89 protein-coding genes, 1 tRNA gene and 3 rRNA genes (2 of these 93 only partly in view) are annotated in these 115,343 nt (G+C 46.6%); 19 read left to right on the top strand and 74 right to left on the bottom strand.

The window, feature by feature from the left end:
• The 8 genes from MKY01_RS28430 to MKY01_RS28465 form a co-directional block, all read right to left on the bottom strand.
• On the bottom strand, nucleotides 1-725 hold the 5' portion of the coding sequence (locus MKY01_RS28430) for a protein arginine kinase (protein ID WP_036607140.1). Its footprint begins 346 nt before the window's first position; 725 of the gene's 1,071 nt are visible here — the first part of the coding sequence; its start codon is at nucleotides 723-725; the stop codon falls past the left edge of the window.
• Between the two features lie 28 nt (nucleotides 726-753).
• Entirely contained in the window at nucleotides 754-1,278 is a 525-nt protein-coding gene (locus MKY01_RS28435) for a UvrB/UvrC motif-containing protein (RefSeq protein ID WP_036607138.1), read from the bottom strand.
• Nucleotides 1,279-1,309: 31 nt separating this feature from the next.
• Nucleotides 1,310-1,771 carry a CtsR family transcriptional regulator gene (locus MKY01_RS28440; protein WP_036671579.1) on the bottom strand — a complete coding sequence of 154 codons (462 nt, stop codon included), beginning with the start codon at nucleotides 1,769-1,771 and terminating at the stop codon, nucleotides 1,310-1,312.
• Between the two features lie 461 nt (nucleotides 1,772-2,232).
• Nucleotides 2,233-3,408 (bottom strand): GNAT family N-acetyltransferase, encoded by a 1,176-nt coding sequence (locus MKY01_RS28445; protein WP_036607133.1) that lies wholly within the window; start codon nucleotides 3,406-3,408, stop codon nucleotides 2,233-2,235.
• 178 nt (nucleotides 3,409-3,586) lie between these two features.
• Nucleotides 3,587-3,703, bottom strand: a 5S ribosomal RNA gene (gene rrf, locus MKY01_RS28450).
• Between the two features lie 143 nt (nucleotides 3,704-3,846).
• Nucleotides 3,847-6,772 (bottom strand): 23S ribosomal RNA (locus MKY01_RS28455).
• 210 nt (nucleotides 6,773-6,982) lie between these two features.
• Nucleotides 6,983-7,058 (bottom strand) — tRNA-Ala (locus MKY01_RS28460).
• A 108-nt stretch (nucleotides 7,059-7,166) separates the two neighbouring features.
• Nucleotides 7,167-8,719: ribosomal RNA gene (locus tag MKY01_RS28465) — 16S ribosomal RNA — on the bottom strand.
• The 16S, 23S and 5S rRNA genes sit together here with 1 tRNA gene alongside, the layout of an rRNA operon.
• A gap of 711 nt (nucleotides 8,720-9,430) precedes the next feature.
• Between MKY01_RS28465 and MKY01_RS28470 the strand changes: the two genes are divergently transcribed.
• A complete protein-coding gene (locus tag MKY01_RS28470; protein ID WP_127551776.1) occupies nucleotides 9,431-10,804 on the top strand; it encodes a molybdopterin-dependent oxidoreductase in 1,374 nt (457 codons plus the stop codon).
• A 139-nt stretch (nucleotides 10,805-10,943) separates the two neighbouring features.
• Here MKY01_RS28470 and ligA read toward each other — a convergent pair whose 3' ends face one another.
• The 15 genes from ligA to uvrB all read right to left on the bottom strand — a co-directional run bounded on the left by ligA (nucleotide 10,944) and on the right by uvrB (nucleotide 37,814).
• Nucleotides 10,944-12,959 carry an NAD-dependent DNA ligase LigA gene (gene ligA / locus MKY01_RS28475; protein ID WP_127551778.1) on the bottom strand — a complete coding sequence of 672 codons (2,016 nt, stop codon included), beginning with the start codon at nucleotides 12,957-12,959 and terminating at the stop codon, nucleotides 10,944-10,946.
• Between the two features lie 212 nt (nucleotides 12,960-13,171).
• On the bottom strand, nucleotides 13,172-15,526 hold the full coding sequence (gene pcrA, locus MKY01_RS28480; protein WP_036612363.1) for a DNA helicase PcrA: 2,355 nt from the start codon (nucleotides 15,524-15,526) through the stop codon (nucleotides 13,172-13,174).
• 356 nt (nucleotides 15,527-15,882) lie between these two features.
• The gene (locus MKY01_RS28485; RefSeq protein ID WP_036612366.1) at nucleotides 15,883-16,578 is read right to left on the bottom strand and encodes a heptaprenylglyceryl phosphate synthase; all 696 of its coding nucleotides are present in this window, start codon (nucleotides 16,576-16,578) and stop codon (nucleotides 15,883-15,885) included.
• 115 nt (nucleotides 16,579-16,693) lie between these two features.
• Nucleotides 16,694-17,569 carry a phosphatidylinositol-specific phospholipase C/glycerophosphodiester phosphodiesterase family protein gene (locus MKY01_RS28490; protein ID WP_076328773.1) on the bottom strand — a complete coding sequence of 292 codons (876 nt, stop codon included), beginning with the start codon at nucleotides 17,567-17,569 and terminating at the stop codon, nucleotides 16,694-16,696.
• Between the two features lie 134 nt (nucleotides 17,570-17,703).
• Complete coding sequence (gene rfbD, locus MKY01_RS28495) at nucleotides 17,704-18,585, bottom strand: dTDP-4-dehydrorhamnose reductase (protein ID WP_282320137.1); 882 nt, start codon at nucleotides 18,583-18,585, stop codon at nucleotides 17,704-17,706.
• Nucleotides 18,582-19,607, bottom strand: a complete 1,026-nt coding sequence (gene rfbB, locus MKY01_RS28500) for a dTDP-glucose 4,6-dehydratase (RefSeq protein WP_036667707.1) — start codon at nucleotides 19,605-19,607, stop codon at nucleotides 18,582-18,584. Before rfbB ends, rfbD begins: the two co-directional genes overlap by 4 nt.
• Before the next feature lie 54 nt (nucleotides 19,608-19,661).
• Nucleotides 19,662-20,210 (bottom strand): dTDP-4-dehydrorhamnose 3,5-epimerase, encoded by a 549-nt coding sequence (gene rfbC, locus MKY01_RS28505; protein WP_127551787.1) that lies wholly within the window; start codon nucleotides 20,208-20,210, stop codon nucleotides 19,662-19,664.
• Nucleotides 20,211-20,391: 181 nt separating this feature from the next.
• Nucleotides 20,392-21,270, bottom strand: coding sequence for a UTP--glucose-1-phosphate uridylyltransferase GalU (gene galU, locus MKY01_RS28510; RefSeq protein ID WP_076209856.1), 879 nt, complete (start codon nucleotides 21,268-21,270; stop codon nucleotides 20,392-20,394).
• A gap of 295 nt (nucleotides 21,271-21,565) precedes the next feature.
• A complete protein-coding gene (locus MKY01_RS28515) occupies nucleotides 21,566-25,216 on the bottom strand; it encodes a DEAD/DEAH box helicase (RefSeq protein ID WP_127551803.1) in 3,651 nt (1,216 codons plus the stop codon).
• Between the two features lie 104 nt (nucleotides 25,217-25,320).
• A complete protein-coding gene (locus tag MKY01_RS28520) occupies nucleotides 25,321-27,834 on the bottom strand; it encodes a U32 family peptidase (protein WP_017692029.1) in 2,514 nt (837 codons plus the stop codon).
• A 327-nt stretch (nucleotides 27,835-28,161) separates the two neighbouring features.
• A complete protein-coding gene (locus MKY01_RS28525) occupies nucleotides 28,162-30,057 on the bottom strand; it encodes a stalk domain-containing protein (protein WP_282320135.1) in 1,896 nt (631 codons plus the stop codon).
• Nucleotides 30,058-30,100: 43 nt separating this feature from the next.
• The gene (locus MKY01_RS28530; RefSeq protein WP_047840633.1) at nucleotides 30,101-31,270 is read right to left on the bottom strand and encodes a trypsin-like peptidase domain-containing protein; all 1,170 of its coding nucleotides are present in this window, start codon (nucleotides 31,268-31,270) and stop codon (nucleotides 30,101-30,103) included.
• Nucleotides 31,271-31,548: 278 nt separating this feature from the next.
• Nucleotides 31,549-31,761 (bottom strand): hypothetical protein, encoded by a 213-nt coding sequence (locus tag MKY01_RS28535; RefSeq protein WP_017692026.1) that lies wholly within the window; start codon nucleotides 31,759-31,761, stop codon nucleotides 31,549-31,551.
• 337 nt (nucleotides 31,762-32,098) lie between these two features.
• Nucleotides 32,099-34,957 carry an excinuclease ABC subunit UvrA gene (gene uvrA, locus MKY01_RS28540; RefSeq protein ID WP_091013108.1) on the bottom strand — a complete coding sequence of 953 codons (2,859 nt, stop codon included), beginning with the start codon at nucleotides 34,955-34,957 and terminating at the stop codon, nucleotides 32,099-32,101.
• Between the two features lie 865 nt (nucleotides 34,958-35,822).
• Nucleotides 35,823-37,814 carry an excinuclease ABC subunit UvrB gene (uvrB, locus tag MKY01_RS28545; protein ID WP_127551478.1) on the bottom strand — a complete coding sequence of 664 codons (1,992 nt, stop codon included), beginning with the start codon at nucleotides 37,812-37,814 and terminating at the stop codon, nucleotides 35,823-35,825.
• A 169-nt stretch (nucleotides 37,815-37,983) separates the two neighbouring features.
• Here uvrB and MKY01_RS28550 point away from each other — a divergent pair, with 169 nt between their 5' ends.
• Nucleotides 37,984-38,781: a flagellar motor protein gene (locus MKY01_RS28550; protein ID WP_062837042.1), complete on the top strand. Its 798-nt coding sequence runs from the start codon at nucleotides 37,984-37,986 to the stop codon at nucleotides 38,779-38,781.
• Entirely contained in the window at nucleotides 38,765-39,607 is an 843-nt protein-coding gene (locus MKY01_RS28555) for a flagellar motor protein MotB (protein WP_338707142.1), read from the top strand. Before MKY01_RS28550 ends, MKY01_RS28555 begins: the two co-directional genes overlap by 17 nt.
• 100 nt (nucleotides 39,608-39,707) lie before the next feature.
• Here the strand turns inward: MKY01_RS28555 and MKY01_RS28560 are convergent, their stop codons facing one another.
• The 3 genes from MKY01_RS28560 to MKY01_RS28570 are packed head-to-tail and all read right to left on the bottom strand — an operon-like array spanning nucleotide 39,708 to nucleotide 43,023.
• Nucleotides 39,708-40,886 (bottom strand): ABC transporter permease, encoded by a 1,179-nt coding sequence (locus MKY01_RS28560; RefSeq protein WP_339284396.1) that lies wholly within the window; start codon nucleotides 40,884-40,886, stop codon nucleotides 39,708-39,710.
• The gene (locus MKY01_RS28565) at nucleotides 40,879-42,075 is read right to left on the bottom strand and encodes an ABC transporter permease (protein ID WP_339284397.1); all 1,197 of its coding nucleotides are present in this window, start codon (nucleotides 42,073-42,075) and stop codon (nucleotides 40,879-40,881) included. The genes MKY01_RS28560 and MKY01_RS28565 overlap by 8 nt, the downstream gene beginning before the upstream one ends.
• A 12-nt stretch (nucleotides 42,076-42,087) precedes the next feature.
• The gene (locus MKY01_RS28570) at nucleotides 42,088-43,023 is read right to left on the bottom strand and encodes an ABC transporter ATP-binding protein (RefSeq protein ID WP_339284399.1); all 936 of its coding nucleotides are present in this window, start codon (nucleotides 43,021-43,023) and stop codon (nucleotides 42,088-42,090) included.
• Nucleotides 43,024-43,234: 211 nt separating this feature from the next.
• On the opposite strand from MKY01_RS28570, the gene MKY01_RS28575 reads away from it, so the two are divergent.
• Nucleotides 43,235-44,446, top strand: coding sequence for a sensor histidine kinase (locus MKY01_RS28575; RefSeq protein ID WP_339284401.1), 1,212 nt, complete (start codon nucleotides 43,235-43,237; stop codon nucleotides 44,444-44,446).
• A gap of 20 nt (nucleotides 44,447-44,466) precedes the next feature.
• Nucleotides 44,467-45,156, top strand: coding sequence for a response regulator transcription factor (locus MKY01_RS28580; RefSeq protein ID WP_339284403.1), 690 nt, complete (start codon nucleotides 44,467-44,469; stop codon nucleotides 45,154-45,156).
• Nucleotides 45,157-45,250: 94 nt separating this feature from the next.
• Here the strand turns inward: MKY01_RS28580 and MKY01_RS28585 are convergent, their stop codons facing one another.
• The 5 genes from MKY01_RS28585 to ftsE all read right to left on the bottom strand — a co-directional run bounded on the left by MKY01_RS28585 (nucleotide 45,251) and on the right by ftsE (nucleotide 51,313).
• Nucleotides 45,251-46,579, bottom strand: coding sequence for a PDZ domain-containing protein (locus MKY01_RS28585; RefSeq protein WP_315371181.1), 1,329 nt, complete (start codon nucleotides 46,577-46,579; stop codon nucleotides 45,251-45,253).
• Between the two features lie 64 nt (nucleotides 46,580-46,643).
• Nucleotides 46,644-48,116, bottom strand: a complete 1,473-nt coding sequence (locus MKY01_RS28590; protein WP_036612405.1) for a S41 family peptidase — start codon at nucleotides 48,114-48,116, stop codon at nucleotides 46,644-46,646.
• Nucleotides 48,117-48,251: 135 nt separating this feature from the next.
• Nucleotides 48,252-49,532 (bottom strand): M23 family metallopeptidase, encoded by a 1,281-nt coding sequence (locus MKY01_RS28595; protein ID WP_076254090.1) that lies wholly within the window; start codon nucleotides 49,530-49,532, stop codon nucleotides 48,252-48,254.
• A 187-nt stretch (nucleotides 49,533-49,719) separates the two neighbouring features.
• On the bottom strand, nucleotides 49,720-50,637 hold the full coding sequence (gene ftsX / locus MKY01_RS28600) for a permease-like cell division protein FtsX (RefSeq protein ID WP_253503602.1): 918 nt from the start codon (nucleotides 50,635-50,637) through the stop codon (nucleotides 49,720-49,722).
• A complete protein-coding gene (gene ftsE, locus MKY01_RS28605) occupies nucleotides 50,627-51,313 on the bottom strand; it encodes a cell division ATP-binding protein FtsE (RefSeq protein ID WP_024631580.1) in 687 nt (228 codons plus the stop codon). The genes ftsX and ftsE overlap by 11 nt, the downstream gene beginning before the upstream one ends.
• Nucleotides 51,314-51,567: 254 nt before the next feature.
• On the opposite strand from ftsE, the gene MKY01_RS28610 reads away from it, so the two are divergent.
• Nucleotides 51,568-53,001: a VanW family protein gene (locus tag MKY01_RS28610; RefSeq protein WP_339284405.1), complete on the top strand. Its 1,434-nt coding sequence runs from the start codon at nucleotides 51,568-51,570 to the stop codon at nucleotides 52,999-53,001.
• 214 nt (nucleotides 53,002-53,215) lie between these two features.
• Here the strand turns inward: MKY01_RS28610 and MKY01_RS28615 are convergent, their stop codons facing one another.
• From MKY01_RS28615 to MKY01_RS28630, 4 genes are all read right to left on the bottom strand, one after another.
• On the bottom strand, nucleotides 53,216-54,769 hold the full coding sequence (locus MKY01_RS28615; RefSeq protein ID WP_076319186.1) for an MDR family MFS transporter: 1,554 nt from the start codon (nucleotides 54,767-54,769) through the stop codon (nucleotides 53,216-53,218).
• A 72-nt stretch (nucleotides 54,770-54,841) separates the two neighbouring features.
• Complete coding sequence (locus tag MKY01_RS28620; RefSeq protein ID WP_339284407.1) at nucleotides 54,842-55,525, bottom strand: hypothetical protein; 684 nt, start codon at nucleotides 55,523-55,525, stop codon at nucleotides 54,842-54,844.
• A gap of 34 nt (nucleotides 55,526-55,559) precedes the next feature.
• Complete coding sequence (locus MKY01_RS28625; RefSeq protein WP_339284409.1) at nucleotides 55,560-56,288, bottom strand: polymer-forming cytoskeletal protein; 729 nt, start codon at nucleotides 56,286-56,288, stop codon at nucleotides 55,560-55,562.
• 14 nt (nucleotides 56,289-56,302) lie between these two features.
• Complete coding sequence (locus MKY01_RS28630; protein ID WP_036612427.1) at nucleotides 56,303-56,926, bottom strand: YhbD family protein; 624 nt, start codon at nucleotides 56,924-56,926, stop codon at nucleotides 56,303-56,305.
• A 274-nt stretch (nucleotides 56,927-57,200) separates the two neighbouring features.
• Here MKY01_RS28630 and MKY01_RS28635 point away from each other — a divergent pair, with 274 nt between their 5' ends.
• On the top strand, nucleotides 57,201-57,989 hold the full coding sequence (locus MKY01_RS28635) for an alpha/beta hydrolase family protein (protein ID WP_076319190.1): 789 nt from the start codon (nucleotides 57,201-57,203) through the stop codon (nucleotides 57,987-57,989).
• A 206-nt stretch (nucleotides 57,990-58,195) separates the two neighbouring features.
• Here the strand turns inward: MKY01_RS28635 and argH are convergent, their stop codons facing one another.
• From argH to argC, 8 genes are all read right to left on the bottom strand, one after another.
• Entirely contained in the window at nucleotides 58,196-59,599 is a 1,404-nt protein-coding gene (gene argH / locus MKY01_RS28640) for an argininosuccinate lyase (protein WP_339287281.1), read from the bottom strand.
• Between the two features lie 107 nt (nucleotides 59,600-59,706).
• Nucleotides 59,707-60,942, bottom strand: coding sequence for an argininosuccinate synthase (locus tag MKY01_RS28645; protein WP_017692004.1), 1,236 nt, complete (start codon nucleotides 60,940-60,942; stop codon nucleotides 59,707-59,709).
• Nucleotides 60,943-61,266: 324 nt separating this feature from the next.
• Complete coding sequence (gene argF, locus MKY01_RS28650; protein WP_047840650.1) at nucleotides 61,267-62,232, bottom strand: ornithine carbamoyltransferase; 966 nt, start codon at nucleotides 62,230-62,232, stop codon at nucleotides 61,267-61,269.
• Nucleotides 62,233-62,431: 199 nt separating this feature from the next.
• The gene (locus tag MKY01_RS28655; protein WP_339284411.1) at nucleotides 62,432-63,685 is read right to left on the bottom strand and encodes an aspartate aminotransferase family protein; all 1,254 of its coding nucleotides are present in this window, start codon (nucleotides 63,683-63,685) and stop codon (nucleotides 62,432-62,434) included.
• Nucleotides 63,686-64,054: 369 nt separating this feature from the next.
• A complete protein-coding gene (gene argB / locus MKY01_RS28660) occupies nucleotides 64,055-64,894 on the bottom strand; it encodes an acetylglutamate kinase (protein WP_127551507.1) in 840 nt (279 codons plus the stop codon).
• Nucleotides 64,895-64,938: 44 nt separating this feature from the next.
• Entirely contained in the window at nucleotides 64,939-65,121 is a 183-nt protein-coding gene (locus MKY01_RS28665) for a hypothetical protein (RefSeq protein WP_264935011.1), read from the bottom strand.
• Between the two features lie 93 nt (nucleotides 65,122-65,214).
• Nucleotides 65,215-66,453: a bifunctional glutamate N-acetyltransferase/amino-acid acetyltransferase ArgJ gene (gene argJ, locus MKY01_RS28670; protein WP_339284414.1), complete on the bottom strand. Its 1,239-nt coding sequence runs from the start codon at nucleotides 66,451-66,453 to the stop codon at nucleotides 65,215-65,217.
• A gap of 130 nt (nucleotides 66,454-66,583) precedes the next feature.
• Nucleotides 66,584-67,633, bottom strand: a complete 1,050-nt coding sequence (gene argC, locus MKY01_RS28675; RefSeq protein WP_339284416.1) for an N-acetyl-gamma-glutamyl-phosphate reductase — start codon at nucleotides 67,631-67,633, stop codon at nucleotides 66,584-66,586.
• Nucleotides 67,634-67,963: 330 nt separating this feature from the next.
• Between argC and cls the strand changes: the two genes are divergently transcribed.
• On the top strand, nucleotides 67,964-69,412 hold the full coding sequence (cls, locus tag MKY01_RS28680; protein ID WP_339284418.1) for a cardiolipin synthase: 1,449 nt from the start codon (nucleotides 67,964-67,966) through the stop codon (nucleotides 69,410-69,412).
• Nucleotides 69,413-69,545: 133 nt separating this feature from the next.
• Here cls and MKY01_RS28685 read toward each other — a convergent pair whose 3' ends face one another.
• The 5 genes from MKY01_RS28685 to MKY01_RS28705 form a co-directional block, all read right to left on the bottom strand.
• Nucleotides 69,546-70,454, bottom strand: coding sequence for a YitT family protein (locus MKY01_RS28685; protein ID WP_036612451.1), 909 nt, complete (start codon nucleotides 70,452-70,454; stop codon nucleotides 69,546-69,548).
• A gap of 132 nt (nucleotides 70,455-70,586) precedes the next feature.
• Nucleotides 70,587-71,700 (bottom strand): peptide chain release factor 2 gene (gene prfB / locus MKY01_RS28690; RefSeq protein WP_101313559.1). Its coding sequence is split into 2 segments (ribosomal slippage): nucleotides 70,587-71,627 and nucleotides 71,629-71,700, totalling 1,113 coding nucleotides; the frame shifts between segments, so codons are not numbered across the junction.
• Between the two features lie 242 nt (nucleotides 71,701-71,942).
• On the bottom strand, nucleotides 71,943-74,447 hold the full coding sequence (secA, locus tag MKY01_RS28695; RefSeq protein ID WP_036667733.1) for a preprotein translocase subunit SecA: 2,505 nt from the start codon (nucleotides 74,445-74,447) through the stop codon (nucleotides 71,943-71,945).
• A 788-nt stretch (nucleotides 74,448-75,235) separates the two neighbouring features.
• Nucleotides 75,236-75,799 (bottom strand): ribosome-associated translation inhibitor RaiA, encoded by a 564-nt coding sequence (gene raiA, locus MKY01_RS28700; RefSeq protein WP_036667734.1) that lies wholly within the window; start codon nucleotides 75,797-75,799, stop codon nucleotides 75,236-75,238.
• A 419-nt stretch (nucleotides 75,800-76,218) separates the two neighbouring features.
• Nucleotides 76,219-76,416, bottom strand: coding sequence for a cold shock domain-containing protein (locus tag MKY01_RS28705; protein ID WP_024631599.1), 198 nt, complete (start codon nucleotides 76,414-76,416; stop codon nucleotides 76,219-76,221).
• Nucleotides 76,417-76,762: 346 nt separating this feature from the next.
• On the opposite strand from MKY01_RS28705, the gene MKY01_RS28710 reads away from it, so the two are divergent.
• Nucleotides 76,763-77,116: a hypothetical protein gene (locus MKY01_RS28710; protein ID WP_127549093.1), complete on the top strand. Its 354-nt coding sequence runs from the start codon at nucleotides 76,763-76,765 to the stop codon at nucleotides 77,114-77,116.
• A gap of 171 nt (nucleotides 77,117-77,287) precedes the next feature.
• On the opposite strand, the gene MKY01_RS28715 is transcribed toward MKY01_RS28710, so the two are convergent.
• The 14 genes from MKY01_RS28715 to MKY01_RS28780 all read right to left on the bottom strand — a co-directional run bounded on the left by MKY01_RS28715 (nucleotide 77,288) and on the right by MKY01_RS28780 (nucleotide 88,995).
• Nucleotides 77,288-77,635 carry a flagellar protein FliT gene (locus MKY01_RS28715; RefSeq protein WP_127549091.1) on the bottom strand — a complete coding sequence of 116 codons (348 nt, stop codon included), beginning with the start codon at nucleotides 77,633-77,635 and terminating at the stop codon, nucleotides 77,288-77,290.
• Nucleotides 77,622-78,023, bottom strand: a complete 402-nt coding sequence (gene fliS / locus MKY01_RS28720; RefSeq protein ID WP_127549089.1) for a flagellar export chaperone FliS — start codon at nucleotides 78,021-78,023, stop codon at nucleotides 77,622-77,624. The genes MKY01_RS28715 and fliS overlap by 14 nt, the downstream gene beginning before the upstream one ends.
• A 27-nt stretch (nucleotides 78,024-78,050) precedes the next feature.
• Nucleotides 78,051-79,934, bottom strand: coding sequence for a flagellar filament capping protein FliD (fliD, locus tag MKY01_RS28725; RefSeq protein WP_339284423.1), 1,884 nt, complete (start codon nucleotides 79,932-79,934; stop codon nucleotides 78,051-78,053).
• A gap of 20 nt (nucleotides 79,935-79,954) precedes the next feature.
• Nucleotides 79,955-80,341 (bottom strand): flagellar protein FlaG, encoded by a 387-nt coding sequence (locus MKY01_RS28730; protein WP_339284424.1) that lies wholly within the window; start codon nucleotides 80,339-80,341, stop codon nucleotides 79,955-79,957.
• Nucleotides 80,342-80,465: 124 nt separating this feature from the next.
• The gene (gene fliB, locus MKY01_RS28735; RefSeq protein WP_339284425.1) at nucleotides 80,466-81,704 is read right to left on the bottom strand and encodes a flagellin lysine-N-methylase; all 1,239 of its coding nucleotides are present in this window, start codon (nucleotides 81,702-81,704) and stop codon (nucleotides 80,466-80,468) included.
• 131 nt (nucleotides 81,705-81,835) lie between these two features.
• Nucleotides 81,836-83,563 carry a flagellin gene (locus MKY01_RS28740; RefSeq protein ID WP_339284428.1) on the bottom strand — a complete coding sequence of 576 codons (1,728 nt, stop codon included), beginning with the start codon at nucleotides 83,561-83,563 and terminating at the stop codon, nucleotides 81,836-81,838.
• Between the two features lie 144 nt (nucleotides 83,564-83,707).
• The gene (csrA, locus tag MKY01_RS28745) at nucleotides 83,708-83,953 is read right to left on the bottom strand and encodes a carbon storage regulator CsrA (protein ID WP_339284430.1); all 246 of its coding nucleotides are present in this window, start codon (nucleotides 83,951-83,953) and stop codon (nucleotides 83,708-83,710) included.
• 1 nt (nucleotide 83,954) lies between these two features.
• Nucleotides 83,955-84,401 (bottom strand): flagellar assembly protein FliW, encoded by a 447-nt coding sequence (locus MKY01_RS28750; RefSeq protein ID WP_339284432.1) that lies wholly within the window; start codon nucleotides 84,399-84,401, stop codon nucleotides 83,955-83,957.
• A gap of 88 nt (nucleotides 84,402-84,489) precedes the next feature.
• Nucleotides 84,490-85,059, bottom strand: a complete 570-nt coding sequence (locus MKY01_RS28755) for a DUF6470 family protein (RefSeq protein WP_339284434.1) — start codon at nucleotides 85,057-85,059, stop codon at nucleotides 84,490-84,492.
• Nucleotides 85,060-85,072: 13 nt separating this feature from the next.
• On the bottom strand, nucleotides 85,073-85,993 hold the full coding sequence (gene flgL / locus MKY01_RS28760) for a flagellar hook-associated protein FlgL (RefSeq protein ID WP_127549073.1): 921 nt from the start codon (nucleotides 85,991-85,993) through the stop codon (nucleotides 85,073-85,075).
• 24 nt (nucleotides 85,994-86,017) lie between these two features.
• Nucleotides 86,018-87,595, bottom strand: a complete 1,578-nt coding sequence (gene flgK / locus MKY01_RS28765) for a flagellar hook-associated protein FlgK (RefSeq protein ID WP_127549071.1) — start codon at nucleotides 87,593-87,595, stop codon at nucleotides 86,018-86,020.
• 19 nt (nucleotides 87,596-87,614) lie between these two features.
• Nucleotides 87,615-88,118, bottom strand: coding sequence for a flagellar protein FlgN (locus MKY01_RS28770; protein ID WP_076319201.1), 504 nt, complete (start codon nucleotides 88,116-88,118; stop codon nucleotides 87,615-87,617).
• An 11-nt stretch (nucleotides 88,119-88,129) separates the two neighbouring features.
• Nucleotides 88,130-88,414, bottom strand: a complete 285-nt coding sequence (flgM, locus tag MKY01_RS28775; RefSeq protein ID WP_047840678.1) for a flagellar biosynthesis anti-sigma factor FlgM — start codon at nucleotides 88,412-88,414, stop codon at nucleotides 88,130-88,132.
• Between the two features lie 173 nt (nucleotides 88,415-88,587).
• Nucleotides 88,588-88,995 carry a TIGR03826 family flagellar region protein gene (locus tag MKY01_RS28780; protein ID WP_076328744.1) on the bottom strand — a complete coding sequence of 136 codons (408 nt, stop codon included), beginning with the start codon at nucleotides 88,993-88,995 and terminating at the stop codon, nucleotides 88,588-88,590.
• A 354-nt stretch (nucleotides 88,996-89,349) separates the two neighbouring features.
• Between MKY01_RS28780 and MKY01_RS28785 the strand changes: the two genes are divergently transcribed.
• The 9 genes from MKY01_RS28785 to MKY01_RS28825 are packed head-to-tail and all read left to right on the top strand — an operon-like array spanning nucleotide 89,350 to nucleotide 96,468.
• Complete coding sequence (locus MKY01_RS28785) at nucleotides 89,350-89,694, top strand: hypothetical protein (RefSeq protein ID WP_282320099.1); 345 nt, start codon at nucleotides 89,350-89,352, stop codon at nucleotides 89,692-89,694.
• 24 nt (nucleotides 89,695-89,718) lie between these two features.
• Nucleotides 89,719-90,219, top strand: a complete 501-nt coding sequence (locus MKY01_RS28790) for a hypothetical protein (protein WP_339284437.1) — start codon at nucleotides 89,719-89,721, stop codon at nucleotides 90,217-90,219.
• A 37-nt stretch (nucleotides 90,220-90,256) separates the two neighbouring features.
• Nucleotides 90,257-91,255, top strand: a complete 999-nt coding sequence (locus tag MKY01_RS28795; RefSeq protein WP_282320097.1) for an ATP-binding protein — start codon at nucleotides 90,257-90,259, stop codon at nucleotides 91,253-91,255.
• Nucleotides 91,252-91,605 carry a hypothetical protein gene (locus MKY01_RS28800; RefSeq protein ID WP_339284438.1) on the top strand — a complete coding sequence of 118 codons (354 nt, stop codon included), beginning with the start codon at nucleotides 91,252-91,254 and terminating at the stop codon, nucleotides 91,603-91,605. The genes MKY01_RS28795 and MKY01_RS28800 overlap by 4 nt, the downstream gene beginning before the upstream one ends.
• A 36-nt stretch (nucleotides 91,606-91,641) precedes the next feature.
• The gene (locus MKY01_RS28805) at nucleotides 91,642-92,067 is read left to right on the top strand and encodes a hypothetical protein (protein WP_339284440.1); all 426 of its coding nucleotides are present in this window, start codon (nucleotides 91,642-91,644) and stop codon (nucleotides 92,065-92,067) included.
• Nucleotides 92,057-92,458: a hypothetical protein gene (locus MKY01_RS28810; protein ID WP_339284442.1), complete on the top strand. Its 402-nt coding sequence runs from the start codon at nucleotides 92,057-92,059 to the stop codon at nucleotides 92,456-92,458. Before MKY01_RS28805 ends, MKY01_RS28810 begins: the two co-directional genes overlap by 11 nt.
• Nucleotides 92,459-92,477: 19 nt before the next feature.
• On the top strand, nucleotides 92,478-93,221 hold the full coding sequence (locus MKY01_RS28815) for a hypothetical protein (protein WP_339284444.1): 744 nt from the start codon (nucleotides 92,478-92,480) through the stop codon (nucleotides 93,219-93,221).
• A 15-nt stretch (nucleotides 93,222-93,236) separates the two neighbouring features.
• Entirely contained in the window at nucleotides 93,237-93,680 is a 444-nt protein-coding gene (locus MKY01_RS28820; RefSeq protein ID WP_339284446.1) for a hypothetical protein, read from the top strand.
• Entirely contained in the window at nucleotides 93,661-96,468 is a 2,808-nt protein-coding gene (locus MKY01_RS28825) for an ATP-binding protein (protein WP_339284448.1), read from the top strand. Before MKY01_RS28820 ends, MKY01_RS28825 begins: the two co-directional genes overlap by 20 nt.
• Nucleotides 96,469-96,608: 140 nt before the next feature.
• On the opposite strand, the gene MKY01_RS28830 is transcribed toward MKY01_RS28825, so the two are convergent.
• The gene (locus tag MKY01_RS28830) at nucleotides 96,609-97,196 is read right to left on the bottom strand and encodes a ComF family protein (protein WP_339284450.1); all 588 of its coding nucleotides are present in this window, start codon (nucleotides 97,194-97,196) and stop codon (nucleotides 96,609-96,611) included.
• Between MKY01_RS28830 and MKY01_RS28835 the strand changes: the two genes are divergently transcribed.
• Nucleotides 97,176-97,382 (top strand): hypothetical protein, encoded by a 207-nt coding sequence (locus MKY01_RS28835; RefSeq protein WP_339284452.1) that lies wholly within the window; start codon nucleotides 97,176-97,178, stop codon nucleotides 97,380-97,382. The two genes, MKY01_RS28830 and MKY01_RS28835, sit on opposite strands and share 21 nt — an antisense overlap.
• 180 nt (nucleotides 97,383-97,562) lie before the next feature.
• Here the strand turns inward: MKY01_RS28835 and MKY01_RS28840 are convergent, their stop codons facing one another.
• The 11 genes from MKY01_RS28840 to MKY01_RS28890 form a co-directional block, all read right to left on the bottom strand.
• Complete coding sequence (locus tag MKY01_RS28840) at nucleotides 97,563-98,705, bottom strand: helicase-related protein (protein WP_339284454.1); 1,143 nt, start codon at nucleotides 98,703-98,705, stop codon at nucleotides 97,563-97,565.
• A gap of 1,204 nt (nucleotides 98,706-99,909) precedes the next feature.
• Nucleotides 99,910-100,287, bottom strand: a complete 378-nt coding sequence (locus MKY01_RS28845; RefSeq protein ID WP_036612497.1) for a hypothetical protein — start codon at nucleotides 100,285-100,287, stop codon at nucleotides 99,910-99,912.
• 357 nt (nucleotides 100,288-100,644) lie between these two features.
• Nucleotides 100,645-101,367 carry a response regulator transcription factor gene (locus MKY01_RS28850; RefSeq protein ID WP_026081439.1) on the bottom strand — a complete coding sequence of 241 codons (723 nt, stop codon included), beginning with the start codon at nucleotides 101,365-101,367 and terminating at the stop codon, nucleotides 100,645-100,647.
• Between the two features lie 7 nt (nucleotides 101,368-101,374).
• Entirely contained in the window at nucleotides 101,375-102,535 is a 1,161-nt protein-coding gene (locus tag MKY01_RS28855; RefSeq protein WP_074092506.1) for a sensor histidine kinase, read from the bottom strand.
• Nucleotides 102,536-102,582: 47 nt separating this feature from the next.
• Nucleotides 102,583-105,306 carry a stalk domain-containing protein gene (locus tag MKY01_RS28860; protein ID WP_339284456.1) on the bottom strand — a complete coding sequence of 908 codons (2,724 nt, stop codon included), beginning with the start codon at nucleotides 105,304-105,306 and terminating at the stop codon, nucleotides 102,583-102,585.
• 231 nt (nucleotides 105,307-105,537) lie between these two features.
• A complete protein-coding gene (locus MKY01_RS28865) occupies nucleotides 105,538-106,764 on the bottom strand; it encodes a stalk domain-containing protein (RefSeq protein ID WP_339284458.1) in 1,227 nt (408 codons plus the stop codon).
• 116 nt (nucleotides 106,765-106,880) lie between these two features.
• A complete protein-coding gene (locus tag MKY01_RS28870; RefSeq protein ID WP_339284460.1) occupies nucleotides 106,881-110,663 on the bottom strand; it encodes a SwmB domain-containing protein in 3,783 nt (1,260 codons plus the stop codon).
• A 209-nt stretch (nucleotides 110,664-110,872) separates the two neighbouring features.
• Nucleotides 110,873-112,075: a methionine adenosyltransferase gene (gene metK / locus MKY01_RS28875; protein WP_339284462.1), complete on the bottom strand. Its 1,203-nt coding sequence runs from the start codon at nucleotides 112,073-112,075 to the stop codon at nucleotides 110,873-110,875.
• A gap of 255 nt (nucleotides 112,076-112,330) precedes the next feature.
• Nucleotides 112,331-112,603, bottom strand: coding sequence for an alpha/beta-type small acid-soluble spore protein (locus MKY01_RS28880; RefSeq protein ID WP_017691962.1), 273 nt, complete (start codon nucleotides 112,601-112,603; stop codon nucleotides 112,331-112,333).
• Nucleotides 112,604-112,751: 148 nt separating this feature from the next.
• Nucleotides 112,752-113,345: a hypothetical protein gene (locus MKY01_RS28885; RefSeq protein WP_036667757.1), complete on the bottom strand. Its 594-nt coding sequence runs from the start codon at nucleotides 113,343-113,345 to the stop codon at nucleotides 112,752-112,754.
• 135 nt (nucleotides 113,346-113,480) lie between these two features.
• Nucleotides 113,481-115,343, bottom strand: the 3' portion of a protein-coding gene (locus tag MKY01_RS28890; RefSeq protein ID WP_339284465.1) for a hypothetical protein. The gene runs 786 nt beyond the window's last position; the window shows 1,863 of its 2,649 coding nt (coding positions 787-2,649); its start codon lies off the right edge, out of view — the gene reads right to left on this strand; its stop codon occupies nucleotides 113,481-113,483.

Here is a 115,343-nt window from a genome sequence, read left to right on the forward strand (position 1 = left end):
TGCAGGTTCTCGATGACTTCCTGTTCGGTCTGTCCCAAAGTAATCTGGTTCGAGATCTGGAACAGGTTACCCATCGCCTCGCTACCTTCACCGTATATCCCTCTTACCGTCAATCCCACTTGGGAAACTGCGGTTAGAATACGGCCAATCTGTTGTGTCATCACCAGGGCAGGCAAGTGCATCATGACCGATGCTCTGACGCCTGTACCTACATTGGTAGGGCAGCTGGTTAAGTATCCTCTGCGATCATCAAAAGCATAATCCACGTGCGCTTCAAAAGCATCATCTATTGCGGAAGCTTTCTCCCAGGCTTCTTTCACCTGAAACCCCGGATAGAGGCACTGGATACGAAGATGATCCTCTTCATTAATCATAATACTGACAGACTCATCCTCACTGAGAATAACCGCACCATTCCTGGATTCATTCGCAAGACTTGGACTGATGAGATGTTTCTCCACCAGCACCCGTTTGTCGAGTTCGTCAATATCGATCAGATCCAACGTATGAAAATCCCCAAAGGCATGAACGTCATCGTATTGAAGTACTTCGCTCAGCTTATTCAGCACCTCTTCCGATTGCTCATTGGAAGCCAGCATCGGAAACGGAACATGCTGAAGGTTGCGTGCAATCCGGACACGGCTGCTAATGACAATTTCGGAATCAGCCGCATCACTGCGCATCCAGTCGCTGAGCGCCTTCTCTGTAAAGCGCAGATTAGGCATTACGCATCCCTCCTACTAATGACAAACTTTACTCCTGAGCTATTCCTTTTTCAAGTCCTCTGATCTGGTCACGGATCTGAGCCGCCTCTTCAAATTCCTCTTGTGCGATGCTCTCTTGTAGCTCACGCTTCAGATCAGCAATTTGCCGTTTCACCTTGATGCGACCACCAGCTCGTGCAGGCACTTTGCCTACATGGGACGTATTACCATGAACCCGCTTGAACAAAGGATCCAGACGACTGTCAAAATATTTATAACATGAACTGCAGCCGAACCGGCCTATCTTACTAAATTGTGCGTACGTCATACCACACTCTTCACATTGAAGAGCTTTTGCAGGTGGTGTTCCTGCCGATCCACTTTTGCCGGCTGGATCAAAATCAAGCAATCCGGACAACAAGTTGTGAATGGAAAACCCACCTGCTGTTCCAGGGATCATTTCCCCTTTTTCACGGGCACATGACTCACAAATATGGAATTCCGTCTTCTCTCCATTTACGATCTTCGTAAAATGAAGTGTCGCCGGACGTTTATTGCATTCTTGGCACAGCATATTGATGTACCTCCTTTGACCCCGATAGTTTTCATTTACCGAGCAAAGATATTAACATCGCCTTCAACATTCTGGCACGAATTTGATCCCGGTAAGGAAGTTTGACCAATATAACCTCTCTAGATACTGCAGCTCGCATCAACCCGGCTTCCCGTTTGTTCAAGAAGCGCGCTTCTTCCAGTTGATAGATCAGACCTTCGGCAGCTGTCTGCCCGATCTCTTCACCAATACTATGGTGCAAATGATTATGCAGAGCTGATTGGGCCGGTAATTCAATGCGCTGTATGCGAACATAACCACCACCGCCGCGTTTACTCTCTACCAGGTATCCCTTCTCGAGTGTAAAACGTGTGCTGATGACATAATTGATCTGGGAAGGTACACATGAGAATTGATCTGCCAGATCATTACGCTGAATTTCAACCATTCCTTCGGGACTTTCATGCAAAATACTCTTCAGATATCGTTCGATAATATCAGAGATATTACGCATCCAATCATCCTCCACTGTCTGAAACGTTAAGTCAATAAGGACCCACACGCCCCCACAGAGTACACCTTCTCTACCCATTTAACCAATCAGGGAAACAGCGAATCTTGCTTCCACAAGTGTTAACAGGAGAGCGAAGGAAGCACGAAGGTCCTTTAATATTCCCTTGATCCTCCGATGAAATGAATCCCGTATATTGGCGATCATGCATCAGATTGTAGAAAGAAAGCTACTTAAGTATTAAACCTTTAGTTGACTTTGACTTTCTTTGACTTTATAACCATTATAGCATATTTTGTGGTTTTGCCAAGTGGGGTCACTATTCATTTTTTACGATTTTACACGAAATATTCCCCAGACACAAAAAAACCTCCCCAAAATTGCTGGAGAAGTCCATTTGTCTTTCAATCACGCCGTATTTCTATATAAGCTAATCGAGTTAAATGGAGCAGTGGGCATAGTCATCAGAAGAAATCGAGCAAATAGGTTTCCCGTTCAGGAATCGCTTGTTCCAAAGCCTTGATTGCTGTGTTCGGTCCGTGAATTCTTCCGATTCGTGCCATTTCCGTTGGTCTGCGATATCCCATCAGGACCGCGGTAAGGGATTGAATATCCACCTTAATGATCTGATCATCAGTAATTGGTTCCGAAGTTTTCCATATGGACGCTGTTCCGTTCATTGCCACGTTTAATTGCCATACCCCTTCATTCCACGGAGCGTGGGCATCTTCTACCTGTAGAACAATCTGCACCGGTGAGTCCTGGCTTGCAAAGGGATACTGGGATATAAACTGCTCTACACTAACGATACGCGCCATAAAATAAGGTACAATCTCCTGCTGAATCCGTGGGTTATCCAATTGGAAGGCAAGCGTATCACTGGCAGGCGCCTGCAACGTAACTTCCTGGATCATGGAATCATGGTTAGCAATGAAGGTCCACAGCCCTTGCCTAGCCTCTTCATTCAGATAGATGATCTCTTTAATGGTAAACTTATTTTCCTTAACCTCATATAAAAGATAACCTTGTGCTGCATCAGCTTCATCGTAATATACAGCCTTCTGGCTGGTCCCATTAACAAGAACTGAATTCTCCCACCTTGCATCATCCCGAACCAGAGTTCCGTTATAACGCTCAGCATACGCACTGTATACTTCCTTTAATATGCTGAGGCCCGGATCCCCACGCCGAATTGTTCCAGGTGTCGCTTTTTTCAGAGGCAAATGAGCTGTAGGTACTTTATAACGTTTAAATTCAACATACGTCTCCCATCCATACTTTCGATAGAAACCAAAAGAGAATGGATGCAAGAAAGATATACTCTGTTTGTTACGATTCATTTCTTCCAACGCATGCTTCAGCAGACCCGCTACCCAGCCTTTGCGTCTATACTCTGGCCAGGTGGCTACACCCGCAATACCGCCCATCTCGAACGATCTGCCATGAATATAGGTTTGAAAAGGAATGATGTGAAGTTTGGCTCCTAGCTGCCCGTCCTCATATACACCCCATATATCCTGTGACGAAAATTGACTCCGCCGTTTTTCTTTCTGTTCTTCACTCATTACTACTTGAAAAGCATATTCGGAGAGTGCCATCGCCGGTTCAAAATCATCTACCGTCAATTTCTGAATTTCCATGTTGTCCTACACCCCATTCGCTAGAGTTATATCAATCCAAATCATGGCCTGATATCTGATATATGTACCCCTTAGAGTGTGTCAGAGGATTCTTACAAAGTCAAATAAGAGATGCTTCCGCATCCCCTAAAATAAACAAATAAAAACCACCACCGAATAACATCGGCAGTGGTTCTTCGCTTGGCGGCGTCCTACTCTCCCAGGACCCTGCGGTCCAAGTACCATCGGCGCTAGAGGGCTTAACGGTCGTGTTCGGGATGGGTACGTGTGGAACCCCTCCGCCATCGCCACCAAACGCGATTTGTCGAAGCATAGCTTCTTAAAATCAGATATGGAACTGAAAATCATACACACGTTCTGTGATGTACCAATTTTCATTTCAGAGATCGTTCTCTGAAAACTAGATTCGAAACGAAACATGCGAATTACAACTTGCTATTGGATAAGCCCTCGACCGATTAGTACTGGTCAGCTCCATGCATTGCTGCACTTCCACCCCCAGCCTATCTACCTCGTCGTCTTCAAGGGGTCTTACATACTGGGAAATCTCATCTTGAGGGGGGCTTCACGCTTAGATGCTTTCAGCGTTTATCCCGTCCGTACATAGCTACCCAGCGGTGCTCCTGGCGGAACAACTGGTACACCAGCGGTACGTCCATCCCGGTCCTCTCGTACTAAGGACAGCTCCTCTCAAATTTCCTACGCCCACGACAGATAGGGACCGAACTGTCTCACGACGTTCTGAACCCAGCTCGCGTACCGCTTTAATGGGCGAACAGCCCAACCCTTGGGACCTACTTCAGCCCCAGGATGCGATGAGCCGACATCGAGGTGCCAAACCTCCCCGTCGATGTGGACTCTTGGGGGAGATAAGCCTGTTATCCCCAGGGTAGCTTTTATCCGTTGAGCGATGGCCCTTCCATGCGGTACCACCGGATCACTAAGCCCGACTTTCGTCCCTGCTCGACTTGTAGGTCTCGCAGTCAAGCTCCCTTATGCCTTTGCACTCTTCGAATGATTTCCAACCATTCTGAGGGAACCTTTGGGCGCCTCCGTTACTCTTTAGGAGGCGACCGCCCCAGTCAAACTGCCCACCTGACACTGTCCCCGCACCGGATTACGGTACCAGGTTAGAACCTAGATACGATCAGGGTGGTATCCCAACGTTGCCTCCATGCAAGCTGGCGCTCACACTTCAAAGGCTCCCACCTATCCTGTACAGATCGTACCCAAATTCAATATCAAGCTGCAGTAAAGCTCCATGGGGTCTTTCCGTCTTGTCGCGGGTAACCTGCATCTTCACAGGTATTAAAATTTCACCGGATCTCTCGTTGAGACAGCGCCCAAGTCGTTACGCCATTCGTGCGGGTCAGAATTTACCTGACAAGGAATTTCGCTACCTTAGGACCGTTATAGTTACGGCCGCCGTTTACTGGGGCTTCGGTTCACAGCTTCGGATTGCTCCTAACCACTCCCCTTAACCTTCCAGCACCGGGCAGGCGTCAGCCCGTATACTTCGCCTTACGGCTTCGCACAGACCTGTGTTTTTGCTAAACAGTCGCTTGGGCCTTTTCACTGCGGCCCCCTCGTGCTATTCACACTACCGGGGCACCCCTTCTCCCGAAGTTACGGGGTCATTTTGCCGAGTTCCTTAACGAGAGTTCTTCCGCGCGCCTTAGAATACTCTTCTCGCCTACCTGTGTCGGTTTGCGGTACGGGCACCATCACCTGGCTAGAGGCTTTTCTTGGCAGTGTGAGATCATGACCTTCGCTACTATAATTTTCGCTCCCCATCACAGCTCAGCCTTACAATGTGCGGATTTGCCTACACATCAGCCTTACTGCTTAGACGGACATCCATCAGTCCGCGTCACTACCCTACTGCGTCCCCCCATTGCTCATAACGGCTTACGGTGGTACAGGAATTTCGACCTGTTGTCCTTCGACTACGCCTTTCGGCCTCGCCTTAGGTCCCGACTTACCCTGAGCGGACGAGCCTTCCTCAGGAACCCTTAGGCTTTCGGCGGATCAGATTCTCACTGATCTTTTCGTTACTCATACCGGCATTCTCACTTGTATAATGTCCAGCGCTCCTTACGGTACACCTTCAACCCTTATACAACGCTCCCCTACCCCTGATGCAAAGCATCAAGCCATAGCTTCGGTGGTGTGTTTAGCCCCGTTACATTTTCGGCGCAGAGTCACTCGACCAGTGAGCTATTACGCACTCTTTCAATGATGGCTGCTTCTAAGCCAACATCCTGGTTGTCTGTGCAACTCCACATCCTTTCCCACTTAACACACACTTGGGGACCTTAGCTGATGGTCTGGGCTGTTTCCCTTTTGACAATGGATCTTAGCACTCACTGTCTGACTCCCGGAAGTAAGTCTATGGCATTCGGAGTTTGACTGAGCTTGGTAACCCTTGCGGGCCCCGCACCCAATCAGTGCTCTACCTCCACGACTCTGTTTTCCGAGGCTAGCCCTAAAGCTATTTCGGGGAGAACCAGCTATCTCCGAGTTCGATTGGAATTTCTCCGCTACCCCCACCTCATCCCCGCATTTTTCAACATGCGTGGGTTCGGGCCTCCAGTGCGTGTTACCGCACCTTCACCCTGGACAGGGGTAGATCACCCGGTTTCGGGTCTACGTCCACGTACTAAGTCGCCCTATTCAGACTCGCTTTCGCTGCGGCTCCGGCTCTTCACCTTAACCTTGCACGGGAACGTAACTCGCCGGTTCATTCTACAAAAGGCACGCCATCACCCCTAAAACGGGCTCTGACTTTTTGTAAGCACACGGTTTCAGGTTCTATTTCACTCCCCTTCCGGGGTGCTTTTCACCTTTCCCTCACGGTACTGCTTCACTATCGGTCGCTAGGAAGTATTTAGCCTTGGCAGATGGTCCTGCCGGATTCATACGGGGTTTCACGTGCCCCGCACTACTCGGGATCCGTCTCGGAGGGAACAGACTTTCAACTACAGGGCTTTTACCTTCTTTGGCGGGCCTTTCCAGACCTCTTCGCTTAACCGGTTCCTTTGTAACTCCATGTGAGACGTCCCACAACCCCAAAGAGCAAGCTCTTTGGTTTGGGCTTCTCCGCGTTCGCTCGCCGCTACTGACGGAATCACTATTGTTTTCTCTTCCTCAGGGTACTTAGATGTTTCAGTTCCCCTGGTATGCCTCTGCATAACCTATGTATTCAGTTATGAGTAACTGGAAATTACCCCAGCTGGGTTTCCCCATTCGGACACCCCCGGATCAAAGCTTGCTTACAGCTCCCCGAGGCAGTTTCGTTGTTCGCCACGTCCTTCATCGGCTCCTAGCGCCTAGGCATCCTCCGTGTGCTCTTAGTAGCTTAACCATTTTGTTCCGGTTTCGGTCGCTCGCTTCCCTTGTTTTGCTTGCGCAAAGCCAAAAGTCGCTCTCACCCGATACCATCACAAAAGCAATTTAACTACCTTTATACACTTGACTTGTTTGCACAAGTTCAGCTTAAAGGAATGTTCTAATTCGCGTTTGTTTCGTTTCGATATCTAGTTTTCAAAGAACAAGCCAAATAGATGAAATTGTTTGGTGGAGCCAAGCGGGATCGAACCGCTGACCTCCTGCTTGCAAGGCAGGCGCTCTCCCAGCTGAGCTATGGCCCCTCAAATTCCATCAAAACTGAACAAATGGATAAGTAACTGTGTTGCTGTTGCAGGTTCTAAGAACCTGCGTATTTGAATGTTTCCGTTGCAGGAAACGATTCTCCATAGAAAGGAGGTGATCCAGCCGCACCTTCCGATACGGCTACCTTGTTACGACTTCACCCCAATCATCTATCCCACCTTCGGCGGCTGGCTCCTTGCGGTTACCCCACCGACTTCGGGTGTTATAAACTCTCGTGGTGTGACGGGCGGTGTGTACAAGACCCGGGAACGTATTCACCGCGGCATGCTGATCCGCGATTACTAGCAATTCCGACTTCATGCAGGCGAGTTGCAGCCTGCAATCCGAACTGAGACCGGCTTTGTTGGGATTGGCTCCATCTCGCGATTTCGCAGCCCGTTGTACCGGCCATTGTAGTACGTGTGTAGCCCAGGTCATAAGGGGCATGATGATTTGACGTCATCCCCACCTTCCTCCGGTTTGTCACCGGCAGTCTATCTAGAGTGCCCACCCGAAGTGCTGGCAACTAAATATAAGGGTTGCGCTCGTTGCGGGACTTAACCCAACATCTCACGACACGAGCTGACGACAACCATGCACCACCTGTCTCCTCTGTCCCGAAGGAAAGATACATCTCTGCATCGATCAGAGGGATGTCAAGACCTGGTAAGGTTCTTCGCGTTGCTTCGAATTAAACCACATACTCCACTGCTTGTGCGGGTCCCCGTCAATTCCTTTGAGTTTCAGTCTTGCGACCGTACTCCCCAGGCGGAGTGCTTAATGTGTTAACTTCGGCACCAAGGGTATCGAAACCCCTAACACCTAGCACTCATCGTTTACGGCGTGGACTACCAGGGTATCTAATCCTGTTTGCTCCCCACGCTTTCGCGCCTCAGCGTCAGTTACAGCCCAGAGAGTCGCCTTCGCCACTGGTGTTCCTCCACATATCTACGCATTTCACCGCTACACGTGGAATTCCACTCTCCTCTTCTGCACTCAAGTCACCCAGTTTCCAGTGCGATCCGGGGTTGAGCCCCGGGATTAAACACCAGACTTAAATGACCGCCTGCGCGCGCTTTACGCCCAATAATTCCGGACAACGCTTGCCCCCTACGTATTACCGCGGCTGCTGGCACGTAGTTAGCCGGGGCTTTCTTCTCAGGTACCGTCACCTTGAGAGCAGTTACTCTCCCAAGCGTTCTTCCCTGGCAACAGAGCTTTACGATCCGAAAACCTTCATCACTCACGCGGCATTGCTCCGTCAGGCTTTCGCCCATTGCGGAAGATTCCCTACTGCTGCCTCCCGTAGGAGTCTGGGCCGTGTCTCAGTCCCAGTGTGGCCGATCACCCTCTCAGGTCGGCTACGCATCGTCGCCTTGGTGAGCCGTTACCTCACCAACTAGCTAATGCGCCGCAGGCCCATCCCCAAGTGACAGATTGCTCCGTCTTTCCAGTTCTCTTCAGGCGAAGAAAACAATTATTCGGTATTAGCTACCGTTTCCGGTAGTTGTCCCAAACTTGAGGGCAGGTTGCCTACGTGTTACTCACCCGTCCGCCGCTAACTATCCGAGAAGCAAGCTTCTCTTCAAGTCCGCTCGACTTGCATGTATTAGGCATGCCGCCAGCGTTCGTCCTGAGCCAGGATCAAACTCTCCAATAAAGTATTGAAAAGAGCGATAAGCTCATTTTGAATCTGACGATTCATTGTGAATCAAAAATTACTATCCATTTGTTCAGTTTTCAAGGAACTTGTATGTCCGTTTATGTTGATGTTTGTCAACCGGACAGGAATCTTATCATATCATGTTAACTAACTTACTGTCAACACTTTGTTTTCGTCATCTTTCAAATGATTATGACAATCATTCGTTTGAAGCGACAAGAAATAATATATCACGTAGTGATTTATTTAGCAAGCATTTTTAATCAACCTTTTGATATCATGATATCTTCATCTACGGTGTCTTGTTTCCAACCTGTATTCGACAGATTAGCACATTCTCTAAACAAGTGAAGGACTACCCTTAAAGTGCATTACATATAAAAGAAATAACTCATTTCTATAATACTGCCTTCTATAACCACAAGTAATAATGATCTAGATGAGTTTTAGTTAGAGTACCGATCGGGATAACGATCCCTGCCCTTCTGTTGGTTTGAAGAAAGTGATCCAAAAACTCTATAATAAGGTATATAGATATAGGGATAAGGTTAAGCAGTCAAGTGTACTACTTTCATAAGTAGCCTATGAACAATCGTATAACCATCTCGCATTGCACCTTTACACAGATCACGTACTCCATTCTCAGCTAGCTATTACATATCAAAGTTCTGAATAAACTCATTACTAACCTATATGGGGTGATCGCACTTGAAACAATGGTTGAAGAACAGACGCAAAGGTTACGGCAAAAAGTTGGTTTCCATCCATGCGTGGAATGCCTGGATTGTTGTGATCCTTGCTATAACAGGTCTTATGCTGGTAGGTGGCTTTTGGCGCGAGATACTCGGAATTGGACGTGTCTGGTTAAAATGGCTACATATCATCGTTGGGCTAGCTATGCTGGCACCCGTAGTATATTACTTGATTTTGGCCGGAAAGCACTGGAAACAACTTCGAAATAGACCTTGGCAAAGGGTGAACACCATCTTTGTTCTTGCGCTGCTGGTAGGCTGGCTCCTCTCGGGTATTGTATTATGGCAGTTCAAGCTAGCTGGACCTCGATGGTCGAATGCTGCACTTTTGATCCATGACCTGCTGACTTGGGTGGGCTTACCTTATATTATCTATCACTCCATCACTCGGACCAAATGGTTAAAGGATCCTGCACGTCGTGCGGTTAAAACCACTACAACTTCAACACGAACTCAAAATACAGCTGATCCATCTGATTCAATATCGGATGAAAAAGAAACTCCGGCTGCTATATCTTCTTCCCAGTTTGATCGCAGTTCCGAGAGAGATCTCCTCAAATCAGAGGAGCGACCTCAACCTTTGTATACACGACGAGCTTTCATCCGTTCTGCTGTGGGGGTTGGTCTCGCCGTGACTCTTGGTCCTACTTTTATATCCTGGGTAGGACGAAATCTCAAAATCGATAACAGTATTGATAGCATGCTGGAGAACGACCCTAACCGTATGGTTCCTCTGCCACAACCGCTGTCTGCCTCTTCACCTCCCATTGGAGGCGGAGCTGAAGGTCATTTCCGCGTATATACGGTTACGCCTATACCGTCCTTCTCCAATGATAACTGGTCTTTCCGAATTGATGGACTGGTTGAACGGGCACAGGTTTGGAATTGGGAACAATTCGTGAAGCTGACGCGCACCGTACAGGTTAGTGATTTTCACTGTGTAACGGGCTGGTCTGTATATAAGAATACCTGGGAAGGTATCTCTCTTGCACAGCTTTTGAAACAAGCCGGGGTCAAACCGGAAGCTCACAGTGTGAAATTTTATTCCGGTGATGGTGTGTATACGGATGCCATTACGATGGATCAAGCGCAAATGGAAGATATTATGGTCGCTGTCATGCATGATGGCAAACCTATCCCTGCTGATCTTGGCGGTCCGGTACGGCTCGTCATTCCTCAGATGTATGCCTATAAATCAGTAAAATGGTTGAATCGCATTGAACTCATCGACAGCGAACATATCGGTTACTGGGAAGAACGAGGATATGATAAGGATGCTTGGCTTACAGGCGCATCTCAGCGCATCCCTAACAATTTAAGTGGATCATGATGAGATAAGATAAGATTGGTGAGCGTTCATCGTTGTAGCAAATAATTCAATAAACAGCAAAAGCCCCCGATCACATATTCGTGTCTTCGGGGGCCTTTTTCTTTTTCCTCATTATGAACTCTCTGATTACACTTTAACCCTAGGGGTTCAAAAGACGTACAAGTTCGTCCTCATCCTCAATCGTTGGAATGCCGAGATCATGGGCTTTGGTTAGTTTACTACCTGCCTTCTCTCCGGCAATAACCAAATCTGTCTTTTTCGACACACTGCCAGTCACCTTCGCTCCGAGCGCTTCCAGTCTTTGCGTTGCCTCTTCCCGCGTCAATTGATGTAGCGTTCCGGTCAAGACGACCGTTTTACCACTGAAGAAGGAATCTTCCACAACAGCAACGGCTGGTGCCTCAGGTGCCTGAGCTTTCACACCCAAGTTGAGCATTTTCTCAATTGCAGCCTGTGTAAACGGATCTGCAAAAAAGTTTACGATGCTCTCTGCCACAATACCACCGACGTCGGGTAGTTCAACCAGTTCTTCCACGGTTGCATTCATAATGGCGTGCAGATCTCGATAATGATCAGCGAGCATGCGCGTTGTCGATTTACCTGTGTTCGGAATACCCAGTGAGTATAAGAAGGAAGCCAAGTCTCTATCTTTACTAAGCTCAAGCGCAGCGATAAGGTTGTTCGCTTTCTTTTCCCCAAACCGCTCCAGCTTCACCAGATCATCAAACTGTAACGTATACAGGTCGGCAGGCTCACGTACGTTCAATTCATCATACAACTGAATCGCTGTTTTCTCACTGAACGTCTCGATGTCCATAGCATCACGGGAAGCAAAATGGGAAATACGTGCCACCGTTTGTGGTTTACACGCAAGTCTATTGTTACAGAACAGATGCGCTCCGCGTTGCTCCAGTGGGAATCCACATGCAGGACACTGCTCAGGGAAGACGATCTCCTCACCATCACTCTCCTCCGTCACTTTACCCAGAATCTCAGGAATGACGTCGTTGGAGCGACGGATAAAGACCCGTGTGCCCAGAGCAAACTTCAGATTTTTGCGCTCAATATCGCCGACATTGTTCAGAGTACAGTTCTGTACCGTTACCCCGGCAAGTTCAACCGGTTCTACGCGTGCCAGCGGAGTTACTTTGCCAGTACGGCCCACATTCCATACCACAGCGTTAAGAACCGTCGTGGTCTCTTCAGCCTCGAATTTATATGCCACCGCCCAGCGAGGGAATTTATCGGTATAACCCAACACCTCGCGGGTGCGCATGTCCGTAATTTTGATAACAGCTCCATCGATCAGATAGTCTAGCTGCCCTCGGTTCTCCTGAATCGCGGCCAGTTGTTCCATCACATCATCAAACTCATGGAAATACGTGATGGATGGATTAACTTTGAAGCGGTTCTCACGCAGGAAATCCATCATCTGCTGATGATTGGCAAACTGAATGTCATCCGAATAACCTACATTATAAAAATAAGCATTCAACCGACGCTCAGCCGTCGCCTTCGGATTCAGGTTGCGGAGCGCTCCTGCTGCTGCATTACGCGCATTCTTGAGTGGCTCTGCCGCTGTCTCATTGTATCGGTCCAAGACAGACAGATTCATGATGCCTTCACCCTGTACTTCAATCGTACCGCTTGTGTAAGGAATTTTGAGCGGAACGGATCGGATCGTTCTTACCTGTGCCAAAATACCTTCACCTACGGTACCGTTCCCTCGTGTAGAGGCTTGCACCAACTCACCGTTGGTGTATGTCAGGTTCAACGTCAATCCGTCAAACTTCAACTCAATGACATAACCTGGTTCCGGTAAAGGCGTATCGGGATTTTTACTGTTATAGTCATTAATCAGTTTCAGTACACGGGTATTCCAGCTCCGAAGCTGCTCAATATTCTGTGCTTTGTCCAGACTCCATAAGGAGGATAAGTGGCGATGCGGGGTAAACCCCTTTAGCAGTTCGCCACCCACACGCTGTGTTGGAGAATCAGGCAGAACCATGCCGCTTTCCTGTTCCAGCGTAACCAGTTCATCGTACAGAAGATCATACTCCTTATCGCTGATCTGTGGCTGATCCATCGTGTAGTACTGATAATTATGCTGGTTCAGCTCGGTAACGAGTTGCTCCATCCGGTGCATCGGGTCCATACAGGGCCATCCCTCCGTTAATTTGATCTATGTAGAACGAACACTCCTATTGCACGTGAACTCCCATAACAGAATAACTTTCTGATCGCTGTTATCCCCGGATTTCTTTTAATCCATTTTAAAAGGTGGAAATCCGGGGATAAAGGCGAACGCTATGCTTCTTCAAGTTATTTCTGCTCTCTCCGTTATCGTGCAAAAAGGAGGTTTCGTTCTTATTCTACTTTCGTAATAGGGGCAAAGCCGGCAAGCAAACGTTTCACACCCACCGGAGCCGGGAAGGCAATCTGCAGTTCGGTATCATTACCTGTCCCTTTGACCGCAACAATGGTGCCTGTCCCCCATTTGCCATGCTGCACTTTATCTCCTGCCTTGAATCCTGCTTCACCATCAGAAGCTACCGGCTTGGAAGCAGAGGATGGCGTAGAATATGTTGGGCGGGAGACACTTGTGGTCACACGCGAAGTTGGCGTGGATGAGGTAGCAGATGAACCGCTTTTACTTTGGTGATCGAACAGCTTGGTGCCACCACCGAAGTTACTTCCTCCACTGGAACCTAGTCCGCGTCCACCATATGAGCCTCCTCCGCTACTGCCACGGCGGTAACGATCACGAGCCATGGAGGTGTCTTCCTTCAGCTCATCCGGAATTTCATCCAGGAAGCGGGAAGGCGGGTTCGCTGTTGTACGTCCAAACAACGTCCGCATCTGTGCACAAGACAGGAAAAGTTGCTCTTCCGCACGGGTGATCCCTACATAAGCAAGTCGGCGTTCTTCCTCCAGCTCTTCATTGTCCATAAAGGCACGGCTATGCGGGAAGACTCCTTCCTCCATACCTACGATAAAGACAACCGGGAACTCCAGACCTTTGGCGCTGTGCATGGTCATCAGGGTAACCGCGTCGCTCTGATCCTCTTCATCATCGTTCATGCTGTCGATGTCAGCAATCAATGCAAGATCGGTGAGGAACGACACGAGCGTTTTATCTTCATTATTTTTCTCAAATTCCATCGTTACCGACAGGAACTCTTCAATGTTCTCCAGCCGTGCACGAGATTCGAGTGTGTTTTCATTTTGCATCTCAAGACGGTATTGGCTCATCTCAAGAATCTTCTCGGTCAGTTCAGTTACAGACAGATACTCTACCATCTGATGCAACGCAGCGATCATGTCATAGAACTCCACCAGCGCATTCCGCGTACGACCAGCAAAACCAAGATCATCTACGACCTGAAGTACACGGAAAATAGAAATTCCACGCTCTCCTGCCGCAGCCGCGAGCTTCGCTACTGTTGTATCACCAATGCTACGTTTTGGTACATTAATGATCCGTGTAAGACTGATATCATCGTCGGGGTTGGATAACAGGCGCAGATACGCCAGAATGTCCTTGATCTCTTTACGATCATAGAACTTGATGCCGCCGACAATCTGATACGGAATATCAGACTTGATCAGAATTTCCTCTATAACCCGGGACTGAGCGTTGGTACGGTACAAAATGGCATGGTTCTGATAGGATTTGCCGTTCTTCACATTTTTACTAATCTCAGAGGTAACAAAATACCCCTCATCATGCTCGGAATCCGCACGGTACACCTTGATCTTCGAACCACCCTCTTTGTCCGTCCACAGTTTCTTCGGTTTACGCCCTGTATTCAGGCCGATCACTTCATTCGCTGCATTCAGGATATTGGAAGTTGAACGATAGTTCTGCTCCAGCAAAATCGTACTTGCTTCAGGGTAATCTTTCTCAAAGTTCAGGATATTGCTGATATCCGCCCCACGCCAGCGATAGATCGACTGGTCACTATCCCCTACAACGCAGATGTGATGGTGACTGTCAGCGAGCATGCGGCACAGCATGTACTGTGCACGGTTCGTATCCTGATACTCGTCCACGTGAATGTATTGGAATTTCTTTTGGTAAAAGTCGAGGACTTCCGGCACTTCTTTGAACAGTTGAATGGTCTGCATAATGAGATCGTCGAAATCAAGTGAGTTGTTGGCTCTTAACTTTTTCTGATACATCTTATATACCTTCGCCACAATACCCTCGAAATAGTCTCCCGACTGCTTCTCATATTGCTCCGGACTGATCAGTTCATTCTTGGCCGTGCTCATCATGGATTGAACTGCTTTGGGCTCAAATTTCTTGGTATCGATATTCTGATCTTTCATACAGCTGCGAATTACAGATAATTGGTCCGATGAGTCCAAAATACTGAAGTTGGAGGTAAAACCAATACGTTCAATATCACGGCGCAGAATTCGCACGCACATGGAGTGGAACGTGGATACCCAAATGTCGCGGCCTTGGGAGCCACCTACGAGTTGGGATACACGGTCTTGCATCTCACGGGCGGCTTTGTTCGTAAATGTAATCGCTAAAATGCCCCACGGGGGTGCCTTCCGTGTTGCAATAAGGTAGGCAATCCGGTGTGTCAGCACCCGGGTCTTGCCGGACCCCGCTCCTGCCATAATCAGCAGCGGGCCATCCGTCGCCTCGACGGCTTGCCGTTGAGGGGTGTTAAGCCGTGCAACGGCATCATGTATATTTACAGGTTGCATGCATGCATGCTCCTTTCGTTGGTTGGTCTATAAAGCAAAATTAATAGGTTACACTTGCCACTCCGATGACAGAATAATCTTCCGATCGCTGTTATTCCCGGATTTTTCATCTACTTTTTCAAAGGTAAAAATCCGGTAATAAAGGCGAACGCTCCGCTTCTCCAGCTTATTTCTGTCCTCTTCGTTCTCGTGTAAAAATTAGTTTAGCTTATATTTAAAGGTAGTAAAAATACAAGAGAGAACACTTCGTTTCTGTGTAAACCTTACTCTTGTATACGAATTGCTTAATTAGTAAGGGCAAAGTTCTATTTTAACAGATCATAAGGGGAAAATGGGGGAATGGTAAACTAAACCGATTAAATGGTTCCTTTTACAGCCAACACCGTCTCAAGTGCCTTAGTTAAATCGCTGTACACAATGTTACCTACCACGACAGTATCTGCCACCTGGGCAGCTTGCGCGGCTTTCTCCGAATCATCAATTCCGCCGCCGTAGATAAGGTGTGCCCGATCCAATTGTCTGTGTGTCTCACCAACAAGCTCCATATCTCCGAACGTTCCGCTGTACTCCATGTATACAATTGGAAGATTGAGTAGACGCTCCGCAGCCTGGGCATATGCCACCGCAGCTCCTGTCGTCAGATCCGTATCTGCGCCAGTCAACCGAGCTACCGTGGAGTTTGCATTGAGCACAATATAACCCTCGGCAATAAGTAGATCCCACGGGATGAGATAACCATAACGCTCTATCGCTTGCTGGTGGTGCCCAATCATCCATTTGCTGTCCGTTGCATTCAAGACCATCGGGATCAAATATCCGTCAAACCCGGGAACAACAGCCTCCAGATCGGATACTTCAAGCACACATGGCAACTCATAACGACGCACACGGGACATCAGGTCTACCGTGTTATCATAGGTAATCCCCGAAGATCCGCCAACGATAATTGCATCGGTCCCCGACATACAGACCAGATCGAGTTCTTCGTCCGTAATTTCCCGGTCTGGGTCAAGCTTAAATACATGTCTCCACTGCTTAATCATGTCTATCAACGAACATTCCTCCAGAGGTTCTTCTGCATCCTAGAAAGCTTGTAAACTAAGTCTAAGTCAGCAGGCAGCGAGTGTCAATGTTCGTATAAAAAGGGGAACAGAAAAACATGTATTTTTACGGTTTCCAGGCAAAACGTGTATTCATTTCATCCAACTCCTGCTCCGTCAGCACGTCAGAGTATACCCCGTACACGCCCCATTTCTCATAGTTAGCCACCTGTTCAGTGTCGTTGATGGTGTGCACGTAGGTGACAGAACCTGCACTATTCAGCTTGGCGACGAAATTCTGGTTTACTTTATATTCCGGCATAGTCACGGCATCAATATCATTCTTTTGTACAAAATCAACAACCTGAGCTTCTGTATCCTGTGTGGCATATAACGTATAGATAATGGAAGGGAATGCATAGACTTCTTTCACCGTTTCGAGCATCGGTTCGTTATAAATCTGTACAACCACCCGATCCAGCACGGAGGGATCATGTTCTTTAGCTGCATCCACCAGGGACTGTAACACCTGCTGAATATCCTCATCCTTCTGTTCCTTGGTGTCGGTTACGATATACATATCCGGATACTCGGCCAGTACATCTATAATGCCATCAGCATCCATGGGTTGATACATGCCTAAAATAGGCGTATTCATAAATTCATCATGTGTCAGTGCCCCGGCTTGTCTATCCTCCGGAAGCTGTTCGTCCTGTCCTAGCATTTTGCTCATATTAGCGGTCCATTCATGTCTGGCTACGGCTTTGCGATCCGAGGTTAACATAAAGTCGATCTCAAATACACGTGTGCCTTTCTCGTAATTGGCAATCATCGCTTCATAGGCGTTGGTATATGGTTGATCACGAATGCTGCCCATCGCATGGGCGATTAATCTATAGGCGGTAAATCCGTCCCGTTGTTCCTCACTCTCGCTTTCATAGGCGAAAAAGAGTGTGCCCACGGTAACGATCAGTAGTATTAACACGGCGGCAATGCGTTTCATATCACATTCACATCCTTAGTACCTTTTTGATAGCTAACTACCCGAATTGATAAGGTGTAAAACAAAATAGCCGCCCGAGGCGGCTGTTAAATGGTGGGTGCAGTTTGGGAATAAAGCACGGACCCTCCACATGCTCAGTCCTTTTGCTGTACACTCAACTCTTTCAAAAACGCAATCAGTGCCTCACGCCAAGGTCTCAGAGGTTCCAGACCGTTCGTTCGAATCGCCAGATGATCCATCACCGAGTATGCAGGACGGGGGGCTGGACGCGGAAACTGATCGGTTGTGCATGGCGTAAGTTCGGCTGTAGGCTCGAACCCACTCTGCTTATTAGCTTCTTCTTTTATTGCCTCTGCAAACTCGTACCATGTGCAAGTCCCTGAATTGGAGGCATGATAGATGCCATACTTTTCACTTATGGAAAGGATATGAATGAATCGGGCAAGATCCACCGTATAGGTAGGCGAACCTTGTTGGTCATGAACAACTTGCAGTTGTGGACGTTTCACCATAAGTTCCAGCATGGTTTTGACAAAATTACTGCCATACACGCCAAACACCCATGATGTTCGAATAATAAACCATTGCGTACACAAACTTTGAACCAGCCGTTCCCCAGCAAGCTTCGACTTGCCATATACACTCTGCGGATTCGTTACATCGTACTCGCGGTAAGGTGTACTCCCGCTCCCATCAAATACATAATCGGTACTGATATATACCAGTTTTGCTTTCACTTTCTCGGCGGCAACCGCGATATTTCTAGTACCTGATGCATTGATTGCGTATGCTGTATCTTCATCTACCTCGGCCTGATCGACCGCCGTATAAGCAGCGCAGTGAATAATGATATGAGGTCGGAACGTTGTAATCATATCTGCGCACTGCTGTTGATCGGTAATATCCATCTGGTTTTTGTCACAGGCCAATACCTGATGACCCTCTGCTTGAAAGGTCTTCACCACATCATAACCCAGCTGTCCTGCCGCGCCAGTCACCATAACTCTATAGTTCATTTGGACGAATCACCCATCCGCTTACCGTACTGAAGCTGAACATAGTCCTGATATGTGCCTGATTGAATTCTCGTCCACCAATCTTGATGTTTCAGATACCACTCGATCGTCTCCTTGATCCCTGTCTCAAAATTGTGTGCAGGTTGCCATCCGAGCTCTGTACGTATCTTGGTAGGATCTATACCATAACGTCGGTCATGTCCCAATCGATCCTGTACATATTGAATCAAACTCGCTGGTTTACCCAGTTGTTCCAATACGCTCTCCACAATGTAAATATTAGTACGTTCATTATTACCACCAATATTGTATACCTCTCCAGATTGTCCATTATGAATCACCAGATCAATCGCGCTGCAGTGATCCTCAACATAAAGCCAGTCACGAATATTGAGGCCGTCACCATATACTGGAATGGCTTCATCATTTAATGCACGGGATATTATCAGCGGAATCAGTTTCTCAGGGAATTGAAAAGGCCCGTAGTTATTGGAGCAACGTGTAATATTTACAGGCAGTCCAAAGGTTTCATGATAGGCTCTTACAAGCAGATCCCCGCCAGCTTTACTTGCAGAGTAAGGACTGTTTGGCATCAGAGGTGTATCTTCAGTAAATAACCCTGTTGCACCCAATGATCCATATACCTCATCCGTCGATACCTGAACAAATTTGGTGACTTGATACTTCTTTGCCGCATCCAGCAGAACCTGAGTACCCATCACATTGGTACGCACAAAGATATCCGGGGACAAAATACTTCGATCCACATGAGACTCGGCAGCGAAATTCACAACCACATCGATGCCTTGAGAAAAAACAGCTTCCATCTGCTGTACATCTGCAATATCTGCCTTGATGAAGGTATATCGGGGATTGGACTCTACCGTATGCAAGTTCTCCAAGTTCCCTGCATACGTTAATGCATCCACATTGATAATTTCATAACTCGGATGTTCACGAAGCATATATAACACAAAGTTGCTGCCGATAAATCCGGCCCCACCCGTAACCAGTAGTTTCATGCTGTCTCTCTCCCTCTGCCTCCAGATACAGAAGTATCTGAAAAGTCTGATTAATTAGTCGAAATTCAGTTCAGCATCTTTCAGTAAAGGATGCTTCTGATCCTTCTCCGATAATATAGGTTTCGTCACAGGCCAATCAATGGCCAGCGCCGGATCGTTCCACAGAATTCCACGATCATGTTCAGGCGAATAATAGGCGTCTACCTTATAAGTTACCAGGGAATTAGGCACCAAGGTACAAAATCCATGAGCAAATCCTTGAGGAACAAGCAGTTGCCGCTGGTTGTATTCACTTAGAATGACACTTTTCCATCGGCCAAAAGTAGGGGATGAGGTGCGGACATCCACAATCACATCATATATAGCCCCAGATATAACCCTCACCAATTTAGTCTGTGCTTTAGGCTGAAGCTGATAATGAAGCCCACGCAGAACACCTGCTTCAGCCGACAAGGATTGATTGTCCTGAATAAAGACGTGCTGTATCCCCTGTTCATGCAGAACCTGCTCATTATAACTCTCCATAAAATATCCACGGTGATCACCATAAACCTTGGGTTCCAATATGGCAGCGCCATCCATAAACAGCGGAAGTACCTTCATGACATCCCTCCGTTTTGCTGTTGACATCATTTCTTCATATTGACTATGTATATGTACAGTGTCGGGTATGTGTTTGTTCATTGGCCTGTATAACCCTCATATTTACTCTTCCATAAAATAAATTAAAGCCCAGCCGCGATATCATTCTTCGGCTGGACTTCAAGGGCATGCGGAAAACCATTTATTGATCCTTTACGACCTGTTCCAAATACTTCAAGAGATCTTTCCGTAGATCCGGGCGTTGCAATGCGTAGTGAATCGATGTCTCAATAAAGCCCAACTTCTCACCAACATCATGACGCAGTCCGTCAAAATGATATGCGAGAATCTGCCGCTGTTCATTCAATCGGGACAAGGCATCCGTAAGCTGAATTTCTCCCCCTACACCAGCAGATTGTTGACCTAGTATCTCAAAGATATCCGGTGTAAGAATATAACGTCCCATAATAGCAAGGTTCGAAGGGGAATCTTCGGTCTTTGGTTTCTCAATTAAGCGGCGGGCCCGAAAGACACGATCATCGGTAGGGGTCAGTAACTCTCCGTCCACTATCCCATAGCGGGATACCTCGCTCCAATCAACAGGCTGTACACCTACAATCGGAGATTGCAGTTCATCGTAGACATCGATCATCTGCTTCAGGCAGGGATGTTCCGCTTCCACAATATCATCCCCTAACAGGACGGCAAAAGGCTCGTTGCCGATAAACTTGCGGGCACACCAGATGGCGTGACCAAGTCCCTTCGGTTCCTTTTGACGGATATAATGAATATCTGCCATCTCGGAGGGTTTGCGTACTTCGTTAAGCAAGTCCCACTTCTGTTTGTCCGCCAGATTCTGCTCCAGCTCAAAAGAATAATCGAAGTGATCTTCAATGGCCCGTTTCCCTTTACCTGTCACAATAATGATATCTTCAATGCCTGAAGCTACGGCTTCTTCAATAATGTACTGAATCGTTGGCTTGTCCACGATGGGCAGCATTTCCTTAGGCATCGCCTTGGTGGCAGGCAGAAACCGGGTACCCAGCCCTGCGGCTGGAATAATCGCTTTGCGAATACGCACACGAACCCACTCCTTTTGCTAGATAAGTTGAACTAAAGATTATTTACACTGACACTACGATGACAGAACAACCTTCCGATCGCTGTTATCCCCAGATTTTTTAATTCACTTTTTTAAAGGGGAAAATCCGGGGATAGCGTATGCTTCCGATGCAGCTTTCTTTCAGAAAGCTTTTAGGCGAACGCTTCGCTTTTTCAGGTTATTTCTGTCCTCTCCGTTATCATGTAAATGATTAGTCCATCTTGTATAGATTCATATATTTAATGATTCTTATTGCTAGGATGCTTGGACTCCATTATACCATCAACAATTCGCGGATATCCTGTTCGGATAAGGTCGTCGATCCCCCGTCTCCCGGTTCGATTACTTCGGCAATCAAGTCCTTCTTGCGCTGCTGGAGTTCCAAAATCTTCTCTTCGATCGTACCCTCGGTAACCAAGCGGATGACTTGCACCACTTGTTTCTGTCCCATGCGATGGGCACGGCCAATTGCCTGTTCTTCCACGGCAGGATTCCACCACAGATCATATAATATAACGGTATCTGCCCCTGTTAAGTTTAATCCGGTACCTCCAGCTTTCAGGGAGATTAAGAACAGTTCAGCTTCGCCCTCATTAAATCTGTGACACATCTCGACCCGGCTCTGAGCAGGGGTCTGACCATCGAGGTAAAATAGGTTTCTTCCCTGTGCCGCAAGGGTCTGACGAATCAGGTTCAACATGCTCGCAAATTGGGAAAAGATGAGGATTCGTTTGCCTGCAGCCAAACAATCCTCGACCGTTTCAAGCAACTGTTCCATTTTCCCGGAATCGCCTTGATAGCCTTCCACAAAGAGGGCCGGGTGACAACACAACTGACGCAAGCGCGTGATGCCAGCCAGAATTTTGATACGATTCTTCTGGAATCCGTTATCCTCCATGTCCTTCGATGCTTCATCCTGAAGCTGGGAAAGGTATGCGGCATACAATTTCTTCTGTTCAACCGTAAGCTCTGACCGCTGTACCGTTTCAATTCGATCAGGCAATTCTTCCAACACATCCTTCTTCAAACGGCGCAGAATAAACGGACGTACCATCCGCGAGATCCGTTCCGGAGGAAGGTCGCGGAATCTTCTGTAACTTGGAAATAACCCAGGGAATACCGCTTCAAAAATGGACCACAATTCATCCAGCGAGTTCTCCACAGGTGTACCTGTGAGTGCAAAACGGCGCGGAGCTTGAATTTGTTTGACTGCCTGCGCGGTCTGGGAAGAAGCATTTTTGATTGCCTGAGCTTCATCCAAAATGAGCGTATGGAAGGTTCGGCCGAGATAGGTGTCCAAATCCCGTCGCAACAGAGGATACGACGTCACAATCACATCTGCCTCATCCATGCCTGAAAGCATATTGGCTCGTTCTTCTTTCTGACCTGCGGCAATCAGTACGTTCAGATGCGGGGCGAACCGCGCAAACTCATTAGCCCAGTTATATGTTAGCGAGGCAGGCGCCACGACAAGTACCGGGGGATGAATGACCCTCGTTCGGATTGTTAGTCCATCCTGCTGCATCGTAGACCATAAGCCATCTGTATTCACTGAAGCCATCTTGTCCAATGGGAGCCCAGTTTCGGGATCGATGTCGGTAGTCGCCAACGTTTCACCACCCCGTAATGATCCGCTCTCCCGGTATTTATCACCGCTCGTATGCTCAATGTTGTACTCAGGCTTCTCCTGAAGTACCGCTGTGATATACGCGATGCTTTGCAACGTTTTGCCAAGTCCCATATCATCCGCAAGAATGCCGCCAAAACGATAATAAGCGAGGGTACGCAGCCACTGGTATCCGCTGTTCTGATAATCCCGCAGGATGGGGGTCAGTGTCTCTGGCAATGCAAAATCCATCCGTTCGGGATCTCGCAGATCATCAAGGAAACGTTTCAGGGAGCCTCCCCACTTCACATGACCGGAAACTTCATCCCTGCCTGGCAATTGTAACGCCCGAACAGCTGGCAGCCGGATATGGCTGCTCTTGATGTCACCTGCTCCCAGCCCAAGTGAATCGGCCATGTGAGCGAAGCTATCTGCACCTTCATTTTCAAGCGAGAGAAAGACACCGCTCTTGAGACGGAAATACGGTTTCTTTTCCACAATACGACGCATGAGTTCCTGAAGCTCCTGCTCGTCCACCCCTTCCATCTCAAATGAAATCTCCAGCCAGTCCAATCCTCTTCCCAAATCTGCCCGTACTTTCGGCGGTGTTGGATAGGATTGCACCATCGCCTTCACGGCGTTTGGCATATAGATATCTACCTGTTTCTCAAGCTCAGGCAACAGATGATACATTACATCATATATTGCATCTTCCCGTTCGCTCGCCCAAACACTACCATCCCTTTCGAGAAAGGATCGATCAAGCCGTTCAATCAGATTCCGCTCTTTGTATCGATCACGCACCAAAATAACCTTTTTCTCTTCTTCATCTATTAAATACTCGGCAAGCGGATTAATAACCATGACCTCATAGTCGAATTCCAGACGCGCTGTAATACGTTCACGATAGAAGTCAATGTACAGCTTCGGTGAAAGTTCCGGTTCCGCGATCTGTTCACGCACCTGCGAATCAATGGACAGATGTCCAAGCGTACGCAGTTCTGGCACGACATGCTGTACGAATTCATCCACCTGCTGAGTCGATATATCGATGCTTTCCTTGATTCCATACGACGTGAGCGCCCCACTCAAGTCCTCCAGACTTCGCATCTGCATCGGCTCCAACATATGCAACTGTCCTTCCACCACGGCGGCATCATAAGCAGGAAGAAGAATCAGCTCACGCAGTCCCGAAATTTCAAGCTGATACCCTTCATTCGCTCCCTGGGCGATCCGGTAAAATAAAGGAAGTACCCCTTCCCCTAGTGTGAGTGGCCCATTGGCAAATCCCGTGCCCTCCATCCGACTGTCGGCCTGTAGTAGTAATTCCAGCAATGGCTTCCATACGAGCGGAGCAATCAGTATATCCCGTCCGTCCGAAGCTCCCAGATAACCGGAGATGGATTGGCGATAGGCCTCCTCACTCTGTCTCATTCGAATAAGCATCGAGAGAATGGCCTGATCCTGCGGAGTGAAAACATGCATCAATGGATCATAGTGGAACAGTTTGGTAAATGACATGGGCTCGTCCTTCTCGATACAGTTCAGGAATTGCTTCACTTTCTGCACCACATACAGACGTTTGTTACCCACTTTCAATTCAAGAGCAAGTTTCCCACCACCCTTGTGAACCTGTGTCAGCTTACATATAAACTGAACCTGCAATTCTTCCCGCAGGGAGGAACGGCTGACAGGGGCAGTGTATTTACGATCATTTCCATGCAGCGGTCTCCGATCCTTGGCAAACATGGACAGAATCTGATCCGCCGTACGGTAAGAAGGTTTATCTGCCGAGCGGCCCCACCCCGAAGCTGAGCTTGGCCGACCTGCTTGGGCAAAGTGAACGGGCGGACGCTCTGGGGCATCATTCAGTTGCTTTCGTTGTGAAGGGGACTGCGGTCGCTCCCACATGCTCTCTTCGACCAACGTCCCAACCCTGGACTTGGAACCTGAACTGGAACTGGTATTGGCTCCTTGGCCTGGAGCAGGTTGAGGAGGCTTCCCCGAAGCAATCGTGGCATTACGCTCCTGCTGCTCACCCCATTCGTGAATAGCCAACAGAACAGCAGCGACATGTTTGCAATAGTCATAATGCCTACCGTCACCCGGACAACTGCAGCCTGCCACAATCTCACCTGATCCATCTACATCCACCGTAACCTGATAACGCTCCGATCCACGTACCTGAGCTTCATAATGAAGCTGATCCTCACCGACCACCAGATTGGTCACCCTGCCAGATTGGTTATAATCTTCTCCGCGCTTGAATGCCGTGACCCCGCACAGCAATTTGATATCCATAATTGTGAATGGCGCCACGCTTCTTCGCCTCCTGTATCATGATGTAAAAAAACCCCAAGAGCTCCTTGAAGCAGAGATTGGGGTTCCTTCATGCTTGTAACTGTAGTTGTACCATACAAACATTATTTTACCAATTGACCACGTGTAACGCCCAGTTGGTTTGTTGCTTTGAGTGTTTTCCAAACTTGTGTACCACTGATCTCGCCGCGCAGTGCACGGTTATACAGATCGATAACTTCGCGTACCTGCTCCGGTGTCTCTTCCAGGAATTCCACACGGTAACGGGATACACCCAGATCCATAAAGTTGGTCAGATACTCGGCACCTGACTGCTCCACTGCGTTGTATACCGTATTACGGCAACCTTCATCCACACGTACCGGGTGAGACATGCCGATCCGGTCTTGCAGGGATGCACGCTGTTCCTCACAAGGACGGCCACAGTTCGTGAAGTCCGTTCCTTCACTCATGAACGTACAATACACACAGTGCTCGGTGTGGAACATCGGCAGATGCTGATGGATAACCACTTCGGTTTGACTTGTACGAGAGTGGCCCAGCAAATCAACCATTTGTTGAATGTTCAGGTCATAGGATGGCGTAATCCAGTCACATCCGGCTTCCAGGAACAATTCTACTGCTTTGTGATTGGCGATGTTCAATGAGAAGTCGCCGATCAATTCCGGGTGCTTCGCATCCGGGTTTTCCATCCGGTGACGCAGGTAGAAGTACAGTGCGCCTGTATTACGTACCAATACCGCATCCGGCTTCAGACGCAAGATGTTGTTGTGATATCCGTTCTCCCCAGGCATGTGAATACGCGGTGTTGCCAGCGCGATCTTGCGACCAGCGGCATGCACAGCTTCCACGGCTGCCGGGAACTGTTTGATAAACTCGAAGTCGGCATAGATCATACCGATTCCTGCTTCAATCGCTGCCTCCACTTGTGGCAGGCTACGGCAGAGTGCGGTCAGTTCTGCTTGACCACGAGCGACTGGTGATGCCGGTTTAACCGAATCACCGTACACATCTACCGCGCGTTTCACGTAGACGGGCGGTTTAGGACGCTCGCCCGCGAGTTGTTCTACCGCCTGACGACGAATGTTATTCAACTCACGCATCGGGATGATAACGTCACCGTGCAGATTGACGTCCATTCCTTCCAACTGGAACACCGTGCCTCCCAGACGACCGAACTGCTCTTCGAGCAATTCATGTGTCATTGGACGCTTCTGGGCGATGTCCAGTTCCATCTCGGAATCAATACGGACGGTCGTGCCTTTCTGCACGTCTGTCCACCATGTGCTAAGCGGCTGCCCCGGGCTGCCGATGACCTTCACCTTCACCGGGAATACACGGTACGGCTTCTCGGTCTCGAAGCTTTGACGCAGACGTTTGTCCAGCGCCGGGTCATTCGTTTTCCACACTTTGTCGCCAACTTTCACGCGTCGCAGATCCACGTCACTGCGGCCTGGCACAACGTCAACGATCCAGCCCTCTTCGGCTTCGCCTTCGAGTTTTACACCTTTGCGACGTACATCGTATACACGTCCGCCCTCTTCCTTCTGAGTCGGATCTCCGGCGTCAAATACGATCCCGTCTCCACGTTTCACGGGTGCATCCAGCTTCAGGACCACACCATCACGCAACACTTGATCCACACGACCAAGGTAGACACCACGGCTTTTCGGGAACGTTCCATCCACCAGTTCTTTGTTGTTTGTACCGCTCAGGAAACCATGCGTGAAACCACGGGAGAAGCTTTGTTGCAATTCGCGAACTTCTTCCTTGCTTGGCGGTGTGTTATCTCCATCAAAATAACGGTCAATCGCTTTACGATATTTGCTTACTACGTTTGCTACGTATTCTGGCGTTTTGAGACGTCCTTCAATTTTGAAAGAAGTTACTCCTGCTTCGATCAGTTCCGGCATCAGATCAATCGCTGCCAGATCCTTCGGAGACAACAGATAAGCTACATCACCCATCGGTTTGTGCACCCCATCCACCATCAGATCGTATGGAAGACGACAAGCTTGTGCGCACTCTCCACGGTTCGCCGAACGTCCTCCCCACATTTCGGAAGTCAGACACTGCCCCGAGTAGGATACACACAGCGCACCATGCACAAATACTTCCATTGGAAGCTTCGCTTGCTCACCGATCTTCTGGATCTGCTTCAGGTTGTTCTCCCGTCCCAGAACGACACGTTCCATATCAAACGGCTTCGTAAACTCGACCGCTTCCGGAGACGTAATCGTCATCTGTGTTGAACCGTGAATCGGGAAATCCGGCGAGATCTCGCGGATCATCTTCACCAACCCCAAATCCTGAACAATTACAGCGTCCACACCTGCATCGACACAAGCGTCAATCAGTTCTTTGGCATCCGTCAATTCATTTTCAAAAATCAATATATTAAAGGTCAAAAAACCTTTTACGCCATAACTGTGCAAAAACGCCATTATCTCCGGCAGCTCGTCCATACGGAAATTGTTCGCCCGTGCCCGTGCATTAAACTTTTCGACTCCGAAGAAAATTGCATCTGCGCCATTGGCTACCGCCGAACGCATACAATCCCAGTCACCAGCCGGTGCCAGAAGTTCAACGTCTTCTCTTCGTATTGTTGCTGTTTTCATGTAGATCCTCCCCATAACCGGCTATCCGCCGGATTTCATCCCTATATCCCTAAACGTCTGAACATACTAAGCCTAAGACTGCACCTTATCGGGTACACCTGCATTGTCACGGTATTACAATATCTATCTATTATGTCTGTATTGCCTGAACTCCAAGCTTACAGTCATTCCTATTCATCAGATCAGTAGTCATAACTCCTGAACTAGTATAGTGTACCACTTCTGCACCGACTCTTCTACGTTTTCCTGAAAAAACCGTTTACCATTTTCATTTCCAGTACAACGAAAAAAACCGAAAGGTCTTTTGACCCTCCGGCTCCACTACATTTATTTAATAAAAGTAAATGAGTTCACTGCTTTTTCCAAGGCTGCCGCCTGAACTTCTGTCTTGTTGGCATCATTCAGCCCACTTGTGATCGTATAGGTTGTTCCGTCCTTTTCAAACACGATCTGACGACCCGCATATGGCACGCCTTTGTCCAGCTCATGATACGTAAAGGAAAATGCAGGCACACCCGCAAACGTCAGCTCTTCACTGCCAAGCAACTTGAAGTTCTTACGGGTTTTGGTGGCTTCGGCATAGGCTTCTCTCAATTGGCTGACCGTCATCTCGATCGACTTGTCTTCGCTCGCCGCAATGGAGAACTCTCCGCCAGTAAAGGTGTACACCACAGGTGAATATTCGAATCGATCACTATACGGCGTCCAGTAACGCGGAATATCTACACTGTATTTATAACGTTTGGACGTACGTGTAAGTGTCTTCGTTTTGTCTGTCAAATAAGGATCTTCATCCAGCTGACCGAAATTATCGGCAACCGTATCAAAATCAATCTCCACACTCTTCATAATCCGTTCAAACCATGCCCGATCTGCACTTTGCTCCTCAGGGAACGTATACTCTGCATAATACCGATACCCATTCTTCTGCAAAAGAACATCGAACTCGGTCTGCCAGCCCCCGCCAAAGTTATAACGGAATTCATTCACCTCGGCAGTTTCTCCCGAGATATCCATCGTATATGAACCAATTGGCTCGTAACTCTCTGGTGTAAATGTCTCGCGCATCCACTTATCCAGTTGGCCGCTCCAGTCTTTTAACGTTGTACCTGCCTTCGCCGAAGTGACACGCCATTGCAGATACGCACCATCCTTGGCTTCATAGATCATCTGATTGTTATCCATCGACCAGCCGGCTGGAATCTTCAATTCAATACCATAGTCATCGTTCCACGCGGAGCGCATGCCATTATCTACGGTGGACAGATCCTTAATCGTTCGATCCGACTCTGCATAGGTTGGCTGGAATGAATTGAGTAGCGCTGCACGTTTGCCCAGATCTTTATAATTCAGGGCTTCGTAATCCGCGAGGTACACATCATATTGACGGCCTTCGCTCAGATACTGACGCATCTCCCATAACATGCCGTCTACATCCTTCACGATAATCCGTGCATAAGGTGTTTTGCCTTTCGACACCGCTTGACGATCCAGCACCGTATCTCCCGATTGTTTGGCCTCCTGGACGAGTTGCTGCAACAAATCATCCGCATCCAGAGCCACATCCTGATCGCTGACATACACTTCAAGATAATAACTGTTGTCCGCAGTGCCAAAAGTCATCATGCGCTCCTGCTCACCGGTCTGGAAAACTATAAGGTCTGCCGGGTAGTTAATGGACCAACCGTAAAAACTGTTACCAATTCTGGTTTTGCCTTCATCCGGATGAATGCCATCCTCGTCATCCACCGAATCATCAGTTTGCAACAGACGAATGACCATTTCTCCGGAGCTAGTTGGAGCTAGCGTCGCCCCGATACCGGCAACAACCGGACGAAGTGGAACCATAAGTACACCATTCACCATCTTGGGAGCGGCACCCATCTCATGTTTAACACCATCCACCCAGGAAATTGAACTGCCAATCGTTAGGGTAACCGTGTGTGGACCTTCCTTGATTTTGACAACATCATTTTTCTCCAGCCGGATTTCACTGCCAAATGCTTTCTTGAACACTCCCACAGGCACCATCGTAACACCCTTGAACTTGTAAGGTTTGGCTATGGCCTGCTTATCGCCGTTGATGTAGGCGCTCGTGCTCCCAGCTTTGACACGTAGTTCACTTGTCGTCAGATCAGATGCCCATACAGGCAATGCCGCGCCAATGGTCAGCATCCCGGTTAATACACCTGTGCTTAGCACACGTATCCATGACTTTTTCATTCCGTTCTTTCGTCCTCTCTCCATCCGGGCTGATCGCCGGGCTTTATTGTTCTTCATCTGCAAGGAACGCTTCATCTTCCTCGTCTACGATGTCTGCGCGATCAGCAAGCACCAACGTGCGGGTGACGATATCGCCATCCGATTGCATCAACAGCTTTACCTTTTGCCCAGGCAGATACTTTTTGAGCAACTCATTGATATCTACTACTGAGGAGACACGTGTACCTGCCACACTATAAAGGACATCGCCCTCTTTGATTTTGGCTTTCTTGGCTTCAGGAGACAGTACGCCCGTAATCGTTAAGGGATCATCTGTAGGCAGGCCCACAATCGCAGACCAGCTTTCTTCCAGCTGTAGCCCCAGACTTGCACGTTTTATTTTGCCATATTTAAAAAACTGATCGATGATATATTGAACGGTATCCACTGGAATCGAAAACCCCAAACTCTCTACGCCGACCGCAGAAAATTTCATGGAATTGATACCAACCACTTCACCCTTCAGGTTGACCAGTGGTCCTCCGCTATTTCCTGGGTTAATGGCCGTGTCGGTCTGGATCAACCGATAGGTCGCCTCCACACCACGATTCAAGCCGCTAATTACCCCTACGGTTGCCGAGTTGCGCAAAGAAAAGGAAATCGGCGTACCCAAGGCAATCACCGTTTCTCCAACAGTGGTTTGTGAAGCTTTGGCAAAGCTCGCCGGTTTGAGTGATTTGGCATTGATTTTGATTAGAGCCAGATCACTTAGTGCATCACTGTATGTTTTCGTAATTTTGTATGTATTGCCATCCGTCGTTACGACCACGGGGTTGGTTAATCCGTCGACCACGTGAGCATTCGTTACAATCCATCCGTTCGACCGGATAATGACACCTGTACCATGTGCAAGATTATAACGGTCGTCTGATGTTGCACCGTCCTGCACTTCGGTAGATTTCCCAATAATGCCTACGACGGAAGGAGATACCTTTTCGATCACTTTGGGAATGGCTTCACTTCCCTTGTACGTGTACGTTCCTGATTTGGCATCATATTGTCCACTTCCACCAACTGCCTTGAGCAGATCCTTGGTGTTCACATAGACTTGACCGTCTACCACTTTCGCTTGCATCGCCGCTTTGGATTCAGCTGCACCGGCCGTTGCCGCTACACTAATCGAGAGTACAGCAGCCATCAGTATGGCTATCCCCTTTTTACCCAACACGCTCATATTCTCACCTGACCCTCTCTATACATCCTTCTTGCGCGACTCGACATCGGATTCATCGCTGAATCTATTCTCTTTTTCTCTCATCTGCAATTCCGGTATCCCTCAATGTATCATACAGAATCTGGATATACAATTGTTTTAAGTCCTATTTTAGTAGAGAAGATAGAATCTTGTTCAATCGCTCCATATAAACGAAAAAAAACACCCTCCATGTCTCCCATGGAAAGTGTTCCTCCATATCTCTTTTGGCTTAAATTCCATTCACTTCAGCAGCATTCCTACTGAGCAAACCAACCCGTTATCATCGCATAGTCTGTCATCAGAAATACCAGTAGGCTGACTACTGCAAATCCGATCGCAAACAGATTTTTCTTCGGTGCCCGAAGAAGCCGAACTACTCCGATGAAAATCAGGATCGTAAATAAGATGACAAAAATATCAAATGCATTAAAATTCGATGTACTCGCCGTGGCAGCTTCTGCAAACAGCATGGATAGACAGACCTCCTTACCATAGTTGAACAGCTAACGCATACCCTAATATCTTCCTCTATGTTATCTGTACCCTGCTTGTAATGCAAGCCCTATCATCCATAAAAATGAAAAAAAGACAATTTGGCCGAATATTCCTGTAACGCTCGTCGCAATGCATATGTAAACACTTTCACGAAATAACCTTAGTCCGAAGGAAACACCGTGCATAATTCATAATGAAAGCCCTTCTTCTCAGAAGCAGAGCACATTAGATCGTAATCCAACGTCTTTACCTTTTCGAGAAGAAGGGCCAATACTGCCACTTCATATTGGTATAACTACTGGTTAGAGGACCTTAGTCCACCAACTGCAGTGCCTTGCTCCGCTCGGTATCCCGCTCCAGAACCGGCTTCAAGTACTTGCCGGTATAAGAAGCTTCCACTTTAACGATATCCTCAGGTGTTCCGGTTGCAACAATGGTACCTCCACCGCTACCGCCTTCTGGACCCAAATCAACAACATAGTCTGCCGTTTTGATCACATCGAGGTTATGCTCGATCACTAGCACCGATTCCCCAGAATCAACCAGACGGTGTAATACGTTCAGCAAACGGTCGATATCATCGACATGCAAACCGGTAGTCGGTTCATCGAGGATGTAGATGGTTTTCCCTGTACTGCGGCGATACAGCTCGGAAGCAAGCTTCACACGCTGGGCTTCACCACCAGACAATGTGGTCGCAGGTTGTCCCAGGTTGATATAACCCAATCCCACATCCATCAGTGTCTGCATTTTACGATGGATCTTCGGAATGTTCTCGAAGAATTGGGTTGCATCTTCAACCGTCATTTCCAACACATCGGATATATTTCTGTTTTTATATTTCACTTCAAGCGTTTCCCGGTTGTATCGTTTGCCTTTGCAGACTTCACAAGGAACATAGACATCCGGCAAGAAGTGCATCTCGATTTTGATAATACCGTCTCCACGGCAGGCTTCACAACGTCCACCTTTGATATTAAAACTGAACCGGCCTTTCTTGTATCCACGTACCTTGGCTTCGTTCGTCTGAGCAAACAGATCCCGGATATCATCAAAGACACCGGTATACGTAGCCGGGTTGGAACGTGGTGTCCGCCCGATTGGCGACTGGTCAATATCGATAACTTTATCGATATGCTCCAGACCACGAATCTCTTTATGTTGACCCGGACGTACCCGAGCACGGTTCAGATCACGTGCCAGCGTTTTGTAGAGGATCTCATTGATCAATGTGGATTTACCTGAGCCAGACACACCCGTTACCGCAGTAAATACACCTACAGGAATCTTCACATTCAGATTCTTCAGGTTATTTTCTTTGGCTCCACGTACTTCCAACCAACGGTCTCCTACACTTCTACGTTCAGTACGAATCGGAATGAATTTGCGTCCACTCAGATATTGACCGGTTAAGGAGTTCTCATCGTTCATGATCTCCTCCGGTGTACCCTGTGACATGATGGTACCTCCGTGGATACCTGCACCTGGGCCAATATCAATAATATAGTCGGCAGCCATCATCGTATCTTCATCATGTTCAACCACGATCAACGTGTTACCAATGTCTCGCATATGCGCAAGTGTTGAGATCAGACGGTCATTATCCCGTTGATGCAAGCCAATACTTGGCTCATCGAGAATATACAGCACACCCATCAGGCTGGAACCAATCTGTGTAGCCAGTCTGATCCGCTGAGCTTCCCCACCGGACAATGTTCCGGCAGCACGACTCAGTGTAAGATAATCCAGACCAACATTCACTAGGAAGCCGAGACGACTGTTGATTTCTTTCAGAATAAGCTTGGCAATCGTCTGCTCTTTCTCCGACAATTCCAATGTATCAAAGAATCGGCCAGCTTCACCAATGGACAAACTAGTCACATAGGCCATGTTGTGATCATTGATCGTAACCGCAAGACTCTCGCGTTTCAGACGCTGACCTTTACATGTACCACAAGGCTTCGCACTCATGTAACCCTCAATAAACTCACGGATACCTTCAGATGCTGTATCCCGGTAACGACGCTCCAGGTTATTCACGATACCTTCGAAGGTAACCAGTGCTTCCTTCCGTTGTCCAAAGTCATTCTCATAGCGGAAACGGATTTTCTCCGTACCTGTACCCTGCAACAACTTGTTCATCTGCTCAGCCGGCAGATCTTCGACAGGTACATTTTGCGGAATGTTGAAGTGCTCACATACCGACTTCAGGAACTGCGGATAATAGGTGGATGTACCACCTGTCCAAGCATCAAAAGCTCCATCTTCGATGGTCTTAGTCCGATCTGGTACCAGCAGATCAGGGTCAACGATCATTTTGACACCTAACCCATCACAATCCGGACAAGCCCCGAAAGGACTGTTAAATGAGAACATCCGTGGTGCAAGTTCTTCAATACTGAATCCGCACACCGGGCAGGCAAAGTTGGAACTGAAGCGCAGTTCTTCTTCACCCATAATGTCTACCAGGAGTTGTCCTCCGGACAAATTAAGTGCCGTTTCAATGGAGTCCGCCAGACGCGCCTGTACATCATCCTTAACAACGATCCGGTCAACGACCACTTCAATCGTATGCTTTTTATTTTTCTCCAATTGAATATCTTCTGACAGGTCACGCAGTTCCCCGTTCACCCGTACACGGACAAAGCCCTGCTTGGACACATCGGCAAATACACTTTTGTGCTCACCCTTACGACCAGAGATAATGGGCGCCAATATTTGTAGCCGGGTACGCTCCGGGTATTGCATAATGCGGTCAACCATTTGTTCTACAGTCTGGGAGCTGATCTCCACGCCATGGTCCGGACAATGTGGATGGCCCACACGTGCAAATAACAAACGCAGATAATCATAAATTTCGGTGACGGTTCCTACTGTGGAACGTGGGTTACGGCTTGTTGTTTTCTGATCTATTGAAATGGCAGGAGATAATCCTTCGATGGAATCCACATCCGGTTTCTCCATCTGTCCCAGAAACTGGCGTGCGTAAGCTGACAATGATTCTACATACCGCCGCTGTCCTTCAGCATAGATCGTGTCAAAAGCCAGCGAGGACTTGCCTGAGCCACTCAGACCGGTCAATACAACAAAGCGGTCACGCGGGATGGTAATGTCGATATTTTTCAGGTTATGCGCTCGTGCGCCTTTAATGACAATGTTATCGCTCGCCAATAGTATTCATCCTCTCAGTGTGTTAATCCAAACCTTTAAAGGCTTTTCGATCCCTCCCAAACCCTCCCTTCCAAGGGAGGGTTTGGGAGGGCGCAGCCCTCTGGACACCCGAAACAAGCGGTGCAACGGTGAGGGGTCGGGTCTTGCTATGTGAAGGGTGGTCGTGTGCCCGCGGCTCCGTATAAGGTTCCGGCTCATTGCCGGAACCTTATACGGCCGCTCTACTGCGAGGTGACGCTCTCGGCTTCGCCACGTTCGCGACAAGGTCGCCATTGCCTTCGGCTCGGCTCCTAGGTCAAGAACGGGACGCTCTCAGCTTCGCCTTGGTCGCGTCAGGTCGCCATTGCCTTTGGCTCGGCTCCAAGGTCAACACCGGGACGCTCTCGGCTTCGCCACGTTCGCGACAGGTCGCCATTGCCTTCGGCTCGGCTCCAAGGTCAATACCAGGTCGCTCTCGGCTTCGCCTTGGTCGCGGCAGGGTCGCCATTGCCTTTGGCTCGGCTCCAAGGTCAACACCGGGACGCTCTCGGCTTCGCCACGTTCGCGACAGGTCGCCATTGCCTTCGGCTCGGCTCCAAAGGTCAAGGGCGGGACGCTCTCGGCTTCGCCTTGGTCGCGGCAAGGTCGCCATTGCCTTCGGCTCGGCTCCGAGGTCAACACTGGGGCACTCTCGACTCCCAATTGCTTTCCTATAAACCTTTTAACCAATTTCAACATTTCTATCAGTATAGACCTGAATTCAAGATTTCAACATCTCTTATTATCGGTAGATATCAACGATTTCCTTACTCAACAAGAGAACGGCCAATTGGCCGTTCTCTTGTTACAGATCCATCTTTACTGGAGCATATGAATGAGCTGTATCTTATTCAGCGCGAAGTTCCAGCAACGCATCGCGAAGCTCGGCAGCACGCTCAAACTGCAGGTTTTTGGCTGCATCTTTCATCTCTACCTCTAGGCGCTGAATAAGCGCCTGGCGATCTTTCTTCGACATCTTCTCGGCTGCGCCTGTGAGATAGTCTTTCTTGGATTCGGCAACTTTGGTTGCCTCTATTACATCACGCACTTTTTTACGAATCGTCTGTGGTGTAATTCCATGTTTCTCGTTGTACTCGATCTGGATTGCACGACGACGCTCTGTTTCCTTTATCGCTTTATCCATCGAATCCGTTACTTTGTCACCGTATAGAATAACGCGACCCTCGCTGTTCCGTGCCGCACGACCAATCGTTTGGATCAGTGAGCGTTCGGAACGCAGGAATCCTTCCTTATCAGCATCCAATATAGCGACGAGGGAAACTTCGGGCAGATCGAGACCTTCCCGGAGCAAGTTAATTCCGATCAGGACATGGAAAACGCCCAACCTTAAATCACGTAAAATCGCCATCCGTTCCAACGTTTTGATCTCGGAGTGCAGATAACGAACTTTGATTCCAACTTCCTTCAGATAATCCGTCAGGTCCTCGGACATCTTCTTCGTTAATGTTGTAATCAACACACGCTCGTCTTTGGTAATCCGGTCGTTAATCTCACCAATCAAGTCATCGATCTGCCCCTTTGTTGGACGCAGTTCAATGATTGGATCAAGCAGTCCGGTTGGACGGATAATCTGTTGCACCATCGTATCGGTATGCTCTATCTCATACGGGCCTGGTGTGGCCGATACATAGATGATCTGATCCATCTTGCCTTCGAACTCATCGAATTTGAGTGGACGATTATCCAGCGCTGACGGCAGACGGAAACCATGCTCAACCAATACCGTCTTCCGCGCCTGGTCACCATTGTACATCGCACGGATCTGTGGCAGAGTCACGTGAGACTCATCGACCACGATCAACATGTCATCCGGGAAGTAATCCATCAGTGTGTATGGGGTATCGCCGCGTTCGCGGAAAGTCAGCGGACCGGAATAGTTCTCAATCCCCGAACAGAATCCAACTTCCTTCATCATCTCGATATCATACCGTGTGCGCTGCTCCAGTCGCTGAGCCTCCAGCAGTTTCCCCTGTTCACGCAACACTTCAAGACGCTCCTCCAGTTCACGCTCAATGTTCACCAGCGCAACCTTCATTGTCTCTTCTTGCGTTACGAAGTGAGACGCCGGGAAGATGGCAATATGTTCACGTTCACCAATCAGTTCTCCGGTTAACACATCAATCTCCGTAATTTTCTCGATCTCATCACCAAACAATTCAACCCGAATTGCATGTTCACCCTTGGAAGCAGGGAAAATCTCAACAACATCCCCACGAACACGGAATGTACCCCGCACAAAGTTAATATCGTTCCGCTGATACTGGATCTCTACCAGACGAGACAAAATCTGATTGCGCGGTTTCTCCATGCCTACCCGAAGTGACAGCAACATGCTTGAATACGAGTGCGGTGAACCCAAACCATAAATGCAGGAAACACTCGCTACAATGATGACGTCCCTGCGCTCAAACAACGAACTTGTCGCTGCATGCCGCAGTTTGTCGATCTCTTCATTAATACTTGAATCCTTCTCGATATACGTATCGGAGGACGGGATATATGCTTCTGGCTGAAAATAATCGTAATAACTGACGAAATACTCAACCATGTTATTAGGAAAAAAATCTTTGAACTCACTTGCAAGCTGCGCTGCCAACGTTTTATTGTGTGCAATAATCAGCGTCGGACGTTGCAGTTGGGCTATCGTCTGGGCTATCGTAAACGTCTTACCCGTACCCGTTGCACCCAGCAGTGTCTGGTATCTCTTCCCCTCCTGAACACCCTTCACCAATTCTATAATGGCTGCAGGCTGATCACCTTGGGGAGAAAACTCTGACTCGATTTCGAACGTTTTGTCGCTCATTATAATATCGCTCATTGCCGTATCTCACCCTATCGTCTAAAATAATAGTCACTATATATTGTCGAAGTTCCCCGAATTTTCATATGGGAAAACTTATAGTAATAGGAATATTTGTTCCCGTTTAATTATACCTCGTTCGTTTTAGTGATGCAAACGTGAAATGAAGATAGGAGTGGGTTAATTTATGGATATTGCGACACTTATCGGTATTATTGCCGGAATTGCCGCAGTCATTAGCGGTTTTTTGTGGGAAGGCGGCCAATTGTCTGGTCTCCTGCAAAAAACGGCTGCTTTAATTGTATTCGGTGGAACGATTGCTGCTGTGGTTGCCAGTTTCCCGGCGCATCGCCTTCGTACGATTCCAGCTGCCCTGCGTATGGCTTTTGGACGTAACAATAATGAGTCAGGCTTGTGGGTTGAAGAACTGGTGGAGATGTCTTCAATCGCACGCCGCTCAGGTGTACTTGCATTGGAACGCAAGGTTATGGATCATCCGCATCCATTTTTGCAAGACGGTATTCAGATGGTTGTTGATGGTACCGATCAGGATGTAGTTCGCCAGATCCTGGAGATGGAGATCGATTCTATTGAACAAAAACATGAGGGTTACGCCAAAATATTCGAATCCGCTGGTGGGTACGCTCCAACCATGGGGATCATCGGAACCGTGATGGGACTTATTCAGGTACTTGGCAGTTTGACCGATCCAACCGGACTCGGACCTGCCATTGCTGTTGCCTTTACCGCAACCCTGTATGGGGTCGCCAGTGCCAATCTTATCTTTTTGCCCATTGCCTCCAAGATCAAATCCAGAGGTGCCGATGAAGTGCAGACCATGGAAATGCTTCTCGAAGGTGTACTTGCCATTCAGAACGGTGAGAATCCCCAGCTTGTACGCAAAAGACTGGAGTCCTTCACCCTTACGCATCGTCAGCATATACGCCCCCTAGCAAAGGAGGGATTGGATGAGTCGGCGCAGTAAACGGCGCGGAAAACGTGAAACTATCGATCATCGGGATCGCTGGATGATTACTTATGCCGATCTCATAACGCTGCTTTTGATCTTTTTTGTCATCATGTATGCCATGAGCAATCTGGATTCCGGTAAATATGACGTCGTTACTCAATCGTTACAAAATACATTTAATGCGTCCGACTCAATCCTTGAGCTTGGTGAGGGACTCGGTGAGAAACCCGGTCAAACGATTACAGAGACTCCACCATCCGAGGTGCAGGGTGAAGATCCTTCAGATGGTGAAGGAAACCCTTCCGATTCCGGGACTGCAACACCAGATAATGACAACAAGCCCCTCACAGAACGGGAAGAACAGTTCAGATCACAGGAGCAGGAATTGCAAAATCTGTTCAATGTGATTACCCAATATATCGAGGATAATAAACTGGAAAATCAGATTTTTGTTGCGGACAAGCCACAGGGCCTATCCATTACACTTAGTGACCGCTTCCTGTTTGATCAGGGACAGGCCGCTCTAAAGGACGGTGCAGCACCAACGCTAAGTAAACTTGCCAGCCTGTTCCGTGATCTGAACACCGTTGTCAGCATTGAGGGTCACACCGATAATGTTCCTGTGGGAGCAAACTCCGCCTATACCGATAACTGGCAGCTTTCCGGGGAACGTGCACTGTCTGTATTACGATTTTTTCTGGATACAGAGAAACTTAACCCGGACGGATTCCAGTATGCCGGATATGCGGATACTCGCCCAACGGGTGACAATACCACAGCCGCCGGAAGACAAAAGAACCGTCGGGTTGAAATAACGGTCCTGCGTCAACTCCAACCTTAATCATCAATATCTCACATAATGCATCATTCCTTATGCAAAGAAAGCACGCTCTAACTGAATTCAATTCAGTAGAGCGTGCTTTCTTTTATGTCGTATTACCTTATGCCTCTACTCCTGGCTGGCTAGGGCGTAGAATCGCAGAGCCAACAGTCAGTAAAATGGCAGCCATGCCAAACAAAATCAATAGTGGCAATGTGATATCCGACAATGTACCACCAGCAGAGATCGTCTCCACTGCCTGAATCGCCCATTTCTGTGGAACAAAGTTGGCGAGCTTTTGCATATAATCCGGCATCAACGAGATCGGCCAGAAACAACCACCTATCATGCAAGTTGGCATAATGACAAGTGAATTCAGCATGTTGGCATTTTTGGAATTACGGATCAATCCAGCAACCGTACTTGCGATGCCCATGGAGACCAGCATGAACGCTGCCAAGATCATGAAATGAATTCCAAAAGGAATGCCGGCATCATAATGCAGCAGCCACCTGCTGACTCCCAAAACCAGAACAATCTGAATCATGCCAATGATAAAGCTACCCAGGAAATTGCCAAGTGCAATCTCATATGCACGAACGGGCGCCGTATATACTCTGGCCATCGTGCGTTTCCTGCGATCTTCCATTATCACAGCCACTGCACTGGTCAGCAGCCCCATCATAAACATGATTGTAAATCCAGTCACATTGTTCAGGCCTGGCTTGGGATAGATCTGCAGATCGGTGACTTCACCAGCAACCTGATGTTTTCCTATCTCCTGTAGAAGCTGTTCAAATGGCTTCTCTATACTCGATAGTATATCCGTCTCACTTGAGACAGGACCTGCCGCCACCTTAACAGCTGAAGCAGATTGTTGCAATCCCCTAGTCAAACCTTCAACAGCCGCTCGTAGGGTATAGGAACCTTCACTTATGCGCAGTTCTACCAGTTGAATTTCGGTTGCCTTACCCTGTAACAGATCCTCTGTATAATGTGCGGGAATGATAATGCCAGAACTTCCTTTTTGCTGAGCGATAGCTTCCTTCACTTCTGCTTCGTTGTTCATTGGCTTGAGCAGGTACTCCTCCTTGTCAGCAAGTTCATGAATCATCCATGTCCCTGCTACCCCTGTATCCTCATTGACGTAGGGAATGACCGTCCGTGTACTCTGCTCACTTCCAAAAAGGGCAACCGCTCCCGTAACCACCAGGCAAGGCAGAAGCAGAAACGTAATGAAGCCCATTTTACGGCCAAGTGTACGTCTAATCATCAACCAGGCGATGTGTAGACTATTCATATCGGTATCCTGCCTTTCTATAGATCAATCCTGAGATGAACAGCAATACAGCGCATACCACGCCTAACATTAAAATGTTATACACAATCTCTCCTACAGGTGCATCCAGCATCATTCTCAGAAAGCTCTGGAGCGCCCAGTGGTTAACCGTAAATTCACTAATCCGTTGTACAAAATCAATTGGAATGGGCCTAAATCCACCGCTAATGAATGTCATGGCAATGATGATACCTTGTAAGGTTGCACTGGCCGATGCTGTGCTTTTACATACCAGTGCGACGATCACGCCTAAAGTCATGGATGCCAAGGTGATGAATACACAAGTCAGCACAATATACCAAGGATGGGTTCCCCAATCCACACCGTAGAGCCAATATGTCATAAGGATGATCGTTGTTGCTTGTAAGAAAGCGAGCAGACTATTACCTGCAATTTTGCCAGCGAAAATAACTCCATTACCTATAGGCGCAGCCTGAAGGCGAATTAACGTTTTGTTATCACGCTCTCCAAAAAGGCTGGTACTGGTTGTCATGCCTGAGTACAACATGAACATCGCCAGCATGGAAGCTGCATAGTATTGGGAGGCACTATACGCCGTACCTGTCTTACCGGGATTAGTGACAGCAATCGAGGTTGAATTCGCCGTACCAGACTCCGAAGCAGAGGCCATGGCAGCAATTACTTCCGGACCGAGCACTTTGGTAATCGCCATCTGTCGGTTCCATTCATCCGTAAAACGTGTGAACAAAGTTTCACCCAACGTATTAAGTGTGTTGTCCTTTCCTCGTATCCACTGTAACCTGGCCTCTTTCCCCATCATCACGTTTTGCTCAAAATCCGAAGGAATCATTACAGCAAAGTCCAGCTTGTCGGTACGCAGCGAATGAACGGCCTCTTCTTCAGTTGTAAAGTTCTGCACCTTGACCATCTCAGCCACTTCCGGGGATTTAACGAATGAATCCAGTGCTTGATTAACCGTACTTGATCCTCCCCCAGATTCAGTACTCAAATGGATGATTCCCACACGTACAGTATCCGGAATAACATCCTCCGCCGTACCCATCGTACTGGAAAGTGCCGTGCCCAATATAAAAATCAGTAACAACGGCAAAATAAACAGGTTTAACACCACAGATCGAATCTTAAGAATACGCCTTAATTCAAAGATGCAAATATGCCATATATTCATCACTTGTTCCCCCTAGTCCCGAAGCGTACGCCCGGTCAGATTGAGGAACAACGTTTCCAGATCCGGCTCTTCAACCTTGAGCGACTGAATCGATACTTCATGTTTGCTGCAAATGAAGAGCAGATCCTGGAGATCCTGCTGTGCCGAAGGCAGCGTAATGGTCAGTGTATTCTCTGAAACGTCTACCATCCGTACGCGGGGGTGAAGTTTCAGTTCTTCCACGACGTCGGGACCGACACCGGAAGTGGAGAGCACTACTTTTTCCTCCGATGCTACCCGTTCTCTCAGCTCTGCTTCAGTCCCACAGGCAATAATTCGCCCCCGGTCCATAATCGCAACCCGGTGACTAATCGCCGCCACTTCCTCCATGTAATGACTTGTATATATGATCGTTGAACCCATCTTGTTGAGTGTCCGTACCGATTCAAGAATATGATTTCGAGATTGCGGATCAATGCCAACTGTCGGTTCGTCCATGATAATTAGATCCGGGCGATGTGTAATCGCACATGCGATGTTTAACCTGCGTTTCATACCGCCAGAGAAGGTCGAGGGGGCATCCTTTGCTTTATCCTGCAACCCTACAAATTCAAGGGACTCCTGCACTCTTTCCTTAAGCAACTTACCACGCAGTCCATACAATCTGGCAAAAAAGGTCACATTCTCCGCAGCAGACATGGTTTCGTATAAAGCCAGATCCTGCGGAACCAGTCCGATCTTGCGCTTTACTTCAAGCGGTCGCTCTTTGACCGATATACCATCTAATCTGATCTCACCCTGATCCATATTCAGGAGCCCTGCAATCATGCTGATGGTGGTACTTTTTCCTGCTCCATTGGGACCAAGCAATCCAAAAATCTCGCCTTTGCCAACACTAAGGTTCAAATGATCCACGGACAGCTTGCTGCCGTATCGTTTTACTACATGATCTACTTCAAGTATGCCCATCCCTTTTACGCCCCTTTTCCGTTTCGGCCTTCGCCGCTGGATTTCATAATTTTATTGTAACGGATCGCAATCTGTAGCGAAGGTACAAAAAGTCATGAATCGAAGGTGACTTAAGTCATCTCCTGATTCGAATTCTGCTTATGGTATAATCAAGGGCGCATTACCAAGAGATTTTGTACTCCACTTTTTATATAAAGGATGTCATTTACATATGCCAATGCGGTTTCTGCAATATGGATTAATTATCGTTCCAGCAGTACTGTACCTGTTGATGTTGCCCTTGGAAAATGAAGCCGTCTACACCTTGTATATCATCATCGCGCTTGTGCTCTCCGTGTGGAAAGATTTTAACCGTTCAAGTACACAGCAATGGCTGTTGCTTCTGGTCGAAATACTCTGGTGCTGCTGGCTAATTGCTTCGTATGGACCATTTATGTTTTTCCTCTCTCTATCCGTGCTCTACGTGTATATATACAGACTGGAGGGAAGTCGCAGATGGTTGATGTTTGCAATTCAGCTTGTCGCTAACAATGTCGCTTTGCATTGGCATTATTCTGCCCCACAGGCACCGCAGCCAGGGTTAACCACACTAAATACAACCGCCACTATATTACTCTCCCCAGAGACAACTGCGATGGTTCTTGGCAACCTGCTTCTGCTCATCACAGCGGCTCTGTGCTGGCAGGGATCAAGGACGGCGAGCAGCCGCGGACAACTGGAACAAGTCTATGACGAACTTCGCAGCAAACATTACGAGCTACAAGAAACTCGTGCGCAGCTGCTGTTATTTACAAAGCAACTTGAAGGAGTGGCTCAGGCAGAGGAACGTACCCGTATCTCCAGACAGCTTCATGACGATATCGGGCATCGACTGATTCGCACCAAAATGATGTCGGAAGCCGCCCTGCTGACCATCCCCCTCGATATGGAACAAGGAACGGAAATGGTGCGACAGATTCGCGATCAATTGGCCGATAGTATGGATGATATGCGCAGCACACTGCACAAACTGCAACCTAATTCCTATGCATCCGAAGCCTACGCCCTGGATCATCTCCTAGAGGAAGTCGGTAGAGATACCGGCGTGAAGACAAATTATGAGGTTCATGGCCCATCCCATGTGCTGTATCCCAGCATACAGATTGTCTTATACAAAAATGCCAAAGAAGCCTTGACCAATGCCCTGCGACACGGAAATGCTTCTTCAATCACAGTAGAGCTGGTATTTGGGGATCAGGAAGTCCGTATGAGTGTAAGTAATGATGGCAAAATCAATCCTCCTTCTTCCAAGCGAAACGGCATAGGGCAGGAAGGTATGCTTCTGCGCACACAAATGGTGGGAGGAACCTTGGAGATTCAATCGGCTTATCCGTATACAGTGATTACACGCATTCCAATAACGAACCAGTTGAATATACTCTGAAAAAGGAAGTGAATATTCTCATGTCCGAACGTAATGATGTGAACAACAAGAATGATTCAGGCCAGCTCCCACTTATTCGGCTGATTCTCGCAGACGATGATTACTTCATTCGTGAGAGCCTGAAAGTGTTGCTTGGACTGGGCTCCGGCATTTTCGTTACAGGCACGGCCTCAAATGGGCAGGAAGCGTTGGAATTGCTTGAATCAGGGACGTCTGCGGACGTGGTTTTAATGGATATTCGGATGCCGGAATGTGACGGAGTTGAAGGTACCAAACGCATCAAGGCACGTTTTCCTGAAATCCAGGTGCTCATGCTAACTACTTTTGACGACGATGAGTATATTATTCAGGCATTACAGAATGGAGCAAGCGGTTATTTGCTCAAAAACGTCCCCCCCGAGCGGATCATTCAAGGCATCAAGACCGTACATAACGGCGATATGTTAATCCATCCGGATATAGCCCGCAAATTGGCAGGCCTTCTTCGTCCTGCTGCAATTCCCCTGACACAGAATCCAATCGAAGCCTATGGACTGACACGTATGGAGCTGGCGGTTGCCGAGGCCATATCGGAGGGGTTGTCGAATAAGGAAATTGCCGCCAAACTGTTCCTCAGTGAAGGCACCGTCAAAAACTATGTCACGGATATTCTCGGTAAGTTGTGCTTGCGTGATCGGACCCAAATCGCCATCTTTATGTTAAAACAATAACAAAAAAAGGTATTTCCTTGCCTGTGACGGCGCTCAGAAATACCTTTTTCATTGCTTGATTTATGCAACATACTTCATCACGTATGCTTAGTTGTTACATCTCTATGGACCCTTTATCACTGGCCACAGGGGCTGGCGGTAACGCCAAGGGAGCTTCGTCCCTTTGTGGTTTTTTCAGACGGGCAAACAATTTGAGGTTGATGATATGGAACAACGTCAGTGGACGTAACCGAATCGCCCAGACCTCGTGATTGTCCGGTGCCATAATGACCCCAAGTTGATGATGCTCCCCTTCATAGATCGCTCGTTGCATGAACTTGCTTTCTCCCTGGTGATTTCTCACCTCAAGTTTGCAAAAAGCCGGGTTCATCCGCAGGGCACGATGTAACTCTTCCGGTGAATGAACCAACTTACCATTCACCTTGTACAATGTCTCACCTGCTTCAATCCCCAAATCCGCTGCAGGACTCTCCGGAATAACAGCCAATACCTTCAGGCCATGCTGCGGATGGACAAATACCGGACTGCGGTTTTGCTCTTCAAACGCGCTGTACCATACCAGAAATTCATGTCCAATAAATGCGATCAGCGCAGCAACCACCATAAGTGGAGACCACCATGCAGCAAGCAAACTGAACACAAGCAAAGTTGCCCCGTATATCATCAACCGCTTGGATGAGATCTGTACCTTTTGTCCCGGAAGCATACTCTGCGTTATCTCACCAAATCCGAGCATAATCGGCAACGCAACCAGCATGTAACTATGACCTGCATTCATCAGTGGATTCCATGCCAGCTCCGCGCCACCTCCTGTGACTGGAACAAGAATCAGTAGAGGAATGGCCCAGAACTGCTGCAATTGATATCCACCAACCAGTTTCCCGCGTTTTCCCTCGAAGAGAAGTGGTGATGCCATCGATACCCCCTGCATGCGTACTAACAAGGCTTCACCCATATGTAGAAGGGCAGCCAGGACAAGCAGTGCAGGCATATCCAGGGTACGTAGCGTTTCCGTGATAGTGCCCATCCAACCCGATGGTTGCCAGCCTGAAGCCACATTCAAACCAAATTGTAGCACACCCAGTAACCCGGCCGCATAAGCAAAGCACAGATACCGGATACGGAACAAGGATAGAATTAATGTTGCAGCCCATATGCATATCAGGCTTCCCAGTGTAAGATGTGCACCGAGGAATAGGGACACAATCGAGACGATGGTACCAATGAGTATGCCTCCGAGCACCGCCCGAATCGTCTGTGTTATCGAGCTTTGCAAACGAACATGGAACAATTTACGCTCCTGCAGTAATTGACGATGATAGATCAGCGCAATCAGGATCACCGCAATATAATAAAACGGCTGAATAAACAACTGCAACAAAGCTTCCCCTAATGTAGTTAACCACGGCCATACCCATTCCATTGTGGTCGGTCACCCCTCTCTTTCAGCCGGTTCAGAAAAAAAGAAGGCTGAAAATCAGCCTTCTTTATGGCTTCGACACAGCGGACGAAATATCCTTTGAGACATTTTCGATCGCGCGTTTCAGCTGTGCATCATATTGAGGATTGGCAATACGTTCAATCAGAGCCGCTTCCAGTGATTCAGCGGTTTTCTCGTCAATCTGGCCTGTAGCCTGAATGCCTTTTTGCTTCTGGAATGCCTTGACCGCTTCTTCCGTCTTCTGGTCGTAGTATCCATCCACACGATCCGGTTTGAAATCGAGTCCTCTCAGCATCGTCTGCGCACTTTTCACATCCGAGCTATTGCTGTCATATTTCAGTGGTAACTTCTCTTTGTTAATCGGTGCCACCGAGAAATAATCCGGCTGGTCTACCGCAATATCCGGTTTGATTCCTTTTTCATGAATCCAGTCTCCGTTCGGAGTGAGCCACTTGGCAATAGTGATCTTCAGCAAGCTGCCATCACCCATCTGCTTGTCATAACTCGTCTGGACGGTTCCTTTACCAAAGGAGTTTTCACCAATCAACTTAGCACCTGCTGACTGTTGTAATGCACCGGCCAAAATCTCCGACGCACTCGCACTGCCTTTGTTCATCAGGACTGTGACTGGGTAAGCTTTGGCTGATCCATTGGACTTGCTTTGTTCCTTTTTGCCGTTCTTGTCTTCAACCTGCACAATAACCTTGCCTTTGGGAACAAACTGTTCAGCAATATCAATAACAACTTGCAATACACCGCCTGGGTCATTCCGTACGTCGATGACCAGACCTTTCATGTTCTGCTTCTCAAGCTTCGCCAATTCTTCCTTAAAGCGATCGCCTGTATTGAGAGAGAATTGGGTAATGGCAATAACGCCAATTCCGCCATCCTCCATGTGAGCATATACGGTCTCCAGATCAATGTCGTCCCGTACAATGACAAATTCAATCAGTTCTGAAGATCCAGCACGTTTAACTTGTACCTTCGCTTCACTGCCCTTGGGACCCCTGATTTTGTTAACAGCCTTGTTCAGTTCCAAACCTTGCAGGGATTCACCGTTGACCGACATAATCATGTCTTTTGCACGAATACCTGCTTTCTCGGCAGGGGATCCTTTGATAGGGGAAACAACAACAACGTTTCCATCCTGTGAGGATACCTCTGCGCCAATACCGGTAAAGGAACCTTCGATCGACTCTTCAAACTGAGCAGCCGTTTCCTGCCCCATATAGTTGGAGTACGGATCACCAAGTGATTCCATCATGCCGTTGATCGCACCGTCAATCAATTTGGTCTGATCCACATCTTTATAATAGTTGCTTGAGATCAAATCCATCGCGGTTTCAATCTTCTTTAAATCGTTCTTCTGCTGTGTATTACCGGTTACACTGGCCAGCAAACCTTCGCCCGGTGTGGCCTGGCTCGCTATTCCCGGATACGTCATTAATACCAGGGTTAGTAAACTACCGCCAAGGAGACCCACAATGACAAGCAGTAGCGCCGATCTTTTCTTCATCATCCGTTTGTCACCGCCTTTAGTTTTGAAGCGTGTCCGATTCCATTGTTGCCAGAATCCATTCCCTGAACATGCCAGCTTAGTATATGTCTAGCTTGTACGGAATATGTTTTTTCCATTCGAACGATGGAGCAATAATTACAAATAGTTCATCGGATTTACAGCAGTACCGTTGTCTCTCACTTCAAAATGCAAGTGAGGTCCAGTAGAGTTCCCTGTATTTCCTGACTCCGCAATGGTATCCCCTCTGCTTACTGTGTCTCCCTTGCTGACTTTGAATCCACCTTCGCGCAAGTGACCATATAACGTCCATAGTCCACCGCCGTGGTCCACAATAACCGTATAACCATAACCGCTATACCATTCAGCCATGATCACGATTCCGCCAGAAGCAGCGTGAACCGAAGTTCCCTGAGGGACAGCAAAATCGACACCGGCATGCATTTTACCCACTACACCCGTAATCGGATGGGTACGGGGACCGAATCCAGAAGAAATACGTCCTCCAGATACCGGTCTGGAGAAGATACCATTCCCGGATGAATACGTAACCTCACTGCTGCTATCCGAACTCACTCTAGTAGGCGCCTTGGCTGCAGCTTTCGCCCGAGCCGCTGCTGCGGCTTTTGCTTTGGCTGCGGCGGCTGCCTGCTGTTCACGCAATTTATTTTTCTCTTGAAGAAGTGCCGAACGTTTGCTGGCAATCTGCATTAATACATCTTCCTGCTCTTGTGTCAGCTCTTCTGACTCTTCAATTTTAGCATCATATGAAGCGAGAAGCACTTGCTTTTCCGCTTCTTTTTCATTCAATTGGGACTTACGCTGTTTCTTCTGTGCATACAGGCTCTTGGCTTCCGCATATTGCACATCCAATTCTGCCTTTTTGTCCACGACAAGTTGCTTGTCCGCTTTGTGCTCATCCAGCAGATGCTGATCCTGATCCACAATCGTTTTGAGTGAATCCGCACGGGTCAGGAAGTCAGTGAAGCTAGTAGAGGACAACAATACATCCAGATAGGATACAGCACCGTCCGTATACATCAGGCGTACGCGTGACTCCAACAATTTTTCCCTTGCAACAATGCGTTCTTCTGCCGCTTGCAGATCTTTTTTCGTTGTACGAAGATCTTCCTCCGTGTTCTCGATCTGCAAGGATACACTCGCCAGTTCATCACTAACGACATTGATCTGTTCCATAACAACCTTCAGATAAGCGTTGGTTTTGTTCTTGTAATGCTGTGCTTCCTTTTTGTTGGAAGCCGCTTTTTTTTGCTCCTGCTTGGCAGAAGCCGCCTTGCTCTCCAGTTGCTGAATCTGTTGGTCAATATCGCTGATGCTACTCTTGGCATATCCGTCAGAAGGTTGAAGCGTCAAACTGGCCAATAACGTAAAGGCCAGCAGCGAAGCGGTTTTTTTCAAAATGATGATCCCCCATCCTATGATTTCACAAGAAAGCAACCTGCACAGGTGGTGAACAGCATGTTCTTTGCTTTCTTCAATCTTAAAAGACTCCGTCTTTCCTACATATCGTCAAACAGCGTCCATTAATGAACCTGCTTTACCATTCTTTTCGACATATTCTGCAATTCGATCGTTGAAAACAAAATTAAACGTTGAGTGATTTCCGAATGGACAGTGTACTTCCCAAAATACCTACCAGCACACCAAGTCCGATCAACAGTGTTCCAAACAGCCCCCAGATTTCGCCGAGCGGAATCAAGTTAAGCATCTGCATGAAGACATCCTGACCAATCGTCTTCATCAACTGGCTGTATCCAACAAACAGCACACCAACCGTAATGACCGAGCCAATAAATCCAATGAGTGCACCTTCAATAAAGAAAGGCCAGCGAATAAAGGTATTGGTTGCACCAACCAGCTTCATAATTCCGATCTCCCGGCGACGTGCCAGAATCGTTACGCGAATCGTATTCGAGATCAGGAACATGGACATGAGACCCAGTCCCCCGACAAAAATAAATCCGATGTTACGAACAAGCTTCGTAAATTTGAACAACACTTCCACCGTTTCCTTGCCGTAGTTCACTTTCATGATCGGCTTCTCCGCGTGTTTTTCGTTCAAAGCTTCGATTTTTTGCGCCACAAAAGTGACGGTTTCCGGTTCAATGACCTCAACTTCAATGGTCTCCGGCAGTGGGTTGTTATCCACATCGAAACCGCTAAGCACGTTATCTGCACTCTCTCCAAGACGCTCACGGAACTCCTTGAGTCCTTCTTCCTTGGAAACAAAACGAATCTCACTTACTTCAGGCATCGCGCTGATTTCTTTCTCCAGTGTGTTACGCAGGTTCTCGTCCACATTCAGTTCGAGGAACGTGCTGATCTCCACCTGGCTATCAACTTGATTCGCCATGGAGTTCACATTGAGGACCAGTAACATAAACACACCAAGAATCAATAGCGACACAATGATGGACATGATGGAGGCCACAGACATCCAGCCGTTGCGGAATACGTTTTTGAATCCCTCCCGCAGATGGCGCAAGAGAGTACTAAAATTCATAACCGTATTCCCCTCTCATCTGATCCCGTACAATCTGTCCACGTTCAATCGCAATTACCCGCTTACGCATCGTATTCACGATATCTTTGTTGTGGGTTGCCATAACAATGGTTGTTCCCCGGAAATTAATCTCATCCAATAGTTGCATAATGCCCCACGACGTCTCCGGATCGAGGTTACCTGTAGGCTCATCCGCGATAATAACCGATGGGTTATTGACGATAGCCCGTGCAATGGCAATACGCTGCTGTTCTCCACCCGAGAGCTGTGAAGGTTCGCGATTTGCCTTGCTCCGCAGTCCCACCAAGTCGAGCACTTCCATCACTCGTTTTTTGATATGACGCTTCGGTGCTTCAATAACTTCCATGGCAAATGCCACATTCTCAAATGCTGTCATCCGTGGCAGCAGACGAAAATCCTGGAACACAACGCCGATGTTACGACGCACATAAGGAATCTTTCTTGGCTTCAACTTACCAATATTAAATCCGTTAATGGATATTTGTCCTTTGGTCGGAACTTCTTCTCTGTACATCAATTTCATAAATGTCGATTTACCTGCGCCGGACGGACCGACGATATAAACAAATTCATTGCGGTCGATCTTCACCGACACCCCTTGTAATGCGTGGGTCCCATTGGCGTAGGTCTTCCACACGTCCTGCATTTCTATCACATCATCACTTCCTGCTCGCATAGTTAGCCATTATCATTTCGACACAATCCCGGCATTTCCTTTAAAAAGACCTGAATTTCATCAGGGAAAAATCCACTTCGTTCCTGTTTCAATGGTGAAGCATGGATGCATATGAAGTTTATTGTAACAAATTTGTTACCTATTGAGTACCCGAAAGTTTTCCTGCATTGGATCATATATATAGAAAGTGTTACAAAGTCGGGAACAACCGAAGTATAAAGGAGCGTACGGTTATGAAAAAAATACATTTGACGGTCATTGTTCTATTCTCCATCCTCTTGATCGGCTCCGCGTCCTATGGATTGTTGTATATGTACGTGAATCAGCCTGCCCTACCCAAAAACGTTCATGTTGGCGAGATGCTGGTGGAGGGGAAGAATCGTAAGAACGTATTGCATGAATTGGATGAGCAGATCCAAAAGCTGGAGGACTGGCCTGTCACCTTTGAAGTGACTGAACCCAACCCCCAGACGATGTCGTATACCGCAGCTCAGGTGGGGGTGAGTTACAACGTTAACAGCTTGGAGTCCGCGATACAGCAGCTGGAGGAAGGTAACCTGTGGGAACGCGCTTATGCACGTTATCATTTTCCGAAAGAGTTCTCTCTCGATATGACCTATAACTCAAGACCACTCCAAGAACATCTCAGCCCTGCCTGGGAAAAAGAAACCTTCGGTACACCTGCGGACGCTGTTCGCCGCATTACCACAAGTGACAAAGTCCAGTATATCCCGGAAAAGGGCGTCCGCCGCATTGATTGGGATACACTCACAAGTCTCATTCAGACCAAGTTGCACCGAGATTTCAGTGTACTGAACCCGGATGAAAAACCCGCCCCATTGTTGATCCAGATACCACTGTATACGCTGAAACCTGAAGTAACTCTTGATTCGCTGCGCCAGGAAGGCATTGACCGAAAGATCATCCAGTTCTCCACGGGTCTGGGCAATAGTAGTGAAGGCCGGATACATAATGTCAGCGCAGCAGCGGAAGCGATTAACGGCATGATTTTGCCACCAGATGCCACATTCGATTATGAGAAGGTCGTCCGTCAAGCTGAAAAGGAGTATGGGTTTCGTGAGGCCCCGGTCATTGTTAATGGCAGACTAACCCCCGGAATTGGCGGGGGAATCTGTCAGGTATCCAGTACGGTGTATAACGCAGCGCTATTGACGGGTCTTGATATTATTGAGCGTCGCAACCATTCCCTGCCGGTCAAATATTTGCCCAAAGGACTGGATGCCACCTTTGCCTCGGGAGCCATCAATTTTCGCTTCAAGAACAATACAGGAAAATCCTTACTCATTCATGCAGAGGTGAAGAACCATCAATTGATGGTGAAATTTTTCGGCACCTTCCCGGAGAATGTCAGCTATGCACTTGAATCTCGCACCATTGAAACATTAAGTGTTCCGGTAAAGTATGTGTCCAGTACGGTACTGCCTGATGGTGCACAGCAGGTGCTGCAAGACGGACAGCCTGGATATATTGTGGAGACGGTAAGAACCAAGAGGCTGGACGGCAAAGTGGTCGAATCCAAAACGATTACACGGGACACGTACAAAGCTCAGAATCGTCTAATTGCCCGCTCCGGTCATAGCAGCCTACCTGACCCACAAGGGCCTTCTGTGGTCGAGGACGGGATTAGCGATACGAAGCAACCTTAGGCTCCTTTTCTGAAGCAGCCAAAAGAGTTCAATCCGTAATTCATGCATTCTAGGATAAACTGATCCTACGAAAACAAAAAGACACACTTCCCGTCCCTTTTAAGGATACGCGAGAAGTGTGTCTTTTTATGGTTTAAGATATGTTATTCGAGTTTTACCAAGCTACAATCAGCTGTACTACCTTTAACTTATAGTTAGTTTACTGCATTACGGTTTAGTGACCGCCAGTGTATTCGCCTTGCTCTTCGCCTACAACCATCTTCTCTCTTCCCATGAAGAAGGAAGCGACCAACGCGAGTGCAGCCGGAATCACAGCCCAGGCAAATAACTGCACGATGGAAGAAGACAAGGCATGTGTGATGGTATCCAGCACCTGAGGCGGAATCGCCTGTCTGAGTTCTGGTGAGAGTAACGCATGTGGATCGGTCAGATCCACTCCCTGCGGCACGCCACCCGCTGAAGCACCACCTGCTTCCGCAGCTGAACCAGCGAGAGCATCGTTCATTTTACGCGTAAATACCTGGCTCTGTACGATACCAAAGATCGTAATGCCCATCGTCATGCCGAGGGACCGCAAAAAGTTAAGTGTGGAGCTCGCTGCTCCGCGCCTTTGCGGTTCAAATGCGTTCATGGCTGCATTGCTAAGTACAGAGAACGACGCACCGACACCCAGACCAACCATCACCATGTAGATACGTATCGTCCAAAGGGATGAATTCTCATCCAACGTAGTCAGCAATCCAAGCCCAATGACAAGCAAGGCTAACGTAGGAATCATAATATTACGATACTTGATTTTGGTCATCAGCACCCCGCCCAGGGACGCCGTCACAACAGACCCAAGCATCATGGGCAGCAGCACAAGACCGGAGTTGGTCGCTTTACCACCGAGTACCCCCTGTATGAAGATCGGAATGTACACGGATGCTGTAATGAACGCCGCACCACTGAACATACCAATAACGTTACTGGACCAGTAGACCCGGTTGCGGAACATGCTGAAGGAGATGATTGGTTCTTTGGCTTTGGTTTCTGCAAAAAGGAAGAGCAGCGCTAATGCTACAAATCCGGCAAACAAGCCAAGAATCTGCCAGGAACCCCAGGCAAATGTTTTGCCGCCCAGTTCCAGACCAAAGATCAGGCACACAACAGCACCGATCAGTGTTACAGCACCCAGCCAGTCGATCTGTTGGGATTGATGCTGATGGGATTCTTTATAAAAGAACGCAATGAACACAAATGCAATCAAGCCTAGCGGCAGGTTGATATAGAATACCCATTCCCATGTCGCATACTGGGTAATGTAAGCACCGAGCAGAGGTCCGAATACGCTGGAGAGGCCAAAGACGGCTCCAAACAATCCACCCAATTTACCACGAGATTCTGGTGCAACAACATCAAACATAATCGTAAAGGCAATCGGCACCAGGGCCCCCGCACCAATACCTTGAATCGCTCTGTACATCGTCAATTCCACAATAGACGTTGCCGTTCCGCACAGCGCTGAGCCAAGCATAAACACAATAATACCAAATACAAAAAACTTCTTCCGTCCATACATATCGGATAACTTACCGAAGATCGGCATCCCTGCCATCTCAGCCACCATGTACGCGGAGGTAACCCAGACGAACTTGTCGAGCCCACCCAGCTTCCCGACAATATCCCCCATAGCTGTTGCCACGATGGTATTATCCATTGAAGCCATTAGTATGCTGAGCAGTAACCCTGCCAGCACCAATCCAATACTGTTTTTACGTGCAGCCATTGTACTCAATCTCTCCATTCACGCTCTATTCATATGACTGCATTAGTATATCCGAAAAGAAGTCTGCGTTAATCAGTCCAAGGACCGATTGCTTTGCAGCAAAACTTCCGATTGCGGATGAATTTGCAGAGATGAACGATATTCCACTGTACCAATCCGGCAGCCAGGACCGATTTTTATTTTATCGCCACGGACAATCTCGGCTTCCGTATTCTCTAATTCAATGTCATCACCTTCGATAATCTGTGCCTTGAGAATTGATTTATTCCCCGTAAACAAGTCATTCAACCGGCCACTCTTCACCGAGATGATGGAACCGCCCATTTCCTTGACCTCGGATGGACCCATGATTTTGAGCGTCATGTGTTCAGCGCTGAGCATCCCAGCTATCGTCAAACGGCCGTTCAGCTTGATATTTTCCGCCTGACAATCCCCTGACAGATGAAGTTCACCGACCACTTTTATATGCTCAGCTTTGGCACGCAGGCCAGATGCCTGGATTCCATCCTCAACATCGTTGCTGGCCTCTCGCTCTGTCAGAGTAAGGGTTCCGGTAATTTTAATCTCTGTGGATTCAAGCGATCCGTATATGACCGATGTACCCGTACATTTGAATCGATCACAAGATAGATTGTCGTTAAAGGACGCGTCCCCTACGACCTTGATCTTGCCGTACACGCCACCAGAAGAACTGCCATCACCAACGATGCTGATATCCATTTTTTTGTCCAATGAACGCCCAGGATTGTTATTCATGTCGATCCCATCCCTTTCTCTCCATATCCAAACTTTAAATTCGCTGACTGCTGCCCACCTTGGCATCCTGATCTACCTCAAGTTCACCTGAATACTCAACCAGTCTGATGTTACAGCCGCGACCGATAAGAATGTTACTCCCCCGAACAATGTCAGCTTCGGTATCTTCCAGCACAATCTCATCACCCTCAATTAAGGATGTCTTAAATGAAGGGGTCCCGCCCAGACCAATACTTTTCCAAAAGCCATTCTGTTGTTCTTTGCGACGAATATCGATACGCTCTCCGCCAATCTCTTTAGCCGAAGAAGATGTATGCAGCCTGATCTCCACTGTTCCCGCATTCAGTAAACCGCTGATCTTAATATTGCCCCGTACATTCAGGGACTCACATTGGACATCTCCTTCAATATCAATCACACCGCCAATATCAATTCGTTCCCCATCTACTCTTCCACGTACGGTACACTTTCCGTTCACTTCAAGTTCAGGGCTATGGAGATCTCCGTTAATCGTCGTCATGCCATCCACCCGGACACGAGAACTGGTCAGAGGTCCATTCAACGTGCACATGCCGTTAATCGCTGCACTCTCGGAGGTCAAAGCGCCGTGCATCTTCAATGTTCCATTCACTTCCATAGAGGTGCAGTCCAGGTTGCCGTTCACCTTAGCCATGCCATCGATAGATACACGGTGAAAATTCCCGCCTGCCGTTTGACTTATGCCCGCCACATTCAGATCATTCCGCTTATTCCGCTCTTCCATAGATGATCCTCTCCTTATCCCAATTTGAGTTTTAATTCTTCCATAAATGTTCCCATCGGCTGCCTAAGAACCACTTTCACACCATTGTCAAAATAAAACTCCGTTCCTGCTGTTACCAGCATGAATGAAGGAACACCCATCTTACGAATAAGCACGAGTTCGCTGGGTTTGCCTGTAAAACGATAATAATGTTCGGACATCACTTCGATCAGCAACGCACCCTCTTGCCGAGTAATATCTCCGCTCATTAACAGCTTATCAAGGACGTAGAGCATCATAATCTGCTCCAAAGCATACAGCGGTTGTTCTCGACCTGCTTCTTTTAACAGATCCAGCGAGATTTGTGAAACAATGTTTCGCTCTAATAGTTGCTGTGCAGACATCTCTACTTCACCCAACGTAGGTGAGAACACGTCTGCCAGCTCATCCAGCGATAATCCGTCTTTCATATTGAGAATCTTGTCAATGCGCAGTAAAATCTGTTGTTTGGGGAAAAAGGTCTCTTGTCCGGTGTAGGACGACTTCCGAATGAACCATTCTTCCGGAATGAGATTTTTCCGCTTCCAACGGTATAACTGGCCGTATGAGATTCCTGTCAGGTCCAACAATTCTTTCTTGGAGATCAAATCATCCGTCATATATGGTCCCCCTTTTTATTGAAATGAGTGTAACATAACATTGTTACGTTGTAAACCACATTGAAAAATCGATGATCAGATTACAGATTTCCACTTTAACCACTGGTGTGAAATTCTTTGTTTTCTACTGTAGATCTTGTTATTGCAATGGAAGCGTAATGCGTATAACCTGTTACATATAAACACTTTGGAGGCCTAGGCATCCGATTTCCATCCCATCGTCTCATGTCAGAACACGTGGTTAACGAACTTATGAAAGGGGTTTCTTATACTCATGGCACTTATTAAATGTGATTTTTACTCGGATACGCTCGGGCTTAGCACCAGCATGCATGTCATTCTGCCGCAACAAACCCACAATCAGATCGGTATGGAGAATGTGACTGGCAAAGGACTGCACCCAACCCTGTACCTGCTGCACGGCCTGTCTGATGATGATTCCATCTGGCTGCGCCGGACTTCCATCGAACGTTATGTGGCCAACCTCGGGATCGCCGTTGTTATGCCACAGGTACACCGCAGCTTCTATACAGATATGGTAGAAGGCGGACGTTATTGGAGCTTTATCAGCGAAGAACTGCCGGCACTTGCTCGTTCTTTCTTCCCGCTCTCAGATCAACGGGAGGACAACTTCGTTGCCGGATTATCTATGGGTGGCTATGGGGCGTTCAAGCTGGCCCTTCGTAAACCAGATCAATATGCGGCTGCTGCCAGTTTGTCTGGAGCACTCGATATGTCTGCACATATGGATAGAAACGCATCCTCAGCATTGCAACAGACGGAGTTACAGCGGATTTTCGGACCCGAGGTGGCAGGTACAGAGAACGATCTGATCCATCTGTTAAAAGAAAGCCAATCTAGCAAAAGTCCTCGACCTTTGCTCTACCAATGCTGCGGAACGGAAGATTTCCTGTATGAGGATAATCAAACCTTCCGTCAAGCCTGTGAACAGACGAACTTCGAACTGACGTACGAGGAAGGGCCTGGTGAACATGAGTGGGGCTACTGGGATGCCAAGATTCAGGATGTATTGAAATGGTTGCCTTTACAAAAGCGCGATTAGTGGAGAACTGCAATGGAGCTACCGCGAGTAACTAAACTGGTACTCCGATAGTAGAACAACCTAACTTCCGTTCGCGGTTGAGTTCAATATATCTAGAGCACATCGCTGTAAAACACAAAGAAGCAGGCCGTTGAGAACAAAGTTCTCTGACCTGCTTCTTTGTTGTACTGTTGTATCTGTAAGGGTACCTTATGGTAGCGGTGGTATTAACCGCGGTTCGTAATCCATTGCTCGGTGATCTCCAGTACCTTCTCACTGCGTCCAATGGCTTCAGCAACTTGACCCGAAGCAGTTCCGCCGTAAACATTACGAGCGTTCACTACCGCTTCCGGTTGCAGCACATCATAGATCCGTTCATCAAACAGTGGTGAGAACTGACGGAATTCATCAATCGTCAGATCCAGCAAATACTTGCTGTTCTGGATGCAATACAGTACCGTTTTACCAATCACTTCATGCGCCTGACGGAAAGGTAAGCCTTCGCCCACGAGGAAGTCGGCAATATCCGTAGCGTTGGAGAAATCCTGGTTGACCGCTTGACGCATCCTATCCTTGTTCACTGTCATTGTCGCGATCATTGGAGCAAACAGTTGCAGCGCACCCTCCAGCGTCGCTACTGTGTCAAACATACCTTCTTTGTCTTCCTGCATGTCTTTGTTGTATGCCAGTGGAAGAGATTTCAGTACCGTCAGCAAACCGATCAGGTTGCCGTACACACGTCCTGTTTTACCACGCACGAGTTCAGGAACGTCCGGATTTTTCTTCTGAGGCATGATGCTGCTGCCTGTGCAGAATGCGTCGTCCAATTCCACAAAACCAAACTCCGTGCTGCTCCACAGTACCAACTCTTCGCTCAAACGGGACAAGTGAGTCATGATCAGCGAAGCTGCCGCCAGAAACTCAACGATAAAGTCACGGTCGCTTACTGCGTCCAGACTGTTCTCGTAAACCCCATCAAAGCCCAGTTGTTCCGCCACAAAATGACGGTCAATCGGGAATGTTGTGCCTGCAAGTGCACCTGCGCCCAGTGGCAGGATGTTAATGCGTTTGTAGCTGTCCATCAGACGCTCTGCATCCCGTTGGAACATGGAGACATACGCCATCAGGTGATGTGCGAACAGAATTGGCTGTGCCCGTTGAAGATGCGTATAACCCGGTACAATTGTATCGAGGTTATCTTTCGCTTGTCCAATCAGTGCTTCCTGCAAGGAATGCAGCATGCCTACAAATCCAACGACGCGCTCACGCAGGTACAAGTGCATATCCGTTGCAACTTGATCGTTCCGGCTACGGCCTGTATGTAATTTTCCGCCTACAGGGCCAATCGTCTCGATCAGGTTTTTCTCAATATTCATGTGGATGTCTTCGTCCGATACGGAGAATTCCACTTCGCCCGCACGGATTTTGTGCAGAACAGTCATCAATCCTTCTTTGATCGTCTCTACATCTTCCGCCGGAAGAATACCACATTTGCCCAGCATCGTTACATGGGCCAGACTGCCCTGAATATCTTCCTCAGCCAAAGCCTTGTCAAAATTGATCGATGCCGTATATTCCTCAACCAAATGATTGGTTTGTTTTGTAAAACGTCCTCCCCACAGCTTGCTCACGGTGAGTACTCCCCTTTCGCTCATGGACAAAGCCGCTCCTGCCAGATGTGCAAGAACGGCCTGCCTTGTCATTTATATTGATATAGCTCTATAGATGCAGGTTGAAATTAGTTTTTGTTTTGCTCCACGCCGGAGTTTACTTTCAAACGCAGTGCATTCAGGCGGATAAAGCCTGTTGCATCACCTTGATCGTAGGCTTGCGTTGGATCAGCTTCCATCGTTGCGATGTCCGGATTGTAGAGGCTGACAGGACTTTTCACACCTGCGCCGATGATGTTGCCTTTGTACAGTTTCACACGAACTGTACCTGTAACGTTCTTCTGGCTTTCAGTCACCAGTGCTTGCAGCGCCAGACGTTCCGGTGCGAACCAGAAGCCGTTGTAAACGAGTGTGCTGTAACGTGTGATCAGGCTATCACGCAGGTTCATCACTTCACGGTCCATCGTGATGGACTCCATTTTGCGATGTGCGGTGAACAAGATTGTTCCACCTGGTGTTTCGTATACTCCACGGCTCTTCATACCAACAAAACGGTTCTCAACCATATCTACACGGCCAATACCATGTTTGCCACCCAGCTCGTTCAGTTGCTCCATCACTTGCAGTGGGCTCAAGCGCTCACCGTTCAGTGCAACACAGTCACCTTGTTCGAATTCCAGTTCAACATATTCCGCTTGATCTGGTGCATCTTCAGGTGCACTGCTCAGCAGGAACATGTCTTTGTTCTCGTCCGCGCTTGGATCGAACCAAGGATCTTCGAGCACACCGCTCTCATAGCTGATATGCAGCAAGTTACGGTCTGTGGAGTATGGTTTAGCCGCAGAAGCGGTTACCGGAATGCCATGTTTCTCAGCGTACGCGATCATCTCGGCACGTCCCGGGAATTGGTTACGGAATTCTTCCAGACGCCAAGGTGCAATTACGTTAATGTCTGGTGTCAGTGCAGCCGCGTTCAACTCAAACCGAACTTGGTCATTTCCTTTACCTGTAGCGCCGTGAGCGATGGCTGTAGCACCTTCTGCACGAGCGATGTCCACCATACGTTTAGCGATCAGTGGACGAGCAATACTTGTGCCAAGCAGGTATTGTCCTTCATAGAGGGCACCTGCCTGGAACATCGGATAGATGAAATCTTTTGCGAATTCATCGCGTAGATCGTCGATGTATACTTTGGAAGCGCCTGTTGCCAGTGCTTTTTCCTCCAAACCGTCCAATTCATCTTTTTGTCCAATATCCGCTGTGAAAGCGATAATCTCTGCATCATATGTTTCTTTCAACCATTTCAAAATTACAGATGTGTCCAACCCGCCTGAATACGCGAGTACAATTTTTTCCTTAGCCATGTTCAATGGTCCTCCCCAAGATCAGTTAAGTTAAACAGAGCCTTCATACACTGAATCCTACGAGCCAGAAAACCCTTCCGATCACTGTTATCCCCAGATTTTTTCATCCCTTTATGATAAAGGGTAAAATCCGGGGATAGCCTATGCTTCCGATGCAGCTTTCTTTCAGAAAGCTTTCAGGCGACCGCTTCGCTTCTTCAGGCTTTTTCTGTCTCTTCGTTTTTGTGTATGCTTCTTGTTTAATTAACTTTTTAAAGTACATTAAAGATGAATCTATCATCGCGAAATCTGCGCCTAAAATCAACCCATAAAGGCAAATAGCATCTATTCGCTCATTAATGCAGCCATTAATGCTTTCTGTGCATGCAAGCGATTCTCCGCCTGATCAAAGATCAGGGAGTTCGGTCCGTCAATTACACCGGCACTCACTTCTTCCCCGCGGTGTGCTGGCAGACAGTGCAAGAACATGTAGTCCGGCTTCGCGCCTTTCATCAGTTCCTCGTCCACTTGATATGCCGCAAATGCCTGCTCACGAATCTTCTGCTCTTCTTCAAAGCCCATGCTAGCCCATACATCCGTGTACACGATATCTGCATCTTTGGCTGCTTCCTGTGCACTGTACGTTACAGTCACTTCAGAACCACTCTCCTGTGCGATAATGCGTGCCTGCTCCACAACTGCGCTATCCGGCTCATAGCCTTCTGGCGTTGCTACAGCAACATGCATACCCATCTTCGCTGCACCGAGCATCAGGGAATGCGCCATGTTGTTGCCATCTCCGATGTAAGCCATTTTCAGACCTGCCAGCTTGCCTTTGTGCTCCAGCACCGTTTGGAAGTCTGCCAGGACCTGACAAGGATGCGCTGCATCGCTCAGGCCGTTAATGACCGGAACATCCGCATGCTCTGCCAGTTCAGTTACATTATGGTGTCCAAAGGTACGGATCATGATGCCGTCCAGGTAACGGGACAATACTTTGGCTGTATCATGTGTTGTTTCCCCGCGACCCAGCTGGATATCATTTTTGCTCAGGAAGAGCGCGTGTCCGCCCAATTGGAACATACCCACTTCAAAGGATACACGCGTACGTGTGGATGATTTTTCAAAAATAAGTCCGATCGTTTTGCCTTTCAACGGTTGAAAAGGTACACCGCTTTTTTGTTTGCCTTTAATCTCAATTGCGAGATCAAGCAGATAACGAATTTCCTCTGCTGTGTAGTCCGTGAATTCGATAAAATCCCGGCCTCTCAGATCAATCTTCTGAATCTTTTCCGTCTGTTGTGCTGTCATGTATAATGTCCTCCTTATTTCCGGTTCCCTGCACCCGCATGGGCAGAAGAGAGAGCAACATTGACACTTTGGCTTCGTGCTTCTCAAATTTATTCATTTCCACCTTCTGCGAGTTCACCGCGCGGCTACAGGGATTCATCATCTCGTTCTGCTTCGAGGCCGGTAATGGCCCCGAGACAGAAAGGTTCTCATTTTTATGTTAGGCTTTCGCCGCTACGTGCTCTTCTATCAATGTGCCTACCAGGGATACGGCCTCGTCGATCTCTTCTTTGCTCACATACAGGTTCGGAAGCAAACGAATCACATTCGGTCCTGCAGAGACAAACAAGATACCGCGTTTTTGCCCAGCAAGTACAATATCACCTACCGGCTCAGCACATTCGATGCCGACTAACAATCCCAAGCCACGAACTTCCTTCACAAAGGAATTGCCGGCCAAACGATTCCGCATGGAGCTCATCAGGTATTCACCCATCTCCGCTGCGCGCTCTGGCAAGCGATCTTCCAGCATTGTTTCGATTGTTGCTATCACAACGGATGAAGCAAGTGGTGTTCCGCCAAATGTTGTCGCATGGCTACCTGGCGTGAACGCATCCCGCAGGAAACCTTTACCCAGCATTGCGCCTACAGGGAAACCACTGCCGATACCTTTGGCAACGGTGAACACGTCTGGCTCAATGCCATAATGTTCGTGCGCAAACAATTTACCCGTACGTCCCATTCCGGTCTGTACTTCATCAACAATGAGCAACAATCCGTGCTCGTCACACAATTTCCGTACATGTTTGACGAATTCCGGTTCAACCGGATATACACCACCCTCGGCCTGAACCATTTCCAGCATAATAGCTGCTGTGTTGGGTCCAATTGCCGCTTCAAGTGCAGGGATATCATGCAAAGGTACAGTTACAAATCCGGCTGGCAATGGTAAAAATCCTTCTTTCACCTTATCCTGTCCGGTTGCTGTCAGTGTAGCGAGTGTCCGTCCATGGAAGGACTGGGCAAAGGTGATCACTTCATAGCGATCTGTGCCTTTCACCTTTTGGTGATAACGACGTGCAACTTTGATAGCTGCTTCATTCGCTTCGGCACCACTGTTGCAGAAGAACACTGCATCAGCGCACGTATTGGCTGTCAGCAATGCTGCTGCTTTCTCCTGGCCTGGAATCTGGAACAGGTTGGATACATGCCACAGCTCATCAATCTGAGCTTTCAGCTTGGCTCCAACTTTCTCCGGTGCATGGCCCAGGCTAGTTACAGCGAGTCCGCACATGAAATCGAGATAGCGGTTCCCCTGATCGTCCCATAACCAGCTGCCTTTACCTTTGACCAGACTGATTGGATAACGTGCATACGTTTGGAAAAGCGAGCTTTCCGTCTGTGTCGCTGCACCTGTTGCTGTTGCGCCCGCTACCGCTGTGCCAGAACCTGGCTGTTCGTTGCCTTTTGCCATGACCCTATCACTCCTTATTGGTTGGTGCAACGGCAATTATATAAGAGCTCTTATTTACACTAGATCACTCCGATTGCGGAACCATCTTCCGAACGTATGCATACTCCACTTCGATGACAGAACAACCTTCCGATCGCTGTTATCCCTGGATTTTTTTTATTCCCCTTCAATGGGGAAAATCCTGTGATAAAGGCGCACGCTCCGCTTCTTCAGGTTATTTCTGTCCTCTCCGTTATGCATTTTTATTCTTCAGATTGGTTCTGCACCCTACGTTATTGTGAGTGTAATATTAGATTTCTTATATAAAAAAGCCGTGCACATATTTTTTTATTTAAATAAGACTATTAAGACCCTAGCGTATCGAGCAAATTATTGCATACGGATGATTCTTGTTCCGATGATTTCTCCGCCGAGCACACGGCTCAGGATTTGGGGTTCGCTGCCGTCTACGATGACGACCTCACGTACTTGGCCATGAATACATGCAATTGCTGCACGTACTTTGGGAATCATACCGCCATAGATTTCTCCGGTCTGGATCATGTCCTCAATCTCTTGTACAGATACGGATGGCAGTACTTTTTTCTCGCCGCCTACGTTCTTCATGATGCCTGGAACGTCGGTCACGACAATCATCCGGCTTACGCCGAGATGAGATGCCACTGCACCCGCAGCTGTATCTGCGTTAATGTTGTAGCGTTGTCCAGTTGCATCTACGCCAACCGGTGCGATAACCGGCATGTATCCCATGTTCACGATGCCTTGGATAATCTCTGCGTTCACACCAGTGACATCGCCTACCCAACCGATCTCTGCGTGGTTCGATACGGGCTTCGCCTGAATGAGACCCCCGTCCACGCCGGACAAGCCTAGTGCACGACCGCCCACACGCTGAATCAGGCGCACGATCTGTTTATTGATACTGCCCGCAAGCACCATCTCCACTACGTCCAGCACAGGTTCAGTCGTTTTGCGCAGGCCATTAACGAATTCGGTTTCGATACCAAGCTTCGCCAGGTTATCCGAGATCGCAGGACCTCCGCCATGCACGATTACCGGCTGCGTGCCCTGAGACTGCAGATCACGCAGATCCGCAAAGAAAGACTCGGGCAATGCTGCCAGCGTGCTGCCTCCACATTTCATGACAAACATCTGTTTCTCTGTGCTCGCTTCCGTTGCGGTACTCTCGTTTGGCATTGTTGAATTCATGAGGGCAAGCTCCTATCGTTCAAATATTCTAAAAGGCTTAACACTTAATTGATGCGATATTCGTTGGCTGACCGTTCCGAATCCGGATCGTTCTTTTGATCGCTGTTGTCTCCAGGTTTTTTGATTCCCTTTTTAAAGGGGAAACCCGGAGACAAAGGCGAACGCTTCGCTTCTACAGAATCGATTCCGTCTCCTCCACTGCCTTCGCCAGTTATCTCAAAGACCAAATAAAGTTCAATCCTTATAGATTTTCTATATATTTACTAAAAAGCTTCTCATAGGGAAGCTGTTAGCTTCAATAGAATAAATGCTAAGTCTTATTACGTGCGGTATGCGGCGTTAATTCGGACGTAGTCATACGTCAGGTCGCAGCCCCAGGCTGTAGCCGTCCCTTCGCCGTGGTGCAGATCCACCACAATGCGAACTGTATCAGTCTGCAAATAGGCCAATGCCGCTTCTTCGTCAAACACGACTGGGCGGGACTGCGCAAGTACCGAGATATCTCCCAAACGGATATCTACGGTATCCGGGTTCACCGGCTGTCCTGCACGCCCTACGGCTGCAATAATCCGTCCCCAGTTGGCGTCTGCGCCAAACATGGCGGATTTCACCAGACTGGACCCGATGACAGTTTTCGCGATTGCTTGCGCGGACTCATCACTTACTGCTCCTGTAACTTCTACCTCAACCAGTTTGGTTGCTCCTTCACCATCGCGAGCAATGGCTTTGGCTAGCACTTGGCAAACATAGGTGAAGCCGGCTGCAAAAGCGTCCCAATCTGGATGCTCTGTGGTCAGCTCTTCATTGCCTGCATAACCACTGGACATAGCTACCAGCATGTCGTTTGTACTTGTATCCCCATCAACGGTAATCATGTTAAATGTATGATTGGTTGCCTGGCGCAGCAAGCGCTGCAACGCTTCTGCACCAATGACCGCGTCAGAGGTCATGAAAGCGAGCATTGTCGCCATATTCGGATGAATCATACCCGAGCCTTTGGCGGCTCCCGCAATCGTAACCGTCTTACCGTTAACTATAACGGAGACGCAAGCTTCCTTTTTTACCAAATCCGTTGTCAGAATCGCTTGTGAAAATTGCTCCGCCTCATTCGACTCCTTGCCCATATGCGCTGGAAGACCAGTAATGCCTGAATGTACAGCATCCATTTTGAGCAATTCACCAATGACACCTGTGGATGCCACAGCCACGTCTTCTTCTGCCACACCCAACTCACGCGCAGCCGCCGAACGCATCGCATAAGCATCTTCTTCCCCTTGTTGCCCTGTACATGCATTGGCATTACCACTGTTAACGATAACAGCCTGAAGGCGTCCATTGCTCAAGCTTTCGCGCGTTACTTTAAGTGGTGCCGCCTGAAACACGTTCGTTGTGTATACAGCAGCAGATGTAGCCGGTACATCACAGCGGATCGCTCCGATGTCATTACGAGATGTCTTTTTCAATCCGCAGTGAAGTCCACCAGCAGTGAATCCCCCAGGGGTTACAATTGTTCCGTTCTCAACCACGGTAAAAGTCTGTTGCTCCACATTCGTTCCCATATCATATCCCCCGTATGCGTTCAGCTATATGCTGATGATCCGCCTGCTTAACCCGATCCGTTCTCCCTAAAAGACTCTGAGAGAGCACTTTTACGCCGAATGTTCCAGTGCCCTCCTGAATTCCAATCCCTTATGGATATACCGGTGTCATGTTCAGCCCGAGGTTCTCCTCCCATCCCATCATCAGGTTCATATTTTGAATCGCTTGCCCGGAAGCACCCTTCACCAGGTTGTCGATAACCGAAATAATCGTCAAACGCCCTGTGCGAGGATCCACCGCAAATCCGATATCACAATAGTTGGATCCGTACACTTCTTTGGTAGAAGGCCAGATGCCCGGTTCACGTACACGTACAAAAGGTCGGTTCTCATAATATTTGCGGTACAAATCCACGATCTCCCGGTCGCTGTGTTCCCCAACGAGGTTTGCATACATCGTACTCATGATTCCACGTGTCATTGGCACCAGATGTGTTGTAAAGGTAACCGTTACAGGCGTTCCCGTTATACTGCCAAGCACTTGTTCGATCTCGGGAATATGTTGATGTTTATTCAGTTTGTAGGCTTTGAGATTCTCATTCATCTCTGCATAATGATTTGTCAGACTTGTTCCACGTCCCGCTCCGGATACGCCTGATTTGGCATCAATAATAATAGTTGAAGGATCAATCCAGCCTGCCTCTACTGCAGGGATCAGTCCAAGAAGTGTAGCCGTTGGATAACAGCCCGGGTTGGATATAAAATTCTGCCCCTTCACTTCTTCGCCATACACCTCAGCCATGCCGTATACCGCTTGTTCCAGCAAATCAGCTGGAGGCGCCGGATGTTTGTACCACTCTTCGTACACTGTTCCATCCTTAAGTCTGAAATCGCCAGACAGGTCAATCACCTTAAGTCCTGCTGCCAGCAGGCTTGGTACGAGCTTAGCACTTACGCCGGACGGGGTCGCTGTAAATACCAGATCCGCACGACTCGCAATTTCAGCCGGATCTACACCGTCGAGTGGCCTGTGAATCACGCCCGTCAAATGCGGAAATCCATCTGCGATGGACTCACCACTGCTCGATGATGAGATCACCGATGTGATTTCAACCAGCGGATGGTTCTGGAAAAAACGAATCAGCTCCACCCCGCCGTAGCCGGTGGAACCGACGATTGCTACTTTTAATTTGTTATTCACTCTCGCTCCCCCAATCTCGATGTATGCGCTACTTGTGCTATGTCCTTGCCTGAAGGATACTTGAACACAGCAATTCCGTCGCTTATATGCATATTTGTGTATTATTATACGACTCTGGTTATATAAATACAACACTCTATCATCAATTTCACATGGATTTTCATCCAATCCGAACATATCTTTTTTTCTCATCCGGGACGAATAGGTATACATCTGTTAAAATACTTATTAGTAGGAAACATTACAATCAGGGTCTCATTCATAACTAACCTGCTACCAAGGACATATGAATAGATTCATGATGGTCATTATGAGACGTGGGGGACTATAGTGCATATCGAATCCATTTTACTTATTGTACTCCTTGGCCTGAATATTATTTTTGCCGCAGCAGTCGTTTTCTTCGAACGGAAGGATGCCAGCGCTTCCTGGGCTTGGCTGCTCGTCTTGAACTTTATTCCGGTGTTTGGGTTTGTACTTTATCTTTTAACCGGCCAGAACCTGACCCGATACCGGCTTTTCCAGTGGAAAGAACGTAAGAAGCTCGGGCTAGAGGAACGTATTGAAGCCCAGCTCACGCAGTTGCACGATAATCGCACCCCTTTCCGCAACCAAGCAACCGAGACTAGCCAGGATATGATCTATATGAACCTGAAGCAGAACGGAGCTCTGGTGACGGAAGATAATGCGGTCGAGATCATTACGGATGGAACAGATAAATTCCAGCGGCTCTTGGATGACATCGAAGCAGCTAAGGATCACGTGCACGTGCAATATTACATTTATAGAGGCGACCGTCTGGGTAAAAGAATCCGAGATGCACTCATCCGCAAAGCGCGGGAAGGCATCAAAGTTCGTTTGCTGTATGACGCGCTCGGATCACGGCGGGTATCCAAACGCTTTTTTAAAGAATTGCGCGAAGCAGGCGGTTTGGTTGAAGTCTTTTTCCCCTCCAAATTCAGTCTGATCAACTTGCGTATGAACTACCGGAACCACCGTAAGATTGTCATCATTGATGGTAACCTGGGGTACACAGGCGGGTTTAACGTTGGAGATGAGTATCTTGGCTTGAACTCCAAATTCGGTTATTGGCGTGACACACATCTGCGTATTCAGGGGAATGCCGTTCATGCGCTGCAGACCCGTTTTCTCCTAGATTGGAATGAAGCGTCCAAGCAACACGACACACCTTATGTTCCGGCGCATTTCCCTCATATTGAGGGCACAGGAAAGATTGCCATGCAGATTGTCTCCAGTGGACCGGATGCAGAGACTGAACATATCAAGAACAGTTATCTTAAGATGATTAATGGGGCCAAACATTCGATTCTGATTCAAACGCCTTATTTTATCCCGGATGCCAGTGTATTCGAAGCTATTCGTCTCGCGTGTCTGTCCGGCATTGATGTTCGCATTATGATTCCAAATAAACCCGACCACGCCTTTGTATATTGGGCTACGTTATCTTATATTGGTGAGTTGTTGAAGGTGGGCGCCAAAGTATTTATATATGATAATGGCTTCATTCATGCCAAAACACTTATCATTGACAGTTTGGTTGCATCCGTGGGAACCGCCAATATTGACTACCGCAGTTTCCGGTTGAACTTTGAGGTTAATGCTTTTATGTACGATGAAGCGATTGCGACAGCACTTGTACAAACCTTTGAGCACGACCTGCATGTATCGCGAGAAATGACGCTCGATGAATACCAAAAACGTAGTCTCATTATCCGCTTCAAAGAAGCCATTTCCCGTCTGCTATCTCCGATTTTGTAGCGGTCAATATTTATAGTAAAAAAACAGGCACATCCTCTCCCGTCATTTCGGAGAAGGATGTACCTGTTTTTTTCTTGTCTTGAAATTCCAAACTTATGAGCCTACACGGCTCACCCGCTATTTTTCACACCGTTCACACATGTTCTCCCCGCTTAAAACCTTCACCAAGCACTTCGTGCGCGTTACTAATAATGACAAAAGCTCCTGGGTCCACAGACCGGATCAACGCTTTAAGTCTTGGCACCTCATTTTGCCCAACGACTACCATCAGTACTGTTCGTTGATCGTCAGTGTAACCGCCTTTGGCTTCCAGCTTCGTTAATCCGCGATCCAGATCATCCAGAATCACTTTGCTAATCGCTTCGGTCTGGTTGGAGATAATATAAGCCACCTTTGAAAAGCCCAGCCCCATCTCAACAGCATCGATCACTTTACCAGTAACATACAACCCAATCAGCGCATAGAGGGACTGCTCCAACGACAATACAAAAGCAGCCATAATAATAACCGTAGCATCCATGATGACTACACACAGCGAGTAACTCAATCCACTGTATTTCTGTACGATTCTGGCAAGAATGCTCATGCCACCTGTTGATCCTCTACCTCGGTATACAATTCCAATCCCTAAACCAACACCAATCCCACCATACAGTGAACCAAGTAGCGGATTCGTTGTTGGAATGGCCCAATCCTTCGTGAGATAAACTAACAGTGGCAGGACAATACTGCCCAATACCGAGCGAACACCATACTGCTTGCCAATGAGCAGAAAACCCGCAATCAAAAGTGGGATATTAATTGCCCATTGGGTATATGCCGGCTCCCAATTAAGCCATTCCTTGCCCAGAATTGATAACCCGGACACCCCACCCGAAGCGATCTGATTTGGTAATAAAAATAAATTAAAGGCCACTGCAATTAAAAACGAACCTACAATGATAGATACCGTATCCACGACGTTTCTCCATGGACCATTGAGTGGAATGAGGCTAGTTATCCTCTTTTTGCGATTATTGTGAAGTTGTGATCGTTGTTGCATGTTCTCGTGCTCTCCTTTTATGTGACTGATCAGTTGTTCGCTCATTTTTTCTATCCTATAAAATTATTCAAAAAAAAGCTCCCGTATACACCAGCATACGCCTACACGTATGGGTCCATACAGGAACTTATATTAATCGGTTTCTACTTTAATCTGGCTACGCAAATAACCATCGATGAATGCATCGAGGTCGCCGTCCATTACTGCCCCTGTATTTCCAGTCTCTACGCTTGTACGGTGATCCTTTACCATACTATAGGGATGGAACACATAGGAGCGAATCTGGCTACCCCATGAAATATCCGACTGATCTCCTCGGATTTCATCCAGCTGTTGTTTTTGCTCTTCAATTTTACGCTCATACAATTTCGAACGAAGCATCTTCATCGCCCGCTCACGGTTCTTGATCTGTGAACGTTCATTCTGACACGTTACAACTACACCTGTCGGAAGGTGGGTAATCCGCACGGCTGAGTCGGTGGTATTGATATGCTGTCCACCCGCGCCACTCGCACGGTAGGTATCAATCTTGAGATCCTCTGTTCGAATGTCCAATTCAATCGTATCATCAATCTCAGGAACCACATCACATGATACGAAGGACGTATGTCTACGGCCCGATGAGTCAAAAGGAGAGATCCGCACCAGTCGGTGTACACCCTTCTCGGCTTTCAGATAACCATAAGCATTGTGCCCCTTGATCGATAGCGTGACACTCTTGATCCCCGCCTCATCTCCTGGCAGATAATCCAGCACCTCAACCTTGAAGCCACGCTTCTCGGACCAACGTGTGTACATCCGGAGTAACATTTGTCCCCAGTCCTGTGACTCGGTACCACCTGCGCCCGGATGAAGCTCTAGAATGGCATCCATCTTATCATACGGCTGGTTCAGGAGCAGCTGAAGTTCGAACTCTGCCACCTTGCTCACGATCGCTGTGACGCTTCTACCGATCTCTGCAGCGAGGTCTTCGTCGCCTTCCTCGTCAGCCAGTTCTACCATCATCACCGCATCATCGTAGTCCTGTTGGAGTTTGGTGTATTGATCCACAGATCCCTTCACCGCATTTAGCTCAGCGATTACGGATTGCGCCTTGTCACTATCATCCCAGAAATCCGGAGCAGACATCTTCACTTCGAAGTTGCCGATCATCTCTTGCTTCAGATCTAAGTCAAAGAGACCCCCTAAGGTTGGTTAGTTTTTTGCCTATTTCACGCAGGTCATGCTTCACGTTTGGATCGATCATGTGCAATTCCTCTTTTCATTAAGATAAGCTCCCCGCATCCAGGGCATTCCTCCAGATCAAGTATCCGATGCGTCACCCTGGTGTTGAGACTACTGTTGTATCAGTATATCTCTTCCCCGTGATCATGGTCATATTATTATAACTATGCACCATTAATCGGTTTTGCATCCTTCACTTCATCCTATGGAATACCCGGCTGCAAGGAGCCATTCATGTCATTCGTGTATAAATGAACCCTTTAACTACTCTTGACCGTGGCAGTGTTTGAACTTCTTACCACTACCGCATGGGCATGGATCGTTACGTCCGATTTGGTCAGAAACCTTCACTGGACGTTTCTCAGCAGGTTCACCGCTTGTCGAGATCTGACTTTCCTCAACAACCGCTTGACGCTCCTGATTGCTCTCGATCTGTGCTCTCATCACATAAGTCGCTACTTCTTCTTGAATCGAAGCGATCATCTGATGGAACATCTCGAAGCCTTCGAACTGGTACTCACGCAGTGGATCTGTACCGCCGTAGGCACGAAGGTGGATACCTTGACGCAATTGATCCATTGCATCAATATGATCCATCCACTTGCTGTCTACTGCACGGAGCACAACCACTTTCTCGAACTCACGAACCATCTCTTCGCCAATTCGCTCTTCACGTGCATTGTACTTGTTCTGAACTTTCGTGAACAGGAACTCGATGATCTCTTCTGCTTCCTTACCCCACAGATCATCTTTAGTTATGGAACCATCATCCAGCAATTTGCTGTTCATGTAATCAGCAACTTCCTGAAGCTCCCAGTTTTCCGGGATATCGTCACTACAATGTGCTTCAACGATACGTTCAATGGAAGGCTTGATCATATCCATAACGATTTGTTTGATATTTTCGGACTCCAGTACCTCGCGGCGCTGTTTATATATAATTTCACGTTGTTGGTTCATTACATCATCATATTGGAGAACGACTTTACGCACGTCAAAGTTGTTACCTTCAACACGCTTCTGCGCTGATTCTACTGCACGGGTAATCATCCGGCTCTCGATCGGTTGGTCTTCTTCAAAACCAAGACGCTCCATCATGTTCAATACATTGTCTGCACCGAAACGTCTCATCAATTCATCACCCAGTGACAGGTAGAATTGTGTTGAACCCGGGTCACCTTGACGTCCCGCACGGCCACGTAGCTGATTATCAATCCGGCGTGATTCGTGACGCTCTGTACCGATGATATGAAGGCCGCCTACTTCAGCTACACCATCACCCAAGATAATATCTGTACCCCGTCCTGCCATGTTGGTTGCAATCGTTACTGCACCCGCTTGACCAGCTCCTGAGATGATCTCTGCTTCTTCCGCGTGGTACTTGGCGTTCAGTACCTGGTGTTTGACACCACGGCGCTTAAGCATGTCAGACAGGCGTTCAGAGTTCTCAATGGACACTGTACCTACCAGAATCGGTTGATTCTTACTGTGGCGTGCCACGATCTCTTCTACAACGGCATTGAACTTGCCATCGATGCTCTTGTACACGACATCTGCCATGTCATCCCGCTTGTTTGGGCGGTTGGTTGGAATTTGCAGTACTTCGAGACCGTAGATTTTTTTAAACTCTTCTTCCTCGGTTTTCGCTGTACCCGTCATACCCGCAAGTTTACGGTACATCCGGAAATAGTTCTGGAAGGTAATCGTAGCAAGCGTCATGCTCTCATTTTGTACTTCAATGCCTTCTTTGGCTTCAATCGCTTGGTGCAATCCATCACTGTAACGACGTCCAGACATCAGACGACCTGTGAATTCATCGACGATCATGACTTCCTCATCACTGACAACATAATCCACGTCACGACGCATGATTGCATTAGCTTTCAAGCCCTGTACAATGTGATGGTTGAGAGTTACATTGGCATGATCATACAAGTTCTCGATACCAAATGCTTTCTCTGCTTTTGCCACGCCCGCCTCAGTCAACGCTACGGATTTCACCTTAATGTCTACCGTAAAGTCTTCTTCCGGCACCAAACGCTTCACAAAGCGATCTGCTGCATAGTACATATCCGTCGACTTCTGAGCTTGTCCAGAGATAATGAGTGGCGTACGCGCCTCATCGACCAAGATGGAGTCTACTTCATCAATGATACAGAAGAACAATGGACGTTGTACCATTTGCTCTTTGTAAAGCACCATGTTGTCACGCAGATAGTCAAAACCAAACTCATTGTTCGTTCCGTACGTAATATCACATGCATATGCATGTTGTTTCAACGCATGGTCCATACCGCTGAGGTTAACCCCAACCGTCATGCCCATGAACTCATAGATTTGTCCCATTTCCTGGCTATCCCGTTGTGCCAAGTAGTCATTGACCGTGACCACGTGTACACCTTTGGACATTAACGCGTTCAGATATACTGGAAGTGTTCCTACCAGCGTTTTACCTTCACCCGTTTTCATCTCGGAAATACGGCCTTCATGCAGAGCGATACCGCCCAGCATCTGTACATCATAGTGACGTTTGCCCAGTACACGACGTGATGCCTCACGTACGGTTGCAAATGCCTCTGGAAGAAGCTCATCTGTTGTTTCTCCCTTTTCAATACGAGCACGGTATTCGTCCGTTTTACCTTTCAGTTGTTCATCAGACAACGCCTGAAATTGTGGTTCCAGTTTATTGATCACATCGACCGTCTTCATCAGACGTTTAACATCACGTTCATTCATGTCGCCGAAGATCTTTTTGACAAGTCCTAGCATGGTATACCCCTTTCGTGCAAAACAGAATAGACCCCCTGTTGCCGCCACGCGACACCATCGGATGGATGTTGTATCCACTTGCCCGGGGGTGACAAACAATATAAAAAGTAATATAGATGAATCAACTCCAGGCTTGCCAAGGGTTCCTCATGAAGCTGATTCGGTATTCAAACGGATTCGGTTATTAAAAACTAGCCGAAGCCCGAGCCTTTCGAATCATGTTCATGGTGCTGTGCCTGTCATTGATTATGATTAGCGATCATTCGTTGACAATTCCTCATCAGGACAATGATTCTCTTTGCATAAATTGTAACAGTTTGTAAGAGCCGCCGCAACACGCCACGGCACACTTCTTTGAACTTCTGAGACATATCAAACCGAGTTTAAGTGCAAAAAATCATAGTCGTTAGCGGAAGCGTCCGATTGTCATGTTTCGTTTTGCAGGATAGACAGCTCTGTCAACGAATTTTGATGGTAAATTTGGATGGAAATCTCAATATCCAGTTCTCGAATGTAGGTATACGAATATTTTCGTAAGCATTGGAATCTGGTGATAAACTTGTACCAATTATAATTATTCTTACTATCTATTAGACGCAACAGCATAGGGAATAGTTTCACCATTTTATTTCCAAAGGTGATTTCCCAGCTTCTCTACGCACAAAAGAGCCCCATCCCCTAAGGGATGGAAGCTCTTGTTAAGTCCAATCCAGGAAACTACAGTCCCTGTCTTCATTATTATTAGATATTCATACGCATGTCCGTTCCGATGATCCTGTACGTTAATATTAACCTTGTTCGATCAATCCGTACTTACCATCGTTCCGTTTGTAAACAACGCTAACTTCTTCACTGTCAATGTTGGAGAATACGAAGAAATTGTGACCAACCATGTTCATTTGGAGGATGGCCTCTTCCACGTCCATTGGTTTCAACATAAAGCGTTTCGTCCGTACGACTTCAAAATCATCGTCATCCGTATCCGTATCCAGTTCAGCAGTAGCTACAGTACCTGTTGGATCTTCAACGAAGAGTGTTTTCAGGCTACCTTCCTGGCGGAACTTACGGTTAATTTTTGTTTTGTGTTTGCGGATCTGACGTTCCAGCTTGTCCACCACGGAGTCAATGGATGCGTACATATCGTCGCTCTCATCCTCGGCGCGGAGCACAATGCCTTTCAAAGGGATCGTCACCTCTACCGTATGCAAACCTCTCGTCGTGCTCAATGTAACAGCACCGTCAGAGTTAAGGGGTGCATCGAAATACTTCTCGAGTCTACTCAACTTTTTGTCGACATAATCCTTCAAAGCATCAGTAACCTCGATTTGTTGACCTCGAATACTTAAATTCATAGGGCACTCCTCCTTTTTCCTTTGCCACTTCATTATAACACGAATGTAAGCGCCATGTAAAAACTCCCGGTGACCGAATAATGACATCTGTTCAAGCCACATCTGCCAACGTAGGCATAACGCCATATTTCGCGATATTTCATCATATTCAGCCCTAATCGTATATTTACATGGTATGTCTTATTAGGCGCTTGATGATGTATTTAACCATTTTTGAGCTTGCTCAATCTAATATGTAGAATGAACTTCAATCTATCTCTTGAATCTATTAAATTCACTTCAATAATGTGTCTAGGATGAACCTCAAATCTCGAATCTATTGAAACAAAAAAAGACCCCGGATCACCGGAGTCTGATGCTAGCGATAATTCAATTTGGTAACCATCTAACCATATATGTAGGTCGGATTGTCCGGATGATTATAATTTGATTACGTTAGCTGCTTGCGGTCCACGCGCGCCTTCGACGATGTCGAATTCTACGGATTGACCTTCTTCCAAAGTTTTGAATCCTTCGGATTGAATTGCGGAGAAATGTACGAATACGTCGCCGCCATCTTCAGTCTCAATGAAACCGTAACCTTTTTCTGCGTTGAACCATTTTACTTTACCTTGCATGCACTAACATTCCCTTCGTCATCAAATGAAGTGAAGCTTTCGGCCTTAACCTCTGCCCACAATTCAGATAATACCATCCAAAGTTATCCATTGTCAATTGGAAAAGTAAATGTTTTCTTGGAATTTTTTGTAGATTAATTGGGGATTGTGTTGAAAGGTGGGATAACTTGAATATATCAGGTTTAACAGTTTACTGTTTAGCCTAATTTAACAGTATTAGCGGCCTAAAAATACAATTGGATATAGTAAATGTTTTATTTTTAGTTTTATTTTAATATTAAAGGAAAAATATTAAATTTAATTTAATTATGATGTACTATAGGTAGTATAAAAAGGAGATGACACTTTGAAAAAACTTTTATTGGCTACATCAATGGTTCTACTATTCTCAGTAAGCGCAGGAGTAGCGAGTGCTGCTGAATCAACTGTTGCATCAGCGGCTACTAAAGCCATAGAGTACACCATCACATTAAAGGTCGGAGAATCTTATCAGTTAGGGTATAATCCGACTTATGGCCGTAACTATACTTATTACATTGCTCCGGATAATCAAGACTATTTTGGTGTTAGTCGTAATGGAATGCTCACAGCATATAAACATAATTTTCAAATTATGCCTTGGGAAGACCATGGTGAAGTTAATGTGGTAGATGCCAGTGGCAACCACATCGAGAGAGTACATGTAAGAATAGTTCAATAGAAAATCATGAAGAACATTTCCTTCTTTGGAGGCAAATGTTCTTTTTGTTTGGTTGAATATTCCTCTCCTGAATAACGACAAATAATACAAAAAAACCTTATTTCACACCTTTGACTCGTGGAATACTTACCTTAGTCAAAGTTCGTGCATAAAGGTTTTTTTGTAGAATTCTTATTTTTTTCTATCCATTAAAAAACTATCTGGTGTATATCCCGCTTCATACGCGTTTCTTTGCACTTTCGCCTGTCCTCGTTTATGCAACCAGTCCTGCGCTTCAAGTCGTAGCGTATTCATTCGAGCAAGAATCTCGTGATCCTGATCTAACAGGTTATTAATGATTTCTTTCTCATGTTTACTAGCCTGTTCTTGAGAGAAATGTTCAATCAATTGATCCACAATCTGCTGTCGTAACTCTATGAAGGATTCAAGTTGCTCGTAATTCAAATCATATAGATTATTCAAAATGTCATTAGTCGTACTCTCCAGTTGACTAATACATTCTGATCTATCCATTGGCATTCAAAGGTTGACCTTCCTGGCTCATCGCAATTTTTGAAGCTTGAATCCAAGTCTCACGGAGTTCAGACAGATAACCTACAGCTTCTTCAGCCTTTGTTTCATCCCGATGAATATTTGCTTCAATAAGCAAATGGTTCGTGTACTCATACAGAGAATATAGATTTTTCGATATATCATAAGACTGATCCAATGTACTCATTAACTCACTAATAATAGTCTGGGCTTTACCCAGATTAAGATTAACCTTCTCAATGTCCTGCTGTTGCATTGCGGCAATCGATGTCTTGACAAAACGAATGGCTCCGTCATATAACATGATGACTAACTGCGCCGGGTTAGAAGTTTGGACAGAGGATTGACGATATTTATCATATGGAGAAGTGATCAAAAGTCTCACCCTTTATTATAGAATTAATTAGCCTAATTTAGCTAATAAACTGGACGACTGTGCCTGCATGTTTGACATTGCTTTTTCCATAGCAGCAAACTGTTTATAGTAACGATCCTCAGTACTTGCCAGATTGCGCTGCATTAGAGCAATACGACTGTTGTATTGTTTCATTTGTCTTCCAAACGGATTTTCTTCACTGAAAGTACTTGTGACATCCGTTGTAAACCGGTTTGTACCTGAACGATCGGATATCCGCTGGATCGCAACAGTTACTTTATCTGATAATTTATCGAAAATCCCGTCATTCGGTGCGCTATCAGGACCCTGGAAAAGATCTATTACTGCCTGAGGATTTGAACTGAGTGCAGTTCTTAACTTGGACTCATCCTGAATAACAAGTTTTCCATTTTCTGAGTATAAGCCAGTAGTTATACCCATGGCATTTAGAGGACCTAACTTTTCTGAAATGATTGACCTCATATCCGAGAGAACTGATTTAATGATGTCGTTGTTCTTTAACAATCCGCTTTTGGATTTTTCAGTCCATGTTATAATTTCAGACTCTTTCATTTCTTTTTTCTGCTCGTCCGTAAGTGGTTTGAAATCTTTGTATTTGGTTTCACGGATCGTGCTATTCAAAGATTTAATTAGATTATTGTAGTCATCGATAAACCCTTTAATAGATTCTAATGCTTTATCCGGGTCCGTTTGATTCTTGATGATAACAGGATTATCGACACCATTTTTCATGGTTTCTTCCTGCAGCGTCAATACCACACCATTAATTGTAAATGTATTCTTTCTGATGTTCTCCAGACTTTGATTATTCACCTTAACAATCGCGTCCACACCATCTTGTACTTTAGTCAGGGGATTTGTACCCTCTTCGAAAGGAACTGCACCTTTGAAAAGCGAAAGGAACTCATAGGAATTCCCGCCCATCTTGATCTCTTCCCCTGCATCTGCAGTGAATGTTAACTTACCTTTATCATCAAATGAAGCTGTAACTCCAGGTTGGGTTTTACTATTTATTTTACTAACCACACTAGATATGGTATCTGTTTCATTAAAAACAAAGGTCGTATTATTAATCACGAAGCTGTAACCTTTCATTTGTGCCCCAGGTTCAGGATCCTTCCCATCTTTTAATTTCTGAAGGTCGCCTAATGTCTTACTCCCCGTAATACTCTCTCCCGCACCGTTTGTTTCTATTACTGTCTTTTTGGAAAAGAGAGCGATTAATGAGTTCTTGCCTGCTGGTGTCTCTATTTTGATATCTCCAGCTGCTCCACCTGAGCGCGAAGCGAGTGATAACTTCCCGGTTGCTTCATCGTAACTTGCAAATACATCTGCTGATAAGGCTGAATTAATGGTCGATATAAAGGAAGAAATGGTTGTACTTCCGTTAAAGAGTGAATCCCCATTTTTATCCTTGAAGGTCATTCCATTGATCGTGATATCGAAGCCTTTCTTCAAGTAATCTGTACGGTCCGCATCGCTCATTGCCGACAGATCCATTCCATCGAGAGAGGCGAGTGTTGTATTTCTATTCACACCCTGACCTAGACCAGACGTTTCAAGCGTTTTGGCACTTGCCAGTTTTTCAACAGTGACTTTCATATCTGCTGTAGTTGCACTAGCTGTAGCATCCGCTTTTACAGCGGTCGTATTGCCAGAAACGACAGATTTATTCGCATTCAACGCAGCAGGATTACCATACTTCGTTGTTAGTTTATTGACTCGAAAATCGTACAAACTACTGCTTAAATCACGGTAACTCTCTCGCTGCCATTGCAGAACCTGCTTGTCCTGATTTAATCGGTCCAGCCTGAGATTTTTGGTAGCCATCATACTTTTGACCATACTATCAATATCCATGCCTGAAAAGCCGTTAACACGTGTAACCATTCTGCACCTCCAGATCTACATTATATCTTCTCATCTACTAGAATTCCGGCTAACTCCATCATTTTCGCAACCAGATCCAGTGTTTTCTCAGGAGGTATTTCACGAATGAGTTCTCCTGTATCTTTATTAAGGACTTTGACCATAATTTCATGTGTTTTTTCGTGAATGCTGATGTCGAGTGTTGTTTGCGGGCCCTGAAGTGATTTTACGGCATTCTCAATGGTCTTGATCAAATGCTCTTGACCAATGGACAGAGAGGCCCCCTGCTTCTCCAATTGGCTCAAACTCAAACCTTGATTCACAACTGCGTTCAATTCTGCTCGTTGTACTTCAGATGCTGAAGAAGAGTTTCCCTGTTGACTGACTGATGATGACGTTTTAGCGGATAATGAGAACTGTACATTCATCTTTACCACTACCTCCGGCTGCATATTTACTTTTTATATCGGCTCCCGTTAACGTTCTGATTAGAGCAATATGAAAAATATGTATAAAAAGACCTCGGATTGTCCAAGGTCTCAAGTAAATAGGTTAATTTTTAATCAAGATCGACATATATGCCATTGAGGTGAATCCATTATCTTCTAATAGCTCAAGAACATTATTGAGATATGTGGAGTTGTGTTCGATCGTTTTAGCGAATGACTGAATAAGTTTTATAACAAGTTCCTCATTTAAGCCCTTATGGAAACCAGCCATACCAATCAAATGCAGCTTAATCATAGAGAAGTGAACGACCATCATAACGTAATCATCATATACCCGGCTTCGTCCAAATGGGAATAGATTTTTGAAAACATGGTTTACAAGGTAGTTTTCGAGGATATATTCATGCTCTTCCATGTAGGGAGTATAATAATTTTCACTTGCCGCCATATATCTCTCTGCAATCTCTTCCTCTGCGGAGTCCTCAGTATACATAATCCCGTTCAGCGCTTCCACTACACATTCCATATAACGAGAGTTATGCATTCCATGTCCAAAACGGAAATCCATAAGCTCCTTACATATTTTCATCTGTACTGTTTGATTTACAGGAATATTTGCCAATGACTCTTTAGTAGCAGGATCTTCAATCATCCTTGAATACGTTGTGATGGTATCAAGAACTTCTTCCATGTTCCCATCGTCGATCTGAGATTGTATCTTCTGGTAGAACAGCCCTAATACAATCAATCGTTCTGATATTGTGTAATCACGACTTTGCAACACTTGAATCGTAAAAATCCTTAAGTCCCAGAAATACTTTGTTAATTTATTTTTGGCACTCGGATTATCGGTAACAATCTGCTTGGTAATCCAGACTTTGTTGTCTTCGCTTTCTTCAATCTCATTAAACTGAATGCCAGCTGGATTCAACAACGTAACTCTCGCTGCTTCTGGACAAGATAAGGTCGTAGACTTCTCTATTACACCATTGATGCTGTTTATACTTCTAGGATAAGTACTGCACACATTGGATAAGAAGTCTTCACCTAAAGTGAGCTGAACCTTACACAAGTTTTCCTCAGATAGGAATCCACATCTTCCTTGTTCATCCATTTTAATTTTGCCATATCTATGTTCATTAGGCTCTGATCGTTGTCTAGAGACGTTCTTATCAAATAAAGGTCTTAACTCAATATTACGAGATTTGGCATACTTCTTATAAGTCTGTTGATCAATGTCAACTCTCCATCCGACACAGCAAGAATCTTCACAGGCTGAGCCTATACAGGCAAATTCCTGCATATACTCGGGAACTAGAATGGTTCGATTTTTTGTTGTCATGAGTCTACCTCTCATTCACCTTTTGTAAATAAAAATAGATATCCTCACGTAGAAGATATCTATTTCAACTTGCAAATTTGCAAAAATCCCGAAGGAATTGGATAACCAATTCCTCCAGGAATAATTTAAAATTAACGAAGCAATTGCAGAACGCCTTGTGGCTGTTGGTTTGCTTGTGCCAACATTGCTTGAGCTGCTTGAGCCAAGATGTTGTTTTTCGTTTGGGACATCATTTCTTTCGCCATGTCTACGTCACGGATACGGGATTCCGCTGCAGTCAAGTTCTCAGAAGAAGTTCCCAAGTTGTTGATTGTGTGCTCCAAACGGTTTTGAACAGCACCCAATTTGGAACGCTCACTGGATACAGAAGCAATCGCTTTGTCTACAACTGTGATTGCATTAGCTGCATTCGTGTTGCTAGTCAAATCAAGAGCTTTCTCAGCATTTGTGTTGTTAGTTCCGTTTGTTACGTTATCTGCTGAAGAGAAGCCAGCACCTGCGCCTGTGATACCTAGTGCAGAAGCACGCATATCGTTAACACCCAAGGATAAGGATTGGTTTTGGTTCGCACCAATCTGGAATGATGCAGATTTGTCTTCATACTCAGCAGGAGCAGTTACATCAGGAGCTGTCTCTACTTTGGTTGTAGCAGTTTTCAAAGCGAATGAACCTTTGATGTTACCATCATTAGCAGTGTCTCCTGTTGCAGTGAATGAGAACTTGATACCATCCGCATCATAATTGAGAGTTTCGCCTTCATCCAAAGAGAATTTAGTTTCAGAAAGCTTCGTTCCACCTGCAGAAAGCGTAGCTGTAAATGATTTACTAGTCTCATCCCACTCAATGTCAAGCTTATCAGCACCAGCAATGATGGACTTGCTGTCACCATCAACAACAATATCAGAAACTACTGCGGAAGCAGCACCTGCACCAGCTGTGGTACCTGTAACAGTCAATGCAACTTTTTCAGCAACTGTTTTATGATCACCCGTAGCATCATTACCAATTGTTTTCAAGTCAATCGTTACTGATTCACCAGTTTTCCAATCTTTAGCATCTTCTTGAGTAAAGGAGAAGTTAATTCCTTGATTGTTGTAGGTGTACGTTTTAGTAGCTGGATCAAACGCAACATCATCAGCATTAATTTCCAAAGTTTTAGCAGTACCAGCTTTGTCTACTCCGTCAAAGTCAACGGTAAATTTATCTCCGGTACGTGTAATTTTAATTTCGTTTTTACCTGCAGCTGCAGTTTCGTCAATATTTCCGAAATCAAAACCATTATCTGCTGTACCTGTAATTTTCACATTGACATCAGCTTTGGATGTTCCAGTCCATGAAACTGGCTCAGCTCCAACTTTAATCGTTTGATCAACAGCTTTCGTTACATCTACTTTAGCTCCTGGTGTAGTTACAGCTGCTTTTGTCATGAATTTATCAGACAAGTCACCGTTCAACAATTTCTTTGTATTGAACTCAGTAGTGTTACCGATACGGTTGATCTCGGAAGTCAACTGGTTCATTTCTTTTTGCAATTCACCACGATCTTGCCCTGTGTTTGTATCATTGGAAGATTGAACTGCAAGCTCACGCATACGTTGCAGGATGGAGTGAGTTTCGTTCAATGCACCCTCAGCTGTTTGGATCAAAGAGATACCGTCTTGAGCGTTACGAGTAGCTTGGTCCAAACCGCGGATTTGTCCACGCATTTTTTCGGAAATTGCCAAACCTGCAGCATCGTCACCAGCACGGTTGATACGAAGGCCTGAAGACAATTTTTCGATGTTTTTGTTCGTGTTAGCAGTGTTAGTGCTCAGTTGGCGGTGTGTATTCAACGCCGCGATATTGTGGTTGATAATCATTAGAAATTTCCTCCCTGAAAATAAGTTAGTTCCACATCCTTGTGGTAAACGCTGCGACATTAAGGTCGGCCGCCCTGCCGAAGCAGCGTCTAAATTATATATCGACGAGAGGTGTGCAACTGTTTATAGCAAAATGGAATATTTTTAATCTTTTTTCAATTCCGAGTTACGCAGGCGTTCCATAAATGCTTCAACATTGGCGGCAAGAGGCGTAGCTGACTCCCGGTTAGCTTCCTGAATGGACGCATATATCTCCTGACGATAGATATCAATATGTTTGGGTGCAGAGATTCCGATTCTCACCGTATCTCCTTCTACAGCTAGCACCGTAACTTCGATCTGATCCTGGATGATGATAGACTCGCCTTTTTTTCGCGACAATACGAGCATCTCACACACCTCCTTTAGCGGAATTCAACTGTTCTTCTGGCCAGATCAGACAACGCGTCTCATACCCCGATTGATGTAGTACGACTTGCTTACCTGTTCGGTTCTCTGGGTTCAACACAACTGGAGCCAATAGATTCATCGTAGATCGGCTCACCTGTGTATGAATCGTGACCATAGAATACACTTCAACCTGGTCACGAATCTCAAGCTCATCTCGATCTGCCTCGGGTAATTCAAAGCTATATCCAGGAGAGAAGAGGAATGGATTAACAAGCAGGAAGGAAAGCTCTTGCTCCTGAAGAGATTGTAAATATACAAAGGGAGTATCCTCCCACGGAATTAATGCAAATTGGTGCTCATCATCGAATCCAGGCAGACCCTTGGAAAAGGAATAAATAACCTCATCTTGCACTTCGATCTCGCCCCACATACTTGTCTGAATTTTCATAATAACGAAGCCTCCCAAACAAAGATTTTACGCAAAAAGAGCTGTAGATGTCTGCTTCAAGACTGTCTACAGCTCTACTTTATAGTTGTTACATTCCGACATCAATAGCTGGTGGCGTATACTGTATTGATGCATACTGCTTCACATAGATGTCGAGTTTACCTCGCTGATACTCGATTTCAGGTCGATTGACCGTAACATTCAGCTCTGAAACGGCTGGTGTGTAATTAAGTTCCGGAGCACGAACATTGACACGAACATCTACGTTGTCGATAGATGCCGGTCCTCGCATCTCTGGAAAAGAAGTCCCCTGCCAATCCTCACCAATAATATTAGCAATCGTATTACCTGGTTTATGAATCTCTGCTAATTGATCTCCTTGTTGAACACGATTAGCAATGTTTTGTAAGAAAATCTGCTGAATACCCGAATAAATCCGAGCATTCATATCAATCATATTTCCACCATTGTAAGCTGCGAATGCTTTAGATTGATCAACATTCAGCTCTGGAGCATGACTTTGAACTGTTAACTTAGCAGGTCTTGTGTGAAGCTGCACATCCGCCTTAGGCTGACGCAATGAGAATTGCCCAAGATCAGCATCTATGCTTAATAGAGATGGTGTCGTTCTAATCTGAACAACAGGAAGAGTATTCATACCACTCCTCCTTTTATCTCAGAAAGTCCACAAGAGACGGTGATATAATCTTCGAACCTGCTGATAGTGAGGCGTTATATATGTTTTCCTGTATTTTAGATTTCATGATTAGCTCTGCATAATCTGCATCCTCAACCTTCGCCTGAAGATCCGTTAAGTTCACACCCAGATCATCGAGACGGCCCATCATTAATTCGATACGATTCGTTTTAGCACCAATTTCCGATCGAATTGCCAGCATTTTATCCATCCTGCTGTCTATGGAACCCAATTGGTTTGACAATTCTTTTTGATCCCCATCTGATAGCGCTTGAATAATGGTATTCAAAACCACAAAGAGGTTATCATCTTCTTGGTCATTCCCAAATGCCTCGTTACCCGTTACATTGATCGGCAACTGTACACTTTCGCCAACAATAAAATTGATCTTTCCTGTATCTGTCAGGACTGAAGCTGCATCCGTCGTATCGGAAGATCCATTCTCATCTTTGGTAAATTGATATGGTTTAATATCATATGTTTCACCATTAAAAACATATTTACCATTTAGTTTACTATTCGCTACATCAATAAGCTGTTCTTTTAACTGATTAACTTCTTCTTTGACGCTATCTAGAGCAGATTGAGGGTTCGTGCCAGTGGATGCTTGTACGGTCAACTCACGCAAACGCTGCACGATACTCCCTGCTTGATCCATGACTGTATCATTAAAATCTAGCCAAGATGTCGCACTATCCACATTCTTTTGATACTGTTCATTAGATGCGAGTTCCGCACGATAACGTAAAGAGTAAGTAATACCCACCGGATCATCAGAAGGCTTGTTAATTTTCATTCCTGAAGCCATCTGAGTCTGCGTATTATTCATCTGCTGTGCATTTCGGTTCAGGTTCAAAAGTAGCTGTGAACTGAGCATATTATTCGTTATTCTCATGGTTTGTTATGTCACTCCTTTCTATTATCTGCCTACTGTTCCAGTAGAATTAATTAATTTATCAAGCAATTCATCATAAGTGGTCATAAATCGAGCAGATGCGTTGTATGCATGTTGGAACTTGATCATATTGGACATCTCTTCATCCAAAGATACGCCGCTCACAGATTGACGACGAGTCTCTACTTGCTGGACAAGAAACTCAGTATTAGATGTCTGACGAGCAGCTTCCTGAGATTGAACCCCAAGCTGTCCTACAATTGCACTGAACTGTGCACCAATTGTGGCGTTTCGCAGGCCATCCGTAGATTTAATCGATGTATCCTTTAGATTGGCAATGAGTATAGCAAGGGTGTTATTCCCTTTAACCACCGTTTCCGTTCCAGAAGCATCCGTCGTAGTGCGCAAAGATGAAGCTATTTTGTTCGGATCGGCCAAAATCTCGGCATTCAAGGAAATATTACCAGCTGTTATGCCGGTGGATACCGGATTAGCTGGGTCGGTTCCTGCCACTGTGAAAAATGGAATCCCTGCAGCCGAGGCACCATCCAAACTGTAACCAAGCTGATGCAAGCCATTAAATCCTTTTACAATAACGTCTTTTAAGTCTGTTTTAAGAATACGGTCATCCCCAGAGTAAGTAACTCCATCTATAACCGTATTTTCAGGTAAAACAGAACCTGCAGGAATCGTAATTTTGATATCCCCGTTAGCTAGCGTGTTGGCGAGTTCATCCATTTGCTTCTGATAATCACTCACCAAGGTGTCTCTGGACTTAATCATCCCGTGAACCTCACCATTGGTGAGTGTTCCTGCAGTATAAGCCGTGTTCAGATAGTCCGAAGTTACCTCCGTCGTTACAGCTCCACCTGTAACAAGAGCTTCTCCATTCATCTGAATCTGATAACCTTGTGGAGAATCTGTAACGGAAATATTCATGATTTTGGACAGTTTATCTGTCATCAGATCACGTTGGTCACGTAAATCGTTGGCATTGTCGCCAAGAGACTCGACTTTTACAATGGCACTATTGAGGTTTGCAATGTTACCAAGGTAGCCCTGAATCTCATTACTTTTCACAGCAATATTGCTATTCAGATCTTCGCTAAGCGCACCCAATTGGCGGCTAATCTGATTCATCGCATCCGTAAGAGCCAGTGTTGTTTCCTTGACAATACGACGTGCTGTAACGTCCTCAGGGTTTTTACTCAGATCGGACCAGGATTTATAGAAGTTATCCATAACGGTCCGAAATCCGGTGTTGGAAGGTTCGTTCACAATGGCTTCCAGTTTCTCAAGTGTATCTCGTTGAATGGACCAACTCCCGAAGTTGGTATTTTCATTGCGATACTGGTCATCCAGGAATTTCTCGCGCACACGCGTAATCGAATCGAACTCCACCCCTGTACCGAGCTGTCCTGGTGTAGTGCTGTGCAGAAATGCAAACGGCTCCATGGCAATGGATGCCTGCATGTTTACCTTTTGCCGCGAGTACCCTTCGGTGTTGGCATTGGCTACGTTATGACCTGTTGTGCTAAGAGCTGTCGTCTGTGTGAACAAACTGCGTTTAGCCGTTTCGATTGAATGAAATGTAGATGTCACCTGGTTTCCCCCTAATTAATCAGGCACGCGTGTCAAACAGACCGATTCGCCCTGGATTACCGTTCTTATCAGCAGGATGCTGATATGTGGCATCCTGTTCTGGCCGAGAAGCAAAGATATCCATTGAAAGATCAATAAACATCAACGATTGCTCGATCAGCTTTTGATTCAGTTGATTAATTTCTTTTAACTCCTGCAGTGTTCCCGCCAGCTTCTTCTGGACTTCAAGCAATCGCAGTTTGTCAGCCGGATCAAAAATCAGCTTCGAGATCTCGGTGATATTCAGGTTCAGCATGGACTTGATGCCCCGCTCCTGAAGCAATTCGTGAACTGCGCTCTGCCGTTCAATCTCCAATGGCTCCTGTTGTTTCATGAAACGGGATTCTTTGTTCAGAACGGCAATGAGTTCATCCACATCGTTTTTGACAATAACCTGTCTCTTGACCTCGCTGAGTGCCAGCATATCGCGGTGACTTTGTTCCATTTGCTGCAAAACTGCAATTAATCTGTCCAGTGCTGCCATTACGTGATCACCTATTCCTTATCAAAAGACTTAAAATACGGCAGCAGCTTGTCAGCAAGCTTGCTACTATCTACCTGATACGTTCCCGAACTCACCTGTTCCTTCAGTTCCTGTATCCGTTGTATGCGTCCTGCATCTTGTGTACGACTTTGTTCCTCAAGCATCTTCATCGCCTCCGGAGAAATGGATACTTCGTCCTTACGGCGGCTCTTCTTGGCATCAGCCTGCTGATTGGATTCAACGTTCCTCTGATATGAATTGATGGCGCCAATTCTACTCGGTTCATTGATTTTCATTTAAATTGCACTTCCTTCCAAGATAAGATTTTAAATGGATATACGTTTTTCTTACTTTATCTTTATGTTATCGAAATGATTAGGATAATAAAAAAAACCGATAATCTTTAATAAGTTTATCGGTACGTTTCAAAACATTTGTTATAGCAAGATCTGTATTTAAGACCTCGTTCCTACGAATCGCGTAGTTTGTCGACAGCATTGTAGGTTCGTCCGCCTATATTGCCGTTATCCTTCTGACCTACATCACGAGCTGCACTAGCCAAGTCTTTCGTCAAGCGATGACGACAAGAGTCACACATATGACCTTCACGAATCAATGTTCCGCATACTTCACAAGGATACATCATATTCGGGGCATTTTCGATGGAAATCCGTCCCTCACGGATGAACTTGGTAATGGTTTTGATCGAAACTTCTGTTGCATCAGATAGTTCCTGGATATTGGTGCCTTTGTTTTCGCGCAAATAATCTACACAGATCTGATATTCCTGTTCCATTTCCTTAATACAATTCGAGCATACATCTCGAAAATTCAACGCATATAATTTACCACAGCGAGGACAATTACCTAGATTCATCGCTAAAACGCCCCTCTCAAACTTCCATTTCCGAATAGATAATAATTATACATTACCTTATTTTCTCTGATGAATCCATAGTCTATTTACCAATACATCATGTGGAAAGGATGCATGTATGCGCAATATAATAAGGTCCTTTAACTATATAAAAATTGACTTTATCTCGAAATAAACTCTTTAGCCGAAATCATCTTTTCGTATTCAAACAACTAATTGGACATAATCATATTAAACTTAAAAAATATAGACTACCAATATAGTCCATGTTTCATTATTATTACTAGGTAAGAATTACTATATATAGGCAATATAGATCACCCATATTGCCCAGATGAGGAGATAGAGAGTCAGATGATTATAACTTCCTTGATCGTCGCAGCCACCTTATTGGTAGGAGGAACGTTGATCGTAACCTTCTGGAATGAAACCATTTCGTGGCTAAAGCGATCCATCCAAAAAGTTCAAGAATGGATTCAACGAACGATTTATGGGACCAAGCTGTTTTTACGTAAGATGGGCAATGGCTTTCAAGAGACATCAAAGCATTATGTGAAAGATCACAATGACCGCTGGAACGAAACAGTGACTACGCGGGAAGTATCAGCGGATCAAGTCCCGCCTGAAATAAGGCAAATGGCGCAAATGGGCGTGGATCGGGATATAACTAACGAGTTGGCAGCGAAGCTCCATACATAAATATGATGAGAGGAGGAATTCGGAATGGCTATCATACTTGGTATCATAGGCATTATTTTAGGAATCGGACTCATTGTGTTTCTAGTCAGTCTGGTCATTTCTCTGGTTAAGCTCTTGTTTGTTGCACTGTATTACATTGTGAAATGGGCCCTGATCATAGCGGTTCCTGTAGCGATTTTTGCTTTTTTCATATATCTGTTTACTGTCATCGGTGCTTGGACACTTATTGTCATTGTTGCCTGCGTCTTGGTGATTTGGCTAATCCGATATCTGGGTCCGGAAACTTTAGAAAACCGCGTAACCCGAGTTTTCCATGAGAATGAGATCGCATCAATGGAAGATCTCCTCAACAAGGTAGAGGGTGTTCCTAGCAGACAGGCTCTTGTGAACGTACTGGAGCAATTACATCAGCAGGGCAAAGTGGAGTTCATTGAGTTCGGTTTGGAAGGTAGCATATTGTTCCGCTGGAGCGAACAAAGGGATTATCCGCAGGGCGTCATCACTACACATCTTATGGTAGATTAATGAACCTACCTCAGCAAAAATAAAAGGAGTTGTACATATGGCAATCGGTAAAAGGTTAGATCATCAAGTAGTCCATACGGAGAGCTACGCAAGTTCTGAGGCAAATCCCGTAACAAATGTTTCAAAGGCAGTTCAAGAAAACGGACAAGTGGGGAATACCCCCTTCTCTTTTATTCCTGTAACTCCTAAGTATAGCTTTAACGATGTTATTTTGCCCGAAAAAACACTGGATTCAATTCAAAATGCCTTGGCAATTAAAGAACAAGGTGATCTGGTCTTTGGAACTTGGGGTCTATCCCAAACGCACAAACATGCCGGAAAAATCGGTATCAACCTTTACGGCCCCCCAGGTACAGGCAAAACAATGGTAGCGCATGCGATTGCCAACCGTTTGAATATGCCACTAATGATAATCAATTATGCGGACATAGAGTCCAAATATGTAGGCGATACACCCAAAAACCTAACCAAAGCTTTTCAGACCGCTGAACAAACTGGCAGTGTGCTTTTTTTTGACGAAGCAGATGCTATTCTTAGCCGTAGAGTCACTAATATGAACAATGCTACAGATACGAGTGTGAATCAAACACGTTCTGTAATGCTTACCCTGCTTAATGATTACAAGAGCATCATTCTATTCGCAACCAATTACATATCTAATTTCGATCCTGCCTTCATGCGGCGCATATTGGCTCATATCGAGTTTGAATTACCGGGTGCCGAGGGACGTGCCAGATTGCTTCGGAAGCTGATTCCGTTGCAAATGCCTAATGATATTCGGATTGAAGAAGCTGCCCGACAATTTGACGGCATCTCGGGCAGTGACATTTCCAATGCCGTTCTTATGGCCGCATTCAAGGGTGCTGGCACTCCTGAACTTATTGTAAGACATGATCACTTAATCGAAGCACTCAGCTCTATTAAGAAAAGTATCCAGGCCAACAACAATGTAACGATTGAAACCACACCGGTAAGCGAGGCATATGTGATGCAACAGCTTGGCAATCAATTTATCCATGGAGGCCAAAATTCATGATATTTACAGCATTGTTAGTCGCAGCTGGGGTAGCAGCAACGGTAGGGATTATTTCCGCATTTTGGGATGATATCAGAAAATGGTTGAATACGCTGGTCAAAAAAGTGATGAAGGCAGTCAAGGCCGCGGTCATTGGTGTAAAGGTCTTTGCCAAGAAGATAGCCGAGGGCTTTCAGGAAATTGCCAAGAGCTATCAACTGGATGAGGAAGGAAAATGGCATGAGACAACCGTAACCAAAACCGTTCCGGAATCTGCGGTGCCACCGGAAATTCTAGCAAAAGCGAAGAGAATGAACCAGGAGGTCGATATCTCGCAGGATTTGGAGAAAGAACTAAAGCTGGTTATATAAATGGGTAGATTATTTTGAGTAGATGGAGGCGAAAAAATGCAGGAACCTGTGAAGAAATCTCGTAAAAGTATTATCGATCAGTTAGAACCGTTGGAGAAATATGTGTGGGAACTAGTAGAGGGAGTATTCGCCAACACAAAAAAGAATTGTACCATTGATGAACTTGCGCAATTATATGACAAAGAAACGGATGAACTGATTCTGGACGCGGTACGCAGAGAAGGCCTCGTCTTTGTCGGCGGAAAGCTGTATATCGCAATTACAGATGATGAGCTTGGTTATGTGGTCGGTGTGGAAATTTACTTCAAGCGACCTGATGGAGAATGGGTCGTCAAGAAAAACCAGGCAGCGCCAAGGCCTCTGGATATCATGTTGCTTGACAGCAGGAGTGAGCTTAAGCGGTTGAAGCAAATTGAATTTGAACTCACAGAACCGGAAGCGGGTGGGAAGCGTGTTTACTAAAGTGATTGCCATTGGCAGTGCGCTGCTTGCTGTCACGGTCACCTATGCACTGTTTAGAAGAAAACGAGTGAGTCCTATCCTTCTGCATGAACTGGCAGACCGATATTCTGAAGGAAGTGACAAAGTTATTCTGGACGAGATGGAGCGTGGAGAATTAACATTTATTTCAGGCCGTCTGATCTTTGATTATGTGCTGGTTAGCCGAAAAATAGCTGTAAAAACAGAGTTTTATTTTCAAAACATCAAGGGTGAATGGATCAAAAAAATGCATGAGGAAGTATTGTCGAGCCGTGTACTAACCAAAGAAGCAATAAGCGAGCTAGCGGATGTCCAGCGGGTCGTTTTTGAAATTGAGGCCCCCAAGAAGACAGCCCCAACCGTTGCGTATTAAGAGGAGGTAAGAATACTAAATGGAACCAGCAATACTGACAACTGCAGGATTCTTGACAGAAAAGGTCGCTGAATCAGCTGCCTTGCATGAGACAATACAAAAACCACTGGAAATCAGCTATAAAGCAGCGGAATGGAACGATTCAGTAGAACTTGCACCTAGCCCAGTAACGATGGAGAAGCTAAACGTGCTGCTGGACAGTGAGAAGTATCGGAAGCTTAGTGAATTCCGGGAGCTGTCCCAGACTAATCCAGATACCATACAGAAGGCATATAACAATGTGCATCTTAAGGGGCAGATGGGCGAAAGCCTGATGGAGGCAAAACTCTCGCAATTCGGTGAGACGCGCTCCCAGATTCCTGTCCAGCTTGAGAATGCAACTTCAGGGAACCGGATTGATCTGCAAATAATGGAGTCCAATTCTAACCTGAGGCAGGTCGAGATGAATGTTCAGGGCGGAGAGATCACACTCGACCGTAATTATGACCTCATGAAAGGTGAATCTGCCTCCTTCGAAGTGAAGAATGGAGGGCTCCCCTATCTCAGGTCCGAGTTATTAAACGGAGAACTCCAGCAGCAGATTGCCGCAGGAAAGCAGATATCTGACCATTCTTTTGTTGTAATTAATGAGAATACAGCAAAAGCGCTGTTTCAAAATCCGGATCTGGCGGCCCAGGTGATTACGGAGATCCAGGAAGCAGGCGGTAAACTCATTGCCGGACTGCCATCCCAGAGTGTGCAACTGGCAATATTTATGAGCTAAAGGAGAGCTAAAACAGTGAATGAACAAATGACCATCCTCGTAGTTAAAAGTAAAGATATTGAGCTCAAAGAACAATATGGTAAATTCCAGGAATATGCAGCGTTGTCTGTGAGTCGGAAAATCTCTTTTGAAGAAAGAGTGGCTATCCTTGAGAGCATGGGCGACTGGGCCGAAAAAGTACAGCAGAAAATTGCAGCACTCTCCGAAGAAGGCATAGCTGTGGAACTCATTGAGGATTCGGTTATCAATCAGTTGTCCGCAGAGTCTGTCCGTGCAAAGCTTTCGAACGGTCTGTTTAATAAAGCTGAATTGAAGGACCTGCTACAACATCAGGCCCATCAGCTTCCTGAAGAATTCACCGACCTTTGCATTAGCCTCTTAGATCAACTTGGTCAAGATGAATACATCCTGTTCTGGAATATGGGGGAGCTGGAGGCACATGCCCTACTATCGCATTAGACAATTCGCTGTACAAGACACTCGAGAGAGTTATTATGTGTACCAGGGAAAAGAAGAGGTCGAGGTTCAACTGAACGAAGGATATTCGGCGGTCCGAGATATGCTTGAGTACCTGCATTATGCAGGCACTGAAGGACGGCCGGCTTCGATTGTAATTTATTATCACGAAGAACAGCTACATTATTTTGTTCATATGGACGAAGATGGAATGCAGGCGATACTGCAACATTGGGTCCCACGTTGTGATTGGGTGCAGGAAGACTTTGCGCCAGACACCTCTTTTGCCAAAGAAAAGATGACGCTTCGAGGTTCCACTTCTCCGTTAGTTTTGAAAGAACGCGAGGAAAATCTGCTGGATGAGTTGATTCGTGCCCTACCGCGTGAGACCTTTCTGCTTCAGATTAAGCTAGGTGTAGCAGACAACGATTCAATAGCCGGGCAGATCAACCTGCTTGAGCAGACGATCAATGATATGACACAGAAGGCAACAGTACATATCGGGGAACAGAATAAGCTGTTTGATCAAATTAAGAAGACGTTAATGGGTGGAGATAACCGTTCCTATGAACTGGTGAATATTAATGTGAAGCAGCAACTGGACATTCTGGAGAATCACCTCTATACCTTGAACAGCCAAGGTGCGGTCTTCAGCTCGACTGAGTTTACGGTCTATGCCGGACAAGGGATAGCTTCGTTAATTGCCTCCAAGATGGAGGCATTCACGAGACGTTCCGGTTCGCAGTCGTTACACAGGCTGCGAAGAGCACAGACTTCTTCCCCTGTAGAGTTCTTGAACTATGTCAATGTTAACAACCTATCAGCACTACTAGCATTCCCAATGAGACCCGTCCCGGGCTTCAAACAAAACCGCAGAGTGACTTTCGGCGCGGATATCTCAGATAGTGAAAATAATGCCAAGAATAGGATCAGCCTGGGCCGCCTCATCCTTGAGCACGAAACCCGAGTCCCTGTGAGCCTTCCTTTGGCCGATCTCACAAGACATGTATTTGTGGCAGGGGTTACGGGAAGTGGTAAAACAAGTACGATCAAGAGTATGCTGATACAGGTCTATGAGCAGAAGAAACCTTTTCTGGTTATGGAGCCTGCAAAGACGGAGTACAAATATCTGGACACGGCTATTCCCATGTTGAAAAGATACATTCTCGGCATCGAGGGGGCTTTCAGCCTGAAGATCAATCCTTTTGCCTTTCCTGAACATATTCATATCCAAACACATTTGGACCATTTGAAGTCGGTGTTTATCGCCGCATTTCCAATGTACGGGCCAATGCCGTATATCTTGGAGACAGCTTTTTATGATATTTACCGCCGTACAGGATGGGACTTCATTTCCGGACGAAACATTCATGAATCCGGTTTACATAGGGATCAACTGTTTCCTACACTGGAGGATTTAAACGGAGCCATTGATTTCGCTATTGAAGCGGCTGGTTATTCCGTGGAATTATCCAGTGACCTTCGCGGCGCGCTGAAGGTTAGGATTGGCAGTCTGTTGAGTGGTGCCAAAGGGAACATACTGAATTGCCGGAGTGGAATATCCATGAAAGAGCTGCTGCAGACACCGACCATCATTGAGCTGGAACATATCGGAGATGACCAAGAAAAGGTGTTCCTTATGGGACTGCTACTCATTTCAATCTATGAGTACTATGTGTCAGAAGGTCTTCACAGCGAGGATCTTCAGCATTTGCTGGTAATCGAGGAAGCACACCGTTTACTCACAAATGTACAAGTCTCTGGCAATCAGGAGCAGGCTGACATGAAGGGCAAAGCCGTAGAAACCTTTAATAATATGCTCTCGGAAATCCGTACCTACGGGCAAGGCATGCTGATTGCCGATCAGATTCCAAACAAGCTCTCGCAGGATGTTATCAAGAATACCAACCTTAAAATTGCCCATCGCCTGTTCGCCAAAGACGACCGTCAGGTCATTGGTGATTCCATCGGTCTCCAAGAAAATGAAATGGAGGAGCTGATCCGTCTGAAGCAAGGAGAAGCGGTTATCTTCCACGGTGATGTGGATAGGGCAATGAAGGTCAAGATCGACGTAGATGCGGCTACACTGGCCTCCAACCGCAAGGATGTACAGCGTCCTAGTGTCGCCTTGTTTAGTGCGGAGGATTATCTGCTGCAGCAAGACGGTTTTAGAGAGGATTGCTACAGGTTGATAAATACCTGTCTGTTGTTCCCTGAATTGCAGTCTGCTGCAGAGCAACGTTTGGCCGAGATGGCAGAAGAACAGTTTGGACTGCTGCTGCCTGTCAATCATAGCTATTGGTGGAGCAAGCTTTTGGAACGGTATTTCAAATCCAAGCTGTTCACTGAGCAAATCCCTTATATTAAGCTTATTCAATTATTAGAAGAAATAGGAGCAAGTGTTGATCCACTTGCCTATATGGTTCATAACACCCAGGGGCTGATCCGAAGAAAAGGCATGGAGCACCCGATGCATAAATTCTCTGCGGTTTATAATAAATACCAGTGTTTTCGATTCCTGCTGCCGGTCAGCGTTCAGGAGCTTACGAGTTTTATAGCCGCACTAAGTAAGCCGGCGCACTATGAAAGCCTACTGCTGGTTGATCAACTATTAAATAAATCCAATATGTCAAAAAATATCTACACAGAGCTTATGAATCCCGATCATCGCAAACAGTTATGCAATGCAATGATGATTACGCAATTTGGTGATCAACCTGATCTGCTCGATTTATTCTTCGGAGTAAAAAATTTAAGTCCCGAAGGATGGATTGAAAGACAAACATACTAAAATATAAACAGTTACTGTACAGCAAACCTCATTTTAAGGTCTGCTGTAATTAATATTAGATAAGCCCATGGTTAATTTTTGAATTTCGCCATGGGCTCCTTTTATTTATTAAGTACAATTCTCAGCCTATGTTTCAATTCCTAGGATCGCGCCAAGGTCAGTGTATAGATCTCAATGGGAATATCCCTAGACAATCCTATATCTAAGATAACTCTCCCACACGCGTTCAGGGTGCTACCCGTTGTGTATATATCATCGATCAACACCAAACAAAGTGGGGATGAGTGTACTCTTACAATATTAGAAGCTATTATCCCCCTATAAAGCTCCCTCAAAATATCAATTGCCCCAGGACTTATCGAAAATGCCTCCTTCATAGACTCAATTCGCTCGCCACGTGATTTGAAGCTTTGTTTGGTGGTGTTGATCTGGCGCTGCAACAGATCAACGATAGGTAGGCGGCAGGCGGTGGCGAGCCCAGCAGCCAGCCGCTCCGCCTGATTGAAGCCACGCTCGGCCAGCCGCTCGCTGCTCACCGGGACATAGGTGACCGCGTCAGGCCGCCATTGCGGCTTCGTTTGTTGAGCAAGTGTGGCGGAATAAGCCACGGGGGCTGGGGGTTCTTTTGCCAAAGCAGAATTCTGCTCCTCACTCATCGCTTGAAAGGCTTGAATCAACAGCGCGGTTAGGAGCGGCGCGTATCTTTCATGGCCTCGAAATTTGTACATGCCAATCCATTCTCTCATAAGAGCGTTGTACTGTACGGCGCTGCGGTTGGCGATAAAAGAACGGTTTTGCATGTGTGGACGAGCACAGTCCGGGCACCCAACACCCCGACCACAACGCAGGCAACGGATGGAACGGATCCATGGAATCTGCTTCACACAACGTGGGCATATGCCTGGATAGGTTGAAGACAGAATCGCTCGAGTGCCACATGTCAGACAAGTCGCTCCCGGTGGGGCGAGCAGGTGATGGAGACGCTGGGTCAGGTGTTGCGCGTGATCGGATATGTTACTGAGCCAGTTGAACATAGGGGGCATACCTCCAGTCTCGGGAATGTATTGTGATATGTGGATACGAACTGGGCAAAATTATGTCTTGGATGGTGGATGCAGGTAGCCTTTGCGACGAGCGATAGCGTTCATTTTCCGAATCTGGGCAACGGCCTTCACCTGTGAACGTGTCCGACGAGATGATGCAAAAACCACTCTACCCGCCGGGTCATCCATGGAACGCCCTGCTCTACCCGCCATCTGGACCAGTGACGCTTCATCAAAGAGACCATTGTCTGCATCCAATATAAAAACATCACTGCGCGGAATGGTCACGCCACGCTCCAGAATTGTTGTCGTTACGAGTAAACGAATTTTACGTTCACGAAAGGCTATAACTTTGCTAGCGCGATCAGGGTCCTGAGATGAAGTTCCTTCGATATGGATTCCGGGAAAGGTACGACGCATTAGATTCACAAACGCCTCAATCTGGGCAATACGTGTTACAAAGACAAATACCTGGGCGTCACGCTTCAATGAAATTTGGATGTTAGTCCTCAAGGCAGAAGGAAGATTTCGTTTCTTAATACATTCAGCAACGGTAACCATCTTGACCAATCTTGGCACGGGCAAAGGATGACGGTGGAAACGTACTGGAACTTTGGCATGATTGAGTTTCCCCCGTGCTGCTTCCCTCTGGAGCCGAGCAGGCGGTGTGGCAGATAGATAAACAAAATTCCCGTCCGGCTTACAGGAGGATGCTGCCGCGTGAGCGAGCATGGGATCGTTGTGATAAGGGAAAGCATCCAGTTCGTCGATGATGACGAGATCAAACCCCTGATAAAAACGCATCAGTTGATGTGTGGTCGCAAGCGTGAGCTGAGCGTCTTTCCAACGTTCGTCACTGCCTCCGTAAAGGGTAGCGAGTGAGGTGTCCGGAAAAGCTTTGGCCAGACGCGGGGCTAGCTCCAGCACCACATCCCTGCGCGGCGTAGCGACCAGAGCTCGTCCACCGCGGTCCAATGTATGTTGGAGCAGGGGGAAAATCATCTCGGTCTTGCCGGCCCCGGTCACGGCCCACAGCAAGAACCGCCCCGGCCCATCCCCTGCGGGCGGCCGGGCCAAAAACGCAAGCGCCGCGGCTGCTGCCGCGCTCTGCGCTGCGCTAAGCCCCCACCGGGCGAGCCCGCCGCCGGTGGGGGCCAAGGCCGTGCCACGCGGTGCTTCGCCGCGTCGTGGCACGGCCCCTTGCGCTGCACTGCGTAGTAGCAGCGCACAAGCACGGCTGCGCCCGAGCGCGAGGCAATCCTCGCAGTAGGCGCACGCCGCCAGGCCGCAGGCAGCGCAGGGCACGCGCTGCCTGGCTTCGCTGCCACAACGGTGGCAGCGGGGCGCGCTCCGCGCGCGTCCAAGCCACGCGTGCCGACGGCGCGTGGCAGGCCCTTCGAGGGCGGCTGTGATACCCAGCCGCCAGTGCAAGCGCGCGAGCTGCGCAGCCGCGCGCCACTCCTTTGGCGGCTGGGCGGTATCCGCCAGCAACGCCTCCGCCTCGGCCGCCAGTAATTGGCGGCCGCTGATCCGCTCAGCCAGCAGGGCCGCGTCCCGCTCCAGCTGAGCCCACTGCCCGGCGGGATACGAATCTGGCATCCCGCCTACCAACGCACCACGCACAGCGACACTCCCCGCTGTGCCTGCTATACCTTTTCTCGCCTCAACTTCCCCCGAGGCCAATTCATACACATCCAGCTTCCGCGCAAGATAACTCTGCCATTCGCGCTGGCCCCACTGATCCATACCTCGCTCCATCCCAAAATGTTCAACCAACCAGGACGCCTGACTTAACGGTAACGCCTTGTCTAAAAGCAACCAGCGCAGCACATGTCGCCCACTTCCTCCCTCTAGCCACCAAGCCACATCCACTCGAATATCGAGTGATAACACCATGCTCCACCCTTCCCCCACACGGCATACATACAAAGCAACCTTCATTTAATCTCCTCCCCCATCGTACTTTCTCCTGAACGCAAAAAAAAGCACATGCCAACCCGGCTGTTCGCCGGAGCATGTGCTTCATGTCCATATTCCATCTTCGTATGATCAATCTACTTATCACTATACCAATTGAATCTTTACATCACAAGGTTAGTCACACAACATGATCCATCACACCAATTCTGCTAATAACCAGAATCTTTCTATAAAATTGCGAAACTTTTTCCAATCTGAATCGTCTATACTTTTAAATTAAGAGTTCTGACTTCGAAAAGTTTATATTAATACTCATGAACTCGTCAAAACCCAGACAATAACCATAGATTGCATAAAAACCCATTTTTAATTTAAAAGCAGACTTGGCTACAATTACAAAAAAAGACTACAGCTTCTGCTGTAATCTTTTCACTGTAGATCTGCGAAATGCTAATCCCATTTCCGTTCACATGATGATTTATTGCTCTGACTCACGCAAATCAATCAGGCGAAACGTGTGATCGGTCTGTGCTACCCGTTCAATATCAGCAGGGACAGCAGGCAGATAAGATGTCTCCATGCCTTGCCTTTGCATAAGCTTTTCAATAATCGTAATCGTTTCCGCTTCTGTACGATCAGCAACAACGGTTAATCTGAAGCTCTTACCACGGTATAACAATTCCCGGCAAAGTTCTCTTACAATGCCTTCGATCCGCCCTGCCTGATTGGAAGGGATGAGCAGAATCTGCTCGAAACCTTCAGATTCCGGACGGGAAAGATGGCGCTGGTGCATGGCATGAACGGCCATTGCCGCCAGGAAGTATATGAGCAGAATCATAGTCAGATGAGCAACCATGGCAACTGCACCTCCTCGGAAGGTCATGCTCACCCATGGCGAACATCCCTGTATACAACAAGTATATGCTGTACTTCCTGAAGGGTTACACTTGCATTTCCTATCACTCATATTCCACGCTGATCGACACCGGACGAAGAAAGACAGGCCAGGTCATTCATTCACGCCTAAGCTTGAACATATGTTCCGCACAGCCTTACACTTTGCTCATTTGCAGTGATAAAGTCCATTAACCCGCAGACCAATCCAACATTCTGGAAAGGGCGCGAGTGAACACCAATCTATACTTCGTCTAGGTTGAATCAACCAATGGACTGACTTACCATAAGAATACTGCTTTACGAAAAACATAAGGTATTAGAGCGTAACCCAACCATATTTGATCGAATTGATAACAGCTTGCGTACGGTCGTCCACTTCCATCTTCTGCAGAATGCTGCTGACATGGTTTTTTACTGTTTTTTCACTGATGAACAGGAATTCACCAATCATTTTGTTGCTCTTACCTTCTGCCATCAAGCGAAGCACTTCAGCCTCACGTCGTGTGAGCGGGTTATTGTCGCCAGCAACAAATTTAACACCTGCTTCCTTCGAAGCTCCTTCACTCATTGCCCCTGTTTCATTAAGATACGTCATACGACGCAGCTGCATGATCAGTTTGCCTGTTACTTTCGGATGTATGAACGCATGTCCCTCATGCACGGAACGAATCGCATTGATCAGAGACTCTGCCTCCATATCCTTCAGCAAGTATCCGTTAGCCCCTTTACGAAGCGTCTCGAATACATAACTTTCATCATCATGAATGGACAAGATAATCACTTTGACATCAGGGAACAGCTCACGCAATTTCTCCGTTGCTTCAACCCCATTTTCGATTGGCATGTTGATATCCATCAATACGATATCAGGTTTATCCTGATTGCAGAATTCGAGCACTTGAATACCATCGCCGCATTCGCCGATGACCTCAATGTCGTCCTCCATATTTAAAATGCGTTTCAGTCCCTCACGGAACAGCTGATGATCATCAGCCAAAAGAACTTTAATCGATGCTTTACCAGTATCACGGTTTTCCATCATCCTGCTACTCCTTTCCCTTATCCACGTTTGTCGGGATATGAATCACTATTTTGGTTCCTTGATTTTCTCCGGATTCAATCTCTATTCTTCCTTCTAACAGTTCAACCCGTTCTCTCATCCCAATCAGACCGAAGTGGGTATGATCCTTGCTTTTCTTCGCAAGAAGCTCCGGTTTGAACCCAAGCCCATTGTCCTGAACGACAATTTTGACGAGCTGAGCCTGGTATGTAATTTCCACTACAACATAAGTGGGATAAGCATGCTTTGCAGCATTCGACAGACCTTCCTGTACGAGGCGGTAGATTGCAGCCTCCATGGCTGAAGATAAACGATGTTCCTTTCCTCTTGTTTCAAAAAGCGACCGGATTTTCGTTTTTACCTCAAAATCCTGCACATACTTCCGAAGCGTTGGAATCAGTCCCAGATCATCCAGTGCCATAGGACGCAGATTGAAAATAACTTTTCTCATTTCTTCAAGACTGGAACGAACCTGGCCTTTCAAATCTACTATTTCGGCCTGGACCATCTTAAAATCCTGCTTAATGAGCATTCTTTCTACAATTTCCGTCCTAAGCACTAGATTGGCGAGCATCTGCGCAGGCCCGTCATGAATCTCACGAGCAATACGTTTCCGCTCTTCTTCCTGGGCCAAAATTATTTTCAAACCAATCATTTGTCGATTTTTGGCAGATTCGATGATCCGGGTCACTTGACCCAGTTCACCTGACAGGTACTCGAGTACAACACCCATCTGCGAACCGATGGTCTCGGCACGCTCCACAGAAGCTTCCACATTTTTGGCACGCTTCTGCAGATCATCCCGACGAGCCTTCAGATACATTTCCTTCTCACGATAAATCATCAGATCCAGCTGCAGCTGTGTTGCTTTCTCGTACGCCTGCTTGATATCATGTTCGGAATAACGGACAAAGTCGCGGCTAACCTCAGTCAGCCGGATCCGGGAACGGCGGTAGTTCAGCTCCAATTGATCTACTTTCTCGATCGTTTCCGCCGTTTCCTTCAGCACCGACTTTAACTCCTCGTTGAGTGTTTTCAGCTCATCGCGAGTTGCGTCCATAATTTCGAACATTTGATATTTGCTGTTTTCCATGACTTGTATGGCGTTTTTAATGACGCGGTCTATGGCATCGGCTTGTAAATCCACGTTTGTTCGACTCCATTTCTATCGTTTCCGGTATATATCATACCATATCACGATGAGATGGTAACGGTCTTCGTTTTCTGTTCCCATTTTACAGTCAGACCAAGTTGCTCGGAAACGAGTCTGAGTGGGACTAAAGTCCTACCACTCGTTACGTATGGTGCAACAGTTGCGCTCTGTCTTTTACCATTCAGAATGAATTCTTTCTGCCCTACAACCAGATCAATCAGCTTGCCACCACGTAATACCGTGATCCGCTGATTTTTGCTATCCCAACTCGCCTGACCACCAAAAGCGTCCAAAACATGTTTGATTGGCACATACGTGGTACCATTTTTCAGGACCGGTGCTGCATCAATCACTTTTTTCGTTCCGTTCACCGTCATCGATTTCTGTCCAAGCACAAGCGAAGCTGTACCCGTAGGCAATCCGACTTCACTGGACTTGGAAGGCATCGTGAATGCGATGTTGTCAAAAGCAACCGTACCTGATTTCGCACGCTCATCCTGACCTTCCTCCACGTTCACCACATAGACCCGCTTCAGCTTCGCCGGATAGGAGATGTTCAGTCCGTTCAGGTCCACACTCAGCTTCTTCCACCCGTTCCAGTCAATTGCCTTGGCGAGATCGGCATATACCGTTTTGCCATTGGCATCCGTAAATTCGGCACGTAACCAGTTCAGGCTTTTATCTCCCATAACATCCATCGACATCGATGTAGCTGCAGCAGACACCTCTCTACCGGTAGAGCCATTCAGTTGTGCATAAGCGTACATTTTGCCTGTTCCAGCAGTCATATCATAACCGAGTTGCAGTACATTGGAGCCGGCTTTTTCACCAGTTCCTGCTGTGACTGTTGCCGTACCAGTTACACCCGCTGCGTTCGTTGTGAAGTTAATCGGATAATTCACGTTCTCGAAGTTCTCCCAGATCGTTTCACTTGCAGAAGCCGAGAGTACTACGACTGTGCTGTAACCATCATAACGACCAATCGCATATCCTACTTGTGCACCAGAATTAACGGAAGATACCGTTAATTGGTCAGCAGTAACTTTACCTTTGAACCCGATAAATTCCCATGTCAGCGAGTCTGCCGGAACCGTAACACTTTGTCCACTCTTCGTTGTTGCCGTTACAGGAATGGACATCGTTGTGCCTGCTTGGAGCGAACCGAGGCCCGATCCTGCTGTCAGGGAAGCCAATTCACTTCCACCCAATACCGATACTTTAATCGAGGATGAAGCTCCATTGCTCGTTGCCGTCAGCGTTGCTGTGCCTGGCTTCACGCCTTTGATTGTACCGTTGCTGACACTCACGATGCTGTTGTTGCTGGACTTCCAGGACATGCTGATATCGCCTGTTGCGATCGGGTTGTAGTAGGTGTCATATCCTTTGGCTGTGTACTTGCCCTCTTGACCCACCAGCAACGTTTGGCTACCACTCACGGCAAAGCCCTTCAGTTTACCTACAGGAGCCGTAGAGAACACACCTAGCGTGTTTACAACCTGACGTTGCTCGGTGCCATACTCTGTGTTGAACGTCAGACCAGCGGTTTGCTCACCTAGCGGACGTGTTACCATTGTTGTGGAGCCGCCTCCATCCAGGTTCATGCCTTTCCAGACACCCACACTGGTCATAAAGGATTGCAGTTCCGTCAGCGACATCCCGCTGCTGTTACTGTTTTTCTCCGCTGCGATGATGTAGACATACCGACCATCCTGGGAGTATCCTACTGCCGTTCTGGCACGAATGCCACCAATGCCGGAAGATGCGATATCACGGGAAAAGGAAGCTGCCTTTCCACCGTTCACCAAAATGGTATGACCGCCAATCATCATCTCCAGGTTACTAGGATCAACCGATTGCCCGGTTGTTTTGGCTTTTAACTTGTAATCCGCATCCAAGGTTTGGCCAACGGATAGATGGCTCATGATCCATGTCGCCGCTGTTCCATGTGCACGCAAAATGTACCCATCCTTCGGCACCGTCATGTTTAGCGCTTTTTTATCCGAGATTTGGGTGATTACTCCGTTCTGCACGAGAACCTCTGTTGGCGTTGTGGAAGGATCATTTGGTCGTTTGCTTGATGTCCATGCCGGTGTATAAATATACATCGAGTTGGCATGACTATACTTCACCGCACCCGACTCTACCGTATAATCCTCTTTATTTATCCCACGCAAAGCAAAGGTTGAACCATCCTGTGCCTTCACTGTTCCGTCAAAAGAATACTCATCGATCATCGGTTTGCCATCCTTGGTCACCGTGAGGGCATACATGCCTGACAGTTCGGAAGGTGTGGAGACCAGCACGCCATCGGAGACCTGTCCACCAATTGGCGAGAGTTCCCCGGATACATTGAAGTAATCGCCATTTACAGCAGCTACTGCACCATTTTCCTTGGCCATGGCACCTGTGCTCTGTTTACTGTTCAGATTACCGCCCTTGCCTGTCATTACATCCAGCTTCACATACGGGTTCTGCAGATCCACCTGGACTACATCCGCCAGTACGTTGACCTTGGAACCGGAACGTGTTGTTGTATATCTGTATTTCATGAGCTTCGCACCCGAAGTCAGAATTTCTTCACTCAACTTGCTTGTATTCGTAGATGCTGCAGCGGCCACCGATTGCCACGAAGTGCCTGACCACATCTGCCCGCCTGCGCTCATCACCGGTGCAATCCAGATCACACCCGCCAGCGTCACAATCGCCCATTTCTTCACCTTACTGCCCTTAACGTCTTCCAGCTGTTTCTCATGTTTCCCCAGCATGTCTGAAACGTCTCTCCCATCTTGTATATCAATCTTAGACATCACGAACACTGCCAAGTAGGCAGCCGATAGCGAGATCTCTAGTATACTCTTCTATTAATAGACTACTTTTTGTGAAAAAAGTTACGCCCCCAGCTAACTTTGAGGGGATTCTTGGCAAAAAGAAACCCATGTATGCAATTAGCTACTCATACATGGGAATTTATCTGTATACTGATATTCGTTATATTTTCAATTTAACTCTGGGAAATGAATTTCGGGTAACATTCGATTGGGGTCCTCTTCGTTCTCACTAATGTCATGATCATAACTATAATTCCAGTGCCCATTGGCGTAATCGAGGTAGATCAGCGACTCATATATAGAATGGTTCTGCTCTATGTTCTCTGAGATGTAGCTCCATTCCAAGGTTGCATGAACAACAGCTTGGTTCTCCCCAAGAAACACGACTCGTTCATTAGACATATGATACGTAGTGTCTCCATACTCAAAGGAAGCTCTTGTAATGTGCTCCCATGTTCTCCATTCATCAACTGCATTTGCGTTCATTCGTTCAATATCAAATGGCGAAGTGTATTTATACGTTAAATCAAAGTCTTTCTGATTAAACGCTCTATAATATTGCCTGAGGTCAGATAGGACATTTTGTTGCTTCTCATTAAAATTCTCTTTTATCGTATGTACAGATTTATCGATATCTTCTGGAAGCGTAGTATTACTGGAAAGATATCGATCCTGAAGTATTTTCCACATATTATTTTCTTTCTTAATTCTGAATACGATCTCATGCTGGTCGTCCATTACCTGATTATTATGAATATAAGTAACGTACAATAATGCCTGGTTCGCAGATTCATATGTAATGCTTGTGATATCGACATTGTAGATTCGATCAGGGATTTCGCTCACTTGGGGTGCTATCTTACTATCCGTCAAATAAGATCTCTGCATATGATCTGAAGCTAGTAGTTCTACAGTGAAAGCTCTATCATATGTTGTTATCAAATCAAGTATCTCTTTCTCTTGACCATACCCATACTGCACCATCCACGCCGTATTCGACTTTTTATCATACTTAACCGCATGCTTGGTTAACCAGGCGGCATAACGGATAGGTAAAAAGAATTTTCCATCAATCTGAATACCTGGCCTTTGTAATTCGTAGTAATCTCCCGATCCACTAATGTAACCATCGTCCGGTAGAAAGATAAATTTTGATTTCCCGATCTTAACTGAGATCTCTCGATCTACCACTGAGTAATCCGCTTGGTACCCCATTAGTTGAATAAACTCTCGAAACGGAACATACACCGTTCCTGATTTTGTCATCAGTTTAATATTTGTTGGCTTTTCATTTACGTACAGTTGTATGGATTCTTTATTATCTTGAGCATACGCCAGTGATGGTATAGATATTAACCCCAGAACGAGGACAAAAACTAGCATTTTTTTAAGCAAATTTACACCCTCTATCCATGAAATTTATGACTTTATAATATAAAGAAGCGAAACCAACCAGTTGAACTTATTCCCCTGATCGATTTCGCTTCACTAAGATAAAGAGCTAATTACTATTATAGATATCCTAATTTGTCCAAAACCCGCTTCAACATCACTGCTGCCTGTGCACGAGTTGCATTTCCCTGAGGTTCAAATGTTCTGGCTGTCATGCCTTGAATGATTCCCTCCTGCACCGCTTTGGCAACAGAATCCTTGGACTGGATTTTGTTGCTGTCCTTGAACTTGGATAGAGTGGTAGCAGCCGAAGATTGAAGAGAGACTGTTTTCCCACCGTAGTTCATCGCACGTACCATCATAAGTGCCATCTGCTCACGCGTAATGGGACGATCCGGCTTAAAGGTACCATCGGTATTTCCTGTAATGATTCCCGCTTCAGCAGCAGCACCGATATAGGCACTTGTCACACTACCGCTACGAACGTCCTGGAAACGACTTGCTGCAGTAGGTTCTCCATTCAGTCCTAGACCTCTAGCGACCAATTCAGCAAATTCCGCACGTGTAATGTTCTCATTCGGTCGGTAGAAGGAACCACCCGGTGTGTTAATTATCCATTTGGCAGAGAGCTCCTTAATGACCTCACTAGCCCAGTGTGACGCCGTATCCGGATAACTAACGATGTTGTTAACAGGGACTACCGACTGATTGCCATTCAGCTGTCCTTGAACAACTACACCACCTGTCGTATTTTTAAAGGAACTAGGTACATTGGATAACCTAAATGTAACTGGATCAATATACGTAAATCCAGATGTTACACTCGGGGTATTGGCAGCCAATTGCATAGCCAGTTGGCTTTTGACATTCTGATCTACACGTTGATCGCTTGTTCCATTACCGGCATACAAATATACGTCCGTATAGTTGCCAAGCTTCTGTGCTCCTGCACCTGCAATCAAGCCTTCCATCGTCCCCGATGAAGACACAGGTACCGTCTCTAACTGAACGTATAAGGATGGAACCGCTGCTCCTGTCGTTGTACTTGTGTTTGACGTTCCTACACTCCGACTCATAGCCGCCATATCTAAATTAGACAGTGGCACCGTCCAGAGAAGATCGCCATATTTCACACCAATAGTGCCTGTGCGATAACTTGCAGCAATCTGAGTCAGTGCATTCAATGGGAATCCAACATACGCAGCCGATTCACTGTCCGGAATCTCAAATATCACCGGCTGAGTCAATTTCCCGTTTGCTCCAGCGTATTCAAAGGACTGAATCAACTTGGTTGCATCCACGTTGAATTGACGAGTCGGCCGATTATAGTGGGACATCGCAGACACAGCAGAAGCCGTAGTATTATTCATCACAAGTAAAGACTGACCATAGCTCGCTGCATCCAATTCCGACAACCAGGAAGGACGGTTTCCCGACTGATTATTGTTCGAACTATTATTCGTCTGTTGTAACGTAAGTGGACCAAATGCTGTTATCGTGACATTCGACGCATCCCGTAACGGCACTGCCCCAGGTACATAACTCACCGTTCCCGTCTGAGTAGCTGTCGATGTTACTGCTGAAGTATCCACTTTCAACGTCACCACAGAGCCAGAAGCTGAAGCAGACAATACAGTTGTGTTTGAATTACCAATCACTACACTGAACTGAGATGCTGTTAGTGCAGTCTGGGACTGGATTGAATCACGGAAATTAATTTGAACCGTGTCTCCCTGAAGCGTAGCCGACAGGATTTTGCCATTTCCATATGTGTACGTTACTGGAGTCAGATTGAGATATCCTGCTGGGTTATTGTTCAGATCCGTTAATCGCAATGCTCCAGGTACATATGATAGAGATATATTTTGTGTATCCCTCACCGCTGAAGCCAGCGTTAACGTAACCAGATCATTTTCGATCTCAGAATCATTAACGAAGACTGGCTTACCATCGACCAGAACAGAATATTGGCTGTTGAGCGGTTTATTCGTCGTGTTCAGTGGTTCATTGTAACGCATCCATAACTTGTTACCACTCACCTCAGCACTCTTAAACTCAGGTGGTTTGGTATCAATTGAATTGCGGACATAGAAGCCGCTGAATCCAGCAAGAGCCTGTCCACGTGTATCTTTTACGGGCCATGAACCTGGCGTGTATGCAACCCGAACGACTTCACCATCCGTAATCGACCGACTAAGATTCAATGTAACCACAGAGCTGCCATTGATTGATATGCTATTGATGCCTACAGCCGACTGATCCGCAGTTACACTGAATTGTCTTGCTGCATCACTTGAAGTGATATATACCGTCTCAGGATAGTACAACGTCATTGTACTGTAATACACGTTACCTTCTCGCGGCTTGGACATGACAGAGTCTAAACCGTTCTCCACATCTCTTGCGCCAAAAGCAGCCGCAGCGTTGGAAGACTGATCTGTAAGACGATTACCTGTAGTACCGGGTGCATATGCGATCCGCACAACCTGTCCTACCGCTACACCCGTATCCAAGACAACATATACACTGTCACCTGAGATATAAGTGGAACTGACATTCCTCTTTTCACCATTTACAGTTACAGCATAAGTACTACTCAGCGAATTAGTGCTGTACAGCCACTCATCATAAGTCAGGCGAATGGTGTTATTGCTATGCATCTTAGCATTCTTCAACACAGGTGCAGTTGTATCTGCACTTAATGTTTTAAAGGCCCATGATGTAGACCCATTAAGGCCTGTGAATGTATTTCCTGCTTTATCACGAAACGTATTGGCTGGGATGTCTACCACATAATTCGTGTTGCTGTCCAATGCGTTCGCAGGTGTAATCAGCAATTGTCTATTGTTTGCACTATTAATGGCTGTCTTGGATGCAACGGTTGCTCCATTTGATTTTTTGAGCGTTACATTCTGAATGTAATTCGGATCAAGTTCTTTGTTGAACGTAACTGTTAAATTTCCCGTCAAAGGTGCATTGGTAGTACCGTTTGCGGGAGATACAGTAGATACCATGAGGGACGTCGGATCGGATATGATATTGAATCCCCAAACATTCCCATTAATTGCACTGATATCATTCTCATTGCTATCCCGCAAATAACCTTCTGGCATTACGATGTAATATGTAGTGTTGTTGTTCCAGTTATTCGTGGGAACGATCGTAATCGTATTGGTTCCAAAACCTGTAATTCGAGGTGCTCCTGCGTTTACTGGAATCTGCTCAAATACAGTACCACCAACTCTTCCCTGATAAATAATGAGATTCCCTCTACCTGCGGTTACAGGCTTATCGAACGTCATCACTACCTTAGTTGAAAGGGATACCATTGCTGCGTTATCAGGAACTCTACTCACAAGAGAAGTTGAGCCTAGCCCCAGAGCACTGAAGGTCCACTCTTTGTTAGTCAGTCCCGGAAATGCAGTATTGTCCGCGTAAACAAATGATTTATTATCTATCTCTACGTAGTATGTTGCTCCCGGTAGAGTCTTGCCCAGTGTAATCGTCACTCGTAGGCCAGTAGCTGGTACAGGTGTGTTGTCCCCAGCATCGGGTGTCGTAGGGTCTGTAATCGGTGGTGTGGGATCAACCACAACTTGGTCACTGGATACCAGCACCGAACCCATCGTTGTATTGTCATCCAAACGCTTAATCAAGATTGAACTTTGTGTACCAGTTGCCTTCTGAACAGGTTTATCAAAATCAATAACGAATGGTACTGAACTATCGACATTCGTTCCTTTCACCGCAGGAACAGTATTCGTTATTCCATTTGCACTTAATGCGTGTGCAGCATATGCTTCCTGCTCGACTCCACTCCAACCCGTAAGCCATCCTTGAGCCGTCAGCATAACAATTAAGATTCCGAGCATGCCTTTTCTTGCAATTCTCTTCAATTTCACTGATCTTCCCCCTTATCTGCATTTCTTCTCCTGTCTGATGTACAGACCTCATTATGTATTTCGGTTAGAGAAGGGATTTCATTTAGTTATTTGGGGATTTATTCCATAATTTTTCCTTTGTCTATGACAAGCAGTGAAATCGATGGAAGCACAAAAAAGCCCTTAATTCCTTTAACGGAATCAAGGGCTTCATTACTTTTGAATCTAACTTACAAACCTGCTTGAGATTTCAAAAGGTCTACTTTGTCCACTTGCTCCCAAGGTACATCCAGGTCTGTACGGCCGAAGTGACCGTAAGCAGCGGTTTGTTTGTAGATTGGGCGACGCAGATCTAGCATACGAATGATGCCAGCCGGACGAAGATCAAAGTTGTTACGCACAAGCTCAACCAATTTCTCTTCGCTGACTTTGCCAGTTCCGTATGTATCCACGTTGATCGATACCGGGTTGGCTACACCAATCGCGTAAGCGAGCTGGATTTCAACTTTGTCTGCAAGACCTGCAGCTACAAGGTTTTTCGCTACGTAACGTGCCGCATATGCTGCGGAGCGGTCTACTTTTGTTGGATCTTTACCAGAGAACGCACCACCGCCGTGACGTGCATAACCGCCGTAGGTATCTACGATGATTTTACGTCCAGTAAGGCCTGCATCTCCCTGAGGTCCGCCAATGACGAAACGTCCTGTTGGGTTGATGAAATATTTAGTCTGCTCATCCAGCAATCCAGCTGGAACGACAGGCAAGATTACATGTTCTTTGATATCTTTTTGGATCTGCTCCAGCGTAGTCTCTTCAGCGTGCTGAGTAGACACAACGATTGTATCCACACGTACCGGTTTGTCACCGTCGTATTCAATCGTTACTTGCGTTTTACCATCCGGACGAAGATATTCCAATGTACCGTTCTTACGCACTTCCGCCAGACGACGCGCGATACGGTGGGACAGTGCGATTGGCAAAGGCATGAGTTCAGGTGTTTCGTTCGTTGCAAAACCGAACATCAAACCTTGGTCACCTGCACCAATGTTTTCTGTTTCACGAGCAACTTGTTCCGGGTCACGGTTCTCAAGCGCTGCGTTAACGCCTTGGGCAATATCAGCGGACTGCTCATTCAGAGAAGTCAGAACTGCACAAGTGTTATAATCAAAACCGAACTTGGCACGTGTGTAGCCAATATCCTTAATTGTATTACGAACGATGGACGGAATGTCCACGTATTCAGAAGCTGAACTGATTTCACCGATGACAAGCACTAAGCCTGTGGCTACGGAAACTTCGCAAGCTACGCGAGCATTGGGGTCGTTTGCAAGAAATGCGTCCAATACGGCGTCTGAGATCTGATCGCAGATTTTATCCGGATGTCCTTCGGTTACAGACTCCGATGTAAATAGATGCCGGCCTTTAACAGACATGAAGTTTCAACCTCCCATAACTAGTAGTATGGCGATTGCCCGAACAAAACATGACAGCGATTCGTTCACTGTACCCTCGAAGCTTTCCAAAATGGAATAAGGACGCAGAGTCCGCAGTACCGAAGATAAGGATTTTTCAGGTAATTGCCTCAAACGAAAATCAACCTTTCCCTAGTGGAAAAGGTTGCATACCTCAAGTGCCATCTTAACGTATTTGTCAAGACGTGTCAAACGAAATGGGGTAAGGAAAATGCCCTATAAGTGCTGTTCTGCCTGGCGAATTAGCCTTTTCGTGATCTCTCCACCAACCGATCCATTCTCGCGGGAAGTTAGATGTCCCCACCCTTTGTATTGCCCATAGGAGTGATCACTTACTTCACCCAGTTCAGATCCAAATTCTGTATCCGCACCAGCTAAACCTCTACCACCATAACCTACATTGAGACCAAACTCTGCAGCAATCTCATACTTCATCTGATCCAGCATTTGACGACTTTCGGGTACCACTTTACGATTGCTTCTAGCCATGATTCCTGCACCTCCATTAATTGATTGTCAACAGTTATAGAGTGAGCAGGAACAAGGTTGGCTAGCCGTATTAATGTTTGTTAGAACTGGGTAATCTGAGCAAATGAAATGTAAGACTAATGAATAATTCCTTTAACAGCTACAAATCCTATTTCAGAGTATATCCACCACGAACCATTACAGTTAAGCTGTATTTGTTTCCTTCCAATACCGTGATCCCCCGTCCATCCCTTGGAAAAGAGAGCAGGTGATTGGTCGGCGCTGCCTGTCCATTCGTCAGATCAATCCCGTCCGTCAGATCAGCTACGCCATTCGTACCTTCACTGACGATCACAGCTTTGCCGCTACGTACAATGAACTCCGCGCCAGACTTACCGATCAGCTGTTGACCCGGCTTCACGGTTACGATCTCAACGGCTTCAGAAGCGCCTGAGACCAGTGGAGGAAGTGATGTATCTCCACCTGTGCTACCGGAGTTCCCGGTTCCTGTAGAGCCAGTGTTGTTACCATTTCCTGCATTGCTGTCTGTTCCCGTATTGGTACTTCCTCCTCCAGTCGGGATCTTACCGCCCAAAGCCTGTTGGATCTGCTGATCTACATAACTCTTTGTTACAACCGGATCATCTGCTGTTCCTGGTTGGCTTGTACCTGCACCGATGGCTGTATTACTGTATACCGACCCAACCCAGACGCCAACACCAATGGCGAGCGCAGCGAGGGATACTTTCATATAAGGTTTCATGTGAATCATTTTCCTCCTCTGGTAATCTATTAACTTTAACTATAGAGAAAAAATAGACATGCGACAAGCAAAACCTCGCTTCCGTAGATGTGGAAGCGAGGTCTTAGCTTTAAAATATCTTAATTTGCGTACAAATTACCGATTATTATTGGGATTATTAGAACCCTCTTCCGGGAACTCCGGGATGATCGGTTCTTCTTTAGGCAGTTTGGATACATCGTAACTATAGCCTTGTTCTGCAAGACGAATTCGTTGACCTTCGAAAACATCATACAAGGCTACGCGATATGATCCACCACGTATTTTATCAAATACCGTATCATCAATACTCCAGTTCAGCGTCTGATTAATACCTGTCTTCAGATCAGTTCCTGGTGTGAGCTCTTTATCAAACACTTTTCCTGACCCATCAGTTATAGATAAAATCAGCTTGTGTCCGTACTCTCCACTATCCACAGCTTCCTCCTGTGTTAAGGAGTAGATCATCTCGATCTGTACTGCCGTTCCACCTGTAAGGTAAGCTTTAATATTGCTGCCCGAGAATTTGAAAGGATACAAGTCGATATCATTCAGAGAAGATAGAACAGATAATGATTTTGGCTGTACTTCAAATGACATGGCATTAACATAAGCCGTTGCATCACCTTCACCGGTGACAAATTTGTTGTCAGCAACCCCTTCACCTACAATCAGACGCATATCAGATAATGTTTTCACACTCTTCGGCACTTTGGCCCAGAACGTAACGATACTCTTCTGACCTGGTCCCGGTACACGGTTTGCCTGCTTAGCTGTTGCTTTGTAGTATTGACCATCTGCTGTTTTGTAGTATCCTACCAACTTCGCAAGGCCACTCTGACGCAGAGACTTATTCGTCATCTCGAATTCAGTGTATACAATATCGGACGAAGATCCCGGATACACATATGTTCTGCGTATGCCCAGCTCCGTTTCTTTATCTGCAGTTCCTTGAGTATAGGTTTTCCCTTCGCCTACATAAGAGAGGGGCTGAATTAAACCGGACGTACTAAGAGTAATCCAATCGTTCTTTTCTTCTTCACTTACTTTCTCCTGCAAAGTTAATTCCAGACGGCTCATATTGAGTTCAGATGGAATCTTCGTCAAGAGATAAGCTTCGGTGACCATGCCAGAACCTAGTAATTTGCCGCCTTCTGCACGAATCAGCTTCGTATCTCCATCAATGCGTGCGGAATCGATTGTAAACATTGCTTCCAGCTCAGGCAATTGAACCGTTTTGGTCGATGCATTACGGATGGTGACCTTGGCAGCAATAATATCACTGTCTGTCCATGGGAGCCGTTGCAAGGAGCCTACAGATACACCGAATGTACCTTTACTATTCTTAATTACTGTTTCTGTCGTAAGTCCATCTCCACTTGTTACGGATTCAGGAATAGCATAGATGCCAATAGGATAGGAGAACTCAAAGCCACTCGTGCCTCCACCAGACGTTTCCCCTTCTTTGCTCTCATCTTTGGTTGTAGGTGTCATCGCATATAATTTGATTTTGCTGGTATCCCCATTCCCTTGAATCGTAGAGCTCAGTTTGATCGTTTTAGTCGCACCTGGCTTCAACTTCAGATCATCCAGTGCCTTCGTCTCGATCGGATAGGAAGTACCATCTTCTGTACGGATCTCTAATGCGTATTTGGGAACCTTAACTTCTTTTTTCCCTTGGTTCTTAATGACCCACTGCATCGTTAGATCAAACTCTTCGTCCTCACCACGGACACGAGCAGATTCCAAAAGAGTCGATACAGGTTGTCCATCAATCGAGATGATATTCGGTTGATTGGCTGCTACGTTTACATTAGTTTGACTAGCTTCGGGCAGCTGTAGTGCAGCAACTGGCAGAGCTGTCTTCTCTTCACCTTGTTCTTCCACAAGAAGTAATTCAGACTTTTCCAGTTTCAACGCTGTAGGCAATGAAGCCATTAAATTTAACGTTTTGTTGGCCTGTGCCTGAATGCTGACACC

The sequence above is a fragment of the Paenibacillus sp. FSL R5-0486 genome (assembly GCF_037975155.1).
Classification (GTDB): Bacteria; Bacillota; Bacilli; order Paenibacillales; family Paenibacillaceae; genus Paenibacillus; species Paenibacillus amylolyticus.

Excerpts from the sequence above, each read along its gene's own strand:
- MKY01_RS28435 (WP_036607138.1), bottom strand. The coding sequence starts at position 1,278 with ATGCTGTGCCAAGAATGCAATAAACGTCCGGCGACACTTCATTTTACG.
- MKY01_RS28440 (WP_036671579.1), bottom strand. The coding sequence starts at position 1,771 with ATGCGTAATATCTCTGATATTATCGAACGATATCTGAAGAGTATTTTG.
- MKY01_RS28445 (WP_036607133.1), bottom strand. The coding sequence starts at position 3,408 with ATGGAAATTCAGAAATTGACGGTAGATGATTTTGAACCGGCGATGGCA.
- ligA (WP_127551778.1), bottom strand. The coding sequence starts at position 12,959 with ATGGACCCGATGCACCGGATGGAGCAACTCGTTACCGAGCTGAACCAG.
- pcrA (WP_036612363.1), bottom strand. The coding sequence starts at position 15,526 with ATGCAACCTGTAAATATACATGATGCCGTTGCACGGCTTAACACCCCT.
- MKY01_RS28490 (WP_076328773.1), bottom strand. The coding sequence starts at position 17,569 with ATGAAACGCATTGCCGCCGTGTTAATACTACTGATCGTTACCGTGGGC.
- rfbD (WP_282320137.1), bottom strand. The coding sequence starts at position 18,585 with ATGAACTATAGAGTTATGGTGACTGGCGCGGCAGGACAGCTGGGTTAT.
- rfbB (WP_036667707.1), bottom strand. The coding sequence starts at position 19,607 with ATGAAACTACTGGTTACGGGTGGGGCCGGATTTATCGGCAGCAACTTT.
- rfbC (WP_127551787.1), bottom strand. The coding sequence starts at position 20,210 with ATGAAGGTACTTCCGCTGTTTATGGATGGCGCTGCCATATTGGAACCC.
- MKY01_RS28520 (WP_017692029.1), bottom strand. The coding sequence starts at position 27,834 with ATGAAAACAGCAACAATACGAAGAGAAGACGTTGAACTTCTGGCACCG.
- MKY01_RS28525 (WP_282320135.1), bottom strand. The coding sequence starts at position 30,057 with ATGAAAAAGTCATGGATACGTGTGCTAAGCACAGGTGTATTAACCGGG.
- MKY01_RS28530 (WP_047840633.1), bottom strand. The coding sequence starts at position 31,270 with ATGAGCGTGTTGGGTAAAAAGGGGATAGCCATACTGATGGCTGCTGTA.
- MKY01_RS28535 (WP_017692026.1), bottom strand. The coding sequence starts at position 31,761 with ATGCTGTTTGCAGAAGCTGCCACGGCGAGTACATCGAATTTTAATGCA.
- uvrB (WP_127551478.1), bottom strand. The coding sequence starts at position 37,814 with ATGAGCGATATTATAATGAGCGACAAAACGTTCGAAATCGAGTCAGAG.
- MKY01_RS28550 (WP_062837042.1), top strand. The coding sequence starts at position 37,984 with ATGGATATTGCGACACTTATCGGTATTATTGCCGGAATTGCCGCAGTC.
- MKY01_RS28555 (WP_338707142.1), top strand. The coding sequence starts at position 38,765 with ATGAGTCGGCGCAGTAAACGGCGCGGAAAACGTGAAACTATCGATCAT.
- MKY01_RS28560 (WP_339284396.1), bottom strand. The coding sequence starts at position 40,886 with ATGAATAGTCTACACATCGCCTGGTTGATGATTAGACGTACACTTGGC.
- MKY01_RS28565 (WP_339284397.1), bottom strand. The coding sequence starts at position 42,075 with ATGAATATATGGCATATTTGCATCTTTGAATTAAGGCGTATTCTTAAG.
- MKY01_RS28570 (WP_339284399.1), bottom strand. The coding sequence starts at position 43,023 with ATGGGCATACTTGAAGTAGATCATGTAGTAAAACGATACGGCAGCAAG.
- MKY01_RS28575 (WP_339284401.1), top strand. The coding sequence starts at position 43,235 with ATGCCAATGCGGTTTCTGCAATATGGATTAATTATCGTTCCAGCAGTA.
- MKY01_RS28580 (WP_339284403.1), top strand. The coding sequence starts at position 44,467 with ATGTCCGAACGTAATGATGTGAACAACAAGAATGATTCAGGCCAGCTC.
- MKY01_RS28585 (WP_315371181.1), bottom strand. The coding sequence starts at position 46,579 with ATGGAATGGGTATGGCCGTGGTTAACTACATTAGGGGAAGCTTTGTTG.
- MKY01_RS28590 (WP_036612405.1), bottom strand. The coding sequence starts at position 48,116 with ATGATGAAGAAAAGATCGGCGCTACTGCTTGTCATTGTGGGTCTCCTT.
- ftsX (WP_253503602.1), bottom strand. The coding sequence starts at position 50,637 with ATGAATTTTAGTACTCTCTTGCGCCATCTGCGGGAGGGATTCAAAAAC.
- MKY01_RS28610 (WP_339284405.1), top strand. The coding sequence starts at position 51,568 with ATGAAAAAAATACATTTGACGGTCATTGTTCTATTCTCCATCCTCTTG.
- MKY01_RS28615 (WP_076319186.1), bottom strand. The coding sequence starts at position 54,769 with ATGGCTGCACGTAAAAACAGTATTGGATTGGTGCTGGCAGGGTTACTG.
- MKY01_RS28620 (WP_339284407.1), bottom strand. The coding sequence starts at position 55,525 with ATGAATAACAATCCTGGGCGTTCATTGGACAAAAAAATGGATATCAGC.
- MKY01_RS28625 (WP_339284409.1), bottom strand. The coding sequence starts at position 56,288 with ATGGAAGAGCGGAATAAGCGGAATGATCTGAATGTGGCGGGCATAAGT.
- MKY01_RS28630 (WP_036612427.1), bottom strand. The coding sequence starts at position 56,926 with ATGACGGATGATTTGATCTCCAAGAAAGAATTGTTGGACCTGACAGGA.
- MKY01_RS28635 (WP_076319190.1), top strand. The coding sequence starts at position 57,201 with ATGGCACTTATTAAATGTGATTTTTACTCGGATACGCTCGGGCTTAGC.
- MKY01_RS28645 (WP_017692004.1), bottom strand. The coding sequence starts at position 60,942 with ATGGCTAAGGAAAAAATTGTACTCGCGTATTCAGGCGGGTTGGACACA.
- argF (WP_047840650.1), bottom strand. The coding sequence starts at position 62,232 with ATGACAGCACAACAGACGGAAAAGATTCAGAAGATTGATCTGAGAGGC.
- MKY01_RS28655 (WP_339284411.1), bottom strand. The coding sequence starts at position 63,685 with ATGGCAAAAGGCAACGAACAGCCAGGTTCTGGCACAGCGGTAGCGGGC.
- argB (WP_127551507.1), bottom strand. The coding sequence starts at position 64,894 with ATGAATTCAACAATGCCAAACGAGAGTACCGCAACGGAAGCGAGCACA.
- argJ (WP_339284414.1), bottom strand. The coding sequence starts at position 66,453 with ATGGGAACGAATGTGGAGCAACAGACTTTTACCGTGGTTGAGAACGGA.
- MKY01_RS28685 (WP_036612451.1), bottom strand. The coding sequence starts at position 70,454 with ATGCAACAACGATCACAACTTCACAATAATCGCAAAAAGAGGATAACT.
- secA (WP_036667733.1), bottom strand. The coding sequence starts at position 74,447 with ATGCTAGGACTTGTCAAAAAGATCTTCGGCGACATGAATGAACGTGAT.
- raiA (WP_036667734.1), bottom strand. The coding sequence starts at position 75,799 with ATGAATTTAAGTATTCGAGGTCAACAAATCGAGGTTACTGATGCTTTG.
- MKY01_RS28705 (WP_024631599.1), bottom strand. The coding sequence starts at position 76,416 with ATGCAAGGTAAAGTAAAATGGTTCAACGCAGAAAAAGGTTACGGTTTC.
- MKY01_RS28715 (WP_127549091.1), bottom strand. The coding sequence starts at position 77,635 with ATGCCAATGGATAGATCAGAATGTATTAGTCAACTGGAGAGTACGACT.
- fliD (WP_339284423.1), bottom strand. The coding sequence starts at position 79,934 with ATGGTTACACGTGTTAACGGCTTTTCAGGCATGGATATTGATAGTATG.
- MKY01_RS28730 (WP_339284424.1), bottom strand. The coding sequence starts at position 80,341 with ATGAATGTACAGTTCTCATTATCCGCTAAAACGTCATCATCAGTCAGT.
- fliB (WP_339284425.1), bottom strand. The coding sequence starts at position 81,704 with ATGACAACAAAAAATCGAACCATTCTAGTTCCCGAGTATATGCAGGAA.
- MKY01_RS28740 (WP_339284428.1), bottom strand. The coding sequence starts at position 83,563 with ATGATTATCAACCACAATATCGCGGCGTTGAATACACACCGCCAACTG.
- csrA (WP_339284430.1), bottom strand. The coding sequence starts at position 83,953 with ATGCTCGTATTGTCGCGAAAAAAAGGCGAGTCTATCATCATCCAGGAT.
- MKY01_RS28750 (WP_339284432.1), bottom strand. The coding sequence starts at position 84,401 with ATGAAAATTCAGACAAGTATGTGGGGCGAGATCGAAGTGCAAGATGAG.
- MKY01_RS28755 (WP_339284434.1), bottom strand. The coding sequence starts at position 85,059 with ATGAATACTCTTCCTGTTGTTCAGATTAGAACGACACCATCTCTATTA.
- flgL (WP_127549073.1), bottom strand. The coding sequence starts at position 85,993 with ATGAGAATAACGAATAATATGCTCAGTTCACAGCTACTTTTGAACCTG.
- MKY01_RS28770 (WP_076319201.1), bottom strand. The coding sequence starts at position 88,118 with ATGGCAGCACTGGACAGATTAATTGCAGTTTTGCAGCAAATGGAACAA.
- flgM (WP_047840678.1), bottom strand. The coding sequence starts at position 88,414 with ATGAAAATCAATGAACCGAGTAGAATTGGCGCCATCAATTCATATCAG.
- MKY01_RS28780 (WP_076328744.1), bottom strand. The coding sequence starts at position 88,995 with ATGAATCTAGGTAATTGTCCTCGCTGTGGTAAATTATATGCGTTGAAT.
- MKY01_RS28785 (WP_282320099.1), top strand. The coding sequence starts at position 89,350 with ATGATTATAACTTCCTTGATCGTCGCAGCCACCTTATTGGTAGGAGGA.
- MKY01_RS28790 (WP_339284437.1), top strand. The coding sequence starts at position 89,719 with ATGGCTATCATACTTGGTATCATAGGCATTATTTTAGGAATCGGACTC.
- MKY01_RS28795 (WP_282320097.1), top strand. The coding sequence starts at position 90,257 with ATGGCAATCGGTAAAAGGTTAGATCATCAAGTAGTCCATACGGAGAGC.
- MKY01_RS28800 (WP_339284438.1), top strand. The coding sequence starts at position 91,252 with ATGATATTTACAGCATTGTTAGTCGCAGCTGGGGTAGCAGCAACGGTA.
- MKY01_RS28805 (WP_339284440.1), top strand. The coding sequence starts at position 91,642 with ATGCAGGAACCTGTGAAGAAATCTCGTAAAAGTATTATCGATCAGTTA.
- MKY01_RS28815 (WP_339284444.1), top strand. The coding sequence starts at position 92,478 with ATGGAACCAGCAATACTGACAACTGCAGGATTCTTGACAGAAAAGGTC.
- MKY01_RS28825 (WP_339284448.1), top strand. The coding sequence starts at position 93,661 with ATGCCCTACTATCGCATTAGACAATTCGCTGTACAAGACACTCGAGAG.
- MKY01_RS28835 (WP_339284452.1), top strand. The coding sequence starts at position 97,176 with ATGGCCTCGAAATTTGTACATGCCAATCCATTCTCTCATAAGAGCGTT.
- MKY01_RS28830 (WP_339284450.1), bottom strand. The coding sequence starts at position 97,196 with ATGTACAAATTTCGAGGCCATGAAAGATACGCGCCGCTCCTAACCGCG.
- MKY01_RS28845 (WP_036612497.1), bottom strand. The coding sequence starts at position 100,287 with ATGGTTGCTCATCTGACTATGATTCTGCTCATATACTTCCTGGCGGCA.
- MKY01_RS28850 (WP_026081439.1), bottom strand. The coding sequence starts at position 101,367 with ATGGAAAACCGTGATACTGGTAAAGCATCGATTAAAGTTCTTTTGGCT.
- MKY01_RS28860 (WP_339284456.1), bottom strand. The coding sequence starts at position 105,306 with ATGCTGGGGAAACATGAGAAACAGCTGGAAGACGTTAAGGGCAGTAAG.
- metK (WP_339284462.1), bottom strand. The coding sequence starts at position 112,075 with ATGTCTGTTAAAGGCCGGCATCTATTTACATCGGAGTCTGTAACCGAA.
- MKY01_RS28880 (WP_017691962.1), bottom strand. The coding sequence starts at position 112,603 with ATGGCTAGAAGCAATCGTAAAGTGGTACCCGAAAGTCGTCAAATGCTG.
- MKY01_RS28885 (WP_036667757.1), bottom strand. The coding sequence starts at position 113,345 with ATGAAACCTTATATGAAAGTATCCCTCGCTGCGCTCGCCATTGGTGTT.